Below are 97,989 nucleotides of genomic sequence, written 5' to 3'. Positions count from 1 at the left end.
CCAACTTCGCTGCGCCAACCTCCCGGTCGACCCCGCAACCCTTGTCAGTGCTGCCTTGCAGCGCTGCGTTGCGAGGGGGCGAATATTAAGGGACGCCGAGGTGCTTGGCAAGGGGTTCCTGAAAACTTCTTCGTGCCGCCATCGCAGCGCACTTAAAATCGGCTGATGCCGGATATGCCCACTTACCTGCCGTCGCGCATGCCCGCGGACGGAAAACACTTTGCTGACGCCCTGGCGCTCGCCGCGGCCCTGTCGCGCCCGATCGTCTTTGTCGACCTGGAAACCACCGGGGCCGACGCCCAGCGCGACCGGATCACCGAGATCGGCGTCGTCGAGGTCGGCCCGGACGGGATTACAGAATGGGACACGTTGCTGGACCCTGGTATCGGGATCCCGCCGTTTATCCAGCGCATGACCGGCATCACTGACGAGATGGTGCGCGGCCAGCCGACGTTCGAGTCGCTCGCCGAGCCACTTGCGGAGCGCCTGCAAGGCCGCCTTTTCGTGGCGCACAACGCCCGCTTCGACTATGGCTTCCTGAAGAACGCCTTCCGGCGCGCCGGCGTCACGTTTCGCGCGGATGTGTTGTGCACGGTACGACTGTCGCGCTCGCTCTATCCGTCCGTGGAACGCCATGGCCTCGATGCCCTGATTGCCCGCTTTGGCCTGACGCCCAAGGGCCGGCACCGCGCCTTGGCCGATGCCGAGCTGCTATGGCAGTTCTGGCAGAAGATCCATGACACCTATTCGGTCGAACTGGTCGAATCCGCGGTGCGCTCGCTGGTACGACGCGCCAGCCTGCCCGCAGGTCTGGACGAGACCGCGCTGGAAGACGTGCCTGCCACCCCCGGCGTCTATATCTTCTATGGCGACGACGACGTCCCGCTATACGTAGGCAAGAGCGTGCACCTGCGCCAGCGCATCGGCGCCCATTTCTCAGGCGACTATCGCTACGGCAAGGATATGCGGCTGGCGCGGCTGGTACGCCGGGTGGCGTGGCACGAGACCGGCGGCGAGACCGGCGCGCTGCTGCTCGAGGCCAGGCTGGTCAAGGCGATGCAGCCTGTCCATAACCAGCTGCTGCGCAGCAATGCCCGGCTCTACGCATGGGAGCTGCCGCCGCAGCTGCCGGTGCCGCGCCTGCGCACCAGCCGCGACACGGATTTCTGCCGGCATCGCGATCTGTTCGGCGCCTTTGGCAGCCGCGGCGCGGCCGAGGCGCGCCTGCGTGCGCTGGCCGAAGAACACGGGCTGTGCATGGCCACGCTGTCACTGGAAAAGACCACGAGGCGGGGCAACCCCTGCTTCGCGCGGCAGGTCCACCGCTGCGCCGGCGCCTGCGTCGGCGCCGAACCGTCCGCCACGCACCGCGACCGCCTGGCCACCGCACTGGCGCCGCTGGCACTGATGCCGTGGCCTTTTGACGGTCCGGTGGCATGGCGCGAGGAGCATGCCGGACGCGCGTGGTGGCATGTCGCCAGCGACTGGTGCTACCTGGGTTGCTCGGCCACGCTCGACGAGGCCCGCGCGCTGGCCGATGCCCCGGCGTACTTCGACCTGGACACCTACCATATCCTGGCCCCGCGCCTGGCACAGTGGATGCCGGAAACGGTCCCGCTGCCGGTAACGAGCCTGTTCGAGCTGACCCCGTCGACCATGTCACAGGACGCGGTGCGGCCGGTGCGACCTGCATCGGGTCCGGCTCCGCGACGGACAAACCGCGTGGCCGGACAGCAAGCTCTGGACCTTTTCGCCGACTGAGCCTCGCGTCGTCGGCCACCCGCTGTGTGTGCTGTCGCGCAAACCGTGCTTGTGAGCCCGTGCGCGCTTCCGTTAGTCTCGACGGACCGGCCCTTGCCGCCGGGCGCGCCGATGCGGAGTGTCCATGCCTGCCAACCTGTTCCGACCTGCCGAAACGGCCCGCGGCGCCGCGGGCGTGCGCGCATGCCTGGCCCTCATCTGGGCCGGCGCCGTCACCGGCGCGTGTGCCAGCCTCGGCGGCGGTGCCATGCAGGACATCTTCGACTCCTGGAAAAATGTCTCTGTCGACGAAGCCAAGCGCCAGTGGGGACCGCCACAGGCGGTTCAGGCGATGCCGTCCGGGACCGCCTATGTCTGGAACGAGACCATCCCGGCAGCCCGCGCGCCAGGCAGCGGCCCCCGCGATGCCGGCATGGAACGCACACCGATGCCAGGCCATTGCCAGCGCAAGCTGATCGCGGGCCCGGACGGCATCGTCATCGGTGGCGAATGGAGCGGCGATGCCTGCTGCATCAGCACGCTGGTCGGACACTGCGCCGCACTGAAATACCGCGGGCGCGGCTGACCGACGGCTCGTCCGCACCCGCCAGCGGGCTTAGTCGATGCTCGCGCCCGACGCCTTGATCGTCTGTCCCCAGCGCTTCTGCTCAGCCGCAATGGTGGCGGCGAAGGCTTCCGGCGACTGCCAGGCCGGCTCGGCGCCCTGCTGCTCGAGCTTGGCCTTGGTATCAGGGTCCGCCAGCACGGTGCGCAGGGCACCGGACAGGCGTGCCACCACTTCCCTGGGCGTGCCGGCGGGTGCCAGCATGCCGTAGAAGCCCACCACCTCGAAGCCCTTCAGCCCGGCTTCCTGCATGGTCGGCACGTCAGGCAGCGCCGGCGAGCGCTGCGCCGACGTCACCGCCAGCGCGCGCACCTTGCCCGCCTTGATGTACTGCGTGAACAGCGGGATCGAATCCGCCATCATCTGCGCCTGCCCGCCCATCACGTCGGTCAGCGCCCGTGCGCTCCCCTTGCCGGCGGCCAGGCTCCGGTAGCAGCCAGCACCGGCGAGTATTCGCGCAACTGCCAGCGCATCGGCAGCACCGACGGGCGCCGCACTACCCGCTCGACATGCAGACGCACCAGGCGCTCCGCCCCCGCGAACGCCGCCAGTTCCGCGCCGCCCCAGATCACTTCGGCTTGCCCGCCCACATGGAGCAGCGCGCCTTCGGCAAAATCAGGCACCACCAGCCCGGCGCGCGGGTTCGCCAGCAGGTTCCCGATGGTATTGAAGAAGTTGTTGCCATTGAAATCCGGGAAGGTGAGCGTGCCGTCGTCGTTCACACGGATAAAGCCCGGCTTGCCGCCGCGGTGCGACACATCGGCGCCGCCGGTGTGCTCGCCCTCCTCCGTCGAGGCGGCATGACTGGTGGCGATAAACAGCGTATCGGCCGCGCGCAGCCATGCTGCCGCCTCGTCGTCCAGCGCCGTGCCGTGCCAGGCAGGCATCGGCGCGCCCGGCAGGGCCGCGGTGGCCTCGCGCAGCTGGATATAGCGCGGGCAGTTCCCGAAGCTTTGCTCGACTTCGACCGTGAACCCATCCTGGTCGCGCGCGACGATGATGCCGTTCATGCGGTTGCGCCGGCGCGTAGGGAGCTCGATGCCAAGCAACCCGATATGCGCACCATGCGCCAGGACCTGTTCCAGCGGATCGCCGGGCAGCGGCAAGGCGTCGATGCGCAAGTGCGTGGCATCGGGGCTGTGAGCAAACCCGGGCACGCCGGCGAGCATCGATGCCCACGGCAGTCCGCCGGCATCGACCGCGCCGACCAGCAGGAATGGCAACTGGCCAAAGAAGTCGCGATGCTGGGCGGGCATCTCGCCACGGATCACGCGCGCACCGGCCGCCGCCATGCGTTCGCGCTTGCCGGCGCGCTCCTGCGCGGCCAGTTCCCCGGCGTGGAAAGGCAGGCCGGCATGCGGCCAGACGGGCAGTTCCATGATGGACTCCTTGGCAGATGCGGCCGCCGCTCGCGCGGCGGCCCTGGATTCAGCCGGCCTCAGGCAGCCCGGCCGGGCCGGGATACGATCATCGGCACGAAGCCGGGCAGCGCTTCAATACGGCGCAGCCAGGCGTTCAACGCGGGATACGGCGCCAGCGGCACGTTGCCTTCTTCGGCGCGGGCGATGTAACTGTAGGCGGCGACGTCGGCGATCGCGGCATGGGCGGCGGCCAGGAACGGCTGCTCGGCCAACAGGGATTCCATCAGATCGAACAGTCGCTGCGCGCGGGCGATGGCGTCGTCAAGCGGCACCGGTCGGCCGAACAGCACCCCCAGGCGCGCCGCGGCCGGACCGAAGGCGATCTCGCCAGCGGCCACCGACAGCCAGCGCTGCACGCGCGCGGCCCCGACCGGGTCGCGCGGCAGCCAGCGGCCATCGTCGTAGCGCGTGGCCAGGTAGACCAGGATCGCGTTGGAATCGCCCAGCACCACGCCGTTGTCGTCCAGCACCGGCACCTGACCGAAGGCGTTGAGCCGCAGGAACGGCTCGCGATGCTGTTCGCCGCCGCGCAGGTCGACATCGACCAGCCGGTACGTCAGCCCCAGCAGCGACAGGAACAGCTCGGCGCGATGCGCATGGCCGGACAGCGGCGAGCGATAGAGAACGAGCGGAACCCGGGGCTCGGCAGGATGGTTGGCAGCTTGCATGACACGCTCCTCGGTGGTTGGGATAACGGAATTCTGGCCGTGGAAGGCGGTGCAATAAATAGGGTGCCTGGTATTTGACTACTCCGATAATCGGAGTAATGTGTGGCGCCATGGACAAGCTTCGTGCAATGCAGACGTTCGTGCGGATCGTTGACGCGGGCAGCCTGACGGCCGCCGCGGCGACGCTGCACACCTCCCTGCCCGCAGTGGTGCGCACGCTGGCCGCGCTCGAATCCCAGCTGCAGGTGCGGCTGCTCAATCGCACCACGCGACGGCTGTCGCTGACCGGCGAGGGACGCAGCTACCTGGACAGCTGCCGGCGCATCCTGGCCACCATCGATGAAGTCGAGGCTGGCCTGACCGCCAGCCATGTCGAGCCCAGCGGCCAGCTCACGCTGACCGCGCCGGTGCTGTTCGGGCAGATGTATATCGCCCCGGCGGTCACGCGCTTCGTGCAACGCTATCCGCGCGTGCGCTGCCGCATGGAATTCACCGACCGCGTGGTGAACCTGCTGGAAGAAGAACTCGACGTGGGCGTACGCATCGGCCCGCTGGCAGATTCGACACTGGTGGCGCAGCAGGTCGGCCATATCCGGCGCGTGGTGGTGGCCACCCCCGCCTACCTGCGCAAGCATGGCACGCCGCGCCACCCCAACGACCTCGCGCGTGCCAATTGCGTGCGCTTCACCGGCAATGCCGCGCACTGGTGGACGTTCCAGGAAAACGGCAAACCGTTCCAGGTGCAGGTGACGGGCAACCTCGAGTTCAACCAGACCGCACCAGCCGTTGCCGCTTGCGCGGAAGGCGCCGGCTTCGGCAATTTCCTCTCCTACCACGTGGCGCAACTGGTGCAGGCGCGCAAGCTGCGCATTGTGCTGGAGACGTTCGAGCAGCCAGCCTGGCCGCTGTCGCTGATCTATCCGCATGCGCGCTTGCTGCCGGCGCGCACGCGTGCCTTTCTCGACTGGATGCGCGACGACCTCGCTCCGCGCTTCCGCTGAGACACCGTCAACGAGACCAAAACCACGACCAGATCGCCAAGACGTCGACCCATGCCCCTGACCAGCGTCCCCACTCCGACTGGCTTCGGTGCCCGCTTGCGGCGCCTCATCCGCCGTCCCAGCGGCAATGCGCTGCGCGCAGCGGTGCTGGGCGTCAACGACGGCCTCGTCTCCAGCTTCTGCCTGGTCATGGGACTGGAAGGCGCGGCTGCCACGCGTGAAGCCGTGATTCTTGCCGGCCTTGCCGGCCTGACTGCAGGGGCATGCTCGATGGCGCTGGGCGAATGGCTCTCGGTCACCAACAGCCGCGAGATGAACAACAAGCGGCTGCGCGACATGGCGCACGAGATCACGCACGACAGCGCCAGGACGCGACAGCGTCTGGTGGTGGTGCTGGCCGGCAAGGGCATGTCGCCCGCGGATGCGGAACGTGCCACCGACGAGATCATGCGCGATCCGCGCGCCACGCTCGATAGGTTTGCGCGCGACGTGCTTGGCATCAACCCGCAGGACCGTGGCGGCAACCCACTGCAGGCCGCGGTGATCTCCTTCGTGCTGTACAGCAGCGGCGCGCTGGTGCCGCTGTTGCCCTTCCTGGTGACCGCAGGACCATCGGCGCAGCTCGGCAGCATCGTTGCCTGCCTCTGCGGGCTTGGCCTGGTCGGCTGGGGCACGTCGTCGTTCAACGGCAGGCCGGGATGGTTCTCGGCGCTGCGGCAGATCCTGATCGGCGGCATGGCCGCTTCGTTCACATACGGCCTCGGCATGGTATTCGGCTCGCTCTGATGCTGCCCGCCAGGGCATCCACGATGCGGAGCAACGAGCATGCGCGCCTTGCGCGCATGGGTGCCCACCCACCCGCTCGCAGCGACCAGCCACCCGACAAAAGCCTTGACGCCGCGCTGCGCGCACCGGTATTTTTCAAAAGCGAATCCGCATTCGAATACGGAACATCCCCATGCCAGCGACGTCGTCCGGCCTTTCGGCCACCTCCTCCTTCCCCCGTATCGATACGCCTTCGATCCTGCAGCCGCCGCGGCAGCGGCGCGCGCGCGAAACCGAGCAGGCCCTGCTCGGCGCGGGCCGCGAATTGCTGGCGAAGCGCGATTTCACCGCGGTTTCGGTGGCGCAGATCGCCGCTGCGTGTCAGGTGTCGGTGGGCGCTTTCTATGGCCGCTTCCGCGACAAGATGGCTTATTTCGAGGCGTTGCGTGCGCTGGTGATGGAGGAAACCTCGGCATCGATCGACCGCTACCTCGCGCAGGACCGCTGGGAAGACGTGCCAACCTCCGTGCTGCTCGACAAAGCCGCGCGCTTCATGGTGCTGGGCACGCTGGCCAATCGCGGCGTGATGCGCGCATCGCTGCGGCATGCCTCGACGAAACCGGAAGAGTGGCTGCCCCACCGCCAGAGTGGCGAAGCGATCATCGAGCGGATGGTGCAATTGCTGGTGCCGCGTCTGTCGCTGCCCGCGGATATCGCCGAGTTGCGTGTGCGCTTTGCCATGCAGGCGGTCTTCAGCGTGCTGGTCAATGCGGTGCTGAACGATGGCGGGCCCCTGCATCTCGACGATGAACGGATGATCCCCGAATTGAGCCGCATGATGGCAGGGTACCTCGGCGTCACTGACAACGCCCAGGCCTGAATTCGCGCGGTCATGCATCGCGCCCATGGCCGCCATGAATTCCGTAGCGCTTGCTAGGCGGCGGCGCACGGTCTCTCTAGAATGCGTCCACGCTGACTGCATTGACGCCCACTGATACCGCACATGGCCACGCTTTTCCTCGTCCGTCACGGACAAGCCTCGTTTGGCGCCGCCAACTACGACTGCCTGTCGGAGACAGGCCGCCAGCAAGCGCGCTGGCTGGGCGAATACTTCAGCGAGCGCGGCTTGCGCTTCGCACGCGTGGCAGCGGGCAACCTGGTGCGGCAGCAGGACACCGCGCGCGAGATCCTGGCCGCGATGGGCCAGCCGCAAGCGGAAATTGCCACGCATCCCGGCCTGAATGAATATGACGGCGAGGCGCTGTACCGCTGCCACACCGGCGGCGCCGACCACCGCGCCCACCAGAACGGCGACTACAACGATTACTGGCGCACTTTCCGCGCCGCGTACCATGCCTGGACCCAGGATGGCCTGGCCGACATGACGGAAAGCTGGGCCGATTTCGGCGCGCGCATTGCCGGCGCGCTGACGCAAGCCTGCGAAGGCACCACGCGTGAAGACGCCATCCTCGTGGTCAGTTCCGGTGGCGCCATCGGTCGCGCCACGGCAGACCTCCTCGGCGCCCCCGCGGCCACTGCCATCGAAATGAACCTGCAGTTCCGCAATACCGCGTTCTGCGAGATCATTGTCGGCCGCGGCGTGCAGCGATTGCTGAGCTTCAACAACATCCCGCACCTGGATCGGCCGGAACGCCGCGACGCCCTCACCTTTGCCTGAAGGCCAGGACAGGTACCACAGGCGCTACGCGCAACAACGACAAACCCGCCTGACGGCGGGTTTTCTTTTTTCCGTGAAATGCGGCGGCAATCGCTCCGGCAACTGGCGCGGGCACATTGACATGCCCGCGCCGCCGGTCCTTCTCCCTTTACTACCCTTTACTACTCTTTCTACCCTTTATTGCCGCATTCCTGGCGCAGGCGCCAGACGCAAGCGCCAACGCCTTACAAGCGCTCGACGATGGTCACGTTGGCCAGCCCGCCGCCTTCGCACATGGTCTGCAGGCCGTAGCGCTTGCCGTGCGTATGCAGCGCATGCACCAGCGTCGTCATCAGCTTGGCGCCCGAGCCACCCAGCGGATGGCCCAGCGCAATCGCGCCGCCATGCACGTTGAGGCGCTCCGGATCGGCGCCGGTTGCCTGCAGCCAGGCCAGCGGCACCGGTGCGAAGGCTTCGTTGACTTCGAACAGGTCGATGTCGTTGATGCGCATGCCAGCCTTCTTCAGCGCGTGCATGGTGGCCGGCAGCGGCGCTTCGAGCATCACCACCGGGTCGTGGCCGATCACGGTCATATGGTGCACGCGCGCCAGCGGCTTGACGCCGAGCTTCTTCAGGCCAGCCTCGTTGACCACCAGCAGGCCGGCGGCGCCATCGCAGATCTGGCTCGAGGAGGCAGCTGTCACGCGCCCGCCTTCGGCGATCAGCTTGACTGCGCCAATGCTCTGCAGCGTGGCGTCATAGCGAATGCCTTCGTCAGCGGTATGCATTTCGCCGTTGGCGCCCTCTGCGGTACGCACTTCGACCGGGACGATCTCGGCATTGAAGCGCCCCGCCTGGGTCGCAGCCACCGCACGCTGGTGGCTGAGCAGCGCGTAAGCATCGAGCTGCTCGCGCGACAGGTTGTACTTGCGCGCGATCATCTCGGCGCCGGTGAACTGGCTGAACTGCACGCCGGGGTAGCGCGCTTCGACACCCGGGCTCTTGGGCACGCCGAAGCCGTTCTTGGCCGGCAACTGCGAAGACAGGCCCATCGGCACGCGCGTCATGCTTTCCACGCCGGCCGCGATCACGATATCCATCGCGCCCGACATCACCGCCTGCGCGGCAAAGTGCAGCGCCTGCTGCGACGAGCCGCACTGGCGGTCGACCGACGTGCCCGGCACGCTTTCCGGTAGCCGCGAAGCGAGGATGGCGTTGCGCGCCACGTTGCCGGCCTGCTCTCCGACCTGGCTGACACAGCCCATGATGACGTCTTCGACCAGCGCGGGATCGGCGCCGGAACGCTCGACCAGCGCATCGAGCACCTGCGCGGCAAGGTCGGCCGGATGCCAGCCCGACAGCTTGCCGCCCTTGCGCCCGCCGGCGGTCCGTGCCGCGGCGACGATATATGCCTCTGCCATGTGATCTCCTTGTTCGGTGCCAGCGAACTGCCGGCAGGGTTAGCCCGTATTGTTGTCCCCGGCCGGCCGGCCAGCGTCGTCGGAAGCGACGAAGTTAGCCGGCCGCCTCAGGCGGCTGTCGGGGCTACCTCAGCTGCGCGGGCCGAGCACCGCGAAGATTGCTGTCGCACGCAGCAGGCAGCGTTCACCGCTGACCAGCCGGCAGTTGCCGTAGCGCAGCCGCGAGCCGAGCTTGTCGAACTCCACGCGTGCCTCGACCCAGTCGCCCAGGCGCGCGGAGTCCAGGAAGTCCAGGCTCAGGTTGACGGTGACCGCGCTTTTCACGCGGCCGGTCTCCAGCGACATCATCATGCCGATGGCGGTATCGGCCAGCGTCGCCAGCATGCCGCCATGCGGGATGCCCAGGTTGTTCAGATGGCTCTCGTCGATGCGCACCGCCAGCGTGCGGCGTTCGCGGTTCAGGTAGAGCTGGCCGAAGTTGGCCATGTAGCCGCCCAGCCCCCGCAGCGGCACGAAGCCTTCCGGCACGGCTGCACCACCGGTGCTATCGGCCGCCTGCGGCAGCGCCGCCTCGATTCCGGCTTCGGCCATGGCGTCAGGCAAAGCAGCGCGAGGCCGAGCCAAGGTGCTCGCGGCATTCGCGGACCATGCGCGCGAGCAGCTCCTCGCAGCTCGGCACATCGTCGATCAGGCCCACGCACTGGCCGGCGCTGATGATGCCGCCATCGGTCTCGCCCGCCTTCAGCGCAGCCTTGCCGCGCACGCCGGCTACCAGGTGCTTGACGTCTTCGAACTGCGCCCCGCCGGGGCGGCGTTCGATGCTCACGACTTCGTCCGACACAGCATTCTTCAGCACCCGCGCGGTGTTATGCAGCGTGCGGAAGATCAGGTTGGTGTCGCGCTCGCTGGCCTGCACCAGCGCCTGCTTGACGTTGTCGTGGATCGGCGCTTCCTGGGTGGCGCAGAAGCGCGTACCCATGTTCACGCCCTCGGCACCCAGCACCAGCGCGGCGGCCATGCCGCGGCCGTCGGCGATGCCACCCGAGGCAATCACCGGCACCGACAGCTTGCGTGCCGCCAGCGGGATCAGCACCATGCCCGGGACATCGTCTTCGCCGGGGTGGCCGGCGCACTCGAAGCCGTCGATCGACACCGCGTCCACGCCCAGGCGCTCGGCCGACAGCGCATGGCGGATCGCCACGCACTTGTGGATCACCTTCATGCCGGCGGCCTTGGCGCGCGCGATATGTTCCTTGGGGTTGTTGCCGGCGGTCTCCAGCACCTTGACGCCGTTCTCGATGATGACGTCGAGGTAGCGCGCGTACGGCGGGGGGTTGATCGAAGGCAGCAGCGTCAGGTTCACGCCAAATGGCTTGTCGGTCATATCACGGCAGCGGCGGATTTCCTCGCCCAGCGCCTCCGGGGTCGGCTGCGTCAGCGCGGTGAGGATGCCCAGCCCGCCGGCGTTGGAGACGGCCGCGGCCATTTCCGCGTAGCCGACCCATTGCATGCCGCCCTGGATAATCGGGTAGCGGATGCCAAGCAGTTCGGTGATTCGAGTCTTCATGATTGTCCTTTGTGCTGTCAGCTAGCGGGCCTTGGAAGCGGGCCTTGGCGGCGGTCGGGCCAGTCTAAGGCGCGGGCCCGCGCCATGCTTCGTCGGAAGCGACGATTGCAGGCGGCGCATTCTGCACTAGTGTTGGCTGTCCCCGCGCCGTTCCGGGCCCTTGCCGCCTTCCGGCCCGCAGCACCCCGCCCCCTTTCCTCAGCAGGAGTCGCCATGACGCAAGCCACGCCTTCGTTCGAAACCCTGCGCTACGCCGTCGAAGACGGCGTAGCCACTATCACCCTGCATCGCCCGGACCAGCTCAACGCCTTCACCGCGCAGATGATGCAGGACCTGATCGCCGCCTTCGACGCCACCGATGCCGACGACAACGTCCGCGCGGTGATCGTCACCGGCGCGGGCCGCGCCTTCTGCGCCGGCGCCGACCTGTCCGGCGGCAGCTCGACGTTCGATTACGAGAAGCGCTATGGCGCCAGCCCCGACACGGCGCACCGCGACGGCGGCGGCCGCGTGTCGCTGCGCATCTTCCGCAGCCTCAAGCCGGTGATTGCCGCGGTCAACGGCGCCGCCGTCGGCGTGGGCGTGACCATGCAGCTGCCGATGGATATCCGGCTGGCGTCGACCGACGCCAAGTTCGGCTTCGTGTTTGCGCGCCGCGGCATCACGCCGGAGGCCGCGTCGTCGTGGTTCCTGTCGCGCGTGGTCGGCGTTTCGACGGCGCTGGAATGGTGCTATACCGGCCGGGTGTTCTCCGCGCAGGAGGCGCATGAACGCGGGCTGGTGCGCTCGCTGCATGCACCCGAGGACCTGCTGCCGGCGGCGCGGGCGATCGCGCGCGAGATCGCCGACAACGCCGCGCCGGTCTCGGTGGCGATCTCGCGCCAGCTGATCTGGCGCATGGCCGGCGCCAGCCACCCCATGGAGGCGCACAAGCTCGACAGCCGGGCGATCCAGTCGCGCGGGCGCTCCGCCGACGTCAAGGAAGGCGTCAGCGCATTCCTGGAAAAGCGTCAGGCTGCGTTCCCCGACACCGTCTCGCAAGACCTGCCGGACTTCTTCGACTGGCGCGGCGAGCCGCCGTTCGCCTGAAGCGCCTGAAGCCAGCGCCCCACCGTTTTTTCCGGAGTCAGCATGAAAGTCAGTCAAGCCGTCGCCAGCCGCAAGTCCGTCCGCGGCTTCCTGCCCAAACCCGTGCCAGCCGACACCATCCGCCGCGTGCTCGATGCCGCGGCGCGCGCGCCGTCGGGCGGCAACCTGCAGCCCTGGCACATCCACGTGATCGGCGGCGAGGCGCTGGAGCGCCTGCGCGGCATCATGCGCGAGCGCATCTCGCGCACGCCCAAAGGCGAAGACCGCGAATACAACGTCTACCCGCCCGAACTGGTCGCGCCCTACCGCGACCGGCGCTTCGAGGTGGGCGAGGCGCTCTACCACTACCTCGGCATTCCGCGTGAAGACAAGGCGCGGCGGCTGGCGCAGTTCGCCAACAACTTCACCTTCTTCGGCGCGCCGCTGGCGCTGTTCTGCACCGTGGACCGGCGCATGGGCCCGCCGCAGTGGTCGGACCTTGGCATGTACCTGCAGAGCGTGATGCTGCTGCTGCGCGAGGAAGGGCTCGACAGCTGCGCGCAGGAATGCTGGGCGATGTATCCGGAGACCATCGGCAGCTTCCTGCAGCTGCCCGCCGAGCGCATGCTGTTCACCGGCATGGCGATCGGCTACGAGGATCCCGAGGCGCCGGCCAACCAGTTGCGCGCGGCGCGCGCGCCGCTGACGGAATTCGCCGAGTTCATCGGCATCTGAGTCGGCACTGAGTCGGCATCCGGGCCCAGGCGCCGCGCGCAGCTGCGCTTGCGGCGACCGGCTCAGAGCAGGCCCAGCTGCCGCGCGATCGCCACCGCCTGGGTGCGGTTGCTGGCGTGCAGCTTGGCGCTGATATTGCGCAGGTGCGTGCGCACCGTGGTCTCGGACACAAACAGGCGCTCGGCCATGGCGACATTGGAAAAGCCTTCGGCCAGCAACTGCAGCACCTTCTGCTCCTTGGGCGTCAGCGGCTCCACCAGCGCCGGCGGTGCGGGACGGCCGGTGGTGCCGCCAGGCGCTTCGCCGGCTTGCTGGCCGCATGCCTGCAGCAGCTTTTCCACATAGGCGGATGGCAGGCTCGCGCCCTGGCGCGCGCAGGCGTCGGCCACCAGCCGGCGCACGTCGTCGCCTTCGTCGGCAAAAATCCGCACGAATCCCTCGGCCGCGCCGAAGCGCAACGCCTCGCCCATCACCACCAGCGCATGCGCACCGTCGCCGCTGCGCTGCCACGCCTGTGCCAGCAGGATGCGCAGCTTGAGCGCGCGGCGCATCAGCTGGTTGCTGGTGGCGGCCGCCAGTTCGCGCTCGATCGCGTCGCGCACCTGCGCGCCGGGGCGGGCATGCACGTCAAGCCGCAGCCTTCCGACAAAGATGTCCTCGACGTCGCTGGCAAACGAACTGACGCCCGGACGCGTGCGCCACAGCGCGGGGTCGGCGGCGCGCTCGATCGCCTCTTGCGCGGCGTGCACATTGCCCTGGCGCAGCGCCAGCCGCGCGCGCTCCAGCATCGCCGCCATCACCAGCCGGGTCAGGCCGCGGTGGTGGCCGAGCGCCTCCAGCTGCGCCAGCCATTCATGCGCCTGGTCGGTCTCGCCTCGCTCGAAGGCGATGCGCGCCAGCACGGTATGGCCGGTGATGATCTGATCCGGCAGGCCGAGGTCGCGCGACAGCGGCAGGTACACGTTGAGCAGCCGGCTGGCGCGTTCGGTATCGCCGCTCTCGTACAGCCCTTCGGCCAGCAGGATGCCGGCCATGGCGTTGCCGTTGGTCGGGCCGAAGCGGTTCGGCAGCATCGTGCGCGCGGCAATACGAAAGCGCGCCAGCGCCTGCTGCAGCCGTCCCTGGCGCAGGTCGATCAGGCCTTCGACCGCTTCGGAGAAGATCTTGTTGAAGTTGCTGTCCGAGCCGCGCACGGCCTGGCGCGCGATCTGCAGCAGCCGGCGCGCCTCGGGATAATCGCCGATAACCGCGGCCAGCCGCGCCATCGACGTGCCCAGGATCGCGTCCGGGAAGGCGTAGCCCATCGGCAGCGGCGGCACCTCGTTGCGGGCGAAGGCGCGCGCGTCGTCGAAGCGGTCCATCATGTTGAGCAGCACGTGGCGCAGCGCGCGGATATGCGCGAGCAGGTCGCCGGCCGCGCCTTCGGTCGGAATCGCCTGCAGCAGCGCGATCGCGTCGGCCGGGCCGCGCGTGAACGACACCGCCCACGCATGCGCGATCTGCAGCTTGGGCCAGCGAGCCAGCTCTTGCGCCGGTACCGCCTCCAGCCAGCGCGTCAGCAGCCGCATGCGGCCCTGCCCCAGCAGGTCATCGACGGCGCTGTCCAGCAATTCCAGCGCATGGCCCAGCGCGCCGGCCGCGAGTGCGTGCTCGATGGCGGGCACCGGACGGCCCTGCGATTCATACCAGCGCGAGGCAGCCAGGTGCAATGGCGGCACGGCCTCGGGCGTCGACTGCACCAGCTGGCCGCGCAGGAAGCCGGAAAACAGGCTGTGATAGCGGTACCACTGCTCCGGTGCCGCGCCGGTGCCGCGCTCGCCGTAGCGCTCGCTCTCCAGCGGCAGCAGGAACAGGTTGGCGCGCTCCAGCCAGGCCAGGATCTCGTCGCTGCTGCCGGCGCCGACCGCGGATGGCATAGTGGCCTGGCAGACCGCGTCGCACAGCGGGCCGCAGAGCTGGTCCAGGATCGAGGTCCGCAACAGGAAGTCCCGCACCGCCTCGGGCAGGTGCAGGAAGACGTCTTCGACCAGATAGTCGGCAATCGCCGCGTTGGAGCCGGAAAAGCCGGCGATGAAGCCCTCGGGCTGGCTGCGCCGTTCCATTGCTACCGAGGCCAGCCACAGCGCCGTGGCCCAGCCTTCGGTGCGCCGGTGCAGCGCGCTGATCGCGGCTGGCTGCAATTTGAGCCCACGGGCGTGGCGCAGGAAGGATTCGGTCTCGCTGGCACTGAAGCGCAGTTGCGCGGGCTCGATCTCGAGCAGCTCGCCGCGCGCGCGCAGCCGGCCCAGGCCGCTCTCCGGCACCCAGCGGGTGCCGATCACGACACGGCAGCCCGGCGGCAGGCTTTCGACCATCTGCCACACCAGGCCGCTGACGGCGGCGTTCTGGATCGATTCGAAATCGTCGAGGAACAGCGTGAAGGCGCCGCTGTGGCTGGCCAGCCGGTCGATCAGGGCGAGCGCCTGCTCGCCGGGATCCTGCACCAGCCCCAAGCGGGGCGGCTGGGCCGCGGCGCCGAGCGCCTGCGCGATGGCGGCCCCGATCGAGCCCAGGAAGCGGGTGGCATCGTTGTCGGAGCGGTCAAGGGTGAGCCAGGCGGTGCGCCCGCCAGCGGCTTCCAGGCGCGCACGGCACTGGAGCATGGCGGTGGTCTTGCCAAAGCCCGCGGGCGCGCGCACCAGCACGAGCTTGACGAAGTCCGCGGCGCACACGGCGTCGCAGATCGCCGCGCGCTCGACCTGGAACGGCGTCAGCAGCGGCGGACGCAGCTTGGCGGCCAGCGCAGCGGCGCCGGCGCCAGTGGCAGACGGCATGCGCCGCCCGGTCTCCTCGATACTTGCCATTGGCCTTTTGTCGTCTTCCGCGCCGCACCGTCGATGCGGCAATGCGAAGCGATGCGCTCGCCCGTGCAGCAGCGCGGGCGGGCGTGACTGTGATGGAACACAGAATTATGGCGTAAACGCGTGCGGCCGCGCGCTGCCGAGGGTTCAGGGTCTCTTCAGGCGGCCTTCCGGCTGGATTAAGGGCCCCGGACCACCCCAACGCCCCGCTCTCCCGGCCAGATGCCGGGACCGCCCTTACACCAGCTTGTTACCGTGGGCTGCCCAATAGCGGTCGCGCAGCAGCCGCTTGAGCAGCTTGCCGGTCGGCAGGCGCGGCAGCTCGGACTCGAAATCGACCGAGCGCGGGCATTTGATGGTGGACAGGTTGGCGCGGCAGAACGCAATCAGTTCGGCCGCCAGCTCCGGCCCGGCCTGGGCCATGTCGGCCGGCTGCACGACGGCCTTGACCTCTTCGCCGAAATCCTCGTTGGGTACCCCGATCACCGCCACGTCCAGCACCTTGGGGTGCGTCATCAGCAGATTCTCGGCCTCCTGCGGATAGATGTTGACGCCGCCGGAGATGATCATGTTGGCCTTGCGGTCAGTCAGGAACAGGTACCCGTCGGCATCGGCATAGCCGACATCGCCGATCGTGCTCCAGTCCGGATGCTGCGGATGGCGCGATTCCGCGGTCTTGGCCGGGTCGTTGTGGTATTCGAAGGCCCGGCCTTCGGCAAAATAGATCGTGCCGGGCTCGCCCGGCGGCAGCGGTTCGCCGTCGGGGCCGCAGATGCGCAGCTTGCCGACCATGGCCCGGCCCACGGTGCCCTTGCGCTGCAGCCATTCCTGCGTGCTGACCACGGTCACGCCGTTGCCCTCGGTGCCGGCGTAGTACTCCCAGATCACCGGCCCCCACCACGCGATCATCGCCTCCTTGACCTGCACCGGGCACGGCGCCGCGGCATGGATCGCCACGCGCAGCGAGGACACATCGCAAGCTTGGCGCCGCGCCTCGGGCAGCTTTAGCATGCGCGAGAACATCGTCGGCACCAGCTGCGTATGGGTGATGCGGTACTGCTGCACCAGTTGCAGGTACTGCTCAGCGTCGAAATGCTCCATCACCACCGCGGTGCCGCCCAGCGCCTGCACCGACATGTTGTAGCGCAACGGCGCGGCATGGTACAGCGGCGCCGGCGACAGGTAGCGGGTGTCGGCATCGAAGCCATAGAGCCGCTGGCACAGGCTGGTCAGCGTGGTGGGATCCTCGATGCGCGGGCTGCCCGGCGGGGCGTACACGCCTTTGGGCCGCCCCGTGGTGCCGGAGGAATAAAGCATGTCGCCGCCGGTCACTTCGTCTGCGATGCGCGTCGTTGGGCAGCTTGCCAACGCCGGTTCATATGCATCGTAGCCGGGCACCGTGCCGTCGAGCATCAGCCGGCGCTTCAGCGCCGGCGTCTGCGCCACCAGCGTGGCCGCGATCTCCGCCATGGCGTGCGTGGTCACCAGCATCTGCGCGGCGCTGTCATTGAGGATATAAGCGGCGTCGGCCGCGTTCAGCTTGGTGCTCAGGCAGATATAGACGATACCGCTGCGTTGCGCGCCCCAGCACAGCTCGAACATGCGCGGATTGTTCTCCAGCATGAAAGCCACGCGATCGCCCGGGCGCAGTCCCAACGTCCGAAAGAGATGTGCCACCTGGTTCGAACGCTCGTCCAGCTCGCGGTATGTGACGACTGCTCCGCTGCTGCCCATGATGACGGCCGGCTTCTCTGGCGTGCGCTGCGCGTGGATGGACGGATGCATGGCGTTGAGCTCCTCGACAGGGTTTCGCTGGATTGGGATGGGTGATCCCGCATTCTGTGAACGACCCGCCGGTTCAACCATCGTCGGAAGCGACGAAGCGCGGCGTCGGCATTTTGATGCGGTGCCGCATGCATCGGCGAAGTGGGGTCCCTGTGCGGGCTCTGTGCGGGCTCTGTGCTGACTCTGTGCGACCGCTGCGCACCTTCGTCCGATGCGACGATGCGCCGCCCGCCAGCGTGCCCGGATCATGCTCTCTGCGGGCGATCGCAGCCACGCCTTCCCCCATTCCCGAAGGAGCCGAGGTGGATTTCAAGTTCAGCGAAGAACAATCGATGCTGCGCGACACGCTCGCGCGTTACCTGGCCGACCACTACGCTTTTGAAGCGCGCCGAGCCGCGGTGCAATCCGCGGCGGGCTGGCGGCCCGATTGCTGGCGTGCCTTCGCGCGCGACCTCGGCATCCTGGGCGCTGGCTTTCCCGAGGCATTTGGCGGGCTCGGCGGCGGTGCGGCCGAGCACATGATCGTGATGGAGCAGATCGGCCGCCACCTGGTGCTGGAGCCGTATCTTGGCACCGTGGTGCTGGCCGGCGGCGCTCTGGCGCAAGGCAATCCGGAGCTGGCGGCGCAATGGCTGCCCGCCATCATCGGCGGCGAGGCCACTGCCGCCTGGGCACATGCCGAGCCCGCCAGCCGCTATTGCCGGCATGACGTGCAGGCCAGCGCCACGCGCGCGGGCAACGGCTACAAGCTGAGCGGGCACAAGCACGCCGTGGTAGGCGCGCCCTTCGCTTCGCACCTGGTGGTCAGCGCCCGCACCGCCAGTGCGCGCCGCGACCGGGACGGCATCAGCCTGTTCTGGGTCGCGCGCGACACACCGGGCGTCACCCTGCGCGAATACCCGACCTTCGACGGCCTGCGCGCGGCCGAGGTGCTGCTAGACAACGTACAAGTGCCGGCCAGCCAGCGCATCGGCGCCGAAGGCGAGGCCTTCGCGCTGATCGAGCGGCTGTGCGACCACGCCATGGTCGCGCTGGCAGCCGAAGCCAACGGCGCGATGGCGCGCATGCTGGCCGACACCATCGACTATGCGCGCCAGCGCAAGCAGTTCGGCGTGCCGATCGGCACGTTCCAGGTGCTGCAGCACCGCATGGCCGACATGTCTATGCAGCTGGAGCAATCCGTGGCACTTACGCAGGTCGCGGCGATGCAGGCGGGCGGCGCACCGGCAGCGTTCGCGCAGGCGGCGTGCGCGGCCAAGGTCCAGGCCGGCCAGGCCGGTGCCTTCGTCGGCCAGGGCGCGGTGCAGATCCACGGCGGCATGGGCGTTACGGAGGAACTGGCGGTGGGCCACTACTTCAAGCGCGTCACTGCGATCGACCTGCAGTTCGGCTCGGCCGAGCACCACCTGCGCCGCTACGCCGACCTGCTCTATCCCGCCGCGGCCTGAACCGCCAATCCCTGACGACTACCCCAGCGAGGTCCGTCGATGCATCTCGATTTCTCCCCGCAAGACCAGCAGTTCCGTGAAGACGTGCGCGCCTGGATCGCCGAGGCGTATGACGACGAATTGCGCGCGATGATGGCGCAGTCCAAGAACGGCTATCTCGACAAGGCCGGCCAGGTGCGCTGGCAGAAGGCGCTGCATGCGCGCGGCTGGGCCGCGCCCAACTGGCCGCAGGAATACGGCGGCCCGGGATGGACGCCGACGCAGCGCTTTATCTTCCAGTCCGAACTGGCCGCGGCCGGCTGCCCGCCGGTGTCGCCGATGGGGCTGAAGATGGTGGCGCCGGTGATCATGAAGTACGGCACGCCCGCGCAGAAGGCGCGCTTCCTGCCCCCGATCCTGGCCTCGGAGGTGTGGTGGTGCCAGGGCTACTCCGAGCCCAATTCCGGCTCCGACCTCGCCTCATTGCAGCTACGCGCGGATCCCGGCACCGACAGCGACGGCGAGCACTACATCCTGAACGGATCCAAGATCTGGACCACGCATGCGCAGTGGGCCGACTGGATGTTCTGCCTGGTGCGCACCAGCCGCGAGTCGAAGCGGCAGGAAGGCATCTCGTTCCTGCTGCTCGACATGCATGCGCCCGGCATCACGGTGTCGCCGCTGCCGACGCTGGACGGTCCCGTGGCCGGGCAGCAGGAGGTGAACCAGGTCTTCTTCGAGAACGTGCGCGTACCGGCGGAGAACCGCATCGGCGAGGAAGGCAAGGGCTGGACCTACGCCAAGTACCTGCTGGAGTTCGAGCGTGGCGGCACCTACAGCCCGATGCTGCGCAAGCAGCTGGCCAAGGTGGCACAAATTGCCGCGGAACAGGCCGCCGACGATGGCGGGCGGCTGCTCGACGATCCCGCCTTCCGGCGCAAGCTGGCCGCGCTGCATGTGCGCACGGCCGCGCTGGAGGCGGTCGAGCTGCGCGTGTTCTCGGGCGTGGAATCGGGCACGTCTATCGGTGCGGCGTCCAGCACGCTGAAGCTCACCGGCACGGAGACATTGCAGGCGGTCAGCGAGCTGGCGGTAGAGGCCGCCGGTCCCGCGGCACTGCCGTTCGTGCAGGACACCTGGGCCGGGATCCAGGGCCGCGAGGCCGCGCCGCGCGTGGGACCGGACTATGCCGCCGTGCTGGCGCCGCGCTATTTCAACTACCGCAAGGCGTCGATCTACGGCGGATCGAACGAAATCCAGCGCAATATCATCGCCAAGCTGGTATTGGGGCTTTGATGCCTCGTGCCGGCAGGTTCGTCCTGCCGGCAAGGGCGCCCTTAGACAAATTCTTTCAGGAACGCCAGCCTGGCGTCAGCCGATGCCTGGGCTGCGGCTGACGCCTGCAGCGTCTGCGACGGCAGCCAGGGATACGGCAGCGCAGCCTGCAAGGCCGCCAGCATGGCCGCGCCGGCATCCGGCATCACGTCCATCCGCGCGATATGGATGTGCAGGCTGCCGATGCGGTACGTTCCATCCTGCTGCCAGGCAAAGCCCCAGCGGTAGATGCCCCTCCCCACGCGCAAGGTGTGCGCCGCCGTCTCGCGCATCAGCACCAGCCACGGGACCGTCAGCGTGGCTCCCTCCGCGGCGAGCGACAAGTCGCCGACGTAGTAGGTCCGGCAGCGGTCGAAAGTCTTGGCGAAGTCAGTCACCAGCGTCGCCGCAATCGCCGCGGCACCTTCCGTCTTTGCCGGAAAGCTGATGGTGTCGGTGTCGATCGAGAAGGTCAGCGTCGCATTCGGCGTGAACGCCTCGTGGATCAGCGCGGGACGGTTGTTGTCCTTGGCGTCGACATAGCGGGCCAGCAGCGCCTGGGCTTCGGATAGGGAGATCGGGTTCATACGATGTAACGCCTTGGTGCAAGAAATGAGGCCGGACAGCGCAGGGGGCACCGCGCGGCGAGTTTGGTAGAATTTGGCACAAAGCTTGCATTACAAGCTAATTGAACAATCCGCCGATGGCTACGACTCCTGCAAACAAGACCCTGACTATCACACATCCGGCTTGCCTGGTGGATGGCTCGGACCGCGAGTTCCGGCACCTTGTCAATGGATTGCTCCCGTTTGCCGCGCGGCTGCTGTCGGTGCGGGACGGCTTTGGCAACCTGGTCGGACTGACCGGCGTGCAGTATTCGCTGATCCGCTCGATCGCCCACCTGTCGCAGCAGGACGAGGTGACGGTAAACCAGCTGGCCGACCACCTGCACCTGAGCGGGCCGTTCATCACCATCGAGACCGGCAAGCTGAAGAAGCTTGGCCTGATCGACAAGAAGGCGCATCCGGACGACAAGCGCAAGATGCGCCTGACCATCACCACGGCGGGCAACAAGCTGCTCAATGAACTGCTGCCAGTGCAGCAGCAGATCAACGACGTGCTGTTCGACGGCGTCACCCGCACCGAGTTCAAGGTGCTGTGTTCGGTGGTCGACCGCCTCGTCGCCAACGGTGACCGTGCCGCACTCGACCTGGAGCACCTGCAGGCGCGCCGCCTGAAAGGCTAGCGGCACGCCGCCGTCAATGCGCGGCCCATTGCACCGTGCCGACATCGATGCCCTCCTGGTGCATCTCCCATAGCGGGCTGAGTTCGCGCAGTTTCGACACCGTGGCGCTGACCTGCCGGATGACTTCGTCGACTTCCGCCTCGGTGGTGTAGCGGCCCAGCGTAAAGCGGATCGAGCTGTGCGCCAGCTCGTCGCTGCGGCCCAGCGCGCGCAGCACGAACGACGGCTCCAGCGATGCCGAGGTGCAGGCCGATCCCGAAGACACCGCCACGTCCTTGATGCCCATGATCAGGGACTCGCCCTCGACATAGTTGAAGCTGATGTTCAGGTTGTGCGGAATGCGGTGTTCCAGGCTGCCGTTGACGTAGACCTCGTCCAGCCGCGACAGGCCCGCGAGCAGCCGGTCGCGCAACGCGCCGACACGGCGTCCCTCCTCTTCCAGTTCCAGCCTCGCCAGCCGGAAGGCTTCACCCATGCCCACGATCTGGTGCGTCGGCAGCGTGCCGGAACGCATGCCGCGCTCATGGCCGCCGCCATGGATCTGCGCCTCCAGCCGGATGCGCGGCTTGCGGCGCACGTACAGTGCGCCGATGCCCTTCGGCCCGTAGACCTTGTGTGCGGTCACGGTCAGCAGGTCGATCTTCAGCGCCGTCAGGTCGATCGGGATCTTGCCCGCGGCCTGCACCGCGTCGCAGTGGAACACGATGCCCGCCGCGCGGCAGATTTCGCCAATCTGCGCGACCGGCTGGATCACGCCGATCTCATTGTTGACCATCATCACCGACACCAGGATGGTGTCCGGCCGCAGCGCCGCGCGCAGCACATCGAGGTCGATCAGGCCGTCGGCCCCCACATCGAGATACGTCACATCGAAGCCTTGCCGCTCCAGTTCGCGGCAGGTATCGAGCACGGCCTTGTGCTCGGTTTTTACCGTGATGATGTGATTGCCCTTGCCGCGATAGAAATGCGCCGCGCCCTTGATCGCGAGGTTGTTTCCTTCGGTCGCGCCGGAGCTCCAGACGATCTCGCGCGAGTCGGCATTGAGCAGCGCTGCAACGTGCGCGCGCGCCGTTTCCACCGCCGCTTCCGCCTGCCAGCCATAGCTGTGGCTGCGCGATGCCGGGTTGCCGAACTGCTGGTGCAGGAACGGCACCATCTTGTCGACGACGCGGAGATCCACCGGCGTCGTCGCACTGTAGTCCATGTAGATGGGGAGTTTGTCTTGCTCGATTTTCATGGGGCGCATTCCTGGCTGCGGAGAGTGTACGACCGGGGGGGAAAAGCGAAACTGCGCGAACCCGCTGGTCAGGGAAAGTGCGGCCGAGTCTAGCACCGGGCAATGCGCCGACGCGCAGGCGCCATGCTGGCGATAGGGTTGCTTCATGCTGCCGCCAGCCCCTTCGCAACCTCCCGCCGCATTCCCTCCGTCTCCCGCAAACCGTTGTGCCACAAGGCTTTTCGGCATTCACGCGGCGACGCCGCGACCGTGCCAAACCTGCCGCCTAGGGTTTCCACCAGCTTGAATACCGCAGCTTGTTAGCATTCAATGAAACCTAAGTTACAAAGCTAATTAAACAAACTGCGGCGCCGGGATCGGTTGCCCAAACATGCGTAGGAGTCGTGATGGCTGAGTCATCTGTCGATCGGGGCGTCGTGGTGGACGCCGACGCGCAGCGCAATTTCCGCAACGCGCTGGCCATGTTCGCAACCGGCGTTGCCGTGATCACTGCGCCGCGCGCCGGCGAGGTTCCGGTCGGCATCACGGTGGCGTCGTTCAACTCGGTATCGCTGGATCCGCCTCTCGTGCTGTTTTCGGTCGATCGCCGCTGCCTGAGCCTGGCCGACCTGCGCAGCGCGCCGCGCTACGCGGTCAACGTGCTGGCCGAGGCGCAACAGGAGATCTCGAACCGCTTCGCCCGCGCCAACTCGGGCAAGTGGGATGGCATCCACTTTGGCGCCACCGAGGAACGCGGCGGCAGCCCTGTGCTGCTGCCGGACACGCTGGCGACCTTTGAATGCGAGCCCTATGCGCAGCACGACGGCGGCGACCACGTGATCTTTATCGGGCGGGTGGTCCGTCACCAGGCCCGCCACGACGGCCGGCCGCTGATCTTCTTTGGCGGCAAATACCGGGCGCTGGAAGACAGCCCTGCCGCCGCCTGAATCCAACAACACAAGCAGTCAGCACAGGAGAACGACATGATCAAGACCGGCACCCAGCACATCGCCATGCTGCGCGATGGGCGCGAAGTGTACCTCGATGGCAAGCGCGTCACCGACGTTACGGTGCATCCCGCCTTCCGCAACTCGATCCGCAGCTATGCCAGTCTGTACGACTTCCAGGCGCGTCCCGAGAACGTCGACAGGATGACGTTCCAGCCGGAGGGCAGCGACCGGCGCGTCAGCCGCATCTGGCAACTGCCCGCCAGCTACAACGAACTGGTCGAGCGCCGCGAGATGCTGGAAGCCTGGACCGCGCTGCACTACGGCTTCATGGGCCGTTCGCCCGACCATGTCGCGTCGTGCATCTCCGGCATGTACATGGGCATCGACGTGCTCGAGCAGGCCGATCCGGCGCGCGCCGGCGCCTTGCGTGACTACTACCACTACGCCCGCGACAACGACCTGTTCCTCACCTATGTCATCGTCAACCCGCAGGCCAACCAGGCCAAGGCGGCGCATGAGCAGGAAGACAAGTACCTGGCGGTGGGCATCGTCGACCAGGACGCGGAGGGCATCACCGTGCGCGGCGCGAAGATGCTCGCCACCAGCGGCATCATGGCCAACGAGGTCTTCTGCAGCTGCATCCAGCCGCTGCGCGAGGGCGACGAGATGTATGCGCTGTCCTTCGCGGTGCCGATGAACAGCAAGGGGCTGAAGGTGATGTCGCGCAAGTCGTACGAAGCGAGCGCCACTTCGGTCTTCGACAACCCGCTGGCAAGCCGATTCGACGAGAACGATGCGGTGCTCTACTTCGACGACGTCAAGGTGCCCTGGGAGCGGATCTTCGTCGCGGGCGACGTCGCCATGTGCGCGAAGCAGTTCCATGCCACGCCGGCGCACGTCTACCAGAACTACCAGTGCCAGGTGCGGCTGATGGTCAAGCTGCGCTTCCTGGTCGGCCTGGCGCACCGCATCACCGAGATCAACGGCACTGCCGGCTTCCCGCAGGTCAAGGAACTGCTGGGCCAGCTCGCCGCCGAGGCGGGCATGGTGGAGGCGTGGGTCTATGGCATGGAAGCGAAGGGCCAGGTCAACCAGAACGGCTACTTCATCCCCGACCGCGGCATGCTGTACGGCTCGCAGGTGGTGACGCAGCAGCTCTACGCCAAGGTCCTCAATACGCTGCGCGAGCTGGCCGGCGGCGGCATGATCATGCTGCCCTCCAGCATCGAGGATTTCGCCAATCCCACCGTGGCCGACATCATTGCCAAGACGCAGAAGTCGCCGGTCTGCAGCCCGGAGGAGCGCGTCAAGTTCTTCAAGCTTGCCTGGGACGCGGTCGGCTCCGAGTTTGCCTCGCGCCATAACCAGTACGAGATGTTCTACGCCGGCGCCACCTTCGTCACCAAGGGGCACGCCTACCGCACCTATGACTGGCAGCGCGCGTCGGGCCTGGTCGACAACATGCTCGGCAGCTATTCCCTGCAAGACGAACTGGCCCGCCTGCCGCAGGCCGCCTGAGCCGCTCAACGACTGCCCCAACCCTTGCCCCGATAACGGAGATCAGCATGGCGATCAACAAACTTCACGACGAGTTCCATACCCTGGACCTGGCCTCCGGCTGGGAAGTGCCGGAAGGCTACCCCGCCGGCATCCAGCAGAAGATCCTGTCCGGTGCGCTGGACGAAAGCGGCCGCCGCGGCAGCCGGACCCGCCTGCTGCGCTTCGATGCGGGCATCTTCACCAAGGCACCGTTCGTCCATGAGTACTGGGAGGAGGTGTACCTGCTCAGCGGCGACCTGACCGTCGGCAACGATGCCAACGGCAACGGCGGCGAAGCCTTCGAGCCCAACACCTACGCCTGCCGGCCGCCCGGCGCGTTCCACGGCCCGTTCCGGTCCAACGGCGGCTGCATGCTGCTGGAAATCCACTACTACGACCCGGCCTGATCATGGAAGCCACCGTAGCCACCGCCAGGCGCCAGCTTGCCGACGGCAGCGCCAATGCGCTGTCCCTGCTGGCCTCGTGTGTCGAACGCATCTGCAATCCCGGCGGCGAAGGCGCCCGCGTCTTCCCGCACGGCGTCAGCATGGCCGCGCGCAAGCAGGCGCAAGCCAGCGACATGCTGCGCGAACAGGGCGTGGCCGGTGCCCTTGCCGGGGTGCCGGTGTCTGTGAAGGACCTGTTCGATGTGCAGGGCGATGTGACCCGCGCCGGCGCGAAGGTGCTGCCCGAGCGCGCCGCCAGCGCCGATGCCCCGGCCATTGCGCGGCTGCGCGCCGCGGGCGCGGTCTTTGTCGGCCGGACCAACATGACTGAGTTCGCCTATTCCGGCGTCGGCATCAACCCGCACTACGGCACGCCGCGCAACCCGTTCGACCGGCAGGCCGGGCGCATTCCGGGCGGCTCGTCGTCCGGCGCGGCGGTCTCGGTGACAGACGGCATGGCGCTGGCCGCGATCGGGTCGGACACCGGCGGCTCCTGCCGCATCCCGGCAGCGCTGTGCGGCATCGTCGGCTTCAAGCCCACCGCGAGCCGGGTGCCGCTGCAGGGCACCGTGCCACTGTCGCCCAGCTACGACTCGGTCGGCTGCCTGGCCAATACCGTCGCGTGCTGCGCCGCGGTCGACGCGGTGATGGCCGGCGAATCGCCGCCCGCGGCGCCGGCCAGCCTCGCCGGACTACGCCTGGCCGTGCCCGGCGGAATGGTGCTGGACGGGATCGACTATACGGTCGCACAAACGTTCAGCGACGCCTTGCGCCGGCTTTCCGCCGCCGGCGCGCTGCTGCAGGACGTGGACTTCGACACCTGGGGCCAGCTCGGCGACCTCGGTCACGGCGGCGGGTTGGTGGCCGCCGAGGCCAGTGCCTGGCACGGCAAGCTGATGACGGCGCACGCCGACCGCTACGACCCGCGCGTGCTGTCGCGCATCCGGCTGGCCGACGGCCAGCTCGCTGCCGACTACCTGCGCATGCGCGATCGCCGTGCCGCGCTGTGCCGGCAGGCGGATGCGGAACTGGCGGGCTTCGATGCCGTGATGCTGCCGACCGTGCCGATCGTGGCGCCGCGCATCGCCGACCTCGATAACGACGACGCCTTCTTCGCCACCAACCGGCTGCTGCTGCGCAACCCGGCCATCGCCAACATGCTCGACCTGTGCGCGCTGTCGGTCCCTTGCCATCGCCGCGGCGAGGCGCCGGTGGGCCTGATGCTGTTCGGCCGGCATGGCGCCGACCGCAGGCTGCTGGCGATCGGCATGGCGGTGGAAGCGGCGCTGCGGCAGTTCCATAGGTAAGCCCAGCCTGAGCAGTACCAACTATTCCTACAAAGACCCAAGGAGACAACATGCCTGATATCCGCATCGGCGCGGCCGCGCTCGCCTGCGCCAGCCTCATCTCGGGATCCGCCGTGGCGGCCGACCCCGCCCCCATCAGCGACGGCATCGTCAAGATCGGTGTGCTCACCGACATGTCGTCCATCTTTTCCGATATCGGCGGCAAGGGCTCGGTGATCGCCGCGCAGATGGCTGTCGACGACTTCGGCGGCAAGGTGCTCGGCGCACCCGTGCAGGTGGTAAGCGCCGACCACCAGAACAAGACCGACGTGGCCGCCACGCTGGCGCGTGGCTGGTTCGACAACCAGAAGGTCGATGTCATCCAGGATGCGCTGCCGTCGTCGGTGGCGCTGGCCGTTTCCAACCTGGGCAAGCTCAAGCACAAGATCGTCATCGCCAGCGGTGCCGGCACCACGCGGCTGAGCAACGAGGACTGCTCGCCCTACACCATCCAGTACTCGTACGACACCTACGCCTTCGCCGCCAACACGGTCAAGGCGCTGGCGCGCCGCGGCGACAACAGCTGGTACTTCCTGACTGTCGACTACGCGCTGGGCGCATCGCTAGAGAAGGACGGCACCGAGGCGCTGTCGAGCGTCGGCGGCACGCTCAAGGGCAAGGCGAAGCACCCGATCAACTCCGCCGACCTGTCGTCGTACCTGCTGCAAGGCCAGGCGTCCGGCGCCCGCGTGATCGGGCTGGCCAACGCCGGCGCCGATACCGTCAACGCGATCAAGACCGCTGCGGATTTCGGCATCAACGGCAGCGGCAAGCAGCGGCTGGCGGGCCTGCACATGTTCATCAGCGACATCCACAGCCTCGGCCTGCAGGCCGCGCAAGGCATGACCCTGACGACCTCGTTCTACTGGGACCGTGACGACGCCACGCGCGCGTGGTCGCAGCGCTTCTTCGTCAAGACCGGCAAGATGCCGACGCTGGTCCATGCCGGCGTGTATTCGTCGACCATGCACTACCTGAAGGCGATCCAGGCCGCGCGCACCGACGAAAGCGATGCCGTGCTCGCCAGAATGCGCGCCACCCCGGTCAACGACTTCTTCGCGACCAACGGCATCATCCGCGCCGATGGCCTGATGGTGCACGACATGTACCTGGTCGAGGTCAAGCGGCCGCAGGAATCGAAGCGCCCGTGGGACTACTACAAGATCAAGAGCGTGATCCCGGCCAGCGAAGCGTTCCGCCCGCTCCGCGCCAGCGCCTGCCCGCTGGTCAGGAAGTAAGCCAGCCCGTCCATGCGGCCGGCGCTGACGCCGGCCGCCCATCACCCACACTCCCCCGCACAGAGAGCCCCCGAACATGAAGACCCTTACCTTCGATATCGACAGCCGCCAGGGCAAATTGCAACGCGCCGTCGCCATCCGCCAGCTGGTAGTGGCGGGCTGGACCGGCCGCGACGTCGAGGCCATGGAAGCCCATATCCGCGAGCTGGAAGAACTGGGCGTCAAGCGCCCGCCCTACACCCCCGTGTTCTATCGCGTTGCCGCCGAACGGCTGGGCGCCGCGCCGGAGATCCAGGTCAGCGGCGAGGCCAGCAGCGGCGAAGCGGAGTTCCTGCTCGTCAATGACGGCGGCGAGATCCTGGTGGGCATCGCCTCGGACCACACCGACCGCGAAGCCGAGACTTACGGCATCACTGTGTCCAAGCAGATGTGCGAGAAGCCCTGTGCGCAGACGCTGTGGAAGCTGGCGGAAGTGGAGGGCCACTGGGACCAGCTGGTACTGCGCTCGTACGCCACCATCGGCGGCGAACGCGTGCTGTACCAGCAAGGTGCGGTGACGGCGATGCGCTCGCCGGCCGACCTGCTGGGCCGGTTTGCTGGCCATGGCGGCAGCTTCGGCGAAGGTTCGGCGATGCTGTGCGGCACGGTGCCGGCCATCGGCGGCATCCGCCCGGCGCAGCGTTTCGAGATCGAACTGGAAGATCCGGTGCTGGGCCGCACGCTGCGCCACGCCTATGCGATCGCGACGCTGCCGGTGGAGGGCTGAGCATGGCGCGCCATCCATTTCGCCACGGCAACGTGGCGGTCAACGACAAGGAGGCACGGCCATGCCGCATGACGACCTGATCCTGGCGACCCGCAACCTCGGCAAGTCGTTTCGCGGCTTTACCGCGGTCAACGGTGTCAACCTGCAAGTCCGGCGCGGCTCGATTCATGCATTGATCGGCCCCAACGGCGCAGGCAAGACCACTTGCTTCAACCTGCTCACCAAGTTCCTGGAGCCGACCACCGGCACCATCGTATTCAACGGCATCGACATCACCCGCGAAAAGCCCGCGCAGATCGCGCGCCGCGGCGTGATCCGCTCGTTCCAGATCTCGGCGGTGTTCCCGCACCTGACGGTGATGGAGAACGTGCGCATCGGGCTGCAGCGCCAGCTTGGCACCGCTTACCAGTTCTGGCGCAGCGAACGCTCGCTCGATGTGCTCAACGACCGCGCCATGGAGCTGCTCGAGCAAGTGGGGCTGACCGAGTTCGCGCAGACGCTGACAGTGAACCTGCCGTACGGGCGCAAGCGCGCGCTGGAGATCGCCACCACGCTGGCGATGGAGCCGGAGCTGATGCTGCTCGACGAGCCCACGCAGGGCATGGGCCACGAGGACGTGGACCGCGTCACGCAGCTGATCAAGACGGTCTCGGCAGGGCGCACCATCCTGATGGTCGAGCACAACATGAGCGTGGTCTCGTCGATCGCCGACAAGATCACCGTGCTGCAGCGTGGCGCGATCCTGGCCGAGGGGCCTTACGCCGAGGTGTCGAAGGACCCGCGCGTGATGGAGGCCTACATGGGCACGGCCGATGCCGAGCTGCAGGGCGCGCACTGAAGCGGGGGACGATACGATGAGCACGAACAACACACCCGCACTCGAAATCAAGGGCCTGCAGGCCTGGTACGGCGAATCGCACATCCTGCACGGCGTCGACCTCACGGTGAACCGCGGCGAAGTGGTGACGCTGCTGGGCCGCAACGGCGCGGGCCGCACCACCACGCTGCGCGCGATCATGGGCCTGACCGGCGCGCGCAAGGGTTCGATCAAGGTCAACGGCAACGAGACCATCGGCCTGCCGACGCACAAGATCGCGCACTACGGCATCGGCTACTGCCCCGAAGAGCGCGCGATCTTCTCCAGCCTGTCATGCGAGGAGAACCTGCTGCTGCCCCCGCAGCTCAAAGGCAAGGAATCGGGCATGAGCGAGGCCGAGATCTACGACATGTTCCCCAACCTGAAGGAGCGCCGCCAGAGCCAGGGCACGCGCCTGTCGGGCGGCGAGCAGCAGATGCTGGCGGTGGCGCGCATCCTGCGCACCGGCGCCAACCTGCTGCTGCTCGATGAAATCTCTGAAGGGCTGGCGCCGGTGATCGTGCAGGCGCTGGCGCGCATGATCCGGATGCTCAAGCAGAAGGGGTACACGGTGGTGATGGTGGAGCAGAACTTCCGCTTCGCCGCGCCGCTGGCCGACCGCTTCTACGTGATGGAGCACGGCAGCATCGTCGAACGCTTCGATGCCAGCGAATTGCAGGCAAAGATGCCGGTGCTGCATGAACTGCTGGGCGTATGAGGAGCCACCATGAACCTGTTTGAAATCCCCTTGCCCGCGCTGCTGTCGCAACTGCTGCTGGGGCTCGTCAATGGCGCCTTCTACGCCATGCTGAGCCTGGGCCTGGCCGTGATCTTCGGCCTGCTCAACGTCATCAACTTTGCCCATGGCGCGCTGTTCATGCTGGGCGCGGTACTGGCCTGGGCCGGCATGTCATATGCCGGCCTGAGCTACTGGGCGATGCTGGCACTGGCGCCGCTGGCGGTGGCCGGCGTCGGCGTGGCGATCGAGAAGACCATGCTGCGCTGGATCTACAAGCTCGACCACATCTACGGCCTGCTGCTGACGCTGGGCATCACGCTGGTGATCGAAGGCGTGTTCCGTTCGGTCTATGGCGTTTCGGGCCTGCCCTACGCCCCGCCGGAAGCGCTGCAAGGCGCGTCGGACCTGGGCTTCATGCGGCTGCCAAACTATCGCGTGTGGGTGGTGGCGGCATCGCTCGCGGCATGCCTGTCAACCTGGTACGTGATCGAGAAAACCAGGCTGGGCGCGTACCTGCGCGCGGGCACCGAGAACGCAAAGGTAGTCCAGGCGTTCGGCGTCAACGTGCCACGGATGGTGACGCTGACCTACGGCTTCGGCGTCGCACTGGCCGGCTTCGCCGGCGTGCTGGCGGCGCCGGTGATGCAGGTGTCGCCGCTGATGGGGCAGAACCTGATCATCGTCGTGTTCGCGGTGGTGGTGATCGGCGGCATGGGTTCGATCCTCGGTGCAATCCTGACCGGCCTGGGGCTGGGCGTGATCGAAGGACTGGCCAAGGTGGTCTACCCCGAGGTGTCGTCGACGGTGGTGTTCGTGGTCATGGTGGTCGTGTTGCTGCTGCGCCCGGCCGGACTGTTTGGAAAGGAGAAGTGATGAACGGATCGACTATCGCTACCCTCGGGCTGCAGCCGGCACAGGCCGCGCGCCGCCTGCCGCGACGGGTAGTCTACGGCGCGCTGCTGGCTTGCCTGCTGGCCGCGCCGCTGGCCGGCGCTTATCCGGTGCTCGTGCTGAAAGTGCTGTGCTTCGCGCTGTTTGCGTGCGCGTTCAACCTGCTGATCGGCTATGCCGGCCTGCTGTCGTTCGGCCATGCGGCGTTCTTCGGCGGTGCCGGCTATGCAGCGGGCCATGCCATGAAGGTGTGGGGCGTGACGCCCGAGATCGGGCTGGTCCTGGGCACGGGGACCGGGGCGCTGGTCGGTTTGGTGATGGGAGCACTGGCGATCCGCCGCCAGGGCATCTACTTTTCGATGATCACGCTGGCGCTGGCGCAGATGCTGTTCTTTATCTGCCTGCAGGCGCCGTTCACCGGGGGCGAGGACGGGCTGCAGGGCATCCCGCGCGGCAAGCTGTTCGGCGTGCTGCCGCTGTCGGATGACCTGACGCTGTACTACGTGGCGCTGGCCATCGTCGTGGCGGCGTTCGCGCTGATCGTGCGCACGGTGCATTCGCCGTTCGGCCAGATCCTGAAGGCGATCAAGGAAAACGAGCCGCGCGCGGTCTCGCTCGGTTATGACGTCGACCGCTTCAAGCTGGCCGCCTTTGTGCTGTCGGCGGCGTTGGCGGGATTGGCGGGTTCGGTCAAAGCGCTGGTGCTGGGCTTTGAGACCCTGAGCGACGTGCACTGGTCGATGTCGGGACTGGTGATCCTGATGACGCTGGTCGGCGGCCTGGGCACCTTGTCCGGCCCGATCGTCGGCGCCTTCGTGATCGTGGCGCTGGAGAACAAGCTGGGCGACATCGGCAGCTTCCTGGCCTCCGCCACTGGCCTGCAGTGGTTCAACGGGCTGGGGGAATCGGTATCGATGGTGACCGGCGTCATCTTCGTCGTCTGCGTGCTGGCTTTCCGCAAAGGGATCGTGGGAAGCATCGGGCGGCAGCCGGAATAGGCTCTTCTTACTGCGCGTTAACCCTTGGTTGACGCTTCCCCCCTCATGAATTACCTTTTTATGAACATATCGTTCATTTATGAACAAAACAAGTCAGCGCGCGCCCCACCGGTTCCGGAACGTCTCGCTGGCGTTACCGGAACGGCAACATGACTTTGAAGATCGGCATCAACGGCGCCGGCATCGGCGGGCTGGCCGCGGCCATCGCGCTGCGCAAGCTCGGTTTGGACGCGGTGGTTTATGAACAGGCGCCGCGCTTTGCCCGCGTCGGCGCGGACATCAACCTGACGCCCAACGCGGTGCGCGCACTGGACGGCCTGGGCGTCGGCGATGCGCTGCGCGAGACCGCCGCGCGGCCTTCCCACCGCATCAGCCGCATGTGGGACACCGGCGAGGAAACCTCGCGCCTGCCGATGCAGGAAGACGCCGAGCGCCGCTACGGCGCCCCGCAGCTCACCATGCACCGGGCCGACCTGATGACCGCGCTGGAAGCCGCGGTGCCCGCCGCGAATGTGCGCCTGGATCACAAGGCCGTGGCGATCGTCCCGGACGCCCACGGCGCCACGCTGCGCTTTGCCAACGGCACGGAAGAGCGCGTCGACGTGCTGGTCGGCGCCGACGGCATCCACTCCACGGTGCGCACTGCCCTGCTCGGCCAGGAAAGCCCGATCTTCACCGGCGTGGTCGCGTACCGCGCCGTGGTGCCCGCCGAAAAGCTGGCCGGCGTGCCTAACCTGAACGCCTTCACCAAATGGTGGGGTCCGGACGCCGCCACGCAGATCGTCACCTTCCCGCTCAACCGCGGCCGCGACATCTTTATCTTTGCCACGGTGGCACAGGAGGCGTGGCGGCATGAATCGTGGACCACGCCAGGCCGCGTGGAGGAGTTGCGCAGCGCGTATGCCGGTTTCCATCCGGAGGCGCGCGCGTTGCTCGATGCCTGCGACGAGGTGTTGATTTCCGCGCTGTATGTGCGCGACCCGCTGCCGCGGTGGTCGTCCGGCCCGGTCACGCTGCTGGGCGATGCATGCCACCCAATGATGCCGTTCATGGCGCAGGGTGCCGGCATGGCGATCGAGGATGGGGTCGTGCTGGCGCGCTGCCTGGCTGATGCGGCACAGGATGGCGCTGCCGCTGTGCCCGCGGCGCTGGCCCGCTACCAGGCGGCGCGCCACGAGCGCACCAGCCGCATCCAGATCGGCTCGCGCAGCAATGCCTGGCTCAAGGAAGGCGGCAATGCCGACTGGGTGTACGATTACGACGCCTGGAACGTGGCGCTGGGGTGAACACACGCTGGCGGTTTGCTCCCCTCTCCCGCTTGCGGGAGAGGGGAGCGTTTGCCAAGGGTGATGGCAAATGGCAACGTCTTCGCAGACCGACGGCCCTCGCGATTGGATTATTGCCACCAGCCTGACGGCCGCGCGCGCGGCCGTCTTCCGTTAACAGTAAAACCTGAATGCCCAAGTCCCGCCCGCCAACCGAACCCGACCTCGACCTCGACGACAGCACCGAAACCGAAGACGCCCGCGAAGCGCAGCTGGTCTCGCCGGTGATCCGCGGCCTGCGCCTGCTGCGCTATATCGCCGAAGGCGGCTCCACTGCCAACCTGAGCGAGGTCGGCCGCCGCATCGACGTGAACCGCGTTACCGTGATGCGGTTGCTCGATACGCTGGAGCACGAAGGCATGGTGGAACGCCTGTCGCATGGCGGCCACCAGGTCGGCTTCAATTTCCTGAAGCTGGCGTCACGCGTATTGGCATCCAACGACCTCACCAGCCTGGCCACACGCGTACTGGCAAGGCTGAGCGATTCGCTGCAGCTGTCCGCGTACCTGGTGGTGCGCGACGGCGGCCATGCGCTCTACCTGCTGCGCCACATGCCCGCGGCCTCACTGGTCAGCAATATCCAGGTAGGCAGCCGCGTGCCGGCGCATCTGACCACGCCCGGCCGGATGCTGATTGCCGACCTGCCGCCGGAAACAATGAAGGAATTGCTGGGCCCGGACCCGCTGCCGACCGTGACCGGCCAGAGCCCGGCCACCCATGCCCGGCTGGCCGATATCCTTGCCGCCGACCGCGAGCGCGACTGCGCGTGGAGTTTTTCGGCCTACGAGCCGGGGATCGATTCCTGCGCGGCGCCGGTGCGCGGCGCCGAGGGCGCGGTCGTCGCCGCCCTGAGCGTGGCGGGACCGCAGCAGCGCTTCGAGCAGGACGGCACACTGCGCGAACGCGTGGAGAAGGAAGTCAGGGTGGCGGCGCGCGACCTGTCGGCGCTGCTGGGCCATCGGCCCGACCGGCAGCGCTGACGCCAGCCACGGTTATTCCGCGGTTATTCCAGGTTTATTCCGCGGTAATCCCGTACTCGCGGATCAGCTTTGCCCACGACGCGGTTTCCTCGCGGATGCGCGCGTCGAGCGCCTGCGGTGTGCTGCCGGCCGGTTCCATGCCCTGGCGCTGCAACTCCGCGCGCACTGCCGGCGTAGCCAGCAAGGCGCGCACGTCGGCGCTAAGCCTATCCGCCGCCGGCTGCGGCGTGGCCTTCGGCACCAGCAGCGCATACCAGGAACTGACATCGATGCCGGGTACGCCCTGCTCCGCCAGCGACGGCACGCCCGGTGCCGCGGGCGAGCGTTTGGCCTGCGTCACGGCCAACGCGCGCAGCTGGCCCGACTGGATGAACGGCGCCAGCGTCGGCCAGGTACCGAACAGCATCGGCACCTGCCCGCCGACCACGTCGTTGAGCGCCTGCGTGGTTCCCTTGTACGGTACATGCAGCAGCGCAATGCCGGCCATGTGGCGGAACAGCTCGCCCGCCAGGTGCAGCCCGCTGCCGACGCCGGGACTGGCGTAGCCAAGAGGCTTGCCGCTCTTGTCGGCCTGCTGCGCCAGCTTCACCAGCTCCTGCACGCTGTTCGCCTTGACCGACGGATGCACCGCGAGCACGTTGGGCGATCCCGCCAGCAGGGATGCTGCGCGGAAATCGCGTTCGACGTTGTACGTCAGCGCCGGCATCAGCGTCGGATTGATGGTGAGGTTGCCAGCCGGCGCCACCAGCAGCGTGCAGCCGTCGCCAGGCGCGCGCCGCACGGCATCGATACCGATATTGCCATTGGCGCCGGGCTTGTTATCGACCACGAACGGCGTGCCGCGCTTCTGCTGCAGGCCGTGCGCCAACGTGCGCGCCAGCTGGTCGGCCGGGCCGCCGGCCGGAAACGGCACCACGATGCGCACGTTGGCGCAGCCAGCCGCCTGCGCTGCCGGCCACGGCATGGCCGCCGCCAGGGCCATTGCCGCGCCCAGCCATTGGCGCCGGCGCGGCGATCTCTTCAATTGCCTGGATTGCTGCATGCTGCTGCCTATACAAATGGTTTCGACATGACCGGACGATAGTCGAGCAGGCGCGACAGCTCGGCCGCCGCCTGCCTGACTTTCTCGACCATGTCGTCCAACTGGTCGGGTTCGATACGCGCGGCGGGGATGGTTGCGCCGAGCGCCGCCACCACCTTGCCGGTGCGGTCGCGCACCGGCGCCGCGATGGTGGAGATGCTGGCCTCGAAGAAGCCTTCATGCAGCACGTAGCCGCGCTCGCGATCGCGCTGGACCATTTCGTACAATTCCTGGACCGTGCGTGGGGTGCTCTCGGAATACACTTCGAGCTGGTCTTCCGGGTACAGCGCCCGCAGTTCTTCCAGCGTCAGGTCTTCCAGCAGCACCCGGCCCAGCACGGTAGCGTGCGCCGGCAGCCGCGTGCCGACGTTGACCGTGCTGGCGAACGGCCGCGCCGCCACCGACTTGGCCACGTAGACGATCGAGCGCCCGTCGCGCACCACCAGGTTGCACGGGTAGTGGATCTCGTCGCGCAGCCGGTCGAGCAGCGGCCGGCCCAGCTCGGTCAGCTCCAGCGAGGCCAGGTAGTCAAACCCCAGCCGCAGCACCGCCATGCCCAGGCGGAATTCGCGCCCGCCATCGGTGCGCTCGACAAAGCCCATCATTTCAAGCGTGGCCAGCAGCCGGAACACGGTCGAGCGCGGCACCTTGAGGCGGCGCGCCAGGTCGGCGGCGGACAAGGTACGCTCGCGGCTGCTGAACTCGCCCAGCAGCCGCAGCCCGCGCTCCAGGCCGGGCACGATGTATTTATCCTGGCCGCTGTCCTTGTCGTCCTCTTGCGGCGTATCGGTGGTCATGGTCTGTCTCTGCAGGTTTCGGTCTTGGCGTAACGCCTTCATATATCACGCCTGAAGGCGATAGGGTACCTGTTCTGCGGACGAGACCCCTTCTTTGGGGACGGGCTTGGGCACTTGACGTTCAATACTTCGTCGAGGCGCCTGCCCTCTCCCCCAGCCCCTCTCCCGCAAGTGGGAGAGGGGAGCGAACAAGCGGGCCGGGAAAGGCTGGCGCATTCGATCGGCGATAGCGCCAAGCGAGCGCAGCGACGCGACGCGTTCCGTGCCAGGGCCAGGGCCAGTGACCTGAGATGCTGCCGGCGCGCAGCGCAGCCGAAGGCGTTCCTACCATGCCGCCAGCAGCAGGGGCCATCCACAGCTCTGGGCTCGTTCAATAATCGCATCAATCCCGAACCACCGTGGCGCACCAAGGCGGCAGGCAGCCCGGCTTTGTGAGGAAGCCAAGCCCCGTACGAAACCCCCCACCCACTACGATAAAAGTGGCCGCCCGCCCAGGGCAGTAAACGCGCTTTTTGGTGACTTTTTGTCGCTCGGACAAAAAGTTACCCGCCCTTCAGGGCGGAACCGGGCATATCAAATATCCACCAGATTCCAACCCGCAGCCCCAGAAAATCGACCCACACCCTCACCGCAAATAATCCCGCAACCAAGCCGCACACTGCTCACCATGCGCCGCGGGCCAGCGCACCACGATGGTCTCATTGCGGCGGCGCAGCTCAACGCAGATGTCGCTCAGCGGCCCGCGCGCGGCATCGCCACGCCCAAGCAGCCGCGCAAACAAGCCAGGCGCTGCCGGCGGCGGCGGCAGCACCGCATGGCCATTGGTGACAGGCGCGGCGGCGGGTTGCGTGCGCACCCGCGCGGACGGCTGCGGTTTAGCTTCCACTTGCGGTTGTGATTGCGCTTGCCCCCGCCCCTGCGGCGACAGCCGCCCCAGCAGGTTAGCCCCAAACTCATCCCACATCCGGTCGGCCTTGGTCTTCATCACGCTCAGTCCGAACGTGCCGAGCCGCCCCAGCACATCCACTTGCACCCTGATGCGCAGCTGCGTCGAGCCATCGTCCTGTTCGGTCAGGAAGATCTCGCTGGACTGGCGCAGCGAACTCGCCACCGACGCATCCTCGCCGGTGCCTTCGGTGCGCAGGTAATGCGGCGCACGGGTCTCCACAATCTTCGTATGCAGCCGGAAGCGCGCGTTGATGAAAGCGATCTTCACCGCCATATGCGCGATGTACTCGACATCGCTCAGCACCTCGATCGATTCCATGCCGGGCACGCAGGCGCCCATCACGTTGGGGTCGAGCAGCAGCTCCCATACGCGCGCCGGCGGCGCCGCGGTGACAAGGGTCTTTTCAATTTCCACGCATTTTCTCCGCGGCGGACAGCACGGACTCGACGATGCCCACATAACCGGTGCAGCGGCACAGGTTGCCGTTCAGGCCGTGGCGGACCTCGTCTTCCGTCGGGTTGGGATTATTGGCAAGCAGCGCGCACGACGCCATCAGGAAGCCGGGCGTGCAATAGCCGCACTGCAGCCCGCCGTTGTCCATGAAGCACTGCTGCAGCGGATGCAGCTGGCCGTCGGCGGCCAGCCCTTCGACTGTCATCACATCGCGCCCGCGCGCCTGCACGGCAAGCATCAGGCAGGACTTGACCACCTCGCCGTCGACCAGCACGGAGCAGGCGCCGCAGATGCCGGTTTCGCAGCCGCGCTTGGTGCCGGTCAGGTTGAGGTCGTCGCGCAGCAGGTCGGAGAGCAGGCGCCGGGCCGGCACTTCCACCTGGTGTTCCTCACCGTTGACGGTGAGTTCGATGCTGACTTTGTTCATGGCGTTTCCTTACTCCGAAGCCACGCCGAACAGCTCGGCAATGGTGCGGCGCGCGACCACGCGCACCATCTCGCGGCGGTACGTGTCCGAGCCGCGCATGTCCGAGACCGCGTTGATATCCGTGGCGACGATGGCGGCCGCCTCGGCGGCCAGTTCAGCCGTCACGGTCTTGCCGGCGAGCAGCGCTTCGGCGCGGCGCAGGCGCGCCGGGATCGGCGTCGACGCGCCCACTGCCAGCCGGGCCTCCACGCAGAACGCGCCTTCGCGGCGCACCGCCAGCGCCACGCTGGCCAGCGGCCGGTGCTCGGCGGCGGTGCGCAGGAAGCGCGCATAGCGACCGTCGGCACCCGCGCCCGGCGCGGGCAGGCGGATCTGCGTGACTACCTCGTCGGGCGCCAGCGCGGTCACGTAGTAGTCGACCAGGAAGTCTTCGATGGGGATCACGCGTTCGCCGCCACGGCCGCTGAGCACAACCTGCGCCCCCAGCGCCATCAGGCAGCCCGGCGGATCGGTGGCCGGATCGGCGTAGCAGAGGTTGCCGCCGATGGTGCCCTGGTTGCGCACCTGCGGGTTGGCCACGCGCGCGGCCATGCTGGCCAGCATCGGGTAATGCGCCTGCACCAGCGGCGAACGGGCCACCTCGGCATGCAGCGTCAGCGCGCCGATGCGCAGTCCTTCGCGGGCATCGAAGCTGATGCCGCGCAGGGCGTCCAGCCGGCCCAGCGACACCAGGTGGCTGGGCGTCAGCATGCGCTGCCGCATGCCGAGCATCAGCGCGGTGCCGCCGGCAAAGACGCGGCAGCTGTCGCCAAGGTCGGCCAGTATGCGGCTGGCTTCGGCCACCGAGGCCGGCTCCAGGAATTCGAAATCACGCATGGGCGGCCTCCCCGTCCTGCTGCGGCAAGGCGCGCAAACCCGCCAGCACCTTCTCCGGCGTGATCGGCAGCGACTGGATGCGCACGCCCACGGCATCGAACACGGCATTGGCGATCGCGGCCGCGCCCGGCAGGATCGCTGTCTCGCTGGCACCCTTGGCGCCATACGGCCCGTTGGGATCGTTCGATTCGACCACGTCGGTGCGCAGCATCGGCACGGCATCGGCAGTGGGCATGGTGTAGTCGGCAAAGTTGCCGTTCATCAGGCGGCCTTCCTCGTAGTGCAGGTTCTCGTACAGCGTCCAGCCGATCGCCTGCACCGTGGCGCCATGGGTCTGGCCATGCACCGCGAGCGGGTTGATGGCCTTGCCGCAGTCGTCGGCGACAAAGCTGTCGATCACGGTGACCTGGCCGGTGCAGGTGTCGACTTCCACCACGACCGCCTGCGCCGCGAAGGAGTGCGACGGCGCGACGTTGCCGTAGTAGTTGGCGTCATGCATCACGGTAGGCGCGTCGTAGCTGGCGCGCACGTGAATGCCTTCGCCGCCGTGGCGGAAGATATGCAGGCGCGCGATCTCGGCCAGCGTGGCGGACTTGTCAGGCTGCTCGGATGCAATGATGCGGCCATCAGCAATCGTCAGGTGCTCGGCCGCGACGCCCAGCTTTTCCGCCGCCAGCGCCAGCAGCTTCTGCCGCGCCTCGCGCGCAGCGCGCAACGCCGCATTGCCGGCGATGATGGTCACGCGCGACGCCAGCGATCCCAGGCAGAACGGCGCGGTGTCGGTGTCGGGCACCATCACGGTCACGTGCGACAGCGGGATGCCCAGCTCCTGCGCGCAGATCTGGCTGAGCATGGTGTTGGCGCCCTGCCCCATGTCGCATTCGCTGGTCTGCAGCATCACGCGGCCGTCTTCGTTGACCTTGAGCAGGATGGTCGAGCCGTCCCAGTTGCCCAGCGTGCGATTGCCGCTGACGTGCATCGCCGCCGCAATGCCAACGCCGCGCCGGCGCGTGCCGGTGCCGCGCGCGGCGGAGTTCGAGGCGGCGCGCTTCTGGTCCCAACCGATTGCCTTGCGCGTCATTTCCAGGCATTCGACCATGCCGGTGCTGCTGATCTTCCAGCCATGCACGCTGGTCGCGCCGGCGGGGATCGCGTTGCGCTTGTGCACTTCCACCGGATCGATGCCGAGCATGCCAGCCAGCACGGTCAGGTGGCAGTTCAGCGGAAACTGCATCTGCTGCCCGCCGAAGCCGCGGAAAGCGCCGCGCGGCGGGTTGTTGGTATAGGCCATCACCGCGTGCGAGCGCACGTTCTGCATCTGGTGCATGTTGTCGCTGCGCATCGCGGTGACGTGCATCACATCGCCGGCCAGGCCGGAGTACGCGCCGCACTCTGCGGTGATGCGCACGTCCTTGGCCACGATCATGCCGTCTGCGGACAGGCCCATGCGCAACCAGACCGTCATCGGCACGCTGGCGCGCGCGCCCTGGAAGTCCTCCAGCCGGTTGTTGACGAGCCGCACCGGCCGATCCAGCTTGCTGGCCAGGAACGCACAGATCAGGCTGTTGTTCTCCTCGACGATCTTGGCGCCAAAGCCACCGCCGGTGGTGGCCTGCACCACGCGGATGGTCGACACCGGCCGCTCCAGCGCCTCGGCCAGCCGCATGCGCGCCAGGAACACCGACTGGGTCGAGGCCCACAGCGTCAGCCGGCCATTGCCGTCCTGCGCCGCGACCGAGGCCATCGGCTCCAGGTAGCCCGGGTACTGCGAGTGCATATCGTAGGTGGCTTCATACACGGCAGCGGCTGCGGCAAAGCCCGCTTCCACGTCGCCGCGCTCGATCCGCATCTCGTGGCCGATATTGCGCGTGCCGGCGTGCAGCTCCGGCGCGCCTTCGGCCAGGGCCGCCGCCGGCGTCAGCAATGCCGGCAGCGGTTCGTACTCGACGCGGATCAGGTCCAGCGCATCGCGCGCCACCTCGTCGCTGACGGCCACCACGGCCGCCACTTCCTCGCCCACGTGGCGCACCACGCCGCAGGCCAGGATGCGCTGCTCCTTGCGGTGCGGTCCCCAGTTGCGGGTGGGCACGTCGTGCCCGGTCACCACCAGCTTCACGCCGGGCAGCGAGCGCGCCGCCGACGTGTCGATGCCGGCGATGCGCGCATGCGGGTGCGGGCTGCGCAATACCTTGGCGTGCAGCATGCCGGGCAGCCTGATGTCGCCGGCATACTGCGCGCGCCCCATGACCTTTTCCCGCGCGGTCACCTGCGGCGTGGAGGTTCCCACGATGGCCTTGCTCATGCCGGCCTCCTGCCTGACGTGTTGCTTGACGTGTTGCATGAATGCGATGCGCTGGCCGCCCTCATTCGGCGGTGATGCCGAGGTCGCGGATTACCTTGCCCAGGCGCTCGTAGTCCCCCGCATTGACCTTGTCGAGCGCGGCCGGGGCCCCGCCCACCGGGCTGGCGCCGAAGGTGGCCATCTTCTCGGCCACGTCGGGCAGGCGGATGACTTCATTGAGCTGCTGGTTCAGCACCTTGACCACGTCGGGCGGCGTGCCCTTGGGCGCCATCACGCCGTGCCAGGCGCCCACCACCACGTCCTTGTAGCCAAGCTCGGCCAGCGTCGGCACGTTGGGCAGCAGCGGCGAGCGCTTTGCGTCCGTGATCGCCAGCGGGATCAGCCGGCCGGTGTTGATGTACTGCGCCACCGGCCCCAGCGTGACGTAGGCGAAGTTCACATGCCCCGCCACCACGTCATTGACCGCCGGCGCCACGCCCTTGTACGGCACGTGCTGGATCTTCACGCCGGCGGCGCGGTTGAGCATTTCACCGGCGATGTGCATCGGCGACCCGGCACCCGGGCTGCCGTAGGTGAAGGTCTTGCCCGCCCTGGCCGCCGCGATCATCTCCGGCACGGTCTTGACGCCCGCAGCCGGGTTCGCCACCAGCAGCACCGCCTGCACGGCGGTCTGGACCACCGGCGTGAAGCCGTGCAGCGGGTCGTAGCTGGCGGCCGGCGCCAGTTTGAGCACCATCGGTGCGAGCGTGAACGGGTTCGGCGTGTAGAGCAGTGTGTAGCCATCGGCAGGCGCCCGGCTGACAAAGCTGGCGCCGACCACGCCGCCGGCGCCAGGACGGTTCTCGACGATTACCGGCTGCTTCAGGCGTGCGGACAGCTTGTCGGCATACAGCCGCGCCATGGCGTCGGTATCGCCGCCGGGCGGATAGGCCACGACCATGGTCACGGTCTTTGCCGGATAGGGCGCGGCCACCGCGCTGCCCGCGGCAAGAGCGAGCGCGGCCATGGCAGTGGCAACAAGGAAAAGGCGGCGGGGGCGATCATGTCTCATCAACGGCTCCTGTGGGGGCGCATTCGCGGCGTTGGAGTGGGCTGTCGTGCGCACCGCGAAAACAGGGTTGGCTCAGGGTTACAACACTTCGGTTGTTTTATCATTAAAACGCTAGCTCACATCTGGAACACACTAACTGTAGGTCGGCATTATTGACAACTCAACTTACTGAAACCACTAATTGACTTTTCTTTACTGTTTGCTTGATTTTTTCAGGTGGTAATGACGAGACATTACCGCCGGACTCGCTGCCGCCTGTGAGACAATCTGGCCCGCCCACCGGCCGGACACCTGGCCGGCAGACACCAGACAAGAGGACCGCATGCCCCGTGACGCCGCACCCGCCCAGGGCCAGCCCGCGCCAGACCTGACCAGCCCCTGGACCGACCTCGACGAGGCCGGCAATGGCCTGACCGTCGACAACTTCCTCACCACCATGCTGAGCCAACTGGTGACCGCGCTGCGCAGCACGGTCACCAAGCCCTACGCCGAGCAGTTCGGACTGACCGTGCCGGAGTGGCGCATCCTGGCGCTGCTGGCGCATGCGAAAGAACTGCCCTTCTCCGAGCTGGTCACGCAATCGACCTCGGACAAGGCACTGGTCAGCCGCACGCTGCGGCTGCTGGAAGACCGCGGGCTGGTACAGCTGACCTCGGCTGGCAACACCCCGCGCAAGAAGCTGATCTGCGCCATCACCGAAGCCGGGGCGGCGCTGCACGACCAGGTGATGCCGCTGGCACGCAAGGGCCAGGCGGAAGTGATCCGGATGCTGTCGCCAGAGGAACGGGAGGCGGTCTACCTGGGGCTGCGCAAGCTGCTGCGAGCCCAGGCATAGCGCAAGGGCCTGGTCGGCACAGCAAGAAGAAAGAAAAAAGGCCGCGCCCGGATCCGGGCGCGGCCTTCAAAGATGAACGGGACGAGCACGCGCCCGTTCAGACCTCCAGTTCCTCCAGCACCTGCCCCTTGGTCTCGATGCCGAAGAAGTGAACGGTAACTGCTGCCAGGGCGGGCACCACGGCCAGCGCGAAGAACGCCACATTGAGGGTGCCATTGCCGATGGTGCCGGCGATCAATGTCGGCGCGAAGATCGCGGCCAGCTTCAGCCAGGCGCCGCCGAGCCCGCAGCCCATCGCGCGCACGCTGGTCGGGTACAGCTCGGGCGTATAGACGTAGGCGGTGATGAAACCGCTGGCCAGGAAGCCCATCGCCAGCGCGCAGAAGGTCGCCACCACGTACACCGACGACGCGTGGAACACGCCGGCCAGCACCAGCGACAGCGCGCACAGCAGGAACGACACATTGATCACCGGCTTGCGGCCGACCTTGTCGACGATCATCGCGCACACCAGCGAGCCGACCACGCCCAGCACCGAAGCGCCCGCGGCCAGGTTCAGCGCCAGTTGCAGCGGCGCGTGGTAGACGGTCTTGTAGACCGTGGGCAGCCAGGTCGACAGGCCGTACTGGATAAAGCCGCAGGTCGCCCAAAGCATCCAGACCGCGATCGTGCGGCCCAGATAGGCCTTGCTGACGAGGTCGCGCACGCGGCGGCGCGGGTGCTGGGTCATACGATCGTAGGCGCTGGCGTTCTGTGGCGGCGGCAGCGGGCCCCTGGCGCGCGCCTCGAACGCGCGCAGCGCGGCGTCGGCTTCTTCCAGCCGGCCCTTCTCGGCCAGCCAGCGCGGCGATTCGGGGATCACGCGCTTCAGGATGAAGAACAGCACCAGCGGCACGCCGCCAATGAAGTACATCACCTCCCAGCCGTAGTGCGGCACAAGCCAGGCACCGACGCCGTTGGACACCATCAGGCCAATCGGGAATACCACCTCGTACAGCAGCACGAAGCGCCCGCGGCCATGCGCGCGCGTGACTTCGTTGATATAGGTGGCGGCGACCGGCAGTTCTCCGCCGAGCCCCAGGCCCTGCACGATGCGCAGCAGCAAGAAGATCTCGAACGAAGGCGCCAGGCCGCAGGCAATGCTCATCAGGCCGATGATGCCCGCGCTCCAGCCGATCGAGCGCAACCGCCCGAAGCGCTCGGCCAGCCCCGGGAACAGCAGCGCCCCGACCAGTTGGCCGACCGACGGCGCCGCGATCAGGACGCCGATCTGCACCGGCGTCAGCGACCACTGCGCGATCAGCAACGGCAGCGTGGCGGCAATGGCGATGACGTCAAAGCCGTCGAAGAAGGTGGCCAGGCCGATCAGCAGCCGGGCGCGGATATGCATGGCGTTGCCCGGCATGCGTTCGATGCGGGCGACGATATTGCCACGCGTGACCGGGCCGCTGCGTGCGGTAGCCGTGGCAGCGCCCTGGCCGGCACTGTCGGCCGTGATCACAATACCTGCGGTGGCGGCCACCGGTGCGCCGGGGGACGCTGCGTCTTGTCTCTGGGTGAACACGGTACTTCTCGGTTTGATTCGTCGGGGGTTGCTCCCCCTCTCCCGCATGCGGGAGAGGGGTTGGGGGAGAGGGCAGGCGCTTGCGGGCGGCATACGCGCCGCTTGCCCCGCGGCCGTGGACGAGGAAGTCGGGATCTGGCAATGCGCTGGCTACGGCCGGCGCCTGCCCTCTCCCCCGCCCCTCTCCCGCTCGCGGGAGAGGGGAGAAAACACTCGCGGAACGAGCAATCGAGGATTACAAATCCAGCACCAGCTTGCTGCCCTTGCACCCGGACACGCACACCATCATGGTCTTGTTGCTGGCGCGCTCGCTGTTGCTCAGCACGCTGTCGCGGTGGTCGGGGCAGCCTTCCAGCACGGCGGTCTCGCACGAGCCGCACACGCCTTCGCGGCAGCTGTACTCGACTTCCACGCCGGAATCGAGCAGCGCATCGAGCAGCGACTTGCCCGACGGTACCTTGACCAGCGAGCCGGTGCGCGACAGCTGCACCACGTATTCGCCTTCCTGCACCGCCTCGGTCGACGGGTCCGCGGCAAAGCGCTCGATATGGATGTTGGGGTAGGCATGCGCTTCGCACGCGGCCTCGAACGCATTCAGCATCGGGCCCGGCCCGCAGCAGTAGAAGTGCGTCTGCGCGTCCTGTCCGCCCAGCATTGCCTTCAGGTCCGGCGGCGCGCCCGCTTCGTCGTCGAAATGGAAGCGCACCGCGTCGCCGTACGCCGACAGCGTTTCGACGAACGCCGCCTCGGCGCGCGAACGCGCGCAGTAGACCAGCGTGAACGACTTCCCCAGCTCCGCCAGCCGGCGCGCCATGCAGACGATTGGCGTGACGCCGATGCCGCCGGCCACCAGCACGGTGTGCGCCGCGCTCTCGTCCAGCTCGAAGTTATTGCGCGGCGCGCCCACGGTCAGCGTGGCGCCCACGCGCAGCTGCTCGTGCACGTAGCGCGAGCCGCCGCGGCTGCCGCGGTCCAGCAGCACGCCCACGGTGTAGCGGTTGCGCGTTTCCGGCGCGCCGCACAGCGAGTAGCTGCGCACCAGGCCGTTGCCCAGGTGCAGGTCGATATGGGCGCCCGGGCTGTACTCGGGCAGGGTCTTCCCTTCGGGATCTTGCAGTTCGATGCTGACCACGCCGCGCGCTTCGTAGCGCATGGCCTGGACTCGCAGGGTCAGGGAATGGGACTGGTGGGCACTCATGCTGCTTCCTTCGATTCCGCTTGCTGCTGACTTACCGCTTCTCGGTCAGGAACTTGCCTGCCGGTCCGCCCGCGTTCTTCTGGCGGCGGGTGTTGCCGTCGATACCGCCCTCGATCGCCCATTCGGCGAACATGGTCGGGCCCGGCTCAAAGGCGCGCGGCTCCCAGTGTTCGTCGAGCTGGTCTTCATCGGCGTAGTACTCGATCAGGCCGCCGGCCGGGTTCTTGAAGTACCAGAAGTAGGCCGAAGAAATCGGATGCCGGCCCGGGCCGAGCTGCGTGTCCCAGCCCTTGCGCGAGACATGCATGCCGCCGCCGAAGACTTCATGGATATCGCGCACGGTGAAGGCGACGTGGTTCAGGCCGCTCTTCGGTTCCGGCAGCTGCAGCAGGAACAGATCGTGGTGGCCGCCATCCGCCGTGCAGCGCAGGAACGCGCCGCGGTCCGGGTAGCGGTCCGACGGCACGAAGCCGAACTTCTCCACATAGAACTGCTCGGTGGCCTTGACGTCTTTCACGAAGAACACCACGTGGCCGACTTCGATCGGCGTGGCGTGGTCGTAGATCGGGCTGCGCTGGTTCATGCGCGGCTTGTCGTTCCACGTGTTCATCAGCGCGCATTCGACCTGCACGTCATGCTTGCGCGTGACCTGGAAACGCACGGCCAGGCCGTTCGGATCGGTGCAGCCGATGCGCAGCGTGGCGCCTTCGCCTTGCCTGATGAAGCCCGGCGCATCGGCGATCGCGCCGGCCAGATAATCGAGCGATGCCTGCGATTCGACACCCCACACCACTTCGCGCAGCGTCGGGCCAGCCTCGATCGCGGGCGGCAGCGACGGATCGTCGATGCGGCGCACCAGCACGCGGCACCCGTTCAGCGTTTCGAAGTCCAGGCCCTGCGCGTCATCGCGCTTGATGGCCAGGCCCCAGTCCGAGAAAAAGCCACGGCAGGCGTCAAAGTCATCCGCGCCGTAGACGATCTCGTCGATTCCCAATACCTTGATCATTGCTTCTCTCCAGCCTGCCGGGTTCAGTGGTTGGCCCACGGCAGCGGTTGTTCGTTCAGGCCCCAGTACACGCTCTTCTGCTCCATGTACTGCAGGATGCCAAGCCGCCCCTTCTCGCGGCCCAGGCCGCTGTCGCGCCAGCCGCCGAACGGCGTCGAGATCGAGAACTGCTTGTAGGTGTTGATCCACACGTTGCCCGCCTGCACCGCGCGTGCCACGCGCCAGGCGCGCTTGTAGTCGCGCGTCCAGATGCCGGCGGCCAGCGCGTAGACGCTGTCGTTGGCCTGTTCGATCAGGTCGTCCTCGTCGTCGAACGGGATCGCCACCAGCACCGGCCCGAAGATTTCTTCCTGGCAGATGCGGGCGTTGTTATCCAGGCCTTCGATGATGGTCGGCGTGTAGAAGTAGCCGTTGGGCAGGCCGGCCACGTCGGGACGCACGCCGCCGGTGCGCAGTTGCCCGCCTTCGTGCACGCCGGTGGCGACGTACGACTCGATGCTGTCGCGATGGCGGTCGGTGATCAGCGGGCCCATCTGCGTGCGCTCGTCGGCGGGATCGCCCACGCGCAGATGCGCGGCACCGGCGGCGAGGCGATCGATAAACGCCTCGTACTGCGAGCGCGCGACGAACAGGCGCGACCCGGCGATGCACGATTCGCCCGACGAGCTGAAGATGCCGTACAGCACGCCGTTGACCGCGTGGTCGAGGTCGGCGTCGTCGAACACCATGGTCGGCGACTTGCCGCCCAGCTCCAGCGACACCGGCATCATCTTGTCGGCGGCGATGTGGGCGATGTGCTTGCCGGTCGTGGTGCCGCCGGTGAACGACACGCGGCGCACCAGCGGATGCTTGGTGATGGCGTCCCCGATCACCGAGCCCTTGCCGGGCAGCACGCTGATCAGTCCCTTGGGCACGCCGGCTTCTTCGCAGATGCGCGCCAGTTCCAGCGCCATCAGCGGCGTGACTTCAGCCGGCTTGACCACCACGGCGTTGCCGGCGGCGAGCGCGGGCGCCATCTTCTGCGCCTCGCTGGCGATCGGCGAGTTCCACGGCGTGATCGCCGCGACCACGCCCATCGGCTCGTAGACGCTCATGGTCAGGCAGTCGCCGCGCTGGGGCGTGATGGTTTCTTCCAGCGTTTCGCAGGCGGCGGCAAAGAACTGGAAGGTGCCCGCGGCGCTGGCGACCAGGGCGCGCGTTTCGCTGATGGGCTTGCCGTTGTCGAGGCGCTGGCGCTGGGCCAGCGGTTCGGCCTTGGCGCGGATCAGCTCGGCCACGCGGTACAGCACGGCGGCACGCTCGTGCGGCTTGCGCTGGGCCCAGCCGCTGGTGAGGAAGGCGTGGTGTGCGCCCTGCACGGCGTCTTCCACGTCAGCCAGGCTGGCGGCGTTCAGTTCGGCGACGACTTCGCCGGTCGCCGGGTAGCGCGTGCCGTAGCGGTCGCCGGTGCCGTGGCGCCATTCGCCGGCGATGCAGATGGGAAGGACTTCTTGTGGGTTCATGTCGTTGCCTGCTATGTCTGTCGTGGCCGCTGCCGGCCTTACTGCGCTATTTCGCTGCGATGTCCTGGCGCCTGCTGCGGCGGGACTCCCCTCTCCCGCTTGCGGGAGAGGGGTGGGGGAGAGGGTGGGCGCTTCTCACGGAGTGCAGCGCGTCATGCTTGGCACACGCCTGCCCTCTCCCCCGGCCCCTCTCCCGCGCGCGGGAGAGGGGAGCAAACACGCAGCGGTCGTTGGCGCCTCAGTCCCTTAAATCGATACCGCGTGCGCCCGATTCCCCAGCGCCCGCACCACGCTGAACACCGTCAGCGCCGACGTCTTCGGATTCGCCGCCAGCGGCTTGCCGCGCATCGTCAGCTCAAACCCGCCGAACGCGCCACGCGCTTCCACGTGATGCACGTTTTCCACCGCATGCGGATCGGCCAGCAGCTTCACCGCGGTGCGGTCCAGCCCGAGGCCGGCCAGCGACACCGTGGCGGCGACGTTGGCGTTCTTCGGGTACAGGCGCGCGGCGTCGCGCGCGGTGCCTTCGAAGATCACCGTCGTCTCGGTCAGCGCATCCAGGTCGAACAGCTTCTCGGCCGGGGTGCCAGCCCACGCACGCGCCGGCTTGCGGCCGGTGTAGATGACTTCATCCAGCCCGCCGACACGCGCCGCGGCGAGCGCGTCGATCGCGCCGATCGCGCCGGACAGCAGCTGCACCTGCGTGCCGCCGCGGCGCGCGGCCGCTTCCAGACGCTCGGCCATGCCGGGCTCGGACAGCGCGCCCACCGACACCACCATGCACGGGATGCCGCGTTCCAGTGCCGGCACGATGTGCTCTTCCAGCGCATGGTGGCCGGCGCACTCGACCAGCAGGTCGGGGCGCTGGTCGTCCAGGTGCGTGGCCACGCGGGCGCTGGGCGCCAGCGCGGAGAGCGCACCGCGGGCCTCGTCCATCGCGCTCTCGGGCACGATCACCACGTCGAAGGCGACGTCGGGATCGCTCTTGAGCAGCTCAAGCACGCCACGGCCGATCGCACCGCACCCAATCATGGACACATGCAGCATTTCTGGTCTCCCTCAGGCGCTGACGGTGGCCTGTTCCGAAGCCGGGGTTTCCTTGTTCACCGGCGGGCCGGCAAACACGGTCTTGAAGCTGCCGATCGACAGCATGTCGATTTCCAGCAGGAACGGGCCGGCCTCGACCGTGGCCTGCTCCAGCGCGGCGCCGACTTCGGCCAGGCTGCTGACGCGCGCATGGCGCAGCGACAGCGACTTGGCCAGCGCGGCGTAGTCGGGCGTGTGCAGGTCCACATAGTGGCGGCGGCCACCGTACTGCGCGTCCTGGATGTTCTTGATCACGCCGTAGCCCTTGTCGTTCATCAGCACGATGACCATGTCGGCACGTTCCTGCACCGCGGTGGCCAGTTCGCCCAGGTTCAGGATGAAGCCGCCGTCGCCAGCCAGCGTGAAGGTCTTCTTGCCCGATGCGGTGGCCGCCGCGCCGATCGCGGCGCCGATGCCCATCGCCAGGCCCTGGCCGATGCCGCCGCCCAGCGCATGCACGCCGGCACGCGAGTCGAAGATGCGCAGTTCGCGGTTGCCCCAGGTGCTGTTCGACACGGTCACGTCGCGCACCCAGTTGAAGTTGCGGCCCACCGCGCCCTGCAGGGCCTGCACCAGCGCCGAGTACGGGCCCAGACCATCGACCAGGCCATTGACGGCGGTGTCGTGCGCGCGGCGCAGGTCGGCGGCGAAGGCCGGGTCGACCTTCATGCGCTTTTCGAGCCGATCCGCGAGGGCGTCCAGCGCCAGCGCGGCGTCGCCGCTGACAAAGTAGTCGCTCAGGTAGCAGCGGCCTTCGGCGGCGGGGTCGGCGTCGATGCGCAGCAGCGGGCGCGGCAGCTTCAGTTCGTACTTCAGCGTTTCATTGCCGCGCAGGCGCGAACCCACCACCAGCATGGCGTCGCAGGTCTGGTAGAAGGCCTCGACCGGCTTGTGCAGGTTGTAGGCGCCCAGCGAGCGCGGGTCGTCTTCCGCGACGATGCCGCGGCCCTGCGTGCTGGTGACCACGCCGAAGCCCAGGTCCAGCAGGCGTTGCACTTGCTTGCTGGCGTGGCGCGCACCGCCGCCCAGCCACAGCAGCGGACGCCTGGCGTTGACCAGGCGCTCGGCCAGCGCGTCCAGCGCGTGCGCCGACGGCACATGCTTCGGCACCGGCAGCGGCTGCAGGTCGGCCGGCAGGTCGATCAGCGCGGCCTGGATGTCGATGGGGATCTCCACGCTGACCGGGCCGGTCGGCGCCGTCAGCGCGGTCTGCACCGCCAGCTTGATGGTGCTGATCGCGGTGTCGGCGCTGCGGATGCGGAAAGCAGCCTTGGACACGGCCTTCAGCATGGTGAGCTGGTCCGGCGCTTCGTGGATGTAGGCCAGGCTCTGGTCCAGGTACGGCGTCTCGATCTGGCCGGTGATGTGGAGCATCGGCGTGCCGGCGGTCAGCGCTTCAACCATGGCGCCGGCGGCATTGCCCGCGGCGGTGCCGGTGCTGGTCAGGCACACGCCCAGGCCACCCGTGGTGCGGGCATAGGCGTCGGCCATATTGGTGCCTCCCGCTTCGCCGCGTGCCGGCACGAAGCGGATCTTGCCGCGCTCGCCCATGGCGTCGAGGATCGGCATGTTGTGGATCGAGATCACACCAAATGCAGCCTTGACCCCGCACTGCTCGAGAAACGCCGTGATGGCGCAGCCGACGGTAACCTGCTGTTGTTCGTACTGTTGTGGATTAGGCATGACGGGAGTGTCCTCCGGAGATATCGATATGGCTGCCCGTGGTGTATGAAGACAACGGCGAGGCAAGGAACAGGATGGCGCGGGCTGCCTCGACAGGCAGGCCCAGGCGGCCAAGGGGAATATGTTTCTGCTGGGCCAGGCGCGCGGTCCACGCGGCCCAGTCCAGGTGGCGGTCCTCTTCCGGACGCGCCTCGAAGCGGCGGCGCCACTGGCCCGATTCGACCAGCCCGATCAGGATGCCGTTGACGCGGACACCCTTGGGCGCGAACTCGGTGGCCATCGAGCGCACCAGGTTCAGCACGCCCGCGCGCGCGGCGGAAGTCGCCACCATGTGCGGCTCAGGCTGCTGCGCCAGCAGCGAGTTGACGCAGACGATCGCGCCCTGGCCCGACTTCTCCAGCTGCGGCAGGAACGCGCGCGTCGGGTGGATCACCGAGAAGAACTTGAGCTGCAGTTCGTCCATCCAGGCCGAGTCTTCAGTATTGGCGAAGGTGGACACGCGGCCCTGGCCGGCGTTGTTGACCAGCATGTCGACGTTGCCAAGCGCGGCCTGCACGTCGGCGGCGAAGGCGGCGACCTGTTCCGGCCTGAGCACGTCGCAGGTGGCGGCATGGAGCCGGCACCCGGGGAATTTCTCGCGCAGCTGCGCTTCGGCGCCGCGCAGGCGGGGTTCGTCGCGGCCGCACATGGCAACGGCGGCGCCCGCTTCGAGCAGCAGTTCGACGGTCGCCAGCCCGATGCCGGAGGACCCGCCGGTAACGACGGCAACCTTGCCGCCGAGTTCAATCATGGACATTGTCCTCACTCCCGATACAGATTCACCACCTTGCCGGCGCTGTGCAGCGACGGCCGGTAGTCGAGCAGGCGCGACAGCTCGCCCGCGGTGCTCCGCACTTTCTCCACCATCGCGTCCAGCTGTTCCGGATCGATATGCGCGGCGGGGATGGTGGCGCCAAGTGCTGCCACCACCTTGCCGGTGCGGTCGCGCACCGGCGCGGCGATGGTCGAAATGCTCGATTCGAAAAAGCCCTCCTGCAGCACGTAGCCACGCTCGCGGTCGCGCTGGACGATGGCAAAGAGCGCATCGACCGTGCGCGGCGTGCTGTCGGAGAACACTTCCAGCTGCGCCTCCGGGTACAGCGCGCGCAGTTCCGCCAGTGACAGGTCTTCCAGCAGCACCCGGCCCAGCACCGTGGCATGCGCCGGCAAGCGCGTACCGACGTTGACCGAGCTGGCGAAGGGCCGCGGCGACACCGCCTTGGCCACATACACGATCGAACGTCCGTCGCGCACCACCAGGTTGGTCGGATAGGCGATCTCGTCGCGCAGCCGCTCCAGCAGCGGGCGGCCCAGTTCGGTCAGCTCCAGCGACGCCAGGTATTCAAACCCGAGCCGCAGCACCGCCATGCCCAGCCGGAAATCACGCCCGCCATCGGCGCGCTCGACAAAGCCCAGCATTTCCAGCGTGGCCAGCAGGCGGAACACGGTGGAGCGCGGCACCTTCAGGCGGCGCGCCAGTTCCGCGGCCGACATGGTGCGGTCCTTGCTGCTGAACTCGCCGAGCAGGCGCAGCCCGCGCTCCAGGCCCGGGACGATGTACTTGTCCGGGGTCTCGTTGGCGGCTGGCGTGGCCGGGATCGCCGGGATCGCCTGGGTCGGGTGAAGGCTCATGGTCTGTGCTTGCGGAAGGCCAATGCGGGCATCAACGCTTGATCTTCGTCAGCGGGTGCTCGGGCGGGTACGTTGGCGTGATCGGCTTCCTGGCGCCGAGCATCACGCACATCAGTGCGTCTTCCTCGCCGATATTGATTTCCTCGCGGTACACGCCCGGCGGCACCGAGACCAGGTCGCGGTCGGTCAGGATGGTCTCGAAGCGCTCGCCGTCCTTTTCCAGGATCAGCTTGATCTTGCCGCGCAGGATGAAGAACACCTCTTCCACGTCGGTGTGGAGATGCGACGGGCCTTCATGGCCGGCCGGGATGATCATGGTGGAGAAGGTGAAGTGCTCCGACGGCACGGTGTTGGTGTCCGCGGCCACGCCGGTGCCGCCGGTACCCAGGTAGCGCATCTGCGCGCGGCGGTACTTGGGGTCGTAGTCGGCCTGGAACTTCAGCGCGTCCCAGTCGTACTTGCGCGTGGAGAAGCGCGCGACCCGGCTTTCCATCCACTGGTCGAACGAGGCGCCGTCCGGCTGGTCCCACGAACGCTTGATATTGGCTGGTTGGGAAAGATCGCTCATCTGGATTCCTTCTGTTTTCAGTGGATCGGTTGGATCAATGCATGACAAAGCCGCCGTTGACTGCCAGCGTCTGGCCGGTCACGAAACGGGCGAGGTCGGACAGTGCGAACAGCACCGCGCCGCAGACGTCGTCGGGCAGTTGTTCGCGCGAGATCGCGCGTTGCTCGCGGTACAGGTCGTGGCGGTGCTGGGGCACGTATTCGGTGGCTTCCACCAGCGTCAGGCCCGGGGCCACGGCGTTGACCGTGATCTGGTCCTTGCCCAGCTCGCGGGCCAGCGAACGGGTCATGCCGATGATGGCGCTCTTGCTGGCCACGTAGGCGAGCAGGTTGGGCGCGCCCCACAGCGGCGTGTCGGAGGCCAGGTTGACGATGGCGCCACGGCCGCTCGTGCGCAGCGCCGGCAGGCAGGCGGAGGTCATCAGCCAGGTGCCACGCACGTTGACGTTCATCACGCGGTCCCAGGTGGCGATGTCGATGGCGCTGGCGTCGCGGCCGCCCGAGTCGGTCACGGCGGCGTTGTTGACGAGGCCGTCGAGGCCGCCCAGGGCCTTCACCGCCGCGTCGGCGCAAGCCTCTACCGAGGCGGGGTCCGACAGGTCCACCGTCACCGGCACCACTTTCAGGCCGCGGGCGCGCAGCGTATCGGCTTCCTGCTGCAGGCGATCGGCCAGGATGTCGGCCATCGCCACAGTGGCGCCGGCTTCAGCCAGCGCCTTGACGAAAGCCAGGCCCAGGCCGCGCGCGGCGCCGGTAACCAGCACCTTGCGGCCGGCCAGCAGCGTGTTGTTCTTGATGGCCTCAGGCATGGCTCGCGGCTCCAGCGGGTTTCAGCATGGCCACCGGCTCGTCGGCGATTTCCTGGTCGGCACGGCGCTTCAGCAGACGGCGCACGCGCGTGATGCCGGCATCGTGCTGGTACAGCATCTCGTGGTCGCGCGCGTTCGGCGCCATCATTTCCAGCACCACGCGGTCCTGCTCCAGCACGTCCCAGTGCAGCTGCTCCAGGCGGTTGCGGTACAGGAAGCGCCACACGTCGCGCTCCCAGCCCTGCACGTGGCGGGTACGCCAGAAGAACACCATGCAGTGGTCTTCATCCACCGGCGTGGCCATGCCGACGATGCCGAACGGGCCGCCGGGGCCGACCTTGGCGCGGTACGGGATCGCCAGGCGCAGCCACAGCGTGCCGGTCTCGCCGAATTCCACCCAGTCGAAGTTGACGCCGCGCTGGCCGGTCTTCTCGAACACCAGGCCATGCTCGGTCTCGCGGATCTGCATCACGGCGGACTTTTCGCCCGCAGCCATCGAGTGCGATACCGCGTGCAGGTAGGCGCCGTGCATCGGGTCCATCACGTTGTCGATGGCGTAGCGGTAATTGCAGTCCCAGTGCGCCACGCACAGGAAGTTGCTGTGCTCTTCACTGACCAGTTCTTCCGGCAGGCGCAGCTCGTCGGGGCTGCCTTCACCCTGCGGTGCCTGGTCGCCGAACCACAGGAAGATCGCGCCGGCCCTCTCTTGCGCCGGGTAGCTGCGCACGCAGGTGCGGCCTTCCAGCGGACAGCTTTCCACTGCCGGAACGCTCTTCACCTGGCCGTCGCCGCCCACTTCCACGCCGTGGTACCAGCAGGCGACGCGGTCGCCCAGGTTCCAGCCCATCGACAGGCGCGCGCCGCGGTGCGGGCAGCGGTCTTCCAGCGCGTGGACCTGGCCGGCGCCGTCGCGCCACAGCACGATGTTCTGGCTCAGGCGGGTGATGCCGATCGGGGCGTGGGTCACGGCCCACGAGGCAGCGACCGGGTACCAGTAATTGCGCAGGCCGGTGTTCAGGCGGGCTTCGGCGCGGGCTTGCTTGTTCGATTCCATGTTGTTCTCGCTGTGCGTGCGATTCGGGCGCGGTTCAGACGCGGTTCTGGCGCGGTTCAGGCGCCCAGGCGGCGCATTTCCGAGAGGAAGCGCTCTTCGGTCCAGGGCTGGCCGTCGACGCCCAGGAAGCCGGCGGCGTTGAACGCGCGCACGATCTCCTGCGGGTTCTGCGCGCCGCCTTCGAAGGCGGCTTCGAGCGCGTCGCCCAGCGCGTTCTCGTAGGCGCTCGGCGCGGTGGCGCGGGTCTGCCAGACGATGTTGGCGACCTTGCCGGGTTGTTCGATATGGCCCTTGCCTGCGACGTTGTTCGGCGCCGGACGCTCCCAGGGCACCAGGTTCGGGTTGTATGAGAGGCTTTCCATTGCGCTTTGCTCCATGTCTTGCAGCTTGGGGGACCGTGTTCCGACGCCGCCCGGACGCGACCTGCTTTTGCGTCCGTCGTGTTTTACTAATGAAACACTGGTTTAGATATTGAACACAGGTACGACTATAGACAACGTGCTGGCAAAAATTGACTGGGGTAAACCCGCGAAGTCGGGTCAGGCGGCGCAAGCGGCGCGCCAGGGAAGCAGCGCCGCGTGGCTGGCGGCGCCGAAAAGGGTTTCGGGGGTCAGGCGGTGCCCTGGGGCAGCGCCGAGCGGATCAGCCGCGCGGTCGCCGCGGCCTGCTCGATGTAGCAGGCATGGCCGGCGTCGGGGATCAGCGCCAGCGGCAGGTTAAAGCGTTCGGCCAGCGTGCCACAGGCCAGCGGCGTGGTCACCACGTCGTGGCTGCCGCAGGCGATGCGCGTGGGCAGTGTCGCCGGCCGGCGCGACAGGTAACGGTCGATATCGTCGCCGCACAGCATCGCCACGGCCTGGCGATAGCCGTCCGGGTCAAGCCGCTGCATGTTCCAGCGCACCCATGACTGCGCCCCGGCATCGGCCAGATCGCTCAGCAACCGGGCGGGCCCGCGCTGCGCCAGCCCTTCCACGCCCAGCGTGTCCAACGCCGCCAGCCGCTGCTGTGCCACCTGCTGCGCCTGCGCCTCCTTGCCCGCCGCGCCGTAGCCCTGGGCCACGCTCAGCAGCAACAGCCGCGCCGGCAGGTTGCGCGCGTTGGCCACATAGGCCGCGGCCATCAGCGCGCCCAGTGAATGGCCGACGATCAGGACAGGCTGCAGTGCCAGCGCCTGCAGCATGCCGTCCAGCCGTTGCGCGTAGTCGGACGCCAGCGGGCGCTCCTGCGCCAGCGGCGTCGAGTTGCCGTAGCCCGGCGCGTCCCAGGCAATCACGCGCGCGTGCGCGGCCAGCAGGCTGGCGCAAGGCAGCCACGAGGCCGCGCCGGAGCTGATGCCGTGCAGCAGCACGATAGCGGGCCCGCTGTTGCCGCCGCTGCGGTAAGCCACCTGCGCGCCGCCATCGACAGTCACCACGCGTTCCGCAAACCCGCTGCTCAGGGCCTCCAGTAGCTGCCGATCCGGCTGCGGAGGAATGGGGGGTTTATTTTGTTCCATATATAAAACTTAGGTTTGCGAATAAAACTTTTAAAGCATAGGCGTGGGCTTCAGGAAACGGGATCAGGGTAAACGATAGGCCTATCCGACACGAAAACGTCAGCGCTCCGGGCTGGTGCACGCACCGGTTTGCACCGCACGGCAGGCCCTGGCTCATGGCATCGGGCGCAGCGCCTTTACCGGTGCGGCAAGACGCAAGGGCGACCGAGCCGCCAGTGGCGCGCGCCGCGCAGTGCCGGGGCACTGCCCATGCGCATGCCTCGCCCCGTGCGGGTGCAGCCAGCGCCTGTCGGGCACGTCGCCGCCATGCCGCACTAGGGATAACCCTCCTCACAACTTTCGGAAACTCGCGGCTATATTTTGCCTAACGTTTCTTATGTTGTTTGATGTTCCATATATAAAACACACAAGCGGCGATGGCAGCATTTTTGCTAGACCTTTGCGGCCACTGACAACCCGCGCATGCCCACAAGAGGAGAACTCCCTGCCAACAACAAGCCCGCCCTGAAACCCGGCGCCATCGCAGCGGTCCGGACCACAAAGACGATGACAAGACGGAAAAAACGGAAGGAAACTGGTAGATGAAACTTGCACGAACCGCCGCGGCGCTGCTTGCGGCTTCCCCCCTGCTGGCCTCGGCCCAATCTTCGGTGACGCTTTATGGCGTCATCGATACTGGTGTCGAGTACGTGAGCAATGTCGGCGCCAACGGCGACAGCCTGGTGCGCATGCCCAACAACACCGCCACGGTGCCGTCGCGCTGGGGCATCCGCGGCACGGAAGACCTGGGCGGCGGGCTGAAGGGCCTGTTCGTGCTGGAATCGGGCTTTTCGCCCGACACGGGCAACGCCAACCAGGGCGGCCGCCTGTTCGGGCGCCAGGCGCTGGTCGGGCTGAGCAACCAGTATGGCCAGCTGTCGTTCGGCCGCCAGTACACGATGCTGTTCTGGGCCATCCTCGACAGCGATATCCTGGGGCCGAACGTGTACGGCTCGGGCTCGCTCGACAGCTACCTGCCCAACACGCGCGCCGACAATGCGGTCGCGTACAAGGCCAACTTCAATGGCTTCGTGGTTGGTGCGACCTATAGCTTCGGGCGCGACGCGGTCAACGCCGGCCCCAGCCCGGCCGGTACCAACTGCGCCGGCGAGAACCCTGCCGACAAGAAGGCCTGCCGCGAGTGGTCGGCCATGGTCGGCTATGACAGCAAGACGTGGGGCCTGATCGCGGCCTACGATTCGCAGCGCGGCGGCCCCGGCGCCTTCGGCGGCCTGACCAACAGCAACCTGACCGACGACCGCCTGTCGCTGGGCGGCTACATGCTGCTGAAGAACACCAAGCTTGGCGCCGGCTGGATCCGCCGCGACAACGAAGGCAGCCCCACGCCGGTCAGCGACCTCTACTACGCGGGCGTCTCCTATGACATCACGCCGGCCGTCAACCTGGCCGGCCAGGTCTACTTCCTGAACTACCACGGCAGCGATAACCAGGCCATGCTCTACGCGCTGCGCGCGTCATACAGTTTCAGCAAGCGGACTTCGGTCTATGCCACCGGGGGCTATATCAATAACGACGGCCAGCTCGCCATGTCGGTGAGCGGTGGTTCGCCCGGCTCCAACCCCCGCCCGGGCGCGAACCAGTGGGGCTCGATGCTGGGCATCAAGCACATTTTCTGAGGCATTCGCGACGCCCCGGCGCCGCGCGCCGGGCTTCACCAGCCGCTTCACCCGCCATGTTGGCCCCGGCCCCCGCCGGACGCCAGGTTTTACCGAGGTCTGAACATCATGAAGTCTGCACGCCGCAAAGTCCTGGCCACGCTGGCCGCCGCCGCCTCCGTGCTCTGCGCCGGCACCGCCCTGGCGCAGGGCGCTTACCCGAGCAAACCCATCACCATCGTCGTCGCCTATCCGGCCGGCGGCGATGTCGACGTCCTGGCCCGCATGTTCGCGGAAAAGCTGGCACCGCGGCTGAAGCAGTCGGTGGTGGTGGAAAACCGCACCGGCGCAGCCGGCACCATCGGCAGCGCGTATGTGGCGCGCGCCAACCCGGATGGCTATACGCTGCTGCTGGCACCCAACACGGTCGCCATCGCTCCACTGGTGCTGAAGGCCGGCTCCGGCGCCACCTACGACGTGCAGCATGATTTCACGCCGATCTCGCAGATCGGCACGCAGTCGCTCTTCGTGGTGGTCAACAAGGGCACCGGCATCACCAAGGTCAGCGACCTGGTGGCACGCGCCAAGTCGGGCAAGGTAGAAACCTATGCCACCCCCGGCAATGGCTCGCCGATGCACATCATGGGCGAACTGTTCAACAAGTCCGCCGGCATCAAGATCAGCCAGGTGCCGTACCGCGGCCTGGCGCCCGCCATTGTCGACGTGATCGGCGGGCAGGTGCCGGTGACCTATGTCACCTACGGCGCAGTGGCGCAGTACGTGGGCAATGGCAGCCTGGTGCCGCTGGCGGTGGCGGACCTGAAGCGCTCGCCGTTCGCGCCCAGCGTGCCGACGCTGGCGGAACTGGGCTACAAGGATGTAGAGATTGGCGCCTGGCAGGCGCTGCTGGGGCCGAAGAACATGCCCGCCGACGTGGTGCGCACGCTCAACACGCACATCAATGAAATCCTGAAGATGCCCGACGTGGTGTCGCGCATGGCCACCATCGCGGTCACGCCGGCGGGCGGCGAGCCGGCCGCGCTGTCGAAGCTGATCGCCGCGGATACCACGCGCTATACCAAGATCGTGAAGGAGTTCGGCATCCAGGCCGACTGACCCTCGCACCGGCGGCTTCCTGCGAAGGCAGGAGCCGCACGGCTGCGCCACGGCAATCCGTACGCAGCCGCTGCAAGAATTACCGTCAGCAAGGCGATGTGGCGTGCACAAGCGCCATTGCTGCAAAGTGGCCCGGAAGTTGCTGCGTTCGGGCCATGGACTTCTCGTTCGACTGGCGCGAAGCGCTCTTCTTCACCATCTCGCCGCTCGAGATCGTCGTTCGCGGCACGGTGATGTATTGGGCGCTGTTCCTGATGTTTCGATTCGTGGTACGGCGCGATATCGGCTCGATGGGCATTGCCGACCTGCTTGTAGTCGTGATCGTTGCCGATGCGGCGCAGAACGGCATGGCCGGCAAGGGTGAAGGCGTTGCCGACGCCATGCTGCTGGTCGCCACGCTAATCGCGTGGAACCGGCTGATCGACCTGCTGGCCTACCATTTCCCAACGTTCCAGCGCTTTGCCGAAGCCCGGAAGATCCTGCTCGTGCGCGACGGCGCCAAGCTGGAAGAAAACATGCGGCGCGAATCGATCACCGACGACGAGCTGGATGCCAAATATCGTGAAGAGGGAGTCGAGAAGCTCGAGGAAATCAAGGCGCTGTATCTGGAGGCGGACGGCAAGGTCAGCGTGATCAAGAAGAAGTAGATGCTCCCTGCCCGCTCGCGCGACAGGGAGCCAGGCTCAGTTTACTTGCCGGTTCATCCCCTCCCAGTACGGCTCGCGCAGCTTGCGACGCAGCAGCTTGCCGGACGGATTGCGCGGCAGCGCATCGACGAACTCAATGCTCTTCGGCACCTTGAAGCCGGCCAGCCGCTGGCGCGCCCACGCAATGATGCCGTCGCGGTCGGGCGACTGCCCCGGCTTGAGCACGACGATGGCCTTCACCGCCTCGCCCCACTTCTCGTCCGGCACGCCGATCACCGCCACGTCGGCCACCTGCGGGTGGCCATAGATCGCGCTTTCGACCTCGGCCGGATAAACGTTCTCGCCACCGCTGATGATCATGTCCTTGACCCGGTCGTGGATGTACAGGTAGCCCTGCGCATCCATATAGCCCGCGTCGCCGGTGCGCAGCCAGCCATCGGCGTCGATGGTGCGCGCGGTTTCCTCGGGCTGTTTCCAGTAGCCGGCCATGTTGTGCTGCGAGCGCACCACGATCTCGCCGACTTCGTCCGGACCCAGCGCGCGCCCTTCATAGTCCACCACCTTGATTTCCACGCCCGGCAGCGGCTTGCCCGCGGCACGCATGCGCGGCACCTCTTCGGTGGTGTGGTCCTCGGGCGGCAACGCGACGATGGTGCCGGTGGTCTCGGTCATGCCGTACTGCTGCACGAAGCCGCAGCCGAAGACCTCGATGCCCTCGCGCAGCAGCGCGGCCGGAATCGGCGCGGCGCCGTACAGCAGGTACTTCAGCCGCGAGTAGTCCACCTGGCGCGCACGCGGGTCGCGCAGCACGATCTGCATGGCCGCCGGCACCATGAACAGTTTGCTGACGCGCTCATGCTCGATGAAATCCAGCACCGCGCGCGGATCGAATTCGCGCGCGACCACACCCTTGGCGCCCGAGAGAAGATTGCGCAGTCCCCAGCCCGAGCCGCCGATATGCGCCACCGGCATCGCCACCAGCGAGATATCGTCGGCCGTCCAGTGCGACCAGGGAATGCCTTCACGCTCGCTGACCTCGGTGCCGATGGTCAGGTTGCGGTGCGTCAGCATCGCCCCCTTGGGCCGCCCGGTGGTGCCCGAGGTGTACAGCTGCAGCACCACGTCATGCGGCGCCGGCCGGTGTGCCGGCGGCGTGGCCGGCTGCGCGTCGCGCCAGTCGGTGTAGAGAGGGGCATCGCCGCCGACGGCGCACGGCTCCATCAGCACCACCTTGCGCACCATCGGCAGCGCCGGCAGCAGCGACATTGCCATCGCCGCCGATTCCGGCCCGACAAACAGCACCACCGCGTCGCAATGGGCGACGATGAACTCGATCTCCGGCGGCGCCAGGCGCCAGCTGGCCGGCGTGGTGACGACGCCGGCCTTGGCCGCGCCGAGCAGCAGCTCGAAGTAGTGGTCGCTGTTCTTGCCGATATAGGCAATGCGGTCGCCGGCGCCAATTCCCTCGGCCAGCAGCGCCTGCGCGACCCGGTCCGTATTGCGCTCAAAGTCGGCGTAGGTGGTCTGGCGGCCCTCAAACGCATACGCGACCGCGTCGGGCCGCAGCCCGGCGAAATGGCGCACGGCATCAGGCAGCGTGCTCAGGTAGCTGAAATCCATCCGCGTCTCCGTGTTGATTGGGCCCAGGCCGCGCGGCTCAGCGCGGCGCCATCCGGATGGCGCCGTCCAGCCGCACGGATTCGCCGTTGAAATAGCCGTTGCGGCACATCTCGACGGCCAGCGAGGCGAACTCTTCCGGCTGGCCCAGGCGCTTGGGGAACGGCACCGAAGCGGCGAGCGCGGCCTTGACGTTCTCGGCGGCACCCTGCAGCAGCGGCGTATTGAAGATGCCCGGCAGGATGGTATTGACGCGGATGCCCTCGCCCGCCAGGTCGCGCGCGATCGGCAGCGTCATGCCGACCACGCCGGCCTTGGACGCCGAGTACGCGGCCTGCCCCATCTGGCCATCCTGCGCAGCCACCGATGCGGTGCTGATGATCACGCCGCGCTCGCCGCCCGCGGTGTCAAGCGTCAGCATGCCCGCCGCCGAGCGCGCGATGCAGCGGAAGGTGCCGATCAGGTTGATCTGGATAATGCGCTCGAAGGCATCGGACGGAAAATGCTTGATCTGGTCCGGCGCTTCCTTGGAACGCGATGCGGTCTTGATGGCGTTGCCGGTGCCGGCGCAGTTGACCAGGATGCGTTCCTGGCCGATGGCGGCGCGCGCCTTGGCAAAGCCGGCCTCGACCTCGGCCTCGGAAGTCACGTTGACCTGGCAGAACACACCGCCCAGCTCGCGCGCCAGCGCTTCGCCCTTCTCGACGTTGAGGTCGAACAGCGCCACGCGCACGCCGTGCGCCGCAAGCGCGCGGGCCGTTGCCGCGCCCAGGCCCGAAGCGCCGCCCGTCACCACTGCCGATACCGATGCATTGAGTTCCATGCCGTCTTTCCTTTGTGTCTGGTGTCTGCCCGGACGGGCACACCGGTTCCGGTGCGCGCGCCCGCGATCTGTGAGTAACCAGCGGGTGCGGAAATGCCCACGCCGGAGTGGGTTCGAGATTCGTGGATCGGCGCAAGCGACGCATCGTCCGAAGCGACGAATGACCCAGGCCCGGGTCCAGGCGTGGGCCCGGCGGTGCCGGATGCCGCAGTGCCGCGATGCCGCGATGCCGGGTAGGCGCACCGCGGCATCCGGCACCGCCGATGCGCTACAGTGGCGCGATCGACGGTCACTCCCGCACCCCGCCGGCAGCGTCACGCCGGACCGGACACGGACATCCAGCCATGTGCAAACCCGATCGCAACGCCCCCGCCCGATCGATGTGGCCACGCCGGCTAGCACCATGTGCCAGCCTGGCCGCGCATGTCATGCGGCTTATGCCGGCGATGCTTGGGCCGGGGATGCTTATGCCGGCGCTTCTGGTACTGGCGCTGCTGTGGTGCGCGCTGCCGGCGCGCGCCGTGGCGGCCGGTCCGCTAGCCACGCTGCTGGCCCCCGCCAAGCCCGCGCCCGCGAGCGCGCCGGCCCCCGCCAGCGTGCCGCTGGCGCAATCCCTCGACCAGGTCATCACTACGCTGCAGGACGACCGCGAACGGCGCGCGCTGGTTGGCCAGCTGCAGGCCTTGCGGCGCGGCCTGGACGCGTCCGGCGCGGTGCCGGCGCCGGCGTCCGCCGCAGCGGCCGGCGCTTCGGCACCCGGGCTGATCGGCGCCGTGGCAGAGATGCTCGACGAAGTCGACACGCAGCTGCGCAAGGACCGCGGGCCTTGGCGATACTGGGGCTGGCGCTCGCGCTTTGCAGGCGACGAATGGCGCGCCGCGCTGACCCATCACGGCACCCGGCCGGCGCTGGACTCGCTGCGCGAATTCGCGCTGGTGCTGGCCGTGTGGGCCATGAGCGGCTGGGGCCTGTGGGAGATCGGCCACCGCATCCGGCGGCGGCGCGCGCCGCCGCGCCCGCGGACCGAGCGCGCCAGGCTGCCCGCCGTGCCATCCTGGGTGGATGTCGGCATCTACATGCTGCGCCATATCGGGCCTTGGGTGATCGCTTTCGGCATCACGCTGCTGATGGCCACGCGCACCTTCACGCATTCGCCAGCCGCCGTGGCCGCGGTGCTGGTCGCGTACGCCATCGTGGCGGGTGCCATTGCCGCCGCGGGGTGCCAGGTCATCTTCGCCCTGTTCCGCACCGCGCACCGCCAGCTTGCGGTACGACAGCTGCTGGCGCGCTCGCCGTGGCTGCTGTTCGGCACCGGCGCCCTGGCGGCCCTGGGCGACAGCGCCACTGACAGCCGCGTCGTCGCGGTGATCGGCACCAACCTCGCCGCGCTGGTGTCGACCACGGCCAATATCGCCGCGGCGCTGGGTATCGGCGCGTTCGCCCTTTGCTTCCGGCGCCAGATCGGCCAGCTGATCAGCCAGCGGCCGCTGGCCTTCCGCCAGTCGCATCCGGGCCTGACGGATCTGCTGCGGCTGATCGGCCAGGCCTGGCATTTGCCGGTGCTGGCGGTGGTGGCGGCATCCGTGATCGGCACGCTGCTCGCCGCCGGCCAGGCCGATGTGTTCCTGCGCCGCACCGTGGCCTCGGTCGCGCTATTCGTCGCGGCAATGCTGCTGACGATGGTCGCCGCGCGCTCGCCCAAGGCAACGGCGCGGCCGCCACGCTTGCGCGACCGCCGGCACTCGGCCTACGTGCAGCGCTTCGGCCGCTTCGCCATGGCGCTGCTGCGGGTGCTGATCTGGGTGATATTCGTCGCCATGGTGATGCGCGTCTGGGGCACGTCACTGATGCGGCTGGCGGAATCTTCCGGGGCCGGTCGCCACATCGCCGAGACCGTCTTCAGCGTGACCAGCACCGTGCTGCTGGCCTGGCTGGTCTGGCTGCTGATCGACACCGCCATCACCGAGACGCTGTCGCCCGCGCATGGACGCGGCGCGCAGCCCAGCCTGCGCGCCAAGACCATCCTGCCGCTGGTGCGCAATGCCTCGTTTATCGGGCTGCTGGTGATCGCCGTGATCGCCGTGCTGGCAAACCTGGGCGTCAACGTGACACCGCTGCTGGCGGGTGCAGGGGTGGTCGGGCTGGCGATCGGCTTCGGGGCGCAGAGCCTGGTGCAGGACCTGATCACCGGCCTGTTTATCGTCGTCGAGGACTCCATCGCCATCGGCGACTCGATCGAGCTGCCTGACCACGCCGGCGTGGTCGAAGGCATGACCATCCGCACGGTCAAGCTGCGCGACAGCCGCGGCGCGCTGCATACGCTGCCGTACAGCCAGATCAAGGCAGTCAAGAACCTGTCGCGCGGCTATGGCTATGCCGTGTTCAGCATCGGCATCAGCTACGACAGCGACCTCGACCGCGCGCTCGAGCTGATCCGCACCACTGGCGCGGAAATCGCGCGCGATCACCGCTACGCGCGCAACCTGATGTCGGGGCTGGACATCCTCGGGCTCGACCGATTCGACCCGAGCGGGCCGGTCGTGATGGCACAGTTCAAGACCCGGCCGCTGATGCAGGCGGAAATCACCCGCGCATTCAATGCACGCCTGAAGCGCAACTTCGATGCCCACGGCATCCGCATGGCGTCACCCAGCCTGACGATCCAGGTCGATGGCAAAGGGCTGCAGCCGGCGGGCGAGGAGCAAGGGAATCCGGCGGCGCCATAACAGCCTGTTCGCTCACATCCCGTTGCGGAAGCGGCCGTCGGCAACCGATTGTCCGCGCTGATATCAGGGTCTTTATGTCCCAATATTTCGGACACGTGTGGCGTGTGTGAAACGCTCGGCGCGACTTTCTTGCTGAAAAATTTGACGTTCGCGCCGCGAACATTACCATCACGCCCGGCAAGCCGGATCGTGCGGCCAACCCCTATCGCTGCAATGCAGCAATCGGAACGCCCTCCAGCTAAGCGCCACGGCTGCAATCCGTGTTTCCCCCCTCCACACGGGGGATAAAACAAACAACATTGTTTGGCATGATTGTCTTATTGCAGCCTGCCGGATGGGTTATGGCGGTTTGCTGCAAAGGTCGTATCGGCGCATGTACAGAACGCCAGAGCGGCACCGATAACACAAAGGGAAGTGGCCACTAAACGTGGCACAAGCAAGAGGCGTTTGCCACCGGGGGGAATGTGAACATGGGCGAACACCCGACTACGGACGAGGATTTCCATCGTCTGGTCGACTCCATCTACGAGTCTGCGCTGGACGTTGCGGCAATGCCGGCGGCACTCGATCTTTTTTCCCAGTACACCTCCACCGGCAGCCCGCGCTACCTGATCTGGGACAAGCTCGCCGGCCATGCACGCCTGGGCGTGACGCCCCACGGCTGCTTCACCAGCGGCGCCAGCCTTCCCGAATGGCTGCCCAGTCCGCTCGACCTGCCTTACGCCGGCCCCTGCTGCGCGCCAGCCGACACACCTGACAGCCCCGCCTACGCGCCACGGCGCTCGGCCTCGCACGATGGCACCGTGGTCGACGGTTCAGCTGCCACGCTGGCGTGCAGCGGACTGGAGCATGGCATTTGCCTGGTCGAGAACGCTGAAGTCTGCGTGCTGATGAGCGGCACCAGCACGGGCAGCATCAGCGCCGGCCAGCGCGAGCGGCGGCTGGCCCACGTCATGCCGCATTGGGTGCGCGCCGCGCGCATGCAGCAGCGCAATTTCGAACTGAGCGGGCTGGCCAGCCTGGGCCTGGCCGGCCTCGACACCCTGGATTTTGGCGTGATGGTGCTGCAGGCCGACCTGCGCGTGCGCTACGCCAACAGCTGGGCCGAGGCGCTGGTGCAGGCCGACAGCCACCTCGCGCTGCAGGATGGCGTGCTGCGGGCCCACAGTGAAACGCTGCAGGCAGTGCTGCGCCAGCTGCTTGCCGGCGCCGTGCGCGGCCGCGGCGCCGAAGCCGCGTCGGGCTCCTGGATGCACATCACCTCCGGCGGCCAGCCGGTGCCGATCATCGTCACGCCGCTGGTCTCGCGCCAGCCGGTGGAAGGCCCGTGGCAATTGCCGGCCGCGATGATGCTGTTCGGCAATTCGGAATCGCGCTCGGTGCTCGATGCGGGCGTGCTGACCTCGCTGTTCGGGCTGTCGCGCAAGGAAAGCATCATCGCCATCCGTCTCGCCGCCGGCGAAACGCTGAATGAAATCGCCGAGCGCGAGTTCCTGTCGCCGCATACGGTGCGCGTGCATATCCGCGATACGCTGCGCAAGACCGGCACGCATCGCCAGTCCGAACTGGTGCGCCTGCTGCACCTGCTGCCGGGCGTCAATCTCGAACGCGCCAGCGTGACCTCGGCTGTCCGGCCGCGTGCGCCGCGATCGGGGACGGCCTGAGGCGCCGGCACCGTTCCCCCGCGCGCCCCGGCCGTAGCGCATCGGGGTGCCTGTCGGTGCTTCTCGGTGCTTCTCGGTGCTTCTCGGTGCTTCTATAGCGAATCGGTATCGCTTCCCAATAAATCAATATTGGACTGGCGTTCGACGCGTGAACTACGCTGTGGCCCACCCTGAGCCGTCCGGAATGCAAGGCAACCGCCGCCGCGTTCCGCCGGGCTCGCGTGCCACAGCTACCGGACCTCACCGTGACCGCCTTGCTTTCCACCTTCGACCTGACGCCCTTGCCGCCTCATGCGCTCGCGTTTCGCGCCGAGGTACGCGCATTTCTTGACGAGCACCTGCCCGCCCTGCCGCCGGAAACCCGCGCGCGCTCGTGGATGGGGTTCGATGCGGCGTTCAGCCGCGCACTGGCGGCGCGCGGCTGGGTCGGCATCACGCTGCCGGCGCAATACGGCGGCGCCGGTCTCGATCCTTACTCGCGCTTCGTGCTGGTGGAGGAGTTGCTGGCCTGCGGCGCGCCGGTGTCGGCGCACTGGATCGCCGACCGCCAGAGCGGACCGCTGATCCTGCGCTACGGCAGCGACGCGCAGAAGGCGCGCTACCTGCCCGCGATCTGCCGCGGCGAAGCGTTCTTCTGCATCGGCATGAGCGAGCCGAACTCCGGCTCCGACCTCGCCAGCGTGACGACCCGCGCCGTGCGCCAACCCGATGGCTCCTGGCGCCTGACCGGCCGCAAGATCTGGACGACCAACGCCGACCGCTGCCACTTCATGATCGCGCTGGTGCGCACCTCTGGCACGCCGCAGGACCGCCAGGCGGGCCTGTCGCAGTTCATTGTCGACCTGCACGCGCCCGGCGTCTCGGTGCGGCCGATCCACGACCTCGCCGGCGATGCGCACTTCTCCGAGGTCACCTTCGATGACGTCGCGCTGGCCCCCGATGCGCTGGTCGGACAGGAAGGCAGCGGCTGGGAACAGGTCAATGCCGAACTCGCGTTCGAGCGCAGCGGGCCCGAGCGGCTGTACTCCAGCGTGGTGCTGCTCGACACCTGGCTCGACGCCATGCGCCGCATGCCGCCGGCGCGGCGCGACACGGTGACCGCGGGCCGCCTCACGGGGCACCTGACGGTGCTGCGCGCGATGTCGCTGGCGGTGACCGCGCGCCTGGCGGCCGGTGCAAGCCCGGTGGTCGAAGCCGCGCTGGTCAAGGACCTTGGCACGACCTTCGAGCAATCGGTCCCGGCGCTGGTGGAAGCGGCGCTGGGCGACGAACCGGCACTGGCCGCCGAGGGCGCGCTGTACCGCACGCTTGCCTACGTCACGCAGATCGCCCCGTCGTATTCGCTGCGCGGCGGCACGCGCGAGATCCTGCGCGGCATGATCGCGCGCGGTCTCGGCCTGCGCTGAAGACCTGCCGCACCGTCCCGACGCCTTGCACCCCGACGAGACCCATCATGCATAACGCTTACTCCGACGCCCTCGACGCGCTGCTGCGCGATTGCTGCACGCCCGCCACGGTCCGCGCGCTGGAACGGCAGGCCGATCCCGATCCGCTGTGGCAAACGCTGCGCGACAGCGGCTTCGCCGACTGCCTGCTGCCCGAGGTCGCCGGCGGCGCCGCACTGCCGCTGCCAGAACTGACGCCGGTACTGTTCGTCATCGGCCGCCATGTGCTGCCGCTGCCGCTGGCGCAGACCATCTTCGCCCGCGCCGTGCTGCACGCGCAAGGCATCGACCTGCCCGATGGACCGATCGCCCTGGCGGGATTCGGCGACGGCGCGCCCGCCACGCTCGTTGCCGATGCGCGCCACGCCCAGTGGTTCCTGGTGCAGGACGGCGAGCGTTGCCTGCTGCTGCCGGCGGCCGACGCACGCGCCGAGCCCACCGGCGCGCACGCCGACCTGACCCTGCGCCTGCCGCGCCCCGACGCCGCCACGCCGGCCGCGTTCCGCCTGGCGCCCGGCACGCTGCGCACCCTCGGTGCCTGCCTGCACGCCGTCCAGCTGGCCGGGGCGCTGTCGCGGGTGCTCGACCTGACGCTGCAGTACGCCAACGACCGCCAGCAGTTCGGCCGCGCCATCGGCAAGTTCCAGGCGATCCAGCACCAGGTCAGCGAGATGGCCGAGCACGTGGCGGCAGCGCGTGTGTCGGCGCAGCTTGCCTGCGACAGCACCACTGGCCAGCCCGACCGCCTGCGCGCCGCGATCGGCAAGCTGCGCGCCAGCGATGCCGTCACGCCGGTGGCGGCCATCGCCCATGCGGTGCACGGCGCGATCGGGATCACGGAGGAATACGACCTGCAGCTCTACACGCGCCGGCTGCATGCCTGGCGCGTGGCGGACGGGTCGGAGCGCTGGTGGAGCCGCGTGCTGGGCGAGGCGGTGTGCGCCGACACGGAACGCCGTGCGGTCGAACTGGTGCGCGAATGGTGCGAGTGCGAGTAAAAGTGCAAGCGCGCGCTGCCTGAGTCAGGCAACACGCGCGCTTGCTCGGCGGATCAGGTGCTCAGGCGGCCAGGCTCAGGCCGCCGTGCGGCTTGCGATGCCGGCGCTCCGGCTTGCACTCGTACTTGAGTTCGGTGCGCCCGTCTTCATAAGCCACTTCCAGCCGCACGGTAAAGCCCCACAGCCGCGTCACGTGCCGCACCACTTCGTCGAAGTTGTGCGCAAGCGGCCGGCGGTCATTCTGCAGGTGGCGCAGCGTCAGCGAACGGTCGCCGCCGATATCGACATTGGTGACCTGGATATTCGGCTCCATGGTCGACAGGTCATACTGCGCCGCCATCAGCTGGCGGATCGCGCGATAACCCTCGTCGTCGTGGATGGCGGTGACGCGCAGCTTGCCCTCGCGGTCGTCGTCAAGCACCGAGAACAGCTTCAGTTCGCGGATCACGCGCGGCGACAGGAACTGCAGCAGGAAGCTCTCGTCCTTGAAGTTGCGCATGGCAAAGTCCAGCGTCGTGCGCCAGTCGCTGCCCGCAATCTCCGGCGCCCAGCGGTAGTCCTCGTCGGTCGGGTTCTCGCACATGCGGCGCAGGTCCTGGAAGATCAGGAAGCCGACCGTGTACGGGTTCATCCCGCTGTAATACGGGCTGTGGTACGGCGGCTGGTAAATCACGTTGGTGTGGGCCTGCAGCAGCTCAATCATGAAGGCGTCGTTGACGAGCTTTTCTTCGTAGAGCTGGTGGATGATGGTGTAGTGCCAGAACGTTGCCCACCCTTCGTTCATCACCTTGGTCTGGCGCTGCGGGTAGAAGTACTGCGCGATCTTGCGCACGATGCGCACGATCTCGCGCTGCCACGGCGCCAGCTTGGGCGCGTTCTTCTCGATGAAGTACAGCAGGTTCTCCTGCGGCTCGGGCGGGAACGTCATTTCCGGCGTCTCGTCGTCGGCCGTCAGCGCATGCGGGCGGTGCTTGGGCAGCGTGCGCCACAGGTCGTTGACCTGCATCTGCAGATAGTTCTCGCGATCGGCCTGGCGCGCCTTCTCTTCGGTGATGGAGAGCTTCTTGGGCCGTTTGTAGCGGTCCACGCCGTAGTTCTGCAAGGCATGGCAGGAGTCGAGCAACAGCTCCACTTCCTGTTCGCCGTAGCGCTGCTCGCACTCGGCCACGTAATTCTTGGCAAACAGCAGGTAATCGACGATGGCGTCCGCGTTGGTCCAGGTGCGGAACAGGTAGTTGCCCTTGAAAAAGGAATTGTGGCCGTAGCAGGCGTGCGCGATCGTCAGCCCCTGCATCGGCATGGTGTTCTCCTCCATCAGGTAGGCGATGCAGGGATTGGAGTTGATGACGATCTCGTAGGCCAGGCCCATGTGGCCGCGCTGGTAGCTGCGTTCCGACGCCAGGAAGTGCTTGCCGTAGGACCAGTGGTTGTAGCCCACCGGCAGGCCCGCCGACGCGTAGGCGTCCAGCATCTGCTCGGCCGTGATGATCTCGATCTGGTTGGGGTAGGTATCCAGCCCGAATTCGCCGGCGATGCGGGCGATCTCGCGGTCATAGCGGTTGACCAGCTCGAAGGTCCATTCCGAACCCGTGGACAGATAAGCCATCTTCGCCCCTTGTTGCGGGCAAGTCCGCCTACCCCGCAGGCGCGCGAACTGGCGCGCCGCGTGGTCCGCGTTCCCTTGCCACTAGACTTCACCGCGGCCTTCACTGCCGGTTGCCCCGGCAGCAAGCCCCAACTAAGCCGCCCGCTTCTGGAACAGGTCGTGCAGCACCGGGTAGATTTCGTCCGCGCCGATGATGCGCTGCATCGCAAAGTGCTCGAACTGGTTCTTGACCGTCAGGTACTCTTCCCAGAGGTTCTGCGGTTCCTCGGACGCCACTTCCACGTATGCGTAGTACTGCACCAGCGGCAGGATCGACTCGCGCAGCAGGCGTCCGCACAGTTCGGAATCGCCAGCCCAGTTGTCGCCGTCGGAGGCCTGCGCGCAGTAGATGTTCCACTGGCTTGGCGGATAACGGTCATGGACCACTTCCACCATCAGCTTCAGCGCACTCGACACCACGGTACCACCGGACTCGCGCGAGTGGAAGAAGTCTTCCTCTTCGACTTCCTTGGCCACCGTGTGATGCCGGATGAACACCACGTCGATCCGCTCGTAGTTGCGCTTCAGGAACAGGTACAGCAGCATGAAGAAGCGCTTGGCCAGGTCCTTGCGGCTCTCGTCCATCGAGCCGGACACGTCCATCAGGCAGAACATCACCGCCTGGGCCTGCGGGCGCTTCTTGAGCACGCGGTTGTTGTAGCGCAGGTCGAGCTTCTCGATAAAGGGCACGCGGTCGATGCAGGCGCGCAGGTGCCGCATCTTCTCCATCAGTTCGAGCGTGCCTTCGGCGTAGGGGCCGTCCTTGTCCAGTGCCTCGGCATACTCCAGCTCCAGGTCGCGCAGGCGCTTCTGGTAAGGGCTGGACAGCGCGATGCGGCGCCCGATCGAGCTGCGCATGGTGCGCAGGATCGACAGGTTGGACGGTGTGCCGTCGATGGAATAGCCGGCGCGCACCTTGCGCACTTCGGCGATCTTGGCAAGGTGGCGCTTGGCCAGGTCCGGCAGCGCCATGTCCTCGAAGAAGAAATTGAGGAAATCCTCGCGCGACAGCGTGAAGACGAAATCGTCTTCGCCTTCGCCGCTGTCGCTGGCCCGCGAACCGCTCCCGCCACCGCCCTGCTGCTGGCGGTCGAAGGAATCACCCTTGACGAACTTCTTGTTGCCAGGGTGGATCCACTCGCGCCGGCCGCCCGGGCCGTGGTGGAAGATCGGTTCGGTGATGTCCTTGACCGGAATGGACACCTGGCCGCTCTGCTCGATGTCCATGATCTTCCGGCCGGACACCGCCTTTGCCACCGCCTGCCGAATCTGTTCGCGGTAGCGCTTGATGAAGCGTTGCTGGTTGACGGCACTCTTGTTGCCGCCGTTCTCGCGCCGATCGATGACCGTAGCCATATGTTGCCCTCGCCCTCGTTGAGAGACTGTTTCCGCGGCGCCGTTACGATGATTTTCTTACGCGCAGATACCACTCCACCAGAAGCCTTACTTGCTTGGGCGTATACCCCTTCTCGACCATGCGGTTGACGAAGTTCTCGTGCTTGTCCTGGTCTTCGCGAGAAGACTTGGCGTTGAACGAGATCACCGGCAGCAGGTCCTCCGTGGTGGAGAACATGCGCTTCTCGATCACCATCCGCAGCTTTTCATAGCTGGTCCAGACCGGGTTCTTGCCGCTGTTGTTGGCCCGCGCCCGCAGCACGAAGTTGACGATCTCGTTGCGGAAGTCCTTCGGGTTCGAGATACCCGCCGGTTTTTCCACTTTCTCCAGCTCGTCGTTCAGCGCGTTGCGGTCGAGGATTTCGCCGGTGTTGGGATCGCGGTACTCCTGGTCCTGGATCCACAGGTCGGCAAACACCACATAGCGGTCGAAGATGTTCTGGCCATATTCGGAGTACGACTCCAGGTAAGCGGTCTGGATCTCCTTGCCGATAAACTCCACGAACGGCGTCGTCAGGTATTCCTTGATGTGCGCCAGCAGCTTGGCTTCCTGTTCCGGCGGAAACTGCTCGCGCTCGATCTGCTGTTCGAGCACATACAGCAGGTGCACCGGGTTGGCCGCCACTTCGGTGTTATCGAAGTTGAAAACCTTGGACAGCACCTTGAACGCAAAGCGCGTCGACAGCCCGTTCATGCCCTCGTCAATGCCGGCGTAGTCGCGGTACTCCTGGTACGACTTCGCCTTCGGATCCACGTCCTTCAGGCTTTCGCCGTCATAGACGCGCATCTTCGAGAAGACGTTGGAGTTCTCGGGCTCCTTGATCCGGGTCAGCACCGCAAACTGCGCCATCATCTTCAGCGTGTTCGGCGCGCACGGCGCGGCCGACAGCGAACTGCAGCGCAGCAGCTTGTCGTAGATCTTCACCTCGTCGGACACGCGCAGCACGTACGGCACCTTGACGATATAGATACGGTCCAGGAATGCCTCGTTGTTCTTGTCCGACTTGAAGGTCGTCCACTCCGCCTCGTTCGAGTGTGCCAGGATGATGCCGTCGAACGGGATCGCGCCAAAGCCTTCCGTGCCCTTGTAGTTGCCTTCCTGGGTCGCGGTCAGCAGCGGGTGCAGCACCTTGATCGGCGCCTTGAACATTTCGACGAACTCGAGCAGGCCGCGGTTGGCCAGGCACAGGCCGCCGGAATACGAGTACGCATCCGGATCGTCCTGCGGGAAGTCCTCGAGCTTGCGGATGTCCACCTTGCCCACCAGCGACGAGATGTCCTGGTTGTTCTCATCGCCCGGCTCGGTCTTCGAGATCGCGATCTGCGACAGCACCGACGGGCGCAGCTTCACCACCTTGAACTTGGTGATGTCGCCGTTGAACTCGTGCAGGCGCTTGACCGCCCATGGCGAGGCAATCGTGCTCAGGTAGCGGATCGGGATGCCGTAGTCCTCTTCCAGGATCTTGCCGTCTTCTTCCGGCGCGAACAGGCCAAGTGGCGACTCGTGGATCGGCGAACCTTTCAGCGCGTAGATGGGAATCTGTTCCATCAACGCCTTCAGCTTCTCCGCGAGCGAGGACTTGCCGCCGCCGGGAGGCCCGAGCAGATACAGGATCTGCTTGCGCTCTTCCAGGCCTTGCGCGGCGTGCTTGAAGAACGAGACGATCTGCTCGATCGTGTCCTCCATGCCGTAGAAATCGCGGAAGGCCGGATAGATACGGATGACCTTGTTGAAGAACAGCCGGGACAGCCTCGGATCGTGGTGAGTATCCACCAGTTCAGGCTGGCCGATCGCGGCGAGCATGCGTTCGGAAGCGGTCGCGTAGGCAGTCGGATCCTTCTTGCAGATCTCCAGGTACTCCTGGATGCTGTATTCCTCTTCCTTGCGGGCTTCGAAGCGCGTAGCGTAATGGCCGAAAATGTCCATACCTCACTCCCGTCAGAGTTCACATCCGAGGCGAAGGTAGTTCTACCCTTCAAGACTTCGCAAGTTCCGCGGTTCGCCACCCCGGCTTGACAACCGGTGAATGTTGCGAAGACTTTACTTCATCATAGTCAAATAACGGCGATGGTGGAGTCCGGGTTGACGAATCTTGCATCGACGCAACGCTGGTTTCCACGCTGCATTGATCGCCTGATTCCGCTGGTGGAGCTGTCAGCCGCTGTCAGCTTTTGGCTGATATTTCCACTCGGTGCCACACCCCGCGCGCGACGGGCCATTGACCATGCTTGTGACACACCTTACACCTTTCCTCAGATCCGTGCACAGCCGGTTTTGTAACCGGAAACACAAAAGCCGGCACAGGTTGCCGGCTTTTGTGTTGGCTTCGAATTAGCTCAGACGCGCATCAGCATACGCAGAGTGCTGATAGCAGTCAGCACTGCGCGCGGCCATCAGAGCGTGCGTGCCACCAGCTCTTTCATGATTTCATTGGAGCCGCCGTAGATCTTGCCGACGCGTGCGTTGGCGTACATGCGCGCGATCGGATATTCCAGCATGTAGCCGTAGCCGCCGTGCAACTGCAGGCACTCGTCGATGATCTCGCAATTCTTTTGCGTGCACCACCACTTGGCCATCGCGGCAGTCGCGGCATCCAGCTTGCCCGCCATCAGGCGCATCATGCAGTCGTCGACGAAGGTGGCGGCGATGGTCGCCTCGGTCTTGCACTCGGCCAGGCGGAAGCGGGTGTTCTGCAGGTCGGCCAGCGCCTGCCCGAAGACCTTGCGCTCGCGCACGTATTCGGTGGTGAGTTCGATCGCGCGATGCATCGATGCGGTCGCCCCCAGCGCGATGATCATCCGCTCCTGCGGCAGCTGCTGCATCAGTTGGTAAAAACCCTGCCCTTCCTGCTCGCCGAGCAGGTTTTCGCACGGCACCAGCACGTCGTCGAAGAAAAGTTCGGCGGTGTCCTGGCCCTTCTGGCCGATCTTCTCGAGGATGCGGCCGCGGCGGAAACCCTCGAGGTCGCGCGTCTCGATCATGATCAGCGAGACGCCGCGCGAGCCGGCTTCCGGATCGGTCTTGGCGACCAGGCACACGAGGTCGGCGTGGTAACCGTTCGTAATAAACGTCTTTGCACCGTTTATGCGATAGCAGTCTCCATTTGCGGTCTTTTCGCGCACCGCGCGGGTGCGTACCGATTTGAGGTCCGAACCGGCGCCAGGTTCCGACATGGCGATGGCCGCGACCATCTCGCCGCTGGCCATCTGCGGCAGCCATCGCTTCTTCTGCGCTTCGGTGCCGTAGTTGAGCAGGTAATGTGCCACGATGCCGCTGTGCACGTTGTTGCCCAGGCTGGTGAAGATGGCGCGCGCCATCTCGCGCGTGATCACGGCTTCATGCGCGAAGTTGCCGCCGCCGCCGCCATACTCTTCCGGGATGCTGGCGCACAGGAGGCCGGCCTGGCCGGCGCGGCGCCACACGTCGCGGTCGATGTAGCCCTGCGCGGCCCAGCGCGCTTCATTCGGTGCCAGCTCGCGTTCGATAAAGCGGCGTACGGTGTCCTGGAACATTTCCAGGTCTTCGGTCATCCAGGGAGTCTGGCGTGCGGCGGGCGCCGCATGTTGGGGTTGAGTTGCCATAGGTATGGGATACGAGGGTAATCGAGTCATCGACACAGGCAAGTGACGTCGGGCGTGGCACCTGCCTGTATACGTAAACGGTGAGTCCGGCGAGCACGCCGTGCTGCAAAGCAGCATGGCAGCATGGCAGCGGCGCTCAGTCAGGCCAGCGATAGCGCAGCGGTTGCTTGGCCATGAAGCGGTCTGCAGCCTCGCGGCGATAGCCGGTGGAGAAGGCGATGCCCTGTCCGTCCGCCTCCATCGCCAGCATGGTGTGCAGGTCCTGGTTGAGCGACGCGTTCAGCGCCTGCTTGGTCAGGCCCACCGCGACCGGCGAGGCCTCGGTGAAGGCGCGTGCCAACGCTTGCGCGCGGCCGGTGAGGCTTTCCTCCGGCACGATTTCCATGACGATGCCGAGGTCTTGCGCGGCCTCGGCATTGAGTTCGCGCATCGAGAACATCAGCGCCTTGGCACGTTGCAGGCCGATCATCCGCGGCAGCGTGTAGAAAACGCCACAGTCCGGGATCAGGCCCATGCGCAGGAACGGCAGCCCGAAGCGCGCACGCGGGGTGGCCAGGATGATGTCGGCAGTCAGCGCCAGGCTGAAGCCGGCCCCGTAGGCCGCCCCGTCGACCGCGGCAATGACCGGTACGTCGAGCTGGATCAGGTCTTCCAGCCAGCCGTGCGCCTGCTGCAGCCGGCGGCGGCCCTGCGGCGCGTCGATCTCTACCTGCATCGAGCTGATGTCGCCGCCCGAGCAGAAGTCAGTGCCGGCGCCGGTCAGGATCATCGCGCGCACGCTCTCGTCGGCACGCACCTGGCGGATGGCTTCGCCGATTTCGCCGCGCATCGGGATCGACAGCGCGTTCTTGCGCTCGGGATAGTTCAGGGTCAGGGTGGCGATGCCGTCTTCGATGGCAAAGCGGATGGTTTCCATGGATAGACTCCGGTATCAGTGGCGTGGCTGCGGTGCCGTGTCCGGCAGTGCCGTTCAGTCGAGCTGGATGTTGGCGTCGCGCACGATCCTGGCCCACTTGGGCATGTCGCCGCTGACCACCTCGGCCAGCTCCTGCGGGGTCGAGCCGACCGGCTGCAGGCCCATGCCGGCCAGCTTCTGCGAGACCTCGGGCAGTTTCACGATGCGCGCGGTCTCGGCCGCCAGCCTGGCGGTCACGTCCTTGGGCGCGCCGGCCGGCAGGAACAGCGCGAACCAGCCGTTCGGCTCGAAGCCCTTCAAACCCAGCTCGGCGAAGGTCGGCACATTGGGCAGCGCCTTGTAGCGCTGGCTGCCGGTGATGCCGAGGATCTTGAACTTGTTGCTGCCCAGGTAGGGATTGGCCGATGTCACGTCGACGAAGGCCGAATCCACCTGTCCGCCAAGCACATCGCTCATCAGCGGCGCGGCGCCCTTGTAGGGGATATGGGCCATGTCGATGCCGGCCTGCTGGCGCAGCAGCTCGCCGTGCAAGTGCGACGAGGTGCCGTTGCCGTAGGAGCCGTAGCTGAGCTTGCCGGACTTGGCCAGTGCCAGGAACTCGCGCATGTTGTTGGCCGGTACGCGGTTGGGCACGACGAACAGGTCCGAGGACTTGGCGATCAGCGACACCGGCGTGAAGTCCCTGGCCACGTCGTACGGCATGCGCTTGTACAGGCTGGGCGACTGGATCAGCGCGGTGATCGCCAGCAGCAGCGTATAGCCGTCGGCCGGCGCCTTGGCGACGGTGTCGTTGCCGAGCATGCCGCTGGCACCGGGCTTGTTCTCGACCACCACCGGCTGGCCCAGGATCTCGGCCAGGCGCTGGCCGACCAGGCGGCCGACGGTATCGGTGCCGCCGCCGGCCGGATACGGCACGATCAGGCGGATCGGCTTGCTCGGATACGGTTGCTGGGCGAAGGCCTGGCCGATGGTGCCGAGGATGGCCGCGCCGGCCAGGGTGCCGGCCTGCGCCAGCCAGTTGCGTCTGCTTTGCTGCATGCTGTGTCTCGCTTTCTTCTGTGTTTCGCCGCGCGCTCAGGCGCGCGGGGCTTCGGCCTGCATCTCGCGTTCCTGCAGGGCGCGCCACTGGATCTTGCCGGTGCCCGACTTGGGCAGCGCCTCGACGAACTCGACGATGCGCGGCACCTTGTAGGCGGCCAGCCGCTCACGGCACCAGGCCATGATGCGTTCGGGATCGGCCTCAGCGGTGCCGCGCGCCTCTGGGCGCAGCGCGATCACCGCCTTGACGGTCTCGCCGCGGCGCTCGTCGCGCGCGGCGATCACGCAGGCTTCGTGGATAGCCGGGTGGCCATACAGCAGGTTCTCCACCTCGGCCGGCCAGACCTTGAAGCCGGAGGCATTGATCATGCGCTTGAGGCGGTCGCGCATGAAGAAGTAGCCCTCTTCGTCCATGAAGCCCAGGTCGCCGGTGCGCAGGAAGCGCTTGCCGTCGAGCTCGACGAACGAGGCCTCGTTGGCTTCGGGGTTGCGCCAGTAGCCCTGCATCACCTGGCCGCCATGCGCGACGATCTCGCCGGTCTGGCCTTGCGGCAGTTCCTGCAGCGTCTGCGGGTCGATCACGCGCGCGTCGACGCCGAAGGTGGCGATGCCCAGGCATTCGCGCTTGGGCTTGTTGCGCGGGTTGGACAGCAGGAACGAGGCGGTCTCGGTCATGCCGTAGGCCTCGACGTAAGGCAAGCCAAAGCGCTCCTGCAGCATGTTGGCGACCGCGTCGGGCATGGCGGCACCGCCGCCGCCGAGGAAGGCCAGGCTCGACAGGTCGCGCTGCCCGATGCCGGGCTGCGAGAAGAAGTCCACCATCATTGCCGGCGGCGCACCCCACACCGAGGCGCGGTAGCGCTCGATCAGGTCGGCGGCGAGCGCCCGGTCCCAGCGCGGCATCAGCACTACGGTGGCGCCGAGGTAGATCGGGGAATTCATGCAGTTCTGCATGCCGAGCAGGTGGAACATCGGCGCCACCGCCAGCACCACCGATTCGGGCGTGCTGCTGCGCCAGATCTGCGAGCCGACCGCCGCGGTCATCATCGTGCCGTGCGTATGCATGCAGCCCTTGGGGTTGCCGGTGGTGCCCGAGGTGTAGGCCAGCATGCACAGCGTGTCGTAGCCGGCCTGGTGCGGCAGCGGGCGATGCCCGGCGGCGCTGGCGGCATCCCACGCCACCGGCATCGCGCCGGATGGCGCCGCCTGCAGCGCCGGCGCGGGCTCGCGCAGCCATGCCGGCACCGGCAGGCCGCCGTCGTCGCGCAGCATGCCGGCGTAGTCGTGCACGATCACGTGGCGCAAGGCCGGGCCATGCAGCGGCGACAGGCACTGGTACAGCTCGCTGCCGGCGAAGGCCGCGACCGCGCCGCTGTCGGAAACCACGTGCGCCAGCTCGGCCTCCAGCCACATCGGGTTGGCCGGCACCACCACGCCTTCGGCACGAAGGATTGCGTAGTAGGCCATGATGAACTGCGGGCAATTCTGGCTGAACAGCAGCACGCGGTCGCCGGGCTGGATGCCGCAGGCCTGCTGCAGGTAGCCGGCCATGCGCTCGATCTCGTCCTGCAGCTGCGCGTACGAGATCGTGGTGCCGAAGTACTGGATCGCGGCCTTGTCCGGATAGCGGCGCGCGGCGGCCTCGACGTTGTAGTACAGGCTGGTGCGCGGCGTGTGCAGCGTGGCGGGCAATCCCGGCGGCCAGGAAGGGGAACGGAACGGCAGGTTGGTACTGGTAGCAGGCTTCATTTGCAGCAGGTCAGCGGTTCAGATCAAACAGTGGAAAATCAGTCCAGCCGGATGTTGTTGACGCGGATTACCTTGCCCCAGCGGGCGTAGTCGGTCTGCACGGTCTGCGCGAAGGCGTCGGGCGTGCTGCCGGTCAGCACGATGCCCATTTCGCCCATGCGCTTGCGCAACTCGGGCTGGGCCAGCACGCGGTTGACCTCGGCGGCGTACTTGTCGACCACGGCGCGCGGCGTCGCCGCCGGCAGGAACAGGCCGAACCAGCCCTGGCCGTCCATGCCGGCCACGCCGGCTTCGCGGAAGGTCGGCACGTCCGGCAGTTGCGGCGAGCGCGCCGCGCCGGTCACGGCAAGCGCGCGCAGGCGGCCCGAGGCGTTGTGCGGCTTGGCACCCATCACGGAAATGATGGCGGCCGGCACCTGGCCGCCGAGCAGGTCGTTCAGCTCCGGGGCCTCGCCCTTGTATGAGACGTGCACCATGTCGAGCTTGGCCGACTCCTTGAAGATTTCGCCGTACAGGTGGCCGCTCGAGCCGGTGCCATACGAGCCGTAGGAGAACTGCTTCGGCTTGGACCGGACCAGCTCGATGAATTCCTTGATGTTGTTGGCGGGCACGGCGCTGTGCACGGCAAAGACGAGGTTGGTGGTGCCAAGCTCAGACACCGGCACGAAATCCTTGACCGGGTCGAACGGCGGCTTGGCGTAGAGGCTGGGCGCCTGCACCAGCGTGGTAATCGTCAGCAGCGCGGTATGGCCGTCGGCCTCGGCGCGGGCCACGGCCTCGGAGCCGATCATGCTGCTGGCGCCGGGGCGGTTCTCCACCACCACCGGGCGCTTCCAGGCCTTACCCAGGCCGTCCGCCACCGCGCGCCCCAGCACGTCGGTGGCGCCGCCGGCCGGATATGGCACCACCAGGCGCACGGTCTTGTTCGGGAAGGCTGCCTCGGCCCAGGCCGTGCCCGAGCTCACCAGCCCTACGCCCGCCGCTGCCAGCAACCCTGCCCCGAAGCGCGTCAATGCATGACGAAGACCCGCGCGACGAAGATCCGCACTACGACGATTTGCCTGCATGTGTTGTCTCCTTTGGTTTTTTCCGGAGCGGGTGGGGCGTCTGACCCCAGATCACCCGGTTCATCCGATCCTTGCCGCCCTGGCGGGCCGGTTCTCTTGGTTTAGCCGGAGAGTGCGCGATGCCGGGGTGGGCGGACAATGACCAGACGGGCCAAAATGATTGGCCGAATCGTTCAGGCAAAAGGCAGGCTTTGGCAAATCCCGATTGTGCGGCGCAGCCGGCGCTTGATAAGGTGGCGCAAAGACCGGAAATGCCCGCGCCGGCGCGTCACGTGACGAGGAGACCCATGCACACCGTTGTCCTGCCATCGCTGCGCCCGCCAGTACCGGGCAAGCTGCACATCGCCGGCGCCCTGTCGCAGGGTCCGGTGACCGGCAGCGCCGCGCGCCTGCCCGGCGCGGCACAAGCCAAGGAAGCCATGGCAGCCGCGACTGCCCAGGCCCCGGCACGCCACACGGTCGCAATCCAGCACGTGCACCGCATCCTTCAGGGTGCGCGCCGCCTGGGCCACGACGTCGACGCCCTGCTGCGCCGCGCCGGCGTTTCTCCGGCGCTGCTGGCCTCCCCCAGCGCGCGCGTGACACAGGGGCAGTACGCGGCGCTGATCCGTACGCTGCGCCGCGTCATGCGCGACGAGCTGTGGGGGCTGCTGGACCGTCCGGTCCCGCCCGGCACGTTTGCCCAGGCGGCGCGGGCAATGATCCATTGCGCCACGCTGGAAGACGCCATCCGGGCTGCCATGCGCCTGTACAGGCTGCATTTCGATGCCTTTACACCGCGGCTGCATGTCAGCGCCGACGGCAGGATCGCCTCGATCCGGCTGCAGCGGCGCGCACCCACCTCCGCCTGCCGCAGCTTCGCGGAATCGACCTTTGTGTTCCAGGGCTATGCGCTGGTGAGCTGGCTGGTGGCGCAGCATATCCCGCTGCTTCGCGTCGACCTGGCCAATGAACGCCCGCAGGGCTGCAGCGACACCGAACGCGTGTTCAAGACCGCCGTGCACTACGGGCAGCCGTTCACGGCGCTGCATTTCGATGCCGCCTGCCTGCGGCTGCCGGTGATGCAGGACAGCGACAGCCTGCGCGCCTTCCTGCAGGAAGCGCCGCGCAACCTGCTGATCCGCTACCGCGACAGCTGCTGCCTGGCAGAACGCATCCGCCAGCACCTGCGCTCGCACCTGAACGACGAACTGCCGTCGCTCGAGCAGATGGCGCAGATGCTGCGCCTGACGCCGCAGACGCTGCGCCGCCGGCTGCGCGACGAAGGCCGCGGCTACCAGAGCATCAAGGACAGCCTGCGCCGCGATGTCGCCATCGGCATGCTGGAGCACCCCGGCATGACGCTGCAAGAAGTGGCGCTGCGCCTCGGCTTCTCGGAGCCGAGCACCTTCCATCGCGCGTTCAAGAAGTGGACCGGCGTGGCGCCGGGCGAATACCGGTTGCGGGGGATGCGCGGCGAGCTGGAGCCGGCCTGAACCGCCCTATTCAAGCTGGATCTCGCCGTCGAATTTCGCCTTGAGCTTTGCCGCCGGCAGTTCCAGGGTCATCGTCACCGGAAAGCGTCCGGTGCCGGCGATGGTGCCGTCGGCAATGGCCTGGGCGATCGCGTGCTCGATTTCCCGCTGGGAACTGACGCCGACGATCTTGAGGAACTTGCGGATGCTGAGGTTGAAGGTTTCCTCATCCATGTGCTGTCTCCGGGAGTTTGGCAGGAGTAAGGCGCGCGGCGCGCCCTGGAAACAGCCTAGGCGATGCGGGGGCCTTTGTGCAGGCGCCCCCGGAGACCTGTGCATCAGATGACGCCCTGCTCCCGCAGCGCGGCAATGCGCGCGGCGGACAAACCCAGCACATCTTCCAGCACGCGCTCGGTATGCTGCCCCAGGCGCGGTGGCGGCGCATCGTACTGCACCGGCGTTGCCGACAGCCGCAACGGGCTCTTGACCGTGGGGCAAAGGCTGCCGTCCTCGCGCACCAGGTCGACCTGCAGTTCACGGTGCCGCACCTGCGGGTCTTCCAGCACCTGGCCGTAGTCGTTGATCGGCCCGCACGGGATGCCCTGCGCTTCCAGCGCCTGGACCCAGTGGCCGGTCTCGCGGGTGCGCATGTGCGCTTCCAGCATCGGCACCAGCGTCTCGCGGTGGACGATGCGGCCGGGACCGGTGGCAAAGCGCTCGTCGGCGGCCAGGTCGGCGCGTTCGATGCCGCGGCAGTAGGCCTGCCACTGCCCGTCGTTGCCCGCCGCCACGATCATGTAGCCGTCTGCGGTGGCGAACACATGGTAGGGCACCATGTTGGCGTGCGCGTTGCCATAGCGGGGCATGGCCTTGCCGGTCACGCGCTGGGCGATGACCGGTGTGGCACCGACCGCCACCACCGCGTCGAGCAGCGCCATGTCGATATGCTGGCCCTCGCCGGTACGTTCGGCATGGCGCAGCGCGGCCAGCACTGCCACCGTGGCATACATGCCGGTCAGCATGTCGACCACCGCGACGCCGACCTTCTGCGGCCCGCCGCCGGGCAGGTCGTCGCGCTCGCCGGTGACGCTCATCAGGCCGCCGAGGCCCTGGAAGATGAAATCGTAGCCGGGCTTGTGCGCGCTCGGCCCGGTCTGGCCGTAGCCCGTGATCGAGCAATAGACGATGGCCGGATTGACCGCCTTCAGGCTTTCATAGTCAAGCCCGTAGCGCTTCAGGTCCCCGACCTTGTAGTTCTCCAGCACGATCTGCGACTTCGCCGCCAGTTCGCGCACGATCGCCTGCCCTTCCGGGCTGGCGATATCCAGCGTCACCGACTGCTTGCCGCGGTTGGCGCCGGCAAAATAGGTAGCGTCGCGCGACGGCTGGCCGTTCGCATCCGGCAGCCAGGGCGGCCCCCACGAACGGGTGTCGTCGCCGGCGCCGGGGCGCTCCACCTTGATGACCTCGGCCCCCAGGTCGGCCAGGTTCTGCGCGCACCACGGTCCCGCCAGGATGCGCGACAGATCGAGCACCCGCACGCCCTCGAGGGCGCCGCGGGTACCGGGCAGGGATTGCGCCCCCGCCATCTCAGATCGGGTCCCAGCCGATCACGTCGGGCGAGCGCTCCAGCTTGAAGAAGCTGTTGCGCATCGCCGGCATGGCGATCTCGGCCACGCTTTCCGGGGTCCAGCCTTCGCTCATGTGCACCGAGCGCACCGGGCGCGGCTGGCTCATCAGCATGATCTCGTTGGCGCGCACCGCGAAGATCTGGGCGTTGACTTCGGATGCAGCGTCGCTGGCCAGGTACACCGCCACCGGGGCGATCTTGCCGGCTTCCATCTTCTGCAGCTTGGCGACGCGGGCCTTTTCTTCCGGGGTCTCGGCCGGGATCGAGCTGGTCATGCGGCTCCACGCGAACGGCGCGATGCAGTTCGAGCGCACGTTGAAACGCTGCATGTCCAGCGCGATCGACTTCGACAGCGCGGCGATGCCCAGCTTGGCCGCCGAGTAGTTGGCCTGGCCCAGGTTGCCGATCAGGCCCGAGGTCGAGGTCATGTGCACGTAGGCACCGCTCTCCTGGTCCTTGAAGTAACTGGCAGCGGCACGGCTGACGAAGAAGGTGCCGTGCAGGTGCACGTCGATCACCGAGCGCCACTCTTCCTCGTTCATCTTGAAGAACATGCGGTCGCGCAGGTTGCCCGCGTTGTTGACCACCGCGTCGATGCGGCCGAAATTGTCCAGCGCGCACTGCACGATGGCGTTGGCGCCATTCCAGGTCGAGACGCTGTCCGTGTTGGCCACGGCCTCGCCGCCGGCGGCGCGGATTTCTTCCACCACGCGCTGCGCGGGGCCGGTGTCGCCGCCCTCGCCGGTCATCGACACGCCCAGGTCATTGACCACCACCTTGGCCCCGGCGGCGGCCATTGCCAGCGCGATGCCGCGCCCGATCCCGCCACCCGCGCCCGTCACCAGCGCAACCTTGCCTGCCATCAAACCGCTCATTGCCTTGCTCCTCTCGAATCCTCTGAAATCCTGTCGTCCGGTCACCGCTGCCGTCGGCAGGGTGATCACGGTGCGTATGGCGATACCGGCGAAACCGGGGTATGTGGCGCGATGATCGTCCGGATTCGCCATTCACATGTCGGTCCGGTCCAAATTCCGGTGCGATTATCGAAACACCGCCTGATGGGCGACGCCCGAGTGCTGTCATTCCGGATGTCATTGCCGCGTGGGATACGATAAATTGGCACCCGCGTCTTTGGAATTCACGAATCACAAAAGTGGCCTTTGGCCTGACGGAAGCCCATGCATTACGACCTGACCGATCTGCGCCTTTTCCTGAACGTCGGCGAGACGGAAAACCTGACCCGCGCCGCCGAGCGCAGCTTCCTGTCGCTGCCGGCGGCCAGCACGCGGATCAAGCAGCTGGAAGAGGCGTTCCAGACACAATTGCTGATCCGCCAGGTCAAGGGCGTGCGCCTGACCCCTGCGGGCGATGCGCTGCTGCGCCATGCGCGCGAGGTCTTCCGCGAACTGGAATGCCTGCACGCCGACCTGCGCCCCTATGCCAAGGGCGTCAAGGGGCGCGTGCGGTTGCTGGCCAACACCACCGCCACCAATTCCTTCCTCGCCAGCGGCGTGTCGCGTTTCCTGACCGAGAATCCCGACATCGATATCGAACTGGAAGAGCATCTGTCGCAGGAAATCGTGTCTGCCATCAGCGCGGGCGCGGCCGACCTTGGCATCGTGGCGGGTGAAGTCGCGACCCAGGATCTGGACGTGATGCACCTGTGCAGCGACGAGCTGATCGTGATCGCGCCGGTGAACCACCCGTTGCCGGCGTTCAAGCGGCTGCATTTCGCCGACCTGCTCGATACCTGCCGCTTTGTCGGGCTGAACCAGTTCAGCGCGATCCAGTCGTTCCTGGACCGCATCGCCAGCGGCATGGGCAAGCGCATCAGCCTGCGCATCCAGGTCGGCAGCTTCGATGCGGTCTGCCGCATGGTCGCGGCTGGCGCCGGCATCGCCATCGTGCCCAACAGCTGCGCGCGGCGCTACGCCAGCCGCAAGGTGCTGCGCTTCATCCAGCTGGAAGACGAATGGGCCAAGCGCGAATTGCGCCTGGTCCGGCGCCCCGGGCGCGAGCTGCCCCAGTTCGCCGAGACCCTGATCCAGTACCTGGTCGACGCGTCGCGCGAGCCGGTGTAAGCGCCAATTTGAGCGCCAAAACAAGCGCCAATACAAGCGCGGCGCCCTAGCCTGCGGCCAGCCCCGTGGAGTGCGCCACCAGCCCCGCCAGCGGGCGCAGCGAGACCGCCATGACCGCCAGCAGCAGCCCCATGGCGAATACGCCCGGCCAGCTGGTGCGGCCGCACCGCGCCAGCGAATCGTGGACCAGTTCCGGCGACCAGTGGTATTCGCGCAGGCGCCGGATGGTGGACTCGGCGTGCCAGCGGTACAACTGGTTGCCATACATGCCCAGCAGCAGCGCCAGCGCATACAGCAGCGGCCGGGACAGCGCCAGCGGCATGTCGACGCGCAACAGCGCGTGCAGCACCGGCTCCGTGCAGACGATCAGCGCATAGACGCCCACTTGCCAGTACATGCGCCGGTAGGCCATCCAGAACGGGCCCAACAGGCACGCCGCCCAGTTCCACGACATGCCGCCGCGCACCTCGGCCACGGCCCAGCGGCCGCTGTAGTACGCGTAGCGCGGGCCCACGAAAGCGGCCAGCGCCGCATCGTCACGGATCGATGATTTCATGCCACCCTCCCCTGCCTGCTGCCTGCTCCGTCATCGCGGAACAGTGTCCGCACAGCATAGGCCGGTGCGCGCCGTCACTGCGTGCGCTGCCGCGCATTGAAAGGAGATTGGCCCAAGCCAGGGGGAAGGCCGGCGTGCAGCCTCCCGAAGCGCTACTTCAAGCGCAGCAGGACCTGCAGGATGACCAGCGTGAAGACCGTAGCGATCACCGCCGTGGTGTCGCGGCCAAGGCCTGCCGCCACGCCGATCGCCGCCACCATCCAGATGCTGGCTGCCGTGGTCAGGCCCTCGATGTCGGCTTCGCTATTCTTATTCTGCTTGAGGATCGCACCCGCACCCAGGAAGCCGATCCCGGCGGTCAGCCCCTGCAGCACGCGGCTGATATCCGCCAGCGGCACGCCCGCCCGCAGCGGCACCAGCACGAACATCGCCGAGCCCAGCGCCACCAGCATATGGGTGCGCAGCCCGGCGGCCTTGCCCGAGGCCTCCCGCTCATAGCCGATCAGCCCGCCCAGCACCACCGCCACGGTCAGCCGCACCAGGATGCGGGTGGCTTCGGCGGCGTCGGGCACATCGCTGAACTCGGCTCGGATGGTGCTGTAAATTTCCGACCAGACTCCGTCCATCGCTCGCCTCCAGGTGCTTTGGTGCAGTCCTGAGCGTAGCACGCGCCGCAAGCCTCTGGCGCTGGCCGCACGCCGATGCGGCGGCGACTTACCGGTCCGTGCGGCGGCGTCCTACACGGCAAGCGGCACCTCCCCGACAGTCCCGCCGCGGGCGCGGCCCTATATTGAAATCACCGCGACTAGTGCAAAACAGGAGCTGCACCATGCCCTACATCCTCGCCTGGCTACTTGGTGTACCGGCCTTTGTCCTGATCCTGATCTGGCTATTCGTGCACTGACATCACCCTCTGAAACGCCCCTGGGACGCCTGGCACAGCCGGGCGTCTTGCATTGCGCAACCCGCTGGGCAACTCACTGGGCAACCCACTACGCAACCAGGTGCACAGCGCGCCGCAAGCGCTTCCGGCGGCCCTAAGCCGCTCTTTCGCAAATCCGAATTTCGGCGAGCAGGGGGGTCGGGAATAATGGCCCTATTCGATATAGACGGGGCCTCCCCATGCTTGCAGAACAGGATCCGGAACTGCTGCATCCCGAAATCCGCGAAGCCGTGCGTGACCTTTGCGCCGGCTTCGATTCGGCATACTGGCAGCGCGTGGAAGAGCAGGAAGCCTTTCCCGAGCGCTTTGTGCAGGCGCTGACCCAGGCCGGCTGGCTGTCGGCCCTGATTCCCGAGACCTATGGCGGCTCGGGCCTGTCGCTGACCGCAGCCTCGGTCATCATGGAAGAGATCAACCGCAGCGGCGGCAATTCCGGCGCCTGCCACGGCCAGATGTACGTGATGGGCTGCCTGCTGCGCCATGGCTCCGAGGCGCAGAAGCGGCGCTGGCTGCCCGGCATCGCCTCGGGCGAGCTGCGCATGCAGTCGATGGCCGTCACCGAGCCCACCACCGGCACTGACACCACCAAGCTCAAGACCACTGCGGTGCGCCAGGGCGACAAGTACATCGTCAATGGGCAGAAGGTGTGGATTTCGCGCGTGCAGCATTCCGACCTGATGCTGCTGCTGGCGCGCACCACGCCGCTGGACCAGGTCAAGCGCAAGTCCGAAGGGCTGTCGGTGTTCGTGGTCGACCTGCGCGATGCCATCGGCAAGGGCCTGACGGTCAAGCCGATCCGCAACATGGTCAACCACGAGACCAACGAGCTGTTCTTCGATAACCTGGAAGTGCCGGCCGAGAACCTGATCGGCGAGGAAGGCAAGGGCCTGAAATACATCCTCGACGGGCTCAACGCCGAGCGCATCCTGATCGCCGCCGAGTGCGTCGGCGACGGCTACTGGTTTGTCGAGCGCGCCAGCAACTATGCGCGCGACCGCGTCGTGTTCGACCGCCCGATCGGCCAGAACCAGGCCGTGCAGTTCCCGATCGCGCGCTCGTACATCAACGTCGAGGCCGCCAGCATGATGCGCTACAAGGCGGCACGGCTGTTCGACGCCGGCAGGCCGTGCGGCAAGGAAGCCAATATCGCCAAGCTGCTGGCCGCCGATGCTTCATGGGAAGCGGCCAATGTCTGCCTGCAGACGCACGGCGGCTTCGGCTTTGCCGCCGAATACGACATCGAGCGCAAGTTCCGCGAAACGCGCCTGTACCAGGTCGCGCCGATCTCCACCAACCTGATCTTGTCCTACGTGGCCGAGCACGTGCTCGAACTGCCGCGTTCGTTCTGAGGCTTTTTGCATGTTCCCTGGCAACTCCAAGGGCATCCGCCCGCTCGACGGCATCCGCGTGGTTTCGCTGGAGCACGCGGTTGCGGCCCCCTTCGCCACTCGCCAGCTTGCCGACCTTGGTGCCCGCGTCATCAAGATCGAGCGTCCCGGCGTGGGCGACTTCGCGCGCGGCTATGACCAGTCGGTGCACGGCCAGGCCTCGTACTTTGTGTGGCTCAACCGGGGCAAGGAAAGCCTGACCCTGGATCTGAAGGATCAAGAGGCGCAGACCATCCTGCACCGGCTGCTGGCTGATGCCGATGTGCTGGTGCAGAACCTCGCCCCCGGCGCGGCCGCGCGCATGGGCCTGGACTTCGACAGCCTGCACGGCAAGTACGACAAGCTCATCGTCTGCGACATCTCGGGCTATGGCGACTCCGGTCCCTATCGCGACAAGAAGGCCTACGACCTGCTGATCCAGGCCGCCGCCGGCCTGGTGGGCCTTACCGGCGGCCCGAACGAGCCGTCGCGCGCCGGCGTTTCGATCGCCGACATCTCGGCCGGCATGTACGCCTACAGCGGCATCCTTTCGGCGCTGCTGCAGCGTGGCCGCACCGGCAAGGGCCTGCGCGTGCAGGTGACCATGCTCGAGGCGATGGCCGAGTGGATGAACCAGGTCCTCTACTTCGGCCACTACGGTGGCAAGCCGCCGGCGCGCTTCGGTGCTTCGCATCCGACCATCGCACCGTATGGCGTGCATCGCACCGGCAATGGCAGCGTGATCTTCAGCGTGCAGAACGAACGCGAGTTCGCCAATTTCTGCGAGATCGTGCTCGGCAACCGGGAACTGGCGCAGGACGAACGCTTCTCCAGCAATACGGCCCGCGTGCGCAATCGCCCCGAACTCACCGCCATCATCGAAGCGCGCTTCGCGTCGATGACGGTGGCGCAGGCCGAGGCACTGCTGGACGAGGCGCAGATCGCCAATGCCCCGATGAACGATATCGAGGGCGTATGGAACCATCCGCAGTTGCAGGCACGCCAGCGCTGGCGCGAAGTGGCCACCCCGGGCGGTCCTATCGGCGCGCTGCTGCCGCCCGCCAACCTGTCGGGCGTGGAGCCTGTCATGGGCGACGTACCGGCGCTGGGCGCGCACAGCCGGCAGATCCTGGCGGAGCTCGGCTACGCCGACGGCGACATCACCGCGCTGGCCGACAAGCAGACCATCTGAAATCTGAACACACGACGCCCGGCCATCTCGCACAGAGCGCCGGGCTTTTTCCATTCAACAAAACCCATTTCCACATCGGAGCCTGCATGAGCCAAGCCGCAGACACCAACTACCCGACCCGCCAGCTGTGCCAGTTCCTGGCCGACTTCAAGCTCGCCGACGTGCCCGCGCCGGTGATCGAGCGCACCAAGGACCTGTTCCTCGACTGGATCGCCTCGGCCATCGCCGGCAAGGACGCCCCGGCCGTGCGCCGCCTGCAGGAATTCGCAGCCGCCATGGGCCCGGGTCAGGGCGACGCCGAAGTGCTGGTCGACCGCCGCCGCACCTCGCCCTACTTCGCCGCGCTGATCAACGGCGCTTCGTCGCACGTGGTCGAGCAGGACGACGTGCACAACGGCTCGGTGCTGCACCCGGCCGCAGTGGTGTTCCCGGCCGTGGTGGCCGCGGCGCAGGCCGAAGGCAAGACCGGCGCCGAGGTGCTGCTGGCGTCGATCGCCGGCTATGAGGCAGGCATCCGCATCGGCGAGTTCATGGGCCGCTCGCACTACACCGTGTTCCACACCACCGGCACCGTCGGCACGCTCGCCGCCGCGGCCGCCGTCGCCAAGCTCTACAACCTGGATGCCGAAGGCATCAACCAGGCGCTGGGCTCGGCCGGCACGCAGGCCGCCGGCCTGTGGGAGTTCCTGCGCGACGCCGCCGACTCCAAGCAGCTGCATACCGCCAAGGCCGCGGCCGACGGCCTGCAATCGGCCTGGCTGGCGCGCGCGGGCTTTACCGGTGCAAAGCAAATTCTCGAAGGCAAGCAAGGCATGGCCGCCGGCATGTCGAGCGACGCCAATCCCGCCGCGCTGACCGACGGCCTGGGCACCCGCTGGGCCACCGCCGAGACTTCGTTCAAGTTCTTCGCCTCGTGCCGCCACACGCACCCGGCCGCCGACGCGCTCAAGGTGCTGATGCAGCGCGAAGGCATCAGCGCGGACCAGATCGCCAGCGTCACCACCCATGTGCACCAGGGCGCGATCGACGTGCTCGGCCCGGTGGTCAACCCGGCCACCATCCACCAGGCCAAATTCTCGATGGGCACGGTGCTGGGCCTGGTCGCCGTGCATGGCCACGCCGGCCTGGCCGAGTTCGAGCAGCACGCGCTGCCCGACCCCAAGGTCGTCGACTTCCGCGGCAAGGTCACGATGGAGCTCGACCAGGAGATCAACGCCGCCTACCCGCGCCAGTGGATCGGCCGGGTCACGGTGAAGACCATTGACGGCCGCACGCTGGCCGCGCGCGTGGACGTGCCCAAGGGCGACCCGGACAACACCTTGTCGCGCCCCGAACTGGAAGCCAAGGCGCTGCAGCTGGGCGCATTCCGCAACGGTGCCAGCGAGGCCGAGATGCGCGCCATCATCGCGCGCGTGTGGGCACTGGAGCAGGCGCCCAACGTCAACGACTGGCTGCCCGCCGCACGCTGAGGACCGCTGCATGACCACTGCTGTCACTTACCTGTTTGTCCCCGGCGACCGGCCGGAGCGTTTCGACAAGGCCGCCGCCGCTGGCCCCGACGTGATGATCCTCGACCTCGAGGACGCCGTGCACCCCGACGCCAAGCCCGCGGCGCGCGACGCCATCGGCGCCTGGCTGGCGGGCAAACCCGCCGCGCGCGCCATGGTCCGCATCAACGACAGCGCCTCGCCCGCGTTTGCCGCCGACCTGGCCTGGCTGCGCTCGCTGCCGGCCGGCACAGCGCTGGCCGGGCTGATGGTGCCCAAGGCCGAAGACGCCGCCGCGCTGGCGCAGATCGCGCAGGCGTTGCACGCCATCAATCCGCGGGGCGAGCTGGTCGCCATCATCGAAACGGCGATCGGCCTGCACCAGGTCGACACGGTGGCCACGGCCAGCGGTGTCGCGCGGCTGGCGTTCGGCTCGCTCGACTATGCGGTCGACCTGGGCTGCAGCCACACCCGCGACGCGCTGGCGTTTGCCCGCGCCCGCATCGTGCTGGCTTCACGCGTGGCCGGGCTGCCGCCGCCGGTAGACGGCGTCACTACCGCGCTGAAGGATGAAGCCGTGCTGGCCAGCGACGTCGCCTACGCGCGCGAACTCGGCTTTGCCGGCAAGCTGTGCATCCATCCGGCGCAGCTTGACGCGGTGCGTGCCGGCTTCCTGCCCAGCGAGGAACAGCTAGACTGGGCCCGCCGCGTGCTCGAAGCCACCGCCAGTGGCAGCCATGCCGTGCAGGTCGACGGCAAGATGGTCGACCGGCCCGTGATCGAGCAGGCGAAACGACTGCTCGCGCTGGCGCAATAGCCCCCGCCTTTCCTGTCTAACCCGAATCCGCAAGCCCATGACTGACGCCACTTCCGAACTCGAACGCCTGCGCGGCTGGATCGGCCGCAGCGAATCGCGCACCGAAACGCTGTCGCCCGAACCGGTGATCGGCCTGGCCGCCACCTTCGACCTCGACCCCGAGGCCATCGCCGCGGGCCCGTTGCCGCCGCTGTGGCACTGGCTGTATTTCCTGCCTCGCGCCCAGCAGCGCGACATCGGCCGCGACGGCCACCCGCACCTCGGCGGCTTCATGCCGCCGGTGCCGCTGCCGCGCCGCATGTGGGCCGGCAGCGAGCTGACCTTCAGCCATCCGCTGCATATCGGCGACACCGTCACGCGCACCTCCACCATCGCCGACGTGCAGTACAAGACCGGCCGCAGCGGCGAACTGTGGTTCGTTGCGGTCGACCATGAACTGACGGTGAACGGCAAGACCGCGATCAACGAGCGCCACGACATCGTCTACCGCGCCATGCCGGACCCGTCCAAGCCGCAGCCGCCGCGCCCGCGCCTGGAACACACCGCGCAATGGCAGCGCACGCTGCAGGCCGATCCGGTCATGCTGTTCCGCTATTCGGCGCTGACCTTCAACGGCCACCGCATCCACTACGACCGCAGCTATACGCGCGACGTCGAAGGCTATCCGGGCCTGGTGGTGCACGGCCCGATGCAGGCCATGCTGATGCTGGACCTGGTGGCACGCGAAGCCCCGCAGGCGCGCGTCAGGCGCTTCGGCTTCCGCGGCCTGGCGCCGCTGTTTGATCAGGACACCATCACCGTTGGCGCGGCGCCGGATGCCGCGCAACCTGGACGGCTGCTGCTGTGGACGGGTGATGATGCCGGCGGGCAGGCGATGCAGGGGTGGGCGGAGATAGAAGGGTAATGGCGAGGGCCGCAGGCTGATGCTTCAGGCGCTGATTCTCTGAGCATCGATGGCGCCTGCCATCTCATGGAATCAGCGCCCAACCTCGATTGGTTACCCGACCATTGCGTCCTCAATTCCCTCTGCGACTTGTTCTACCCTGTCGGCCAGCAATCCAAGGGAGGTCCGGCAGAGCTCTCGCAAGGCATCCAGTGTAGTCGCCTGCAAGGCTACGCTTCCTTCTTCCTGTGCGTCGCAATCGCTATGTGTCGCCAATGTCAGTACGCAGGCCGCGCCTCGCACAATCGCATCGGCTTGATCCAGCAGATTCAATAACAAGAGTTGCCGTGGGACAGGTAGCGCGTCCTCACACGCTGCACGTCGGGTTTCGGGACTGAAACGCGAAAGCGAATCATCTAGTCGAGGCGGGATGAAGGCGTCGGGTTCGATGTTGGACTGGTGCATTGTTGACCTCCGTAAGATAGAAAAAGAGGTAGCGCTAACCAGGTTCTCACTCCCGGCTCCTGCTGTGTCAGGAGCCCAGCCAGTCTAGAGCCGCTTGCCGTTCACAATCAAGGCGCAGATTGTGAAGGATCGGCGACAGCGATCTCGTGTTTCCAGGCAAGGGAGGCAAGCCCTTCACCAATCAGCAGGTGCTCGCGCACTTGATTGCCATGAGCCATGCGCGCGGCACGGTGACGGTGCACGGCTTTCGTTCCTGCCTGCGTCAATTTCTGGCCGAGCACATCAAGGCCGAGTACATGGTTGCCGAACTGTGCCTCGCCCATGACGAACGCAGTGCGACGCAGCGCAGCTACGACCGGGGCGACTAGCTGCGCGAGCGGCGCGGCCTGATGGCAGCGTGGGATGCCTTCTGCGTGGGCCGCGTGTCGCTCGACACCACCGGCGCCGTGGTGCTGCCGCTGCGGCATGCGGTGGCCGCCTGAGACGCGACCCAGCCGATGAGACCCGCCCGCGTGGCGGGTTTTTTATTACCGCCAAAGCGGCGCAGTAAATGGCTGTAAGGCGGCGCATAATGCCTCGAGCGAGGTCACGCGGGAGAGGCACATGATTGACGAGGCCATTGCCAGGCGCCAGCCCGACTACAGCGTTGATGACGCTGCCTCGCGGTTGGCAGGCATTTATCCAGGTGAAGCTGGAATTCGGTGAAGTCAACCTCGAATACTGGGACGTGCTGAACTACCTGTACGAGCGCCCGGCGCACTAATGTCCTGATCGGGCCGCAGGCCCGGTCGGCTTCCCGATTCAGTTCCTCCTTCCATATTCCCGATAGCGTTGGCTTTCGCTATCGCGGCCTCGCTTGTGCCCAAGTTTCTCCACATTTGCAAATAAATGAAAACGCCGAATCATTTTCGGATTTTTCCTATTGTTTCCGTAGTTGTGCGTCCCTAGTCTCCCCTCTGACATTGCTGCTCGCGGTGTCACCCCCGTACGCGGGTCGGCATCCGACCCGCCTTTGCTCCCCCGAATCGCTTATTCAGGCGATTCGGGTTTTTTCGTCACGCGGGGGTAACGATCCCCAATGAACCAGAGGCAAGAAGAATGAATAAGCTCGCAGTTCTGGCAAGTGTCGTTTCCACAGCAGTGCTGCTCACCGCTTGCGGCGGTGGCGGCGATGACAACAACGGCTCCAGCACGCCACAAGGCAACGCCGGAGCGAACGGGGGCGCCTCGACACCGGCTCCCGCGCCAGCACCGGCTGCCTTCGCGTGCCCGGACACCTATCGCAAACTGACACTAGCGAACAGCTCAGTGCCCAATGCCTCGATGTCGATTGTCACGGACGACAACGTCGCCAAGTTGACCGTCAAGACGCCGGCAAGCGGGCTCACGAACGTAACCATCTGCCTGGGCAAGCCGAATCCGGTACCCGCCGGGGTCAGCGCCGATCATGTCTACGAACTGAAGACCGATGGCGCATACGCGAGCCTCATCAATCCGCAGCTCACGCTGACTTTCACCACGGCAAGCACCTTGACCGTGGCACCGACGATTGAAACCGCTCAAAGCACCGCCAATGGCGTGACCTATGCCGCCGCGCCTGGCAGCAGCGGCACGGTCAACGGCACCAATGTGACGGTGACCGCCTCGGCCCCCGCTGCCGGTGTCTACGTCGTGCGCCTGCCGCACTGACCGCAGCCGTACGGAACGGCCCCTCGCGTCGCCAGGAGCTTGGGGCTATCTGCGTTTCCGGCGCATTCTGCCGCCGGCTGTCAGCTGATTGTCCAGTCGTCGATCCATGAACAAGAATCTCTATCGTATCGTCCTCAATTCCACGCGCGGGATGCTGGTCCCCGTGCAAGAGAGTGCCAATGGCTGCGGCAAAGGATGGCTTGGCAGCAGCGGCATTCCGGCGGCGAGAACGATAGTGACGCGCTTCGCTGTACCCGCGCTGACGCTGGGTACCTGGATAGCACTGGGCGTGCCGATGGTGAGCACCGCGCAAGTGGTGGCCGACCCCAACGCGGGCGCCAAGCGTCCGACCGTGGTGCAGACGGCGAACGGCATCCAGCAAGTGAACATCACCAGGCCATCCGCCGCCGGGGTGTCCACCAACGGCTATACGCAATTCGATGTACCGAAGGCTGGCGTGATCCTGAACAACTCGCCGGTCGTCACAAACACCCAGCAGGCGGGGTATGTGAACGGCAATCCGAACCTGCTGCCTGGCGGCTCGGCCCGGATCATCGTCAACCAGGTCAACAGTCCGACCGCGAGCCCGAGCCAGTTGCGCGGCTACATCGAGGTGGCAGGCTCCGGCGCCGAGGTCGTTGTGGCCAATCCCAATGGATTGCTGGTGGATGGACTTGGCTTCATCAATGCCACCCGCGCCACCCTCACCACGGGGTTCCCGGTCTTCGGCGGCAGCGGCAGCCTCGACGCCTACCGCGTGACCGGGGGCCAGATCATCGTGCAGGGCGATGGCCTGAATGCGGCGAATGTGGACCAAGTGGACCTGATCGCGCGCGCGGTGCAGGCCAATGCGGCGCTCTACGCGAACCAGTTGAACGTGGTCGCAGGTGCCAACCAGGTGGACCGACAAACCTTGGCGGCGACCCCAATTGCAGGGGCGGGCCCGGCGCCCGCACTCGGGATTGACGTCGGTCAGCTGGGCGGGATGTATGCGAACAAGATCATTCTCGCCTCGACCGAGAACGGCGTCGGCGTGTCCTTGCGCGGCGTCCAGGCGGCCCAGGCCGGCGACCTGACGTTGACGGCGCAGGGCAAGCTGGTGCTAGCAGGCCAGGCCAATGCCAGCGGCAACATCGTCGCTTACGCGCGCGATGGCATCGACAACATTGGCACCACCTACGCCAAAGGCGCCGCCTCGATCAACACCGACGGCACGCTGACCAACAGCGGCACGCTGGCCGCGCAGCAATGGGTCAATGCCTACGGCGGCACCGTCAACTCGACCGGCACGCTGGCGGCAGGTGTGAATGCCGATGGCACGCCGGCCGCGCCTGCCGACCTGGCAGTCATGGCGACCAACGGCGCCGTGTCAGCCACCGGCCGCAACGTCGCCAGCGGCAATGCCTCGATCCAGGGCACCAGCGCGAACCTGGCCGGCAGCCAGACCTCGGCAGGCGGCAACCTGAACCTCGGTGCCAGCACCGGTAATCTGGACCTGACCGGTGCCACTACCAGCGCGGGCGCTGGGCTGGTTGCCGCCGCTGCAGGCGCGATGATCAACGACCGGGGCCAGCTCTCCAGCGCGGGCGCCACGAGCCTCACCGCCGGCAACCTGTCGAACCAGGCCGGCCAAATCACCTCGCAAGGCGCCACCACGATCCAGACGACGGGCGCCATCAACAACGCGCAAGGGATTGTGCAGGCCGGCGGCGCCGTGCACGCCAGTGGCGCGTCGCTGGACAACACCGCCGGCCGTATCACCTCGCTGAACGGTGACGGCCTGTCGATCCAGACGGCTGGCGCGCTTGTCAATGCCGCCGGAACCACCGCCAGCGGTGCCCAGGGCGGCGTCATTGGCGGCAACGGCAACGTGCGGCTCGCTGCCGGGGTCATGACCAACAGCGGCCAGGTCAGCGCAGCGGGCGATGCAAGCATCAATGCCGCATCGCTCAACAATGACACCGGCAGCCTGACGGCGGGCGGCACGCTTGCCACGACGGTCGCCGGCGCCATCAGCAACCGCCAGGGCATGGTATCGGCGGCCAACACCAGTATTGCAGCGCAGTCGCTGGACAATACCGCCGGCAGTGTCGAAGGCGACCAGCTTGCGATCCGCACCACCGGCGACCTGATCAACCGGGGCGGTGCCATCCGTCAATATGGCGAGACGGACGCGACGATTGCCGCAGGCGGCGCGCTGGACAACACCGGTGGCGAGGTCATGGCGAACGGCCAGAACCTGACCGTGCAGGCCGGCACGCTGGTCAACGGCAACGGCAGTATCTCCCACGCCGGCACGGGCACGCTGGCCGCCACCAGCCAGGGCGCAGCCAGCAACGCCAGTGGCACGATCCAGACCAATGGCG

At 67.2% G+C, this 97,989-nt stretch carries 85 protein-coding genes and 1 pseudogene; 41 read left to right on the top strand and 45 right to left on the bottom strand.

The window, feature by feature from the left end:
• Positions 1-165 precede the first annotated feature (165 nt).
• Both ACIP1U_RS26810 and ACIP1U_RS26805 read left to right on the top strand, forming a co-directional pair.
• Entirely contained in the window at positions 166-1,761 is a 1,596-nt protein-coding gene (locus ACIP1U_RS26810; RefSeq protein WP_400321700.1) for an exonuclease domain-containing protein, read from the top strand.
• A gap of 124 nt (positions 1,762-1,885) precedes the next feature.
• Entirely contained in the window at positions 1,886-2,326 is a 441-nt protein-coding gene (locus ACIP1U_RS26805; RefSeq protein ID WP_400321698.1) for a hypothetical protein, read from the top strand.
• A 30-nt stretch (positions 2,327-2,356) separates the two neighbouring features.
• Here ACIP1U_RS26805 and ACIP1U_RS26800 read toward each other — a convergent pair.
• The 3 genes and pseudogenes from ACIP1U_RS26800 to ACIP1U_RS26790 form a co-directional block, all read right to left on the bottom strand.
• A pseudogene (locus ACIP1U_RS26800) lies at positions 2,357-2,776 on the bottom strand (tripartite tricarboxylate transporter substrate-binding protein); the annotation flags it as partial.
• Positions 2,755-3,744, bottom strand: coding sequence for a pyridoxamine 5'-phosphate oxidase family protein (locus ACIP1U_RS26795; protein WP_400321695.1), 990 nt, complete (start codon positions 3,742-3,744; stop codon positions 2,755-2,757). The gene ACIP1U_RS26795 and the pseudogene ACIP1U_RS26800, both read right to left, overlap by 22 nt.
• A 59-nt stretch (positions 3,745-3,803) precedes the next feature.
• Entirely contained in the window at positions 3,804-4,454 is a 651-nt protein-coding gene (locus tag ACIP1U_RS26790) for a glutathione S-transferase family protein (protein ID WP_400321693.1), read from the bottom strand.
• Between the two features lie 98 nt (positions 4,455-4,552).
• Here ACIP1U_RS26790 and ACIP1U_RS26785 point away from each other — a divergent pair, with 98 nt between their 5' ends.
• The 4 genes from ACIP1U_RS26785 to ACIP1U_RS26770 all read left to right on the top strand — a co-directional run bounded on the left by ACIP1U_RS26785 (position 4,553) and on the right by ACIP1U_RS26770 (position 7,898).
• The gene (locus ACIP1U_RS26785) at positions 4,553-5,455 is read left to right on the top strand and encodes a LysR family transcriptional regulator (protein ID WP_400321690.1); all 903 of its coding nucleotides are present in this window, start codon (positions 4,553-4,555) and stop codon (positions 5,453-5,455) included.
• A 51-nt stretch (positions 5,456-5,506) separates the two neighbouring features.
• Entirely contained in the window at positions 5,507-6,241 is a 735-nt protein-coding gene (locus ACIP1U_RS26780) for a VIT1/CCC1 transporter family protein (RefSeq protein WP_400321687.1), read from the top strand.
• 172 nt (positions 6,242-6,413) lie between these two features.
• Positions 6,414-7,100: a TetR/AcrR family transcriptional regulator gene (locus ACIP1U_RS26775; protein ID WP_400321684.1), complete on the top strand. Its 687-nt coding sequence runs from the start codon at positions 6,414-6,416 to the stop codon at positions 7,098-7,100.
• Between the two features lie 123 nt (positions 7,101-7,223).
• A complete protein-coding gene (locus tag ACIP1U_RS26770; protein WP_342916196.1) occupies positions 7,224-7,898 on the top strand; it encodes a histidine phosphatase family protein in 675 nt (224 codons plus the stop codon).
• Positions 7,899-8,122: 224 nt separating this feature from the next.
• On the opposite strand, the gene ACIP1U_RS26765 is transcribed toward ACIP1U_RS26770, so the two are convergent.
• The 3 genes from ACIP1U_RS26765 to ACIP1U_RS26755 all read right to left on the bottom strand — a co-directional run bounded on the left by ACIP1U_RS26765 (position 8,123) and on the right by ACIP1U_RS26755 (position 10,868).
• Complete coding sequence (locus ACIP1U_RS26765) at positions 8,123-9,298, bottom strand: acetyl-CoA C-acetyltransferase (protein ID WP_400321681.1); 1,176 nt, start codon at positions 9,296-9,298, stop codon at positions 8,123-8,125.
• Positions 9,299-9,427: 129 nt separating this feature from the next.
• A complete protein-coding gene (locus ACIP1U_RS26760) occupies positions 9,428-9,889 on the bottom strand; it encodes a PaaI family thioesterase (protein WP_400321678.1) in 462 nt (153 codons plus the stop codon).
• A 4-nt stretch (positions 9,890-9,893) separates the two neighbouring features.
• A complete protein-coding gene (locus ACIP1U_RS26755; RefSeq protein WP_400321709.1) occupies positions 9,894-10,868 on the bottom strand; it encodes an NAD(P)H-dependent flavin oxidoreductase in 975 nt (324 codons plus the stop codon).
• A 210-nt stretch (positions 10,869-11,078) separates the two neighbouring features.
• On the opposite strand from ACIP1U_RS26755, the gene ACIP1U_RS26750 reads away from it, so the two are divergent.
• Positions 11,079-11,954 carry a crotonase/enoyl-CoA hydratase family protein gene (locus ACIP1U_RS26750; protein ID WP_400321675.1) on the top strand — a complete coding sequence of 292 codons (876 nt, stop codon included), beginning with the start codon at positions 11,079-11,081 and terminating at the stop codon, positions 11,952-11,954.
• Positions 11,955-11,996: 42 nt separating this feature from the next.
• Positions 11,997-12,668 carry a nitroreductase gene (locus ACIP1U_RS26745; protein WP_400321672.1) on the top strand — a complete coding sequence of 224 codons (672 nt, stop codon included), beginning with the start codon at positions 11,997-11,999 and terminating at the stop codon, positions 12,666-12,668.
• A 62-nt stretch (positions 12,669-12,730) separates the two neighbouring features.
• Here ACIP1U_RS26745 and ACIP1U_RS26740 read toward each other — a convergent pair whose 3' ends face one another.
• Positions 12,731-15,511 (bottom strand): LuxR C-terminal-related transcriptional regulator, encoded by a 2,781-nt coding sequence (locus ACIP1U_RS26740; RefSeq protein WP_400321669.1) that lies wholly within the window; start codon positions 15,509-15,511, stop codon positions 12,731-12,733.
• Positions 15,512-15,745: 234 nt separating this feature from the next.
• Positions 15,746-17,293 (bottom strand): AMP-binding protein, encoded by a 1,548-nt coding sequence (locus tag ACIP1U_RS26735; protein WP_400321666.1) that lies wholly within the window; start codon positions 17,291-17,293, stop codon positions 15,746-15,748.
• Between the two features lie 302 nt (positions 17,294-17,595).
• On the opposite strand from ACIP1U_RS26735, the gene ACIP1U_RS26730 reads away from it, so the two are divergent.
• Positions 17,596-18,741, top strand: coding sequence for an acyl-CoA dehydrogenase family protein (locus ACIP1U_RS26730; protein WP_400321663.1), 1,146 nt, complete (start codon positions 17,596-17,598; stop codon positions 18,739-18,741).
• A 39-nt stretch (positions 18,742-18,780) separates the two neighbouring features.
• A complete protein-coding gene (locus ACIP1U_RS26725; RefSeq protein ID WP_400321660.1) occupies positions 18,781-20,016 on the top strand; it encodes an acyl-CoA dehydrogenase family protein in 1,236 nt (411 codons plus the stop codon).
• Positions 20,017-20,057: 41 nt separating this feature from the next.
• On the opposite strand, the gene ACIP1U_RS26720 is transcribed toward ACIP1U_RS26725, so the two are convergent.
• Complete coding sequence (locus ACIP1U_RS26720; RefSeq protein ID WP_400321657.1) at positions 20,058-20,621, bottom strand: nuclear transport factor 2 family protein; 564 nt, start codon at positions 20,619-20,621, stop codon at positions 20,058-20,060.
• 116 nt (positions 20,622-20,737) lie between these two features.
• Between ACIP1U_RS26720 and ACIP1U_RS26715 the strand changes: the two genes are divergently transcribed.
• Positions 20,738-21,280: a MarR family winged helix-turn-helix transcriptional regulator gene (locus ACIP1U_RS26715; protein WP_400321655.1), complete on the top strand. Its 543-nt coding sequence runs from the start codon at positions 20,738-20,740 to the stop codon at positions 21,278-21,280.
• 13 nt (positions 21,281-21,293) lie between these two features.
• Here the strand turns inward: ACIP1U_RS26715 and ACIP1U_RS26710 are convergent, their stop codons facing one another.
• On the bottom strand, positions 21,294-22,517 hold the full coding sequence (locus tag ACIP1U_RS26710; RefSeq protein ID WP_400321652.1) for an IscS subfamily cysteine desulfurase: 1,224 nt from the start codon (positions 22,515-22,517) through the stop codon (positions 21,294-21,296).
• Positions 22,518-22,903: 386 nt separating this feature from the next.
• Here ACIP1U_RS26710 and ACIP1U_RS26705 point away from each other — a divergent pair, with 386 nt between their 5' ends.
• The 12 genes from ACIP1U_RS26705 to ACIP1U_RS26650 all read left to right on the top strand — a co-directional run bounded on the left by ACIP1U_RS26705 (position 22,904) and on the right by ACIP1U_RS26650 (position 34,570).
• A complete protein-coding gene (locus tag ACIP1U_RS26705; protein ID WP_400321649.1) occupies positions 22,904-23,443 on the top strand; it encodes a flavin reductase family protein in 540 nt (179 codons plus the stop codon).
• A 36-nt stretch (positions 23,444-23,479) separates the two neighbouring features.
• On the top strand, positions 23,480-24,964 hold the full coding sequence (locus tag ACIP1U_RS26700) for a 4-hydroxyphenylacetate 3-hydroxylase family protein (protein WP_400321646.1): 1,485 nt from the start codon (positions 23,480-23,482) through the stop codon (positions 24,962-24,964).
• A 47-nt stretch (positions 24,965-25,011) separates the two neighbouring features.
• Positions 25,012-25,392, top strand: coding sequence for a cupin (locus ACIP1U_RS26695; protein WP_400321643.1), 381 nt, complete (start codon positions 25,012-25,014; stop codon positions 25,390-25,392).
• A gap of 2 nt (positions 25,393-25,394) precedes the next feature.
• Complete coding sequence (locus tag ACIP1U_RS26690; protein WP_400321640.1) at positions 25,395-26,738, top strand: amidase; 1,344 nt, start codon at positions 25,395-25,397, stop codon at positions 26,736-26,738.
• A gap of 50 nt (positions 26,739-26,788) precedes the next feature.
• A complete protein-coding gene (locus ACIP1U_RS26685) occupies positions 26,789-28,015 on the top strand; it encodes an ABC transporter substrate-binding protein (RefSeq protein ID WP_400321637.1) in 1,227 nt (408 codons plus the stop codon).
• Between the two features lie 76 nt (positions 28,016-28,091).
• Complete coding sequence (locus ACIP1U_RS26680) at positions 28,092-28,781, top strand: DUF2848 domain-containing protein (RefSeq protein ID WP_400321634.1); 690 nt, start codon at positions 28,092-28,094, stop codon at positions 28,779-28,781.
• Between the two features lie 61 nt (positions 28,782-28,842).
• The gene (locus tag ACIP1U_RS26675) at positions 28,843-29,619 is read left to right on the top strand and encodes an ABC transporter ATP-binding protein (protein WP_400321631.1); all 777 of its coding nucleotides are present in this window, start codon (positions 28,843-28,845) and stop codon (positions 29,617-29,619) included.
• A gap of 16 nt (positions 29,620-29,635) precedes the next feature.
• Positions 29,636-30,355: an ABC transporter ATP-binding protein gene (locus tag ACIP1U_RS26670; protein WP_400321629.1), complete on the top strand. Its 720-nt coding sequence runs from the start codon at positions 29,636-29,638 to the stop codon at positions 30,353-30,355.
• Positions 30,356-30,364: 9 nt separating this feature from the next.
• A complete protein-coding gene (locus ACIP1U_RS26665; RefSeq protein WP_400321626.1) occupies positions 30,365-31,249 on the top strand; it encodes a branched-chain amino acid ABC transporter permease in 885 nt (294 codons plus the stop codon).
• Positions 31,249-32,265: a branched-chain amino acid ABC transporter permease gene (locus tag ACIP1U_RS26660; RefSeq protein ID WP_400321623.1), complete on the top strand. Its 1,017-nt coding sequence runs from the start codon at positions 31,249-31,251 to the stop codon at positions 32,263-32,265. The genes ACIP1U_RS26665 and ACIP1U_RS26660 overlap by 1 nt, the downstream gene beginning before the upstream one ends.
• 149 nt (positions 32,266-32,414) lie before the next feature.
• Positions 32,415-33,551, top strand: a complete 1,137-nt coding sequence (locus ACIP1U_RS26655) for an FAD-dependent monooxygenase (protein WP_400321620.1) — start codon at positions 32,415-32,417, stop codon at positions 33,549-33,551.
• Between the two features lie 170 nt (positions 33,552-33,721).
• Positions 33,722-34,570 carry an IclR family transcriptional regulator gene (locus ACIP1U_RS26650; RefSeq protein ID WP_400321617.1) on the top strand — a complete coding sequence of 283 codons (849 nt, stop codon included), beginning with the start codon at positions 33,722-33,724 and terminating at the stop codon, positions 34,568-34,570.
• Positions 34,571-34,604: 34 nt separating this feature from the next.
• Here the strand turns inward: ACIP1U_RS26650 and ACIP1U_RS26645 are convergent, their stop codons facing one another.
• The 7 genes from ACIP1U_RS26645 to ACIP1U_RS26615 all read right to left on the bottom strand — a co-directional run bounded on the left by ACIP1U_RS26645 (position 34,605) and on the right by ACIP1U_RS26615 (position 42,461).
• Positions 34,605-35,612 carry a tripartite tricarboxylate transporter substrate binding protein gene (locus tag ACIP1U_RS26645; RefSeq protein ID WP_400321614.1) on the bottom strand — a complete coding sequence of 336 codons (1,008 nt, stop codon included), beginning with the start codon at positions 35,610-35,612 and terminating at the stop codon, positions 34,605-34,607.
• 8 nt (positions 35,613-35,620) lie between these two features.
• Positions 35,621-36,448, bottom strand: coding sequence for an IclR family transcriptional regulator (locus ACIP1U_RS26640; protein ID WP_400321611.1), 828 nt, complete (start codon positions 36,446-36,448; stop codon positions 35,621-35,623).
• A 625-nt stretch (positions 36,449-37,073) separates the two neighbouring features.
• Positions 37,074-37,811: a CoxG family protein gene (locus tag ACIP1U_RS26635; RefSeq protein WP_400321608.1), complete on the bottom strand. Its 738-nt coding sequence runs from the start codon at positions 37,809-37,811 to the stop codon at positions 37,074-37,076.
• On the bottom strand, positions 37,801-38,277 hold the full coding sequence (locus ACIP1U_RS26630; RefSeq protein WP_400321605.1) for a (2Fe-2S)-binding protein: 477 nt from the start codon (positions 38,275-38,277) through the stop codon (positions 37,801-37,803). The genes ACIP1U_RS26635 and ACIP1U_RS26630 overlap by 11 nt, the downstream gene beginning before the upstream one ends.
• A 9-nt stretch (positions 38,278-38,286) precedes the next feature.
• The gene (locus ACIP1U_RS26625) at positions 38,287-39,153 is read right to left on the bottom strand and encodes an FAD binding domain-containing protein (protein ID WP_400321602.1); all 867 of its coding nucleotides are present in this window, start codon (positions 39,151-39,153) and stop codon (positions 38,287-38,289) included.
• A complete protein-coding gene (locus ACIP1U_RS26620; protein ID WP_400321599.1) occupies positions 39,146-41,455 on the bottom strand; it encodes a xanthine dehydrogenase family protein molybdopterin-binding subunit in 2,310 nt (769 codons plus the stop codon). The genes ACIP1U_RS26625 and ACIP1U_RS26620 overlap by 8 nt, the downstream gene beginning before the upstream one ends.
• 61 nt (positions 41,456-41,516) lie before the next feature.
• The gene (locus ACIP1U_RS26615; RefSeq protein WP_400321706.1) at positions 41,517-42,461 is read right to left on the bottom strand and encodes a Bug family tripartite tricarboxylate transporter substrate binding protein; all 945 of its coding nucleotides are present in this window, start codon (positions 42,459-42,461) and stop codon (positions 41,517-41,519) included.
• A 367-nt stretch (positions 42,462-42,828) separates the two neighbouring features.
• Here ACIP1U_RS26615 and ACIP1U_RS26610 point away from each other — a divergent pair, with 367 nt between their 5' ends.
• Complete coding sequence (locus ACIP1U_RS26610; RefSeq protein ID WP_400321596.1) at positions 42,829-43,341, top strand: MarR family winged helix-turn-helix transcriptional regulator; 513 nt, start codon at positions 42,829-42,831, stop codon at positions 43,339-43,341.
• Positions 43,342-43,438: 97 nt separating this feature from the next.
• On the opposite strand, the gene ACIP1U_RS26605 is transcribed toward ACIP1U_RS26610, so the two are convergent.
• The 13 genes from ACIP1U_RS26605 to ACIP1U_RS26545 form a co-directional block, all read right to left on the bottom strand.
• Positions 43,439-44,863, bottom strand: coding sequence for an MFS transporter (locus ACIP1U_RS26605; protein ID WP_400321703.1), 1,425 nt, complete (start codon positions 44,861-44,863; stop codon positions 43,439-43,441).
• 277 nt (positions 44,864-45,140) lie between these two features.
• Positions 45,141-46,103 (bottom strand): PDR/VanB family oxidoreductase, encoded by a 963-nt coding sequence (locus ACIP1U_RS26600; RefSeq protein ID WP_400321594.1) that lies wholly within the window; start codon positions 46,101-46,103, stop codon positions 45,141-45,143.
• Positions 46,104-46,134: 31 nt separating this feature from the next.
• Positions 46,135-47,109: a VOC family protein gene (locus ACIP1U_RS26595; RefSeq protein WP_400321593.1), complete on the bottom strand. Its 975-nt coding sequence runs from the start codon at positions 47,107-47,109 to the stop codon at positions 46,135-46,137.
• Positions 47,110-47,132: 23 nt separating this feature from the next.
• The gene (locus ACIP1U_RS26590) at positions 47,133-48,611 is read right to left on the bottom strand and encodes an aldehyde dehydrogenase (RefSeq protein ID WP_400321591.1); all 1,479 of its coding nucleotides are present in this window, start codon (positions 48,609-48,611) and stop codon (positions 47,133-47,135) included.
• 246 nt (positions 48,612-48,857) lie between these two features.
• Positions 48,858-49,658, bottom strand: coding sequence for an aspartate dehydrogenase (locus ACIP1U_RS26585; protein ID WP_400321588.1), 801 nt, complete (start codon positions 49,656-49,658; stop codon positions 48,858-48,860).
• A 12-nt stretch (positions 49,659-49,670) separates the two neighbouring features.
• Entirely contained in the window at positions 49,671-51,380 is a 1,710-nt protein-coding gene (locus ACIP1U_RS26580) for a thiamine pyrophosphate-binding protein (protein WP_400321586.1), read from the bottom strand.
• The gene (locus ACIP1U_RS26575) at positions 51,373-52,176 is read right to left on the bottom strand and encodes an SDR family oxidoreductase (protein ID WP_400321583.1); all 804 of its coding nucleotides are present in this window, start codon (positions 52,174-52,176) and stop codon (positions 51,373-51,375) included. Before ACIP1U_RS26575 ends, ACIP1U_RS26580 begins: the two co-directional genes overlap by 8 nt.
• Positions 52,177-52,181: 5 nt before the next feature.
• The gene (locus tag ACIP1U_RS26570; RefSeq protein ID WP_400321581.1) at positions 52,182-53,051 is read right to left on the bottom strand and encodes an IclR family transcriptional regulator; all 870 of its coding nucleotides are present in this window, start codon (positions 53,049-53,051) and stop codon (positions 52,182-52,184) included.
• 31 nt (positions 53,052-53,082) lie between these two features.
• Positions 53,083-53,619, bottom strand: a complete 537-nt coding sequence (locus ACIP1U_RS26565; protein ID WP_400321578.1) for a cupin domain-containing protein — start codon at positions 53,617-53,619, stop codon at positions 53,083-53,085.
• A 34-nt stretch (positions 53,620-53,653) separates the two neighbouring features.
• Positions 53,654-54,427 carry an SDR family oxidoreductase gene (locus tag ACIP1U_RS26560; RefSeq protein WP_400321575.1) on the bottom strand — a complete coding sequence of 258 codons (774 nt, stop codon included), beginning with the start codon at positions 54,425-54,427 and terminating at the stop codon, positions 53,654-53,656.
• Positions 54,420-55,481, bottom strand: coding sequence for a Rieske 2Fe-2S domain-containing protein (locus ACIP1U_RS26555; RefSeq protein WP_400321573.1), 1,062 nt, complete (start codon positions 55,479-55,481; stop codon positions 54,420-54,422). The genes ACIP1U_RS26560 and ACIP1U_RS26555 overlap by 8 nt, the downstream gene beginning before the upstream one ends.
• A 56-nt stretch (positions 55,482-55,537) precedes the next feature.
• The gene (locus ACIP1U_RS26550) at positions 55,538-55,843 is read right to left on the bottom strand and encodes a recombinase-like helix-turn-helix domain-containing protein (protein ID WP_400321570.1); all 306 of its coding nucleotides are present in this window, start codon (positions 55,841-55,843) and stop codon (positions 55,538-55,540) included.
• A gap of 248 nt (positions 55,844-56,091) precedes the next feature.
• The gene (locus ACIP1U_RS26545) at positions 56,092-56,976 is read right to left on the bottom strand and encodes an alpha/beta fold hydrolase (RefSeq protein ID WP_400321568.1); all 885 of its coding nucleotides are present in this window, start codon (positions 56,974-56,976) and stop codon (positions 56,092-56,094) included.
• A gap of 581 nt (positions 56,977-57,557) precedes the next feature.
• Here ACIP1U_RS26545 and ACIP1U_RS26540 point away from each other — a divergent pair.
• The 3 genes from ACIP1U_RS26540 to ACIP1U_RS26530 all read left to right on the top strand — a co-directional run bounded on the left by ACIP1U_RS26540 (position 57,558) and on the right by ACIP1U_RS26530 (position 60,394).
• Complete coding sequence (locus tag ACIP1U_RS26540) at positions 57,558-58,652, top strand: porin (protein WP_400321566.1); 1,095 nt, start codon at positions 57,558-57,560, stop codon at positions 58,650-58,652.
• Between the two features lie 108 nt (positions 58,653-58,760).
• Complete coding sequence (locus ACIP1U_RS26535) at positions 58,761-59,747, top strand: Bug family tripartite tricarboxylate transporter substrate binding protein (RefSeq protein ID WP_400321563.1); 987 nt, start codon at positions 58,761-58,763, stop codon at positions 59,745-59,747.
• A 155-nt stretch (positions 59,748-59,902) separates the two neighbouring features.
• A complete protein-coding gene (locus tag ACIP1U_RS26530) occupies positions 59,903-60,394 on the top strand; it encodes a DUF421 domain-containing protein (protein ID WP_400321557.1) in 492 nt (163 codons plus the stop codon).
• 36 nt (positions 60,395-60,430) lie between these two features.
• On the opposite strand, the gene ACIP1U_RS26525 is transcribed toward ACIP1U_RS26530, so the two are convergent.
• Together ACIP1U_RS26525 and ACIP1U_RS26520 are read right to left on the bottom strand one after the other, a co-directional pair.
• Complete coding sequence (locus ACIP1U_RS26525; protein ID WP_400321536.1) at positions 60,431-62,014, bottom strand: fatty acid--CoA ligase; 1,584 nt, start codon at positions 62,012-62,014, stop codon at positions 60,431-60,433.
• 37 nt (positions 62,015-62,051) lie between these two features.
• Positions 62,052-62,834, bottom strand: coding sequence for an SDR family NAD(P)-dependent oxidoreductase (locus ACIP1U_RS26520; protein ID WP_400321533.1), 783 nt, complete (start codon positions 62,832-62,834; stop codon positions 62,052-62,054).
• A 467-nt stretch (positions 62,835-63,301) separates the two neighbouring features.
• On the opposite strand from ACIP1U_RS26520, the gene ACIP1U_RS26515 reads away from it, so the two are divergent.
• The 4 genes from ACIP1U_RS26515 (at position 63,302) to ACIP1U_RS26500 (ending at position 69,667) form a co-directional block, all read left to right on the top strand.
• Entirely contained in the window at positions 63,302-65,560 is a 2,259-nt protein-coding gene (locus ACIP1U_RS26515) for a mechanosensitive ion channel family protein (RefSeq protein WP_400321530.1), read from the top strand.
• Positions 65,561-66,030: 470 nt separating this feature from the next.
• Complete coding sequence (locus tag ACIP1U_RS26510) at positions 66,031-67,224, top strand: helix-turn-helix transcriptional regulator (protein WP_400321527.1); 1,194 nt, start codon at positions 66,031-66,033, stop codon at positions 67,222-67,224.
• Positions 67,225-67,469: 245 nt separating this feature from the next.
• Positions 67,470-68,630: an acyl-CoA dehydrogenase family protein gene (locus tag ACIP1U_RS26505; RefSeq protein ID WP_400321524.1), complete on the top strand. Its 1,161-nt coding sequence runs from the start codon at positions 67,470-67,472 to the stop codon at positions 68,628-68,630.
• A 47-nt stretch (positions 68,631-68,677) separates the two neighbouring features.
• The gene (locus tag ACIP1U_RS26500; RefSeq protein WP_400321521.1) at positions 68,678-69,667 is read left to right on the top strand and encodes an acyl-CoA dehydrogenase family protein; all 990 of its coding nucleotides are present in this window, start codon (positions 68,678-68,680) and stop codon (positions 69,665-69,667) included.
• 61 nt (positions 69,668-69,728) lie between these two features.
• On the opposite strand, the gene ACIP1U_RS26495 is transcribed toward ACIP1U_RS26500, so the two are convergent.
• From ACIP1U_RS26495 to ACIP1U_RS26460, 8 genes are all read right to left on the bottom strand, one after another.
• Positions 69,729-71,273 (bottom strand): SpoVR family protein, encoded by a 1,545-nt coding sequence (locus ACIP1U_RS26495; RefSeq protein ID WP_400321519.1) that lies wholly within the window; start codon positions 71,271-71,273, stop codon positions 69,729-69,731.
• A gap of 132 nt (positions 71,274-71,405) precedes the next feature.
• Positions 71,406-72,668, bottom strand: coding sequence for a YeaH/YhbH family protein (locus ACIP1U_RS26490; protein WP_209759502.1), 1,263 nt, complete (start codon positions 72,666-72,668; stop codon positions 71,406-71,408).
• Between the two features lie 43 nt (positions 72,669-72,711).
• On the bottom strand, positions 72,712-74,634 hold the full coding sequence (locus ACIP1U_RS26485) for a PrkA family serine protein kinase (protein WP_400321516.1): 1,923 nt from the start codon (positions 74,632-74,634) through the stop codon (positions 72,712-72,714).
• A 467-nt stretch (positions 74,635-75,101) separates the two neighbouring features.
• Positions 75,102-76,289 carry an acyl-CoA dehydrogenase family protein gene (locus tag ACIP1U_RS26480; protein WP_400321513.1) on the bottom strand — a complete coding sequence of 396 codons (1,188 nt, stop codon included), beginning with the start codon at positions 76,287-76,289 and terminating at the stop codon, positions 75,102-75,104.
• A 136-nt stretch (positions 76,290-76,425) separates the two neighbouring features.
• Positions 76,426-77,205 carry an enoyl-CoA hydratase/isomerase family protein gene (locus ACIP1U_RS26475; protein WP_400321510.1) on the bottom strand — a complete coding sequence of 260 codons (780 nt, stop codon included), beginning with the start codon at positions 77,203-77,205 and terminating at the stop codon, positions 76,426-76,428.
• Positions 77,206-77,259: 54 nt separating this feature from the next.
• A complete protein-coding gene (locus ACIP1U_RS26470) occupies positions 77,260-78,243 on the bottom strand; it encodes a Bug family tripartite tricarboxylate transporter substrate binding protein (RefSeq protein WP_400321508.1) in 984 nt (327 codons plus the stop codon).
• A 36-nt stretch (positions 78,244-78,279) separates the two neighbouring features.
• Positions 78,280-79,992 carry a long-chain fatty acid--CoA ligase gene (locus tag ACIP1U_RS26465; protein WP_400321505.1) on the bottom strand — a complete coding sequence of 571 codons (1,713 nt, stop codon included), beginning with the start codon at positions 79,990-79,992 and terminating at the stop codon, positions 78,280-78,282.
• Positions 79,993-80,030: 38 nt separating this feature from the next.
• Positions 80,031-81,059: a Bug family tripartite tricarboxylate transporter substrate binding protein gene (locus ACIP1U_RS26460; RefSeq protein ID WP_400321503.1), complete on the bottom strand. Its 1,029-nt coding sequence runs from the start codon at positions 81,057-81,059 to the stop codon at positions 80,031-80,033.
• Positions 81,060-81,346: 287 nt separating this feature from the next.
• Here ACIP1U_RS26460 and ACIP1U_RS26455 point away from each other — a divergent pair, with 287 nt between their 5' ends.
• Positions 81,347-82,534 carry an AraC family transcriptional regulator ligand-binding domain-containing protein gene (locus ACIP1U_RS26455; protein WP_400321502.1) on the top strand — a complete coding sequence of 396 codons (1,188 nt, stop codon included), beginning with the start codon at positions 81,347-81,349 and terminating at the stop codon, positions 82,532-82,534.
• Positions 82,535-82,540: 6 nt separating this feature from the next.
• On the opposite strand, the gene ACIP1U_RS26450 is transcribed toward ACIP1U_RS26455, so the two are convergent.
• From ACIP1U_RS26450 to ACIP1U_RS26440, 3 genes are all read right to left on the bottom strand, one after another.
• Positions 82,541-82,747 (bottom strand): DUF6494 family protein, encoded by a 207-nt coding sequence (locus tag ACIP1U_RS26450; protein WP_400321499.1) that lies wholly within the window; start codon positions 82,745-82,747, stop codon positions 82,541-82,543.
• A 104-nt stretch (positions 82,748-82,851) separates the two neighbouring features.
• Complete coding sequence (locus ACIP1U_RS26445; protein WP_400321496.1) at positions 82,852-84,102, bottom strand: CaiB/BaiF CoA transferase family protein; 1,251 nt, start codon at positions 84,100-84,102, stop codon at positions 82,852-82,854.
• Position 84,103: 1 nt separating this feature from the next.
• A complete protein-coding gene (locus ACIP1U_RS26440) occupies positions 84,104-85,018 on the bottom strand; it encodes an SDR family NAD(P)-dependent oxidoreductase (protein WP_133094880.1) in 915 nt (304 codons plus the stop codon).
• A 303-nt stretch (positions 85,019-85,321) separates the two neighbouring features.
• Here ACIP1U_RS26440 and ACIP1U_RS26435 point away from each other — a divergent pair, with 303 nt between their 5' ends.
• Positions 85,322-86,224, top strand: a complete 903-nt coding sequence (locus tag ACIP1U_RS26435; RefSeq protein WP_400321493.1) for a LysR substrate-binding domain-containing protein — start codon at positions 85,322-85,324, stop codon at positions 86,222-86,224.
• Positions 86,225-86,270: 46 nt separating this feature from the next.
• Here the strand turns inward: ACIP1U_RS26435 and ACIP1U_RS26430 are convergent, their stop codons facing one another.
• Positions 86,271-86,780 carry a DUF2628 domain-containing protein gene (locus tag ACIP1U_RS26430; protein ID WP_400321490.1) on the bottom strand — a complete coding sequence of 170 codons (510 nt, stop codon included), beginning with the start codon at positions 86,778-86,780 and terminating at the stop codon, positions 86,271-86,273.
• A 152-nt stretch (positions 86,781-86,932) separates the two neighbouring features.
• Positions 86,933-87,406, bottom strand: a complete 474-nt coding sequence (locus tag ACIP1U_RS26425; protein WP_400321488.1) for an MgtC/SapB family protein — start codon at positions 87,404-87,406, stop codon at positions 86,933-86,935.
• A gap of 496 nt (positions 87,407-87,902) precedes the next feature.
• Between ACIP1U_RS26425 and ACIP1U_RS26420 the strand changes: the two genes are divergently transcribed.
• From ACIP1U_RS26420 to ACIP1U_RS26385, 8 genes are all read left to right on the top strand, one after another.
• Positions 87,903-89,072 (top strand): acyl-CoA dehydrogenase family protein, encoded by a 1,170-nt coding sequence (locus ACIP1U_RS26420; RefSeq protein ID WP_400321485.1) that lies wholly within the window; start codon positions 87,903-87,905, stop codon positions 89,070-89,072.
• A gap of 10 nt (positions 89,073-89,082) precedes the next feature.
• Positions 89,083-90,282 (top strand): CaiB/BaiF CoA transferase family protein, encoded by a 1,200-nt coding sequence (locus ACIP1U_RS26415; RefSeq protein ID WP_400321482.1) that lies wholly within the window; start codon positions 89,083-89,085, stop codon positions 90,280-90,282.
• Between the two features lie 86 nt (positions 90,283-90,368).
• Positions 90,369-91,751 (top strand): MmgE/PrpD family protein, encoded by a 1,383-nt coding sequence (locus tag ACIP1U_RS26410; protein WP_400321481.1) that lies wholly within the window; start codon positions 90,369-90,371, stop codon positions 91,749-91,751.
• A gap of 10 nt (positions 91,752-91,761) precedes the next feature.
• Complete coding sequence (locus tag ACIP1U_RS26405; protein WP_400321478.1) at positions 91,762-92,586, top strand: HpcH/HpaI aldolase/citrate lyase family protein; 825 nt, start codon at positions 91,762-91,764, stop codon at positions 92,584-92,586.
• A 37-nt stretch (positions 92,587-92,623) separates the two neighbouring features.
• Positions 92,624-93,490: a MaoC family dehydratase N-terminal domain-containing protein gene (locus ACIP1U_RS26400; RefSeq protein WP_400321475.1), complete on the top strand. Its 867-nt coding sequence runs from the start codon at positions 92,624-92,626 to the stop codon at positions 93,488-93,490.
• Positions 93,491-94,080: 590 nt separating this feature from the next.
• Complete coding sequence (locus ACIP1U_RS26395; RefSeq protein WP_400321472.1) at positions 94,081-94,302, top strand: hypothetical protein; 222 nt, start codon at positions 94,081-94,083, stop codon at positions 94,300-94,302.
• A gap of 730 nt (positions 94,303-95,032) precedes the next feature.
• Entirely contained in the window at positions 95,033-95,623 is a 591-nt protein-coding gene (locus ACIP1U_RS26390; protein WP_400321469.1) for a hypothetical protein, read from the top strand.
• 106 nt (positions 95,624-95,729) lie between these two features.
• Positions 95,730-97,989 (top strand): filamentous hemagglutinin N-terminal domain-containing protein (locus ACIP1U_RS26385; RefSeq protein WP_400321466.1); only part of this gene is annotated, 2,260 nt, incomplete at its 3' end.

This window comes from Cupriavidus sp. NPDC089707, from assembly GCF_044748965.1.
GTDB lineage: Bacteria > Pseudomonadota > Gammaproteobacteria > Burkholderiales > Burkholderiaceae > Cupriavidus.
This window is presented reverse-complemented; position numbering and strand designations above follow the sequence as displayed.

Bases quoted from the DNA above. Each gene is read 5' to 3' on its own strand.
- ACIP1U_RS26810 (WP_400321700.1), top strand. From the start codon at position 166: ATGCCGGATATGCCCACTTACCTGCCGTCGCGCATGCCCGCGGACGGA.
- ACIP1U_RS26805 (WP_400321698.1), top strand. From the start codon at position 1,886: ATGCCTGCCAACCTGTTCCGACCTGCCGAAACGGCCCGCGGCGCCGCG.
- ACIP1U_RS26795 (WP_400321695.1), bottom strand. From the start codon at position 3,744: ATGGAACTGCCCGTCTGGCCGCATGCCGGCCTGCCTTTCCACGCCGGG.
- ACIP1U_RS26790 (WP_400321693.1), bottom strand. From the start codon at position 4,454: ATGCAAGCTGCCAACCATCCTGCCGAGCCCCGGGTTCCGCTCGTTCTC.
- ACIP1U_RS26785 (WP_400321690.1), top strand. From the start codon at position 4,553: ATGTGTGGCGCCATGGACAAGCTTCGTGCAATGCAGACGTTCGTGCGG.
- ACIP1U_RS26780 (WP_400321687.1), top strand. From the start codon at position 5,507: ATGCCCCTGACCAGCGTCCCCACTCCGACTGGCTTCGGTGCCCGCTTG.
- ACIP1U_RS26775 (WP_400321684.1), top strand. From the start codon at position 6,414: ATGCCAGCGACGTCGTCCGGCCTTTCGGCCACCTCCTCCTTCCCCCGT.
- ACIP1U_RS26770 (WP_342916196.1), top strand. From the start codon at position 7,224: ATGGCCACGCTTTTCCTCGTCCGTCACGGACAAGCCTCGTTTGGCGCC.
- ACIP1U_RS26765 (WP_400321681.1), bottom strand. From the start codon at position 9,298: ATGGCAGAGGCATATATCGTCGCCGCGGCACGGACCGCCGGCGGGCGC.
- ACIP1U_RS26760 (WP_400321678.1), bottom strand. From the start codon at position 9,889: ATGGCCGAAGCCGGAATCGAGGCGGCGCTGCCGCAGGCGGCCGATAGC.
- ACIP1U_RS26750 (WP_400321675.1), top strand. From the start codon at position 11,079: ATGACGCAAGCCACGCCTTCGTTCGAAACCCTGCGCTACGCCGTCGAA.
- ACIP1U_RS26745 (WP_400321672.1), top strand. From the start codon at position 11,997: ATGAAAGTCAGTCAAGCCGTCGCCAGCCGCAAGTCCGTCCGCGGCTTC.
- ACIP1U_RS26740 (WP_400321669.1), bottom strand. From the start codon at position 15,511: ATGGCAAGTATCGAGGAGACCGGGCGGCGCATGCCGTCTGCCACTGGC.
- ACIP1U_RS26735 (WP_400321666.1), bottom strand. From the start codon at position 17,293: ATGCATCCGTCCATCCACGCGCAGCGCACGCCAGAGAAGCCGGCCGTC.
- ACIP1U_RS26725 (WP_400321660.1), top strand. From the start codon at position 18,781: ATGCATCTCGATTTCTCCCCGCAAGACCAGCAGTTCCGTGAAGACGTG.
- ACIP1U_RS26720 (WP_400321657.1), bottom strand. From the start codon at position 20,621: ATGAACCCGATCTCCCTATCCGAAGCCCAGGCGCTGCTGGCCCGCTAT.
- ACIP1U_RS26715 (WP_400321655.1), top strand. From the start codon at position 20,738: ATGGCTACGACTCCTGCAAACAAGACCCTGACTATCACACATCCGGCT.
- ACIP1U_RS26710 (WP_400321652.1), bottom strand. From the start codon at position 22,517: ATGAAAATCGAGCAAGACAAACTCCCCATCTACATGGACTACAGTGCG.
- ACIP1U_RS26705 (WP_400321649.1), top strand. From the start codon at position 22,904: ATGGCTGAGTCATCTGTCGATCGGGGCGTCGTGGTGGACGCCGACGCG.
- ACIP1U_RS26700 (WP_400321646.1), top strand. From the start codon at position 23,480: ATGATCAAGACCGGCACCCAGCACATCGCCATGCTGCGCGATGGGCGC.
- ACIP1U_RS26695 (WP_400321643.1), top strand. From the start codon at position 25,012: ATGGCGATCAACAAACTTCACGACGAGTTCCATACCCTGGACCTGGCC.
- ACIP1U_RS26690 (WP_400321640.1), top strand. From the start codon at position 25,395: ATGGAAGCCACCGTAGCCACCGCCAGGCGCCAGCTTGCCGACGGCAGC.
- ACIP1U_RS26685 (WP_400321637.1), top strand. From the start codon at position 26,789: ATGCCTGATATCCGCATCGGCGCGGCCGCGCTCGCCTGCGCCAGCCTC.
- ACIP1U_RS26680 (WP_400321634.1), top strand. From the start codon at position 28,092: ATGAAGACCCTTACCTTCGATATCGACAGCCGCCAGGGCAAATTGCAA.
- ACIP1U_RS26675 (WP_400321631.1), top strand. From the start codon at position 28,843: ATGCCGCATGACGACCTGATCCTGGCGACCCGCAACCTCGGCAAGTCG.
- ACIP1U_RS26670 (WP_400321629.1), top strand. From the start codon at position 29,636: ATGAGCACGAACAACACACCCGCACTCGAAATCAAGGGCCTGCAGGCC.
- ACIP1U_RS26665 (WP_400321626.1), top strand. From the start codon at position 30,365: ATGAACCTGTTTGAAATCCCCTTGCCCGCGCTGCTGTCGCAACTGCTG.
- ACIP1U_RS26660 (WP_400321623.1), top strand. From the start codon at position 31,249: ATGAACGGATCGACTATCGCTACCCTCGGGCTGCAGCCGGCACAGGCC.
- ACIP1U_RS26655 (WP_400321620.1), top strand. From the start codon at position 32,415: ATGACTTTGAAGATCGGCATCAACGGCGCCGGCATCGGCGGGCTGGCC.
- ACIP1U_RS26650 (WP_400321617.1), top strand. From the start codon at position 33,722: ATGCCCAAGTCCCGCCCGCCAACCGAACCCGACCTCGACCTCGACGAC.
- ACIP1U_RS26645 (WP_400321614.1), bottom strand. From the start codon at position 35,612: ATGCAGCAATCCAGGCAATTGAAGAGATCGCCGCGCCGGCGCCAATGG.
- ACIP1U_RS26640 (WP_400321611.1), bottom strand. From the start codon at position 36,448: ATGACCACCGATACGCCGCAAGAGGACGACAAGGACAGCGGCCAGGAT.
- ACIP1U_RS26630 (WP_400321605.1), bottom strand. From the start codon at position 38,277: ATGAACAAAGTCAGCATCGAACTCACCGTCAACGGTGAGGAACACCAG.
- ACIP1U_RS26625 (WP_400321602.1), bottom strand. From the start codon at position 39,153: ATGCGTGATTTCGAATTCCTGGAGCCGGCCTCGGTGGCCGAAGCCAGC.
- ACIP1U_RS26620 (WP_400321599.1), bottom strand. From the start codon at position 41,455: ATGAGCAAGGCCATCGTGGGAACCTCCACGCCGCAGGTGACCGCGCGG.
- ACIP1U_RS26615 (WP_400321706.1), bottom strand. From the start codon at position 42,461: ATGGCCGCGCTCGCTCTTGCCGCGGGCAGCGCGGTGGCCGCGCCCTAT.
- ACIP1U_RS26610 (WP_400321596.1), top strand. From the start codon at position 42,829: ATGCCCCGTGACGCCGCACCCGCCCAGGGCCAGCCCGCGCCAGACCTG.
- ACIP1U_RS26600 (WP_400321594.1), bottom strand. From the start codon at position 46,103: ATGAGTGCCCACCAGTCCCATTCCCTGACCCTGCGAGTCCAGGCCATG.
- ACIP1U_RS26595 (WP_400321593.1), bottom strand. From the start codon at position 47,109: ATGATCAAGGTATTGGGAATCGACGAGATCGTCTACGGCGCGGATGAC.
- ACIP1U_RS26590 (WP_400321591.1), bottom strand. From the start codon at position 48,611: ATGAACCCACAAGAAGTCCTTCCCATCTGCATCGCCGGCGAATGGCGC.
- ACIP1U_RS26585 (WP_400321588.1), bottom strand. From the start codon at position 49,658: ATGCTGCATGTGTCCATGATTGGGTGCGGTGCGATCGGCCGTGGCGTG.
- ACIP1U_RS26580 (WP_400321586.1), bottom strand. From the start codon at position 51,380: ATGCCTAATCCACAACAGTACGAACAACAGCAGGTTACCGTCGGCTGC.
- ACIP1U_RS26575 (WP_400321583.1), bottom strand. From the start codon at position 52,176: ATGTCCATGATTGAACTCGGCGGCAAGGTTGCCGTCGTTACCGGCGGG.
- ACIP1U_RS26570 (WP_400321581.1), bottom strand. From the start codon at position 53,051: ATGAGCCTTCACCCGACCCAGGCGATCCCGGCGATCCCGGCCACGCCA.
- ACIP1U_RS26565 (WP_400321578.1), bottom strand. From the start codon at position 53,619: ATGAGCGATCTTTCCCAACCAGCCAATATCAAGCGTTCGTGGGACCAG.
- ACIP1U_RS26560 (WP_400321575.1), bottom strand. From the start codon at position 54,427: ATGCCTGAGGCCATCAAGAACAACACGCTGCTGGCCGGCCGCAAGGTG.
- ACIP1U_RS26555 (WP_400321573.1), bottom strand. From the start codon at position 55,481: ATGGAATCGAACAAGCAAGCCCGCGCCGAAGCCCGCCTGAACACCGGC.
- ACIP1U_RS26550 (WP_400321570.1), bottom strand. From the start codon at position 55,843: ATGGAAAGCCTCTCATACAACCCGAACCTGGTGCCCTGGGAGCGTCCG.
- ACIP1U_RS26545 (WP_400321568.1), bottom strand. From the start codon at position 56,976: ATGGAACAAAATAAACCCCCCATTCCTCCGCAGCCGGATCGGCAGCTA.
- ACIP1U_RS26540 (WP_400321566.1), top strand. From the start codon at position 57,558: ATGAAACTTGCACGAACCGCCGCGGCGCTGCTTGCGGCTTCCCCCCTG.
- ACIP1U_RS26535 (WP_400321563.1), top strand. From the start codon at position 58,761: ATGAAGTCTGCACGCCGCAAAGTCCTGGCCACGCTGGCCGCCGCCGCC.
- ACIP1U_RS26530 (WP_400321557.1), top strand. From the start codon at position 59,903: ATGGACTTCTCGTTCGACTGGCGCGAAGCGCTCTTCTTCACCATCTCG.
- ACIP1U_RS26525 (WP_400321536.1), bottom strand. From the start codon at position 62,014: ATGGATTTCAGCTACCTGAGCACGCTGCCTGATGCCGTGCGCCATTTC.
- ACIP1U_RS26520 (WP_400321533.1), bottom strand. From the start codon at position 62,834: ATGGAACTCAATGCATCGGTATCGGCAGTGGTGACGGGCGGCGCTTCG.
- ACIP1U_RS26515 (WP_400321530.1), top strand. From the start codon at position 63,302: ATGCCGGCGCTTCTGGTACTGGCGCTGCTGTGGTGCGCGCTGCCGGCG.
- ACIP1U_RS26510 (WP_400321527.1), top strand. From the start codon at position 66,031: ATGGGCGAACACCCGACTACGGACGAGGATTTCCATCGTCTGGTCGAC.
- ACIP1U_RS26500 (WP_400321521.1), top strand. From the start codon at position 68,678: ATGCATAACGCTTACTCCGACGCCCTCGACGCGCTGCTGCGCGATTGC.
- ACIP1U_RS26495 (WP_400321519.1), bottom strand. From the start codon at position 71,273: ATGGCTTATCTGTCCACGGGTTCGGAATGGACCTTCGAGCTGGTCAAC.
- ACIP1U_RS26490 (WP_209759502.1), bottom strand. From the start codon at position 72,668: ATGGCTACGGTCATCGATCGGCGCGAGAACGGCGGCAACAAGAGTGCC.
- ACIP1U_RS26485 (WP_400321516.1), bottom strand. From the start codon at position 74,634: ATGGACATTTTCGGCCATTACGCTACGCGCTTCGAAGCCCGCAAGGAA.
- ACIP1U_RS26480 (WP_400321513.1), bottom strand. From the start codon at position 76,289: ATGGCAACTCAACCCCAACATGCGGCGCCCGCCGCACGCCAGACTCCC.
- ACIP1U_RS26475 (WP_400321510.1), bottom strand. From the start codon at position 77,205: ATGGAAACCATCCGCTTTGCCATCGAAGACGGCATCGCCACCCTGACC.
- ACIP1U_RS26470 (WP_400321508.1), bottom strand. From the start codon at position 78,243: ATGCAGCAAAGCAGACGCAACTGGCTGGCGCAGGCCGGCACCCTGGCC.
- ACIP1U_RS26465 (WP_400321505.1), bottom strand. From the start codon at position 79,992: ATGAAGCCTGCTACCAGTACCAACCTGCCGTTCCGTTCCCCTTCCTGG.
- ACIP1U_RS26460 (WP_400321503.1), bottom strand. From the start codon at position 81,059: ATGCAGGCAAATCGTCGTAGTGCGGATCTTCGTCGCGCGGGTCTTCGT.
- ACIP1U_RS26455 (WP_400321502.1), top strand. From the start codon at position 81,347: ATGCACACCGTTGTCCTGCCATCGCTGCGCCCGCCAGTACCGGGCAAG.
- ACIP1U_RS26450 (WP_400321499.1), bottom strand. From the start codon at position 82,747: ATGGATGAGGAAACCTTCAACCTCAGCATCCGCAAGTTCCTCAAGATC.
- ACIP1U_RS26445 (WP_400321496.1), bottom strand. From the start codon at position 84,102: ATGGCGGGGGCGCAATCCCTGCCCGGTACCCGCGGCGCCCTCGAGGGC.
- ACIP1U_RS26440 (WP_133094880.1), bottom strand. From the start codon at position 85,018: ATGAGCGGTTTGATGGCAGGCAAGGTTGCGCTGGTGACGGGCGCGGGT.
- ACIP1U_RS26435 (WP_400321493.1), top strand. From the start codon at position 85,322: ATGCATTACGACCTGACCGATCTGCGCCTTTTCCTGAACGTCGGCGAG.
- ACIP1U_RS26430 (WP_400321490.1), bottom strand. From the start codon at position 86,780: ATGAAATCATCGATCCGTGACGATGCGGCGCTGGCCGCTTTCGTGGGC.
- ACIP1U_RS26425 (WP_400321488.1), bottom strand. From the start codon at position 87,406: ATGGACGGAGTCTGGTCGGAAATTTACAGCACCATCCGAGCCGAGTTC.
- ACIP1U_RS26420 (WP_400321485.1), top strand. From the start codon at position 87,903: ATGCTTGCAGAACAGGATCCGGAACTGCTGCATCCCGAAATCCGCGAA.
- ACIP1U_RS26415 (WP_400321482.1), top strand. From the start codon at position 89,083: ATGTTCCCTGGCAACTCCAAGGGCATCCGCCCGCTCGACGGCATCCGC.
- ACIP1U_RS26410 (WP_400321481.1), top strand. From the start codon at position 90,369: ATGAGCCAAGCCGCAGACACCAACTACCCGACCCGCCAGCTGTGCCAG.
- ACIP1U_RS26405 (WP_400321478.1), top strand. From the start codon at position 91,762: ATGACCACTGCTGTCACTTACCTGTTTGTCCCCGGCGACCGGCCGGAG.
- ACIP1U_RS26400 (WP_400321475.1), top strand. From the start codon at position 92,624: ATGACTGACGCCACTTCCGAACTCGAACGCCTGCGCGGCTGGATCGGC.
- ACIP1U_RS26390 (WP_400321469.1), top strand. From the start codon at position 95,033: ATGAATAAGCTCGCAGTTCTGGCAAGTGTCGTTTCCACAGCAGTGCTG.